The sequence below is a fragment of the Pseudomonas sp. NBRC 100443 genome, from assembly GCF_030268185.1.
In the GTDB taxonomy this organism is placed as follows: domain Bacteria; phylum Pseudomonadota; class Gammaproteobacteria; order Pseudomonadales; family Pseudomonadaceae; genus Pseudomonas; species Pseudomonas citronellolis.
Map to the genome: position 1 here is coordinate 1 of NZ_BSQE01000027.1, position 104,069 is coordinate 104,069.

General features: G+C 67.6%; 91 protein-coding genes. 67 read left to right on the plus strand and 24 right to left on the minus strand.

Annotated elements, in window-relative coordinates:
- Nucleotides 1-427: 427 nt before the first annotated feature.
- Nucleotides 428-2,488 carry a S9 family peptidase gene (locus tag QSJ95_RS27380; protein ID WP_285646683.1) on the minus strand — a complete coding sequence of 687 codons (2,061 nt, stop codon included), beginning with the start codon at nucleotides 2,486-2,488 and terminating at the stop codon, nucleotides 428-430.
- Nucleotides 2,489-2,586: 98 nt separating this feature from the next.
- Between QSJ95_RS27380 and QSJ95_RS27385 the strand changes: the two genes are divergently transcribed.
- The 3 genes from QSJ95_RS27385 (at nucleotide 2,587) to QSJ95_RS27395 (ending at nucleotide 4,546) form a co-directional block, all read left to right on the plus strand.
- On the plus strand, nucleotides 2,587-3,063 hold the full coding sequence (locus tag QSJ95_RS27385) for a hypothetical protein (RefSeq protein WP_009623590.1): 477 nt from the start codon (nucleotides 2,587-2,589) through the stop codon (nucleotides 3,061-3,063).
- A gap of 171 nt (nucleotides 3,064-3,234) precedes the next feature.
- Entirely contained in the window at nucleotides 3,235-4,008 is a 774-nt protein-coding gene (locus QSJ95_RS27390) for a class II glutamine amidotransferase (RefSeq protein WP_009623588.1), read from the plus strand.
- Between the two features lie 13 nt (nucleotides 4,009-4,021).
- Nucleotides 4,022-4,546 (plus strand): DUF2937 family protein, encoded by a 525-nt coding sequence (locus QSJ95_RS27395; protein ID WP_285646686.1) that lies wholly within the window; start codon nucleotides 4,022-4,024, stop codon nucleotides 4,544-4,546.
- A gap of 133 nt (nucleotides 4,547-4,679) precedes the next feature.
- Here QSJ95_RS27395 and QSJ95_RS27400 read toward each other — a convergent pair whose 3' ends face one another.
- The gene (locus tag QSJ95_RS27400) at nucleotides 4,680-5,309 is read right to left on the minus strand and encodes a cysteine hydrolase family protein (protein WP_285646688.1); all 630 of its coding nucleotides are present in this window, start codon (nucleotides 5,307-5,309) and stop codon (nucleotides 4,680-4,682) included.
- Nucleotides 5,310-5,430: 121 nt separating this feature from the next.
- Between QSJ95_RS27400 and QSJ95_RS27405 the strand changes: the two genes are divergently transcribed.
- A complete protein-coding gene (locus QSJ95_RS27405) occupies nucleotides 5,431-6,384 on the plus strand; it encodes a GlxA family transcriptional regulator (RefSeq protein ID WP_285646690.1) in 954 nt (317 codons plus the stop codon).
- A 223-nt stretch (nucleotides 6,385-6,607) separates the two neighbouring features.
- Here QSJ95_RS27405 and aceK read toward each other — a convergent pair whose 3' ends face one another.
- The 3 genes from aceK to cysK all read right to left on the minus strand — a co-directional run bounded on the left by aceK (nucleotide 6,608) and on the right by cysK (nucleotide 10,712).
- A complete protein-coding gene (aceK, locus tag QSJ95_RS27410) occupies nucleotides 6,608-8,332 on the minus strand; it encodes a bifunctional isocitrate dehydrogenase kinase/phosphatase (RefSeq protein WP_390895857.1) in 1,725 nt (574 codons plus the stop codon).
- Nucleotides 8,333-8,466: 134 nt separating this feature from the next.
- A complete protein-coding gene (locus QSJ95_RS27415) occupies nucleotides 8,467-9,564 on the minus strand; it encodes a polyamine ABC transporter substrate-binding protein (RefSeq protein ID WP_043312786.1) in 1,098 nt (365 codons plus the stop codon).
- Nucleotides 9,565-9,737: 173 nt separating this feature from the next.
- Nucleotides 9,738-10,712, minus strand: a complete 975-nt coding sequence (cysK, locus tag QSJ95_RS27420) for a cysteine synthase A (RefSeq protein ID WP_285646694.1) — start codon at nucleotides 10,710-10,712, stop codon at nucleotides 9,738-9,740.
- A gap of 284 nt (nucleotides 10,713-10,996) precedes the next feature.
- On the opposite strand from cysK, the gene QSJ95_RS27425 reads away from it, so the two are divergent.
- The 3 genes from QSJ95_RS27425 to QSJ95_RS27435 all read left to right on the plus strand — a co-directional run bounded on the left by QSJ95_RS27425 (nucleotide 10,997) and on the right by QSJ95_RS27435 (nucleotide 14,371).
- Nucleotides 10,997-11,842 carry an AAA family ATPase gene (locus QSJ95_RS27425; RefSeq protein ID WP_058072841.1) on the plus strand — a complete coding sequence of 282 codons (846 nt, stop codon included), beginning with the start codon at nucleotides 10,997-10,999 and terminating at the stop codon, nucleotides 11,840-11,842.
- A gap of 170 nt (nucleotides 11,843-12,012) precedes the next feature.
- Nucleotides 12,013-13,194, plus strand: a complete 1,182-nt coding sequence (locus QSJ95_RS27430) for a vWA domain-containing protein (protein ID WP_285646696.1) — start codon at nucleotides 12,013-12,015, stop codon at nucleotides 13,192-13,194.
- A 157-nt stretch (nucleotides 13,195-13,351) separates the two neighbouring features.
- On the plus strand, nucleotides 13,352-14,371 hold the full coding sequence (locus tag QSJ95_RS27435) for an AraC family transcriptional regulator (RefSeq protein WP_285646698.1): 1,020 nt from the start codon (nucleotides 13,352-13,354) through the stop codon (nucleotides 14,369-14,371).
- Between the two features lie 386 nt (nucleotides 14,372-14,757).
- On the opposite strand, the gene QSJ95_RS27440 is transcribed toward QSJ95_RS27435, so the two are convergent.
- The gene (locus QSJ95_RS27440) at nucleotides 14,758-15,801 is read right to left on the minus strand and encodes a class I SAM-dependent methyltransferase (RefSeq protein WP_285646700.1); all 1,044 of its coding nucleotides are present in this window, start codon (nucleotides 15,799-15,801) and stop codon (nucleotides 14,758-14,760) included.
- Nucleotides 15,802-16,043: 242 nt separating this feature from the next.
- Entirely contained in the window at nucleotides 16,044-16,745 is a 702-nt protein-coding gene (gene csiR, locus QSJ95_RS27445) for a DNA-binding transcriptional regulator CsiR (protein WP_193395128.1), read from the minus strand.
- Nucleotides 16,746-16,938: 193 nt separating this feature from the next.
- On the opposite strand from csiR, the gene glaH reads away from it, so the two are divergent.
- The 6 genes from glaH to QSJ95_RS27475 all read left to right on the plus strand — a co-directional run bounded on the left by glaH (nucleotide 16,939) and on the right by QSJ95_RS27475 (nucleotide 24,720).
- Nucleotides 16,939-17,916 carry a glutarate dioxygenase GlaH gene (gene glaH, locus QSJ95_RS27450; RefSeq protein ID WP_043312793.1) on the plus strand — a complete coding sequence of 326 codons (978 nt, stop codon included), beginning with the start codon at nucleotides 16,939-16,941 and terminating at the stop codon, nucleotides 17,914-17,916.
- A 121-nt stretch (nucleotides 17,917-18,037) separates the two neighbouring features.
- Nucleotides 18,038-19,291: an L-2-hydroxyglutarate dehydrogenase gene (lhgD, locus tag QSJ95_RS27455; RefSeq protein WP_285646704.1), complete on the plus strand. Its 1,254-nt coding sequence runs from the start codon at nucleotides 18,038-18,040 to the stop codon at nucleotides 19,289-19,291.
- Between the two features lie 31 nt (nucleotides 19,292-19,322).
- Complete coding sequence (gabD, locus tag QSJ95_RS27460) at nucleotides 19,323-20,771, plus strand: NADP-dependent succinate-semialdehyde dehydrogenase (RefSeq protein WP_058072837.1); 1,449 nt, start codon at nucleotides 19,323-19,325, stop codon at nucleotides 20,769-20,771.
- Nucleotides 20,772-20,808: 37 nt separating this feature from the next.
- Nucleotides 20,809-22,083, plus strand: coding sequence for a 4-aminobutyrate--2-oxoglutarate transaminase (gene gabT / locus QSJ95_RS27465; RefSeq protein ID WP_285646708.1), 1,275 nt, complete (start codon nucleotides 20,809-20,811; stop codon nucleotides 22,081-22,083).
- A gap of 143 nt (nucleotides 22,084-22,226) precedes the next feature.
- Complete coding sequence (gene gabP / locus QSJ95_RS27470) at nucleotides 22,227-23,627, plus strand: GABA permease (RefSeq protein ID WP_285646710.1); 1,401 nt, start codon at nucleotides 22,227-22,229, stop codon at nucleotides 23,625-23,627.
- A 283-nt stretch (nucleotides 23,628-23,910) separates the two neighbouring features.
- Nucleotides 23,911-24,720: an MOSC domain-containing protein gene (locus QSJ95_RS27475; RefSeq protein ID WP_285646712.1), complete on the plus strand. Its 810-nt coding sequence runs from the start codon at nucleotides 23,911-23,913 to the stop codon at nucleotides 24,718-24,720.
- Between the two features lie 458 nt (nucleotides 24,721-25,178).
- On the opposite strand, the gene QSJ95_RS27480 is transcribed toward QSJ95_RS27475, so the two are convergent.
- On the minus strand, nucleotides 25,179-27,107 hold the full coding sequence (locus QSJ95_RS27480) for a transglycosylase SLT domain-containing protein (RefSeq protein WP_043267333.1): 1,929 nt from the start codon (nucleotides 27,105-27,107) through the stop codon (nucleotides 25,179-25,181).
- A gap of 195 nt (nucleotides 27,108-27,302) precedes the next feature.
- On the opposite strand from QSJ95_RS27480, the gene QSJ95_RS27485 reads away from it, so the two are divergent.
- Nucleotides 27,303-29,204: an ATP-binding cassette domain-containing protein gene (locus tag QSJ95_RS27485; protein ID WP_285646715.1), complete on the plus strand. Its 1,902-nt coding sequence runs from the start codon at nucleotides 27,303-27,305 to the stop codon at nucleotides 29,202-29,204.
- 66 nt (nucleotides 29,205-29,270) lie between these two features.
- Nucleotides 29,271-29,954, plus strand: a complete 684-nt coding sequence (locus QSJ95_RS27490) for a DUF6901 family protein (protein WP_285646717.1) — start codon at nucleotides 29,271-29,273, stop codon at nucleotides 29,952-29,954.
- A gap of 36 nt (nucleotides 29,955-29,990) precedes the next feature.
- Here the strand turns inward: QSJ95_RS27490 and QSJ95_RS27495 are convergent, their stop codons facing one another.
- Complete coding sequence (locus tag QSJ95_RS27495) at nucleotides 29,991-30,431, minus strand: universal stress protein (protein ID WP_043267328.1); 441 nt, start codon at nucleotides 30,429-30,431, stop codon at nucleotides 29,991-29,993.
- 65 nt (nucleotides 30,432-30,496) lie between these two features.
- On the opposite strand from QSJ95_RS27495, the gene QSJ95_RS27500 reads away from it, so the two are divergent.
- Nucleotides 30,497-30,934 (plus strand): hypothetical protein, encoded by a 438-nt coding sequence (locus QSJ95_RS27500; RefSeq protein ID WP_064582510.1) that lies wholly within the window; start codon nucleotides 30,497-30,499, stop codon nucleotides 30,932-30,934.
- 21 nt (nucleotides 30,935-30,955) lie between these two features.
- Here QSJ95_RS27500 and QSJ95_RS27505 read toward each other — a convergent pair whose 3' ends face one another.
- The gene (locus tag QSJ95_RS27505) at nucleotides 30,956-31,762 is read right to left on the minus strand and encodes a hypothetical protein (RefSeq protein WP_285646722.1); all 807 of its coding nucleotides are present in this window, start codon (nucleotides 31,760-31,762) and stop codon (nucleotides 30,956-30,958) included.
- A 435-nt stretch (nucleotides 31,763-32,197) separates the two neighbouring features.
- Between QSJ95_RS27505 and fadB the strand changes: the two genes are divergently transcribed.
- The 6 genes from fadB (at nucleotide 32,198) to QSJ95_RS27535 (ending at nucleotide 39,536) form a co-directional block, all read left to right on the plus strand.
- A complete protein-coding gene (gene fadB, locus QSJ95_RS27510) occupies nucleotides 32,198-34,345 on the plus strand; it encodes a fatty acid oxidation complex subunit alpha FadB (RefSeq protein ID WP_058071960.1) in 2,148 nt (715 codons plus the stop codon).
- Between the two features lie 29 nt (nucleotides 34,346-34,374).
- Nucleotides 34,375-35,550, plus strand: coding sequence for an acetyl-CoA C-acyltransferase FadA (gene fadA / locus QSJ95_RS27515; RefSeq protein WP_285646724.1), 1,176 nt, complete (start codon nucleotides 34,375-34,377; stop codon nucleotides 35,548-35,550).
- Nucleotides 35,551-35,670: 120 nt separating this feature from the next.
- Nucleotides 35,671-35,928, plus strand: a complete 258-nt coding sequence (locus QSJ95_RS27520; protein WP_009621354.1) for a DUF1653 domain-containing protein — start codon at nucleotides 35,671-35,673, stop codon at nucleotides 35,926-35,928.
- 96 nt (nucleotides 35,929-36,024) lie between these two features.
- Nucleotides 36,025-38,634, plus strand: coding sequence for a type I DNA topoisomerase (gene topA, locus QSJ95_RS27525; protein WP_061561099.1), 2,610 nt, complete (start codon nucleotides 36,025-36,027; stop codon nucleotides 38,632-38,634).
- A gap of 66 nt (nucleotides 38,635-38,700) precedes the next feature.
- Nucleotides 38,701-39,222, plus strand: coding sequence for a DUF6586 family protein (locus QSJ95_RS27530; protein WP_009621356.1), 522 nt, complete (start codon nucleotides 38,701-38,703; stop codon nucleotides 39,220-39,222).
- An 80-nt stretch (nucleotides 39,223-39,302) separates the two neighbouring features.
- Complete coding sequence (locus tag QSJ95_RS27535; RefSeq protein WP_009621357.1) at nucleotides 39,303-39,536, plus strand: hypothetical protein; 234 nt, start codon at nucleotides 39,303-39,305, stop codon at nucleotides 39,534-39,536.
- Between the two features lie 12 nt (nucleotides 39,537-39,548).
- Here QSJ95_RS27535 and sulA read toward each other — a convergent pair whose 3' ends face one another.
- On the minus strand, nucleotides 39,549-40,022 hold the full coding sequence (gene sulA, locus QSJ95_RS27540; protein ID WP_058488915.1) for an SOS-induced cell division inhibitor SulA: 474 nt from the start codon (nucleotides 40,020-40,022) through the stop codon (nucleotides 39,549-39,551).
- 11 nt (nucleotides 40,023-40,033) lie between these two features.
- The gene (gene lexA / locus QSJ95_RS27545; protein WP_043267317.1) at nucleotides 40,034-40,648 is read right to left on the minus strand and encodes a transcriptional repressor LexA; all 615 of its coding nucleotides are present in this window, start codon (nucleotides 40,646-40,648) and stop codon (nucleotides 40,034-40,036) included.
- 231 nt (nucleotides 40,649-40,879) lie between these two features.
- On the opposite strand from lexA, the gene QSJ95_RS27550 reads away from it, so the two are divergent.
- The 4 genes from QSJ95_RS27550 (at nucleotide 40,880) to QSJ95_RS27565 (ending at nucleotide 43,934) form a co-directional block, all read left to right on the plus strand.
- Nucleotides 40,880-41,587 (plus strand): TetR/AcrR family transcriptional regulator, encoded by a 708-nt coding sequence (locus QSJ95_RS27550; RefSeq protein ID WP_285646728.1) that lies wholly within the window; start codon nucleotides 40,880-40,882, stop codon nucleotides 41,585-41,587.
- A 66-nt stretch (nucleotides 41,588-41,653) separates the two neighbouring features.
- Nucleotides 41,654-42,178: a L,D-transpeptidase gene (locus tag QSJ95_RS27555; RefSeq protein WP_043267314.1), complete on the plus strand. Its 525-nt coding sequence runs from the start codon at nucleotides 41,654-41,656 to the stop codon at nucleotides 42,176-42,178.
- Between the two features lie 10 nt (nucleotides 42,179-42,188).
- Entirely contained in the window at nucleotides 42,189-43,187 is a 999-nt protein-coding gene (gene nagZ, locus QSJ95_RS27560; RefSeq protein WP_285646729.1) for a beta-N-acetylhexosaminidase, read from the plus strand.
- A 9-nt stretch (nucleotides 43,188-43,196) separates the two neighbouring features.
- A complete protein-coding gene (locus QSJ95_RS27565) occupies nucleotides 43,197-43,934 on the plus strand; it encodes an S-methyl-5'-thioinosine phosphorylase (RefSeq protein ID WP_009621366.1) in 738 nt (245 codons plus the stop codon).
- A 504-nt stretch (nucleotides 43,935-44,438) separates the two neighbouring features.
- On the opposite strand, the gene QSJ95_RS27570 is transcribed toward QSJ95_RS27565, so the two are convergent.
- The 3 genes from QSJ95_RS27570 to mfd are packed head-to-tail and all read right to left on the minus strand — an operon-like array spanning nucleotide 44,439 to nucleotide 51,878.
- Nucleotides 44,439-47,747 (minus strand): DEAD/DEAH box helicase, encoded by a 3,309-nt coding sequence (locus QSJ95_RS27570; RefSeq protein ID WP_285646730.1) that lies wholly within the window; start codon nucleotides 47,745-47,747, stop codon nucleotides 44,439-44,441.
- A 17-nt stretch (nucleotides 47,748-47,764) separates the two neighbouring features.
- Nucleotides 47,765-48,418 carry a CsiV family protein gene (locus QSJ95_RS27575; RefSeq protein WP_009621368.1) on the minus strand — a complete coding sequence of 218 codons (654 nt, stop codon included), beginning with the start codon at nucleotides 48,416-48,418 and terminating at the stop codon, nucleotides 47,765-47,767.
- 10 nt (nucleotides 48,419-48,428) lie between these two features.
- Nucleotides 48,429-51,878 carry a transcription-repair coupling factor gene (gene mfd / locus QSJ95_RS27580; protein WP_285646731.1) on the minus strand — a complete coding sequence of 1,150 codons (3,450 nt, stop codon included), beginning with the start codon at nucleotides 51,876-51,878 and terminating at the stop codon, nucleotides 48,429-48,431.
- Nucleotides 51,879-52,017: 139 nt separating this feature from the next.
- On the opposite strand from mfd, the gene QSJ95_RS27585 reads away from it, so the two are divergent.
- Together QSJ95_RS27585 and QSJ95_RS27590 are read left to right on the plus strand one after the other, a co-directional pair.
- Nucleotides 52,018-53,484, plus strand: coding sequence for a glyceraldehyde-3-phosphate dehydrogenase (locus tag QSJ95_RS27585; RefSeq protein ID WP_043267306.1), 1,467 nt, complete (start codon nucleotides 52,018-52,020; stop codon nucleotides 53,482-53,484).
- A gap of 116 nt (nucleotides 53,485-53,600) precedes the next feature.
- Nucleotides 53,601-55,001, plus strand: a complete 1,401-nt coding sequence (locus QSJ95_RS27590) for an amino acid permease (RefSeq protein ID WP_058071953.1) — start codon at nucleotides 53,601-53,603, stop codon at nucleotides 54,999-55,001.
- Between the two features lie 346 nt (nucleotides 55,002-55,347).
- Here the strand turns inward: QSJ95_RS27590 and QSJ95_RS27595 are convergent, their stop codons facing one another.
- Nucleotides 55,348-56,028 (minus strand): TetR/AcrR family transcriptional regulator, encoded by a 681-nt coding sequence (locus QSJ95_RS27595; RefSeq protein ID WP_285646732.1) that lies wholly within the window; start codon nucleotides 56,026-56,028, stop codon nucleotides 55,348-55,350.
- 116 nt (nucleotides 56,029-56,144) lie between these two features.
- On the opposite strand from QSJ95_RS27595, the gene QSJ95_RS27600 reads away from it, so the two are divergent.
- The 7 genes from QSJ95_RS27600 to sthA all read left to right on the plus strand — a co-directional run bounded on the left by QSJ95_RS27600 (nucleotide 56,145) and on the right by sthA (nucleotide 65,340).
- A complete protein-coding gene (locus QSJ95_RS27600) occupies nucleotides 56,145-57,167 on the plus strand; it encodes an HlyD family secretion protein (RefSeq protein WP_285646733.1) in 1,023 nt (340 codons plus the stop codon).
- The gene (locus QSJ95_RS27605; protein WP_285646734.1) at nucleotides 57,167-58,930 is read left to right on the plus strand and encodes an ATP-binding cassette domain-containing protein; all 1,764 of its coding nucleotides are present in this window, start codon (nucleotides 57,167-57,169) and stop codon (nucleotides 58,928-58,930) included. Before QSJ95_RS27600 ends, QSJ95_RS27605 begins: the two co-directional genes overlap by 1 nt.
- Nucleotides 58,927-60,048: an ABC transporter permease gene (locus QSJ95_RS27610; protein WP_043267294.1), complete on the plus strand. Its 1,122-nt coding sequence runs from the start codon at nucleotides 58,927-58,929 to the stop codon at nucleotides 60,046-60,048. The genes QSJ95_RS27605 and QSJ95_RS27610 overlap by 4 nt, the downstream gene beginning before the upstream one ends.
- Nucleotide 60,049: 1 nt before the next feature.
- Entirely contained in the window at nucleotides 60,050-61,165 is a 1,116-nt protein-coding gene (locus QSJ95_RS27615) for an ABC transporter permease (RefSeq protein WP_043318999.1), read from the plus strand.
- 12 nt (nucleotides 61,166-61,177) lie between these two features.
- Nucleotides 61,178-62,695, plus strand: a complete 1,518-nt coding sequence (locus tag QSJ95_RS27620; RefSeq protein ID WP_285646735.1) for an efflux transporter outer membrane subunit — start codon at nucleotides 61,178-61,180, stop codon at nucleotides 62,693-62,695.
- 63 nt (nucleotides 62,696-62,758) lie between these two features.
- Nucleotides 62,759-63,766, plus strand: coding sequence for an FAD:protein FMN transferase (locus QSJ95_RS27625; protein ID WP_285646737.1), 1,008 nt, complete (start codon nucleotides 62,759-62,761; stop codon nucleotides 63,764-63,766).
- 179 nt (nucleotides 63,767-63,945) lie between these two features.
- On the plus strand, nucleotides 63,946-65,340 hold the full coding sequence (sthA, locus tag QSJ95_RS27630; RefSeq protein ID WP_043267287.1) for a Si-specific NAD(P)(+) transhydrogenase: 1,395 nt from the start codon (nucleotides 63,946-63,948) through the stop codon (nucleotides 65,338-65,340).
- Nucleotides 65,341-65,382: 42 nt separating this feature from the next.
- Here sthA and QSJ95_RS27635 read toward each other — a convergent pair whose 3' ends face one another.
- Genes QSJ95_RS27635 through QSJ95_RS27645 form a run of 3 tightly spaced genes read right to left on the minus strand, consistent with a single transcriptional unit; the run spans nucleotide 65,383 to nucleotide 66,994 of the window.
- A complete protein-coding gene (locus QSJ95_RS27635; RefSeq protein WP_009621382.1) occupies nucleotides 65,383-66,105 on the minus strand; it encodes a glycerophosphodiester phosphodiesterase in 723 nt (240 codons plus the stop codon).
- Nucleotides 66,102-66,419 (minus strand): phosphodiesterase, encoded by a 318-nt coding sequence (locus tag QSJ95_RS27640; RefSeq protein ID WP_285646741.1) that lies wholly within the window; start codon nucleotides 66,417-66,419, stop codon nucleotides 66,102-66,104. Before QSJ95_RS27640 ends, QSJ95_RS27635 begins: the two co-directional genes overlap by 4 nt.
- Entirely contained in the window at nucleotides 66,416-66,994 is a 579-nt protein-coding gene (locus QSJ95_RS27645) for a PilZ domain-containing protein (RefSeq protein ID WP_043316179.1), read from the minus strand. The genes QSJ95_RS27640 and QSJ95_RS27645 overlap by 4 nt, the downstream gene beginning before the upstream one ends.
- Before the next feature lie 135 nt (nucleotides 66,995-67,129).
- Here QSJ95_RS27645 and QSJ95_RS27650 point away from each other — a divergent pair, with 135 nt between their 5' ends.
- The 3 genes from QSJ95_RS27650 to QSJ95_RS27660 are packed head-to-tail and all read left to right on the plus strand — an operon-like array spanning nucleotide 67,130 to nucleotide 70,326.
- The gene (locus tag QSJ95_RS27650) at nucleotides 67,130-68,383 is read left to right on the plus strand and encodes a lipoprotein-releasing ABC transporter permease subunit (RefSeq protein WP_285646743.1); all 1,254 of its coding nucleotides are present in this window, start codon (nucleotides 67,130-67,132) and stop codon (nucleotides 68,381-68,383) included.
- Entirely contained in the window at nucleotides 68,376-69,059 is a 684-nt protein-coding gene (gene lolD / locus QSJ95_RS27655) for a lipoprotein-releasing ABC transporter ATP-binding protein LolD (RefSeq protein WP_009621390.1), read from the plus strand. The genes QSJ95_RS27650 and lolD overlap by 8 nt, the downstream gene beginning before the upstream one ends.
- A gap of 16 nt (nucleotides 69,060-69,075) precedes the next feature.
- Nucleotides 69,076-70,326, plus strand: coding sequence for a lipoprotein-releasing ABC transporter permease subunit (locus QSJ95_RS27660; RefSeq protein WP_009621392.1), 1,251 nt, complete (start codon nucleotides 69,076-69,078; stop codon nucleotides 70,324-70,326).
- 491 nt (nucleotides 70,327-70,817) lie between these two features.
- Here the strand turns inward: QSJ95_RS27660 and QSJ95_RS27665 are convergent, their stop codons facing one another.
- Nucleotides 70,818-71,348 carry a DUF2062 domain-containing protein gene (locus QSJ95_RS27665; protein WP_043316177.1) on the minus strand — a complete coding sequence of 177 codons (531 nt, stop codon included), beginning with the start codon at nucleotides 71,346-71,348 and terminating at the stop codon, nucleotides 70,818-70,820.
- A 136-nt stretch (nucleotides 71,349-71,484) separates the two neighbouring features.
- Here QSJ95_RS27665 and QSJ95_RS27670 point away from each other — a divergent pair, with 136 nt between their 5' ends.
- From QSJ95_RS27670 to murB, 8 genes are all read left to right on the plus strand, one after another.
- Nucleotides 71,485-73,692, plus strand: coding sequence for a DNA internalization-related competence protein ComEC/Rec2 (locus tag QSJ95_RS27670; protein ID WP_285646791.1), 2,208 nt, complete (start codon nucleotides 71,485-71,487; stop codon nucleotides 73,690-73,692).
- 72 nt (nucleotides 73,693-73,764) lie between these two features.
- The gene (gene pocA, locus QSJ95_RS27675; RefSeq protein ID WP_009621398.1) at nucleotides 73,765-74,400 is read left to right on the plus strand and encodes a flagellar polar localization protein PocA; all 636 of its coding nucleotides are present in this window, start codon (nucleotides 73,765-73,767) and stop codon (nucleotides 74,398-74,400) included.
- On the plus strand, nucleotides 74,397-74,843 hold the full coding sequence (gene pocB / locus QSJ95_RS27680) for a flagellar polar localization protein PocB (protein WP_009621400.1): 447 nt from the start codon (nucleotides 74,397-74,399) through the stop codon (nucleotides 74,841-74,843). The genes pocA and pocB overlap by 4 nt, the downstream gene beginning before the upstream one ends.
- Nucleotides 74,843-75,841, plus strand: coding sequence for a tetraacyldisaccharide 4'-kinase (gene lpxK / locus QSJ95_RS27685; RefSeq protein WP_285646750.1), 999 nt, complete (start codon nucleotides 74,843-74,845; stop codon nucleotides 75,839-75,841). The genes pocB and lpxK overlap by 1 nt, the downstream gene beginning before the upstream one ends.
- Before the next feature lie 40 nt (nucleotides 75,842-75,881).
- A complete protein-coding gene (locus QSJ95_RS27690; protein WP_009621404.1) occupies nucleotides 75,882-76,067 on the plus strand; it encodes a Trm112 family protein in 186 nt (61 codons plus the stop codon).
- Nucleotides 76,068-76,080: 13 nt separating this feature from the next.
- Entirely contained in the window at nucleotides 76,081-76,845 is a 765-nt protein-coding gene (gene kdsB / locus QSJ95_RS27695) for a 3-deoxy-manno-octulosonate cytidylyltransferase (RefSeq protein WP_281688411.1), read from the plus strand.
- A complete protein-coding gene (locus tag QSJ95_RS27700) occupies nucleotides 76,845-77,306 on the plus strand; it encodes a low molecular weight protein-tyrosine-phosphatase (RefSeq protein ID WP_043267274.1) in 462 nt (153 codons plus the stop codon). Before kdsB ends, QSJ95_RS27700 begins: the two co-directional genes overlap by 1 nt.
- Nucleotides 77,303-78,322 carry a UDP-N-acetylmuramate dehydrogenase gene (gene murB, locus QSJ95_RS27705; RefSeq protein ID WP_043267272.1) on the plus strand — a complete coding sequence of 340 codons (1,020 nt, stop codon included), beginning with the start codon at nucleotides 77,303-77,305 and terminating at the stop codon, nucleotides 78,320-78,322. The genes QSJ95_RS27700 and murB overlap by 4 nt, the downstream gene beginning before the upstream one ends.
- 337 nt (nucleotides 78,323-78,659) lie before the next feature.
- Here murB and rne read toward each other — a convergent pair whose 3' ends face one another.
- The gene (rne, locus tag QSJ95_RS27710) at nucleotides 78,660-81,953 is read right to left on the minus strand and encodes a ribonuclease E (protein ID WP_285646762.1); all 3,294 of its coding nucleotides are present in this window, start codon (nucleotides 81,951-81,953) and stop codon (nucleotides 78,660-78,662) included.
- 579 nt (nucleotides 81,954-82,532) lie between these two features.
- Here rne and rluC point away from each other — a divergent pair.
- Genes rluC through sppA form a run of 3 tightly spaced genes read left to right on the plus strand, consistent with a single transcriptional unit; the run spans nucleotide 82,533 to nucleotide 85,147 of the window.
- Nucleotides 82,533-83,489 (plus strand): 23S rRNA pseudouridine(955/2504/2580) synthase RluC, encoded by a 957-nt coding sequence (rluC, locus tag QSJ95_RS27715; RefSeq protein WP_009621414.1) that lies wholly within the window; start codon nucleotides 82,533-82,535, stop codon nucleotides 83,487-83,489.
- Complete coding sequence (locus QSJ95_RS27720; RefSeq protein WP_009621416.1) at nucleotides 83,482-84,177, plus strand: HAD-IIIA family hydrolase; 696 nt, start codon at nucleotides 83,482-83,484, stop codon at nucleotides 84,175-84,177. The genes rluC and QSJ95_RS27720 overlap by 8 nt, the downstream gene beginning before the upstream one ends.
- The gene (sppA, locus tag QSJ95_RS27725; RefSeq protein ID WP_009621418.1) at nucleotides 84,167-85,147 is read left to right on the plus strand and encodes a signal peptide peptidase SppA; all 981 of its coding nucleotides are present in this window, start codon (nucleotides 84,167-84,169) and stop codon (nucleotides 85,145-85,147) included. Before QSJ95_RS27720 ends, sppA begins: the two co-directional genes overlap by 11 nt.
- Nucleotides 85,148-85,366: 219 nt before the next feature.
- Here sppA and QSJ95_RS27730 read toward each other — a convergent pair whose 3' ends face one another.
- Nucleotides 85,367-85,945: a Maf family protein gene (locus tag QSJ95_RS27730; RefSeq protein WP_043267264.1), complete on the minus strand. Its 579-nt coding sequence runs from the start codon at nucleotides 85,943-85,945 to the stop codon at nucleotides 85,367-85,369.
- Between the two features lie 110 nt (nucleotides 85,946-86,055).
- Between QSJ95_RS27730 and QSJ95_RS27735 the strand changes: the two genes are divergently transcribed.
- From QSJ95_RS27735 to QSJ95_RS27795, 13 genes are all read left to right on the plus strand, one after another.
- Nucleotides 86,056-86,586 (plus strand): YceD family protein, encoded by a 531-nt coding sequence (locus QSJ95_RS27735; protein WP_009621422.1) that lies wholly within the window; start codon nucleotides 86,056-86,058, stop codon nucleotides 86,584-86,586.
- Between the two features lie 13 nt (nucleotides 86,587-86,599).
- On the plus strand, nucleotides 86,600-86,782 hold the full coding sequence (gene rpmF, locus QSJ95_RS27740; RefSeq protein ID WP_009621425.1) for a 50S ribosomal protein L32: 183 nt from the start codon (nucleotides 86,600-86,602) through the stop codon (nucleotides 86,780-86,782).
- 3 nt (nucleotides 86,783-86,785) lie between these two features.
- Nucleotides 86,786-87,793: a phosphate acyltransferase PlsX gene (plsX, locus tag QSJ95_RS27745; protein ID WP_285646772.1), complete on the plus strand. Its 1,008-nt coding sequence runs from the start codon at nucleotides 86,786-86,788 to the stop codon at nucleotides 87,791-87,793.
- 205 nt (nucleotides 87,794-87,998) lie between these two features.
- The gene (fabD, locus tag QSJ95_RS27750) at nucleotides 87,999-88,937 is read left to right on the plus strand and encodes an ACP S-malonyltransferase (protein ID WP_285646774.1); all 939 of its coding nucleotides are present in this window, start codon (nucleotides 87,999-88,001) and stop codon (nucleotides 88,935-88,937) included.
- A gap of 15 nt (nucleotides 88,938-88,952) precedes the next feature.
- On the plus strand, nucleotides 88,953-89,696 hold the full coding sequence (fabG, locus tag QSJ95_RS27755; RefSeq protein ID WP_009621431.1) for a 3-oxoacyl-ACP reductase FabG: 744 nt from the start codon (nucleotides 88,953-88,955) through the stop codon (nucleotides 89,694-89,696).
- A 194-nt stretch (nucleotides 89,697-89,890) separates the two neighbouring features.
- Nucleotides 89,891-90,127 (plus strand): acyl carrier protein, encoded by a 237-nt coding sequence (acpP, locus tag QSJ95_RS27760; protein WP_007160597.1) that lies wholly within the window; start codon nucleotides 89,891-89,893, stop codon nucleotides 90,125-90,127.
- Between the two features lie 128 nt (nucleotides 90,128-90,255).
- Nucleotides 90,256-91,500, plus strand: coding sequence for a beta-ketoacyl-ACP synthase II (gene fabF, locus QSJ95_RS27765; protein ID WP_074979846.1), 1,245 nt, complete (start codon nucleotides 90,256-90,258; stop codon nucleotides 91,498-91,500).
- A complete protein-coding gene (gene pabC / locus QSJ95_RS27770) occupies nucleotides 91,500-92,315 on the plus strand; it encodes an aminodeoxychorismate lyase (RefSeq protein WP_285646776.1) in 816 nt (271 codons plus the stop codon). Before fabF ends, pabC begins: the two co-directional genes overlap by 1 nt.
- A 6-nt stretch (nucleotides 92,316-92,321) precedes the next feature.
- Nucleotides 92,322-93,404: an endolytic transglycosylase MltG gene (mltG, locus tag QSJ95_RS27775; protein ID WP_285646777.1), complete on the plus strand. Its 1,083-nt coding sequence runs from the start codon at nucleotides 92,322-92,324 to the stop codon at nucleotides 93,402-93,404.
- A gap of 21 nt (nucleotides 93,405-93,425) precedes the next feature.
- Nucleotides 93,426-94,058, plus strand: coding sequence for a dTMP kinase (gene tmk, locus QSJ95_RS27780; protein ID WP_043267253.1), 633 nt, complete (start codon nucleotides 93,426-93,428; stop codon nucleotides 94,056-94,058).
- Complete coding sequence (locus QSJ95_RS27785; protein ID WP_043267251.1) at nucleotides 94,051-95,037, plus strand: DNA polymerase III subunit delta'; 987 nt, start codon at nucleotides 94,051-94,053, stop codon at nucleotides 95,035-95,037. The genes tmk and QSJ95_RS27785 overlap by 8 nt, the downstream gene beginning before the upstream one ends.
- 34 nt (nucleotides 95,038-95,071) lie before the next feature.
- On the plus strand, nucleotides 95,072-95,428 hold the full coding sequence (locus QSJ95_RS27790) for a PilZ domain-containing protein (RefSeq protein ID WP_009621447.1): 357 nt from the start codon (nucleotides 95,072-95,074) through the stop codon (nucleotides 95,426-95,428).
- 79 nt (nucleotides 95,429-95,507) lie between these two features.
- Nucleotides 95,508-96,284, plus strand: coding sequence for a TatD family hydrolase (locus tag QSJ95_RS27795; RefSeq protein WP_285646781.1), 777 nt, complete (start codon nucleotides 95,508-95,510; stop codon nucleotides 96,282-96,284).
- Nucleotides 96,285-96,944: 660 nt separating this feature from the next.
- On the opposite strand, the gene QSJ95_RS27800 is transcribed toward QSJ95_RS27795, so the two are convergent.
- Nucleotides 96,945-98,078 carry an aminotransferase class V-fold PLP-dependent enzyme gene (locus tag QSJ95_RS27800; protein ID WP_061561125.1) on the minus strand — a complete coding sequence of 378 codons (1,134 nt, stop codon included), beginning with the start codon at nucleotides 98,076-98,078 and terminating at the stop codon, nucleotides 96,945-96,947.
- Between the two features lie 84 nt (nucleotides 98,079-98,162).
- On the opposite strand from QSJ95_RS27800, the gene QSJ95_RS27805 reads away from it, so the two are divergent.
- The 4 genes from QSJ95_RS27805 to QSJ95_RS27820 all read left to right on the plus strand — a co-directional run bounded on the left by QSJ95_RS27805 (nucleotide 98,163) and on the right by QSJ95_RS27820 (nucleotide 101,148).
- Nucleotides 98,163-98,801: a TetR/AcrR family transcriptional regulator gene (locus QSJ95_RS27805; RefSeq protein ID WP_009621451.1), complete on the plus strand. Its 639-nt coding sequence runs from the start codon at nucleotides 98,163-98,165 to the stop codon at nucleotides 98,799-98,801.
- A gap of 83 nt (nucleotides 98,802-98,884) precedes the next feature.
- Nucleotides 98,885-99,853, plus strand: coding sequence for a GTP 3',8-cyclase MoaA (locus tag QSJ95_RS27810; RefSeq protein WP_285646783.1), 969 nt, complete (start codon nucleotides 98,885-98,887; stop codon nucleotides 99,851-99,853).
- Nucleotides 99,854-99,979: 126 nt separating this feature from the next.
- Nucleotides 99,980-100,591, plus strand: a complete 612-nt coding sequence (locus QSJ95_RS27815) for a DUF4823 domain-containing protein (protein WP_058071007.1) — start codon at nucleotides 99,980-99,982, stop codon at nucleotides 100,589-100,591.
- Entirely contained in the window at nucleotides 100,588-101,148 is a 561-nt protein-coding gene (locus QSJ95_RS27820; RefSeq protein ID WP_285646785.1) for a DUF1285 domain-containing protein, read from the plus strand. Before QSJ95_RS27815 ends, QSJ95_RS27820 begins: the two co-directional genes overlap by 4 nt.
- Nucleotides 101,149-101,454: 306 nt before the next feature.
- Here QSJ95_RS27820 and QSJ95_RS27825 read toward each other — a convergent pair whose 3' ends face one another.
- On the minus strand, nucleotides 101,455-103,110 hold the full coding sequence (locus QSJ95_RS27825) for an electron transfer flavoprotein-ubiquinone oxidoreductase (RefSeq protein WP_267852269.1): 1,656 nt from the start codon (nucleotides 103,108-103,110) through the stop codon (nucleotides 101,455-101,457).
- 346 nt (nucleotides 103,111-103,456) lie between these two features.
- On the opposite strand from QSJ95_RS27825, the gene QSJ95_RS27830 reads away from it, so the two are divergent.
- The coding region (locus QSJ95_RS27830; protein WP_285646789.1) for an electron transfer flavoprotein subunit beta/FixA family protein at nucleotides 103,457-104,069 on the plus strand (613 nt) is incomplete at its 3' end.

The window sequence follows — 104,069 nt, forward strand, 5'->3', positions numbered from 1 at the left end:
CATACGGGCCCGATGGAGCCGGGCTACCCTCGCGAACTCCCCCGCCACGGAGGCCCGCCCCGAGGGTACGTCCCTGTAGCCCATCGGGGCTCTCGCGACATCCATGTCGCATGACCTCCTGAGCGCCGGTTTCGCTCGGCCTGCTGAAGGGGCGTTTGGGTGCGCTCGGATGTTTCTCTGGAAATCCGAATCGCGGACAAGGTCCGCGGTTCCAGGGACGCACGGGTGTAGGAGCGGACCTTGTCCGCGATGGGATTCACCGGCCACGCCGGACGCCCCGGTGGCACGAACAGCCCCCTCTCCCGCTTGCGGGAGAGGGCTGGGGTGAGGGTGCTCTTGAATAGAGAAACCACGCGAACAGCAACACACCGAACCGGCTCTTCTCCCACCCCGGCTCAGCGCCAGACAGGCTCTATGCCACCTGGCATCAGGCCGCCTCCAGCAGGCCCAGCACCTTGAGCACGAAGGCGTATTCCAGGGCCACGTCCTTCAGCCCCTGGTAGCGCCCGCTCATGCCGCCGTGGCCGGCGCCCAGGTCGGTCTTGAGCAGCAGCAGGTTGTCGTCGGTCTTGCTGGCGCGCAGCTTGGCCACCCACTTGGCCGCTTCCCAGTACTGCACGCGGCTGTCGTTGTAGCCGGCCACCACCAGCAGCGCCGGGTAGTCCTGGGCGCAGACGTTCTCGTAGGGCGCGTAGGCGCGGATGCGCTCGTACACCTCGTGCTCCTGCGGGTTGCCCCACTCGTCGTACTCGGTGACGGTCAGCGGCAGGTCCGGGTCGAGCATGGTGTTGAGCACGTCGACGAAGGGCACCTCGGCGATGCACGCGGCGAACTGCTGCGGGCGCTGGTTGAGCACCGCGCCCATCAGCAGGCCGCCGGCGCTGCCGCCGCTGATCACGGTCCGCTGCGGCGTGCTGTAGCCCTCGGCGCAAAGGTGCTCGGCGCAGGCGATGAAGTCGCTGAAGCTGTTCTGCTTGTTGGCCAGCTTGCCGGCGCGGTACCAGGCCTCGCCCAGTTCGCCGCCGCCGCGCACGTGGGCGATGGCGAAGACGAAGCCGCGCTCCAGCAGGCTCAGGCGGGCATGGGAGAACCAGGGATCGAAGCTCGCCCCGTAGGCGCCGTAGCCGTACAGGTACAGCGGCGCCGGGCGGCCGGCGGCGATGCCCTGCAGCACCTCGCGGCGCGCCACCAGGCTGATCGGCACCTGCACGCCGTCGACGCTGGCGGCCCAGAGCCGGCGGCTTTCGTAGGCGTCGGCGTCGAACGGGCCTTCCACCGGGGTTTCCTTGAGCACCTTTTGGGCGCCGTCGAGCAGGCCCAACTGGCGGATCTGCGCGGGGCGGTTGAGCGCCTCGTAGCGCAGGCGGATGGCCGTGCTGTGGAATTCCAGGCTGTCCTGCACGTACAGGTTGTAGGCCGCGTCCGGCAGCTCCACGCGGCGCGGCGCCTGGCCGGCGGCGTGGACCTCGACGATCGGCAGGCCGCCCTCGCGCAGGCTGAGGGTGAAGGCGTCCTGGTTGAGGGTGAGATCTTCGAGCATCACGCTGTCGCGGTGGGCGATCAGTTCGCGCCAGTGCTCGCGGCCGGGCGCCGCTTCGCTGGCGCTGTAGAGGGCGAAGTTGATGCCGCCCTGGTTGCTGCGGATGAACCAGGTCCACTCGCCGTCCAGCAGGCCGTGGTCGACGTGGTACTCGTGCTCTTCCTGGCGCGGGGCGATGCAGTGGAATTCGCCGCGCGGCTGTTCGGCATCCAGCACCCAGGCCTCGCTGGTGGTCTTGCTGCCCAGCAGCAGCACCAGCTGGCGTTCGGAACTGGCGCGGTAGCAGTGCAGGAAGAAGCGCCCGTCGCGCTCCTCGAACACCTGCTCGGCGCCGGGTTCGCCCAGGGTGTGGCGGTACAGCTTGTGCGGGCGGTGGGTGTCGTCCAGCTCGCCGAAGAACAGGGTGCGGCTGTCGTTGGCCCAGGTCATGCTGCCGTCGCAGTCGTCGAAGGGCAGTTCCTCCACGGCGCCGCTGGCCAGGTCCTTGACGTACAGGCGGTAGATCTCGTCGCCGCTGGTGTCCAGGCTGTAGGCCAGGCGCGAGTGGTCGGGGCTGATGCTGAAGGCGCCGAGGGAGAGGAAGCCGCCGGCGGCCAGCTCGTTGGGGTCCAGCAGCAGTTGCTCGGCGCTTTCGTCCACGCTCAGCGAGTCGCCGGCCGGGCGCGGGCAGCGGTAGTGGCGCGGGTACTCGTCGCCGGCAGTGGTGCGCTGGTAGTACAGCCACGGGCCCCAGGGCGAGGGCAGCGACAGGTCGGTCTCGCGGATGCGCCCCTTGATCTCCTGGAACAGCTGCTCGCGCAGCTCGGCCTGGCCGGCCAGTTCGGTTTCGAGGTAGGCGTTTTCCGCCTTGAGGTAGTCGAGCACTTCGGCGCTGTCGCGCTGCTGCAGCCAGGCGTAGGGATCGGCGGCGGCTTCGCGGCGGGCGACGGGGGGCTGGCGGTCGGTCATGGCGGCTCCTTGGCGGGGCAGGGGTGACACCCGGCTGCGCACCCGTGGGGAAAAGCGGCTATCATAAGCCCCCTTCCGCCGCCATCGCACGCACGCGCATGAACGAACACGATTATCAACTCGCCTGGGGCGTCTACCTGTTCGCCGCTTTCGGACTCCTGGTCGTCTGGTTCCTGATGACCGGCTGGATGTGGCGCTGGCTGCGCGAACCGCTGCGGGTGATCGTGCTCGTGCTGTTGTTCACCCCGACGCCGGTCGACCCGGCCAACAACGAATACGCCCCGGCCATCGCCATCACCGCCCTGGACGTGCTGTTCAAGGTGGGCAACAACGCCTGGCGCGCCGTGTCCGACCTGGCCCTGGTGCTGCTGGCGGCCTTCGTCGTGTACCTGATCTTCGTCGCCGTGCGCTGGCCCATCGAGCGTGCCGCGCGCAACCGCCGCCAGCGCGCCGAGGCGGAGAACGAGCCGACCATGCGCCAGCTCATGCAGCCGCAGCTGATGCCCGACGTGGACGACAGCCGCGCCGACGAGCGCAACGGCAACCGCGGCATGCGCATCGAGCCGCGCCTCTGAGCGACCCCGGCGGCGCCCTTGCGCGGCGCCCGCCCGGCGTTCAGCATGGCGGCATAGCCGTAGCGGAACGAGCCCGATGCAGCCCAAGACCTCCACGCCAGGCCGGCGCCTGATTTCCCCTTTCACCTTCCACCGCGTGCCGGGCGACCGCCTGCCACAGGAGCGCTGACCATGTGCGAACTGCTCGGCATGAGCGCCAACGTCCCCACCGACATCGTCTTCAGCTTCACCGGCCTGATGCAGCGCGGCGGCGGCACCGGCCCGCACCGCGACGGCTGGGGCATCGCCTTCTACGAGGGGCGCGGCGTGCGCCTGTTCCAGGACCCGAGCGCCAGCGTCGAGTCGGAGGTGGCGCGCCTGGTGCAGCGCTACCCGATCAAGAGCGAGACGGTGATCGGCCACATCCGCCAGGCCAACGTCGGCAAGGTCTGCCTGTCCAACACCCACCCCTTCGTGCGCGAACTGGGCGGGCGCTACTGGACCTTCGCGCACAACGGCCAGCTGGCCGACTTCGCGCCGCCGCCGGGGCTGTACCGGCCGGTGGGCGACACCGATAGCGAGGCGGCCTTCTGCGACCTGCTCAACCGCGTGCGCCGGGCCTTCCCCGAGCCGGTGCCGGTGGAGGTGCTGCTGCCGACGCTGGTCTGCGCCTGCGCCGAGTACCGGCAGAAGGGCGTGTTCAACTGCCTGCTGAGCGACGGTGATTGGTTGTTCACCTTCTGCTCCAGCAAGCTGGCGTACATTACCCGCCGCGCGCCCTTCGGCCCGGCGCGGCTGAAGGATGCCGACCTGACCGTGGACTTCCAGTCCGAGACCACGCCCAACGACGTGGTCACGGTGATCGCCACCGAACCGCTGACCGACAACGAGCACTGGTCGGTGCAGCAGAGCGGCGAGTGGATGCTCTGGTGGCGCGGCGAGATTCTCGATCAGGGCCGCGTCTGAGAGGGGGACTCCCATGTTGCGCAGCTACATCCGCCTGGTGCTCTTCGCCCTCGGCCTGCTGGTCGGGGTGCAGGTGCCGGGCTTCATCAAGGACTATTCGATCCGCGTCGATGCCCACCGCCAGGAAGCCCTGCAGGCCCTGGAGGGCTATCGCAACACCGCCGGCCACTACTTCCAGGGCGACCTCGACGCCCTGGTGGCGCACTACCGCGGCAGCCCGGACCCGGTGTTCCAGCGCGACGGCGACAACGTCGAGCGCCTGCTGCGCCGCGCCAAGCTGTTCGACAGGGAATGGCAGGCCCTGCAGGGCCCCTGGTACGCCCGCGCCTGGCACCTGCTGAGCGCGCCGAACCGCGAGCTGCTGCAGGAGACCCTCGACGGCTACAGCTACCAGGTGGTGCTGGCGCCGGAGGCGATCGGCTGGGCCCTGGGCGGCGGTTTGCTGCTGGCCTGGATCGTCGAGCTGCTGATCGTTTCGGTCGGGGCGCTGGCGGGGCTGGGGGACAACCGCAACGTCGCGCGGCGGCATTGGAACTGATGAGGGCCGGTTGGACGCCGTGCGGGACGGGGAGGGCGGTCAGGCGGCGGATAACCGCGAATGGTTATTCGCCCTACGTCCATGATGGTCCTCGCGTAGGGCGGATAACGCCACGGCGTTATCCGCCGTTTTCCTAGCTGCGGGCGTTGATGGCGCGCTGGTTGGAGGCGTAGATGTTGTCGCGCTCCAGGGCCTTGCCGCTTGCCACTGCCGCCAGCCAGTCGGCGGTGCTGGCCACCGCGGCGAACGACGAATGCAGCACCACGCTGAACACCCGGTGGATTTCCTCGGCAGTGGCCGCGCCCGCGCTGTTGGCGTAGGGCAGCGAGCCGCTGGCGTCGTCGAGGAATTCCACCTGCCAGCCTTCGTGGGCGGCCTGGCGGGCGGTGGAGTCGTCGCAGTTGTGCGTCATGTAGCCGACCAGCGTCAGGGTGTCGACGCCGCGTTCGCGCAGCCAGTCGCCCAGCCCGGTGCCGCTGAGGGCGCTGGCCTTGCTCTTGTCCAGCAGCAGGTCGCGGGGGCGATCGGCCACCTGCGGGTGCAGTTCCACGCCGTGGCTGCCGGGGGCGAAGATGGGCGCGCCGGCCGGGGCCTGGTGGCGCACCACCACCACCGGGATGCCGGCGGCGTGGGCGGCGTCCATGGCGCGCAGGATGTTGGGCAGCGAGTCGCCGACCGGCGGGTATTCGATGCGCAGGTTGCCGCTGAAGTATTCGTTCTGCACGTCGATGACGATCAGGGCGCGTTTCGGGGCGTTGCTCATGCTGGGTGTCTCCGCTGGAGTGGGGATGGGGCCATTCTGCGCAGGGGCCGGCGGTCGGCGTGAGTGGCCCGAAAGACAGCTTTCGCTAGAATCGGGCCAAAGCCTTGCCCGGATGATGCCCATGGAAACCCATCGCGTGGCCGTGGTGGCCTTCGACCAGATCAGCCCCTTCCACCTCTCGGTGCCTTGCCTGGTGTTCGGCGAGGGCGACCCGGGCGGGACGCGCACGCGCTTCGAACTGCAGGTCTGCGCCGCCGAGCCGGGGCCGCTGAACACCACGGCCGGCTTCGCCATCGATACGCGCCACGGCCTGGAGGCGCTGGAAACCGCCGATACCCTGATAGTGCCGAGCTGGCGCGAGCCGGCGGAGCGCCCGCCGCAGGCCCTGCTCGACGCCCTGGTGGCTGCGCATGCGCGCGGCGCGCAACTGGTGGGCTTGTGCCTGGGCGCCTTCGTCCTGGCCGAGGCTGGTCTGTTGGACGGCCGCCGCGCCACCACCCACTGGCTGTGGGCGGACTATTTCACCCAGCGTTATCCCCAGGTGCGGGTGGAGTCGGACGTGCTCTACGTCGACGATGGCCCGATCCTCACCTCCGCCGGCACCGTGGCCGGCATCGACTGCTGCCTGCACCTGCTGCGCCAGCGCTGCGGCGCCGGCCTGAGCAACCAGCAGGCCCGCCGCCTGGTGGTGGCGCCGCACCGCCAGGGCGGCCAGGCCCAGTTCATCGAACAGCCGCTGCCGGCCACGGCGCGGGACAACCGCCTTTCCGGCCTGCTCGACTGGGTACGCGAACGCTTAGACCAGCCCCACGACCTGGACAGCCTGGCCGAACGCGCGCTGATGAGCCGGCGCAGCTTCAGCCGGCACTTCCGCCAGCTCACCGGCAGCACCCTGGGCGACTGGCTGCGCGGCGAACGCCTGGCCCTGGCGCAACGGCTGCTGGAGTCCACCGAGCAGCCGATTGCGGAGGTGGCGGTGCTGGCGGGGTTCGGTTCGGTGGCTTCGTTGCGGCAGCATTTCAGCGCGGCGCTGGGGGTATCGCCGAGTGCCTATCGGCAGGCGTTTCGGGGGTGAACGGATTTTTTTGTAGGAGCGAGCTTGCTCGCGAACAGTGGTTACCGGTGGCTGCGGTGTTGGGGGGTAAGAGCGCCCTCTCCCCAACCCTCTCCCTGAAGGGAGAGGGGGCTGTTCGGAGGGGGTGGGGAGTTTGGAGTTATCCTGAGACGCCCATCTCCCCCTCATCATTCCCGCGAATGCGGGAACCCAGTGACTGCGGGGTTCGCGAGCAAGCTCGCTCCTACTCCTCCAACACCCTCTCCGGCAACTCATTACGCCGATAGGGGAACACGTCTATCACCTTGCCCGCCCGTATCTGCGCCTGCAGCCCCTTCCAGTAATCCGCGTCATAGAGATCGCCATGCAACTTGGCGAACAACCGACGCAGCTTCAGGTCGACGAACAGGAAGCGCGGAAACTCCTCGGGAAACACATCCATCGGCCCCACCGAATACCAGGGCTCGGAAGACATCTCGTCCTCCTCGTAGCGCGGCGGCGGGATGTGGCGGAAGTTCACCTCGGTGAGGTAGCTGATCTCGTCGTAGTCATAGAACACCACGCGGCCGTGGCGGGTGACGCCGAAGTTCTTCAGCAGCATGTCGCCGGGGAAGATGTTCGCCGCCGCCAGCTGCTTGATGGCCAGGCCGTAGTCGTACAGCGCCTCGTGCACCTGGGCCTCGGTGGCGTGCTCCAGGTAGAGGTTCAGCGGGGTCATGCGGCGCTCGGTCCAGCAGTGGCGGATCAGCACCACGTCGCCCTCCATCACCACCGTGGAAGGCGCCACCTGCAGCAGTTCGGCCAGGCACTCGGGCTCGAACTTGGCCACCGGGAAGCGGAAGTCGGCGAACTGCTGGGTGTCGGCCAGGCGGCCGACGCGGTCGTGGTTCTTTACCAGTTGGTACTTCTGCACCACGGTGGCGTGGTCCACGGTCTTGGCCGGGTTGAAGTTGTCCTTGATGATCTTGAACACGGTGTTGAAGCCGGGCAGGGTGAACACGCTCATCACCATGCCGCGCACGCCGGGGGCCATGACGAAGCGGTCGTCGGTGCTCGCCAGGTGGTTGATCAGGGCGCGGTAGAACTCGCTCTTGCCCTGCTTGTAGAAGCCGATGGAGGTGTACAGCTCGGCGATGTGCTTGCCCGGCAGCAGGCGCTTGAGGAAGGCCACCAGCTCCGCCGGCACCGGCACGTCGACCATGAAGTAGGAGCGGGTGAAGGAGAAGATGATCGACACCTCCGCCTCGTCGGTGATCACGGTGTCGAAGCGGATGCCGCGGCCCTCGCGGTGGATCAGCGGGAACACCAGCGGCCACTGCTCGTCGGGGGTGAACAGGCGGCCCACCAGGTAGGCGCCCTTGTTGCGGTAGAACACCGAGCCGATCAGCTCCAGGGCCAGCTCCGGGTCCTTGCACACCCAGTCCGGCAGGTTGCTGTGCAGCAGGGCGTCCAGGCGCGCCAGGTCGCCTTCGGCATCCTCGTAGGGCACCTGGAAGCGGTAGTCGGCGAAGATCTGCTGCAGCGCCTGGCGCAGGTTGCCCCGGGGCCGGTAGAGGCGGGTGTGCGGGTCGCGCGCATGGGGCCGCAGCGACGGCCGCGTGGTGTGCACGAACATGGTGCCGTCGCTGATGTTGTCGTGGCTGAACAGGCCGCAGAAGATCGAGTTGAACCAGGTTTCCGCCAGCTCGTCGTCGTTGCGCGGGTCGATCAGGGCGATGTAGGCGCTCTTGATCAGTGGCCAGCGCTCCACGTCCAGCAGCTCCGCCGGGCTGAAGCGGCTGCCGACCCGCGCCACGGTCTCGGCGACCTTTTCCTCGTAGAGGTCGATGCGCTCGGCCGAGGTCCGCTGGATCTCCTGCCACTGCGCCTGCTCGAAGCGCGCTTGGGCGCCGTCGGTGATCTGCTTGAAGCGCTCGCGGTAGACGTCGAAGCCGTCGAGGATGGTCTGCGCGATCTGGGCATGGCTCATGGGGCGCATCTCGTTCATGGGATGTGCAGCGAGCTTAGCCAGACTCGGGGGGCGGCGAAAGCGGCGTGGCCGACCGGCCGGTCAGGAAACGGGGGCGTCGCCGCCCCCGTTCGTTCAGTACCTCGCGCGGAGGCTTACTTGCCGGTCTTGACGTTGGTCCAGATGCGCGTGCGCAGGCGGTCGATCTTCATCGGCATCGACTGCAGGGCGAACAGCTTGGCCATCTTGTCCTGCGGCGGGTAGATCGCCGGGTCGGCCTTGATCGCCGCGTCCACCAGCGGCTCGGAGGCCAGGTTGCCGTTGGCGTAGTGCACGTAGTTGCTGATGCCGGCCATCACCTCCGGGCGCAGCAGGTAGTTCATGAAGGCGTAGGCGGCCTTCTCGTCGGGCGCGTCGGCCGGCATGGCGATCATGTCGAACCACAGCGGCGAGCCTTCCCTGGGCGTGGAGTAGTGGATCTCGATGCCGTTCCTGGCTTCCTTGGCGCGGGTGGCGGCCTGCAGGATGTCGCCGGAGAAGCCGACGGCCACGCAGATGTTGCCGTTGGCCAGGTCGCTGACGTACTTCGAGGAGTGGAAGTAGGCGATGTAGGGGCGAACCTTCATCAGCGCTTCCTCGGCCTTCTTGTAGTCCTCGGGGTTCTGGCTGTGGTGCGGCAGGCCCAGGTAGTTCAGGGCGATGGGCAGCAGCTCGGGGCCGTTGTCCAGCACGGCGACGCCGCACTTGGCCAGCTTCTGCATGTATTCGGGCTTGAAGAACAGGTCCCAGGAGTCCAGCGGTGCGTCTGCGCCCAGCACTTCCTTGACCTTGGCCGGGTTGTAGCCGATGCCGGTGGTGCCCCACAGGTAGGGGAAGCCGTACTGGTTGCCCGGGTCGTTGACCTCCAGGGCCTTCATCAGCACCGGGTTGAGGTTCTTCCAGTTGGGCAGTTGGCTCTTGTCCAGCTTCTTCAGGGCGCCGGCCTGGATCTGCTTGGCCATGAAGTGGTTGGAGGGCACCACGATGTCGTAGCCGGACTTGCCGGTCATCAGCTTGCCGTCCAGCGTCTCGTTGCTGTCGTAGACGTCGTAGGTGGTCTGGATGCCGGTTTCCTTGCTGAAGTTGGCGACGGTGTCGGGGGCGATGTAGTCGGACCAGTTGTAGATCTTCAGGGACTCGGCCTGGGCGCCGGCGGCGACGCCCAGGGTGAGGGAAAGCGCTAGGGCACTGGACAGCGGTGCGGTCGTTTTCATTGTTGTTTCCTGACGGCAAACGGTAGTGGCGCGGCCGGGGTGGGGCCGCGGCTGCTCAAGGAATAACCGGATTGCCGGAGGATTTGGAGGGGGCGCGGTTGCCCGCGGGTCCGCAGACAGTGGCAAAGGGCCGCCGCGCGGGGCGCCGCCCCGCAGTGGGGCGGCGCGGGGGCTTACTGCACCATTTCCTGCTCGTCGAACACGCCTTCGAAGAGCATGCTCGACAGGTAGCGCTCGGCCGAGTCGGGGAGGATGACCACGATGGTCTTGCCCTGCATGGCCGGCTCCTCGGCCAGGCGCACGGCGGCGGCCATGGCGGCGCCGCAGGAGATGCCGCAGAGGATGCCTTCCTCGTGCATCAGGCGCAGGGCCATGCTGCGGGCCTCGTCGTCGCCGACCAGCTCGACGCGGTCGACCATGGCCAGGTCGAGGTTCTTCGGCACGAAGCCGGCGCCGATGCCCTGGATCTTGTGCGGCGAGGGCTTGAGCTCTTCGCCGGCGAGGGTCTGGCTGATCACCGGCGAGCTGGTCGGCTCCACGGCCACCGAGAGGATCGGCTTGCCCTTGGTGTTCTTGATGAAGCGCGACACGCCGGTGAGGGTGCCGCCGGTGCCGACGCCGGCCACCAGCACGTCCACCGCGCCGTCGGTGTCGTTCCAGATTTCCGGGCCGGTGGTCTTCTCGTGGATCGCCGGGTTGGCCGGGTTGTCGAACTGCGCCGGCATGAAGTACTGGGCCGGGTCGCTGGCCACCAGTTCCTCGGCCTTGGCGATGGCGCCCTTCATGCCCTTGGCCGGTTCGGTGAGGACCAGCTCGGCGCCCAGGGCCTTGAGCACCTTGCGCCGTTCCAGGCTCATCGACGAAGGCATGGTCAGCATCAGCTTGTAGCCGCGCGCGGCGGCGACGAAGGCCAGGCCGATGCCGGTGTTGCCGGAGGTCGGCTCGACGATGGTCATGCCCGGCTTCAGGCGGCCGCTGGACTCGGCATCCCAGATCATGTTGGCGCCGATGCGGCACTTCACCGAGTAGCCGGGGTTGCGGCCCTCGATCTTGGCCAGGATGGTGACGCCGCGCGGGGCCAGGCGGTTGATCTGGACCAGCGGCGTGTTGCCGATGGACTGCGCGTTGTCTGCGAAGATGCGGCTCATGATGGGTGTCCTTGTGGATCGATGCTGACCCACCAGCCTATTCCCCGGCGCCCTGGCCGTAAAGCCGCGAAACCGTCGGAAAGGTCGGCTCCAGGCCGGCGGCCCCGGTGAGAGGGTGGTACGCGCCGGTAGCCTTCGACGAATGGATGAATGGCTGTGCATTCAGTGACTGAATGCCATGCCTACGTTCACAGTCGACGGAGCTGCGCGGTATAGTCGCAGTCTGTCTCCCAGTTCCTGCAGCCCGGGCAGCGGCCCGGCCGATACCGTTCGAGGATTCCCCGATGAAGTTCGAAGGCACCCAGTCCTACGTCGCCACCGACGACCTCAAGCTGGCGGTCAACGCCTCCATCACCCTGCAGCGCCCGCTGCTGGTGAAGGGCGAGCCGGGCACCGGCAAGACCATGCTCGCCGAGCAGCTGGCCGAAGCCTTCGGCGCCAAGCTGATCACCTGGCACATCAAGTCCACCACCAAGGCCCACCAGGGCCTCTACGAGTACGACGCGGTGAGCCGTCTGCGCGACTCGCAGCTGGGCGTGGACAAGGTCCACGACGTGCGCAACTACATCAAGAAGGGCAAGCTCTGGGAGGCCTTCGAGGCCGACGAGCGCGTCATCCTGCTGATCGACGAGATCGACAAGGCCGACATCGAGTTCCCCAACGACCTGCTGCAGGAACTCGACAAGATGGAGTTCTACGTCTACGAGACCAACGAGACCATCAAGGCGAAACAGCGGCCGATCATCATCATCACCTCGAACAACGAGAAGGAGCTGCCGGACGCCTTCCTGCGCCGTTGCTTCTTCCACTACATCGCCTTCCCCGACCGCGAGACGCTGCAGAAGATCGTCGACGTGCACTACCCGGGCATCAAGGCCTCGCTGGTCAGCGAGGCGCTGGACATCTTCTTCGACGTGCGCAAGGTGCCGGGCCTGAAGAAGAAGCCCTCCACCAGCGAGCTGGTCGACTGGCTGAAGCTGCTGATGGCCGACGACATCGGTGAGGCGGTGCTGCGCGAGCGCGATCCGACCAAGGCCATCCCGCCGCTGGCCGGCGCCCTGGTGAAGAACGAGCAGGACGTGCAGCTGCTCGAGCGCCTGGCTTTCATGAGCCGCCGCGCTTCACGCTGAAAAATCGCCCCAGGGACGGCTGCGCGTCGGCCATGCTGCGTTGGGGGCAGGCCAGGAATGCTCATTTACAGTCGTAAACTCCGCTTCCTCGCCTGCCCCCGCCTTGCCTGGCTCTAGCTCGCCACCCCTGGAACGATTTTGGGTGTCAACGAATACACGAGGGTGCAGCCATGCTGCTCAACCTGTTCAACGAAATGCGCGCGGCCAAGGTGCCGGTGTCGGTGCGCGAGCTGCTGGACCTGATCAACGCGCTCCAGCAACGCGTGGTGTTCGCCGACATGGACGAGTTCTACTACCTCGCCCGCACCATCATGGTGAAGGACGAGCGCCATTTCGATAAGTTCGACCGGGCTTTCGGCGCCTACTTCAAGGGCCTGGAGAAGCTCGACGACCACCTCAAGGCGCTGATCCCCGAGGAATGGCTGCGCAAGGAGTTCGAGCGCCTGCTGACCGACGAGGAGCGCGCGCAGATCCAGTCCCTGGGCGGCCTGGACAAGCTCATCGAGGAGTTCAGGAAGCGCCTGGAGGAGCAGAAGGAACGCCACGCCGGCGGCAACAAGTGGATCGGCACCGGCGGCACCAGCCCGTTCGGCTCCGGCGGCTTCAACCCCGAGGGCATCCGCGTGGGCGACGCCGGCAAGCGCCAGGGCAAGGCGGCCAAGGTGTGGGACCAGCGCGAGTACAAGAACCTCGACGACCAGGTCGAGCTGGGCACGCGCAACATCAAGATCGCCCTGCGCCGCCTGCGCAAGTTCGCCCGCGAGGGCGCGGCGGAAGAGCTGGACATCGACGGCACCATCGACCACACGGCCAAGGACGCCGGGCTGCTCAACATCCAGATGCGCCCGGAGCGGCGCAACACTGTGAAGCTCCTGCTGCTGCTGGACATCGGCGGCTCCATGGACGCCCACGTGAAGGTCTGCGAGGAACTGTTCTCGGCCTGCAAGACCGAGTTCAAGCACCTGGAATATTTCTACTTCCACAACTTCATCTACGAGTCGGTGTGGAAGAACAACCTGCGCCGCACCAGCGAACGCACCGCCACCTTCGACCTGCTGCACAAGTACGGGCCGGACTACAAGGTAGTGTTCGTCGGCGACGCGGCCATGGCGCCCTACGAGATCACCCAGGCCGGCGGCAGCGTCGAGCACTGGAACGAGGAAGCCGGCTACGTGTGGATGCAGCGCTTCATGGAGAAGTACAAGAAGCTCATCTGGATCAACCCGTACCCGAAGGACACCTGGAACTACACCGCCTCCACCAACCTGGTGCGCGAACTGGTGAAGGACCAGATGTACCCGCTGACCCTGCGCGGGCTGGAAGAGGGGATGCGCTTCCTTTCGCGCGGTTGAGTCCGCTGCGCCAACCATCGCGCTCCCCTGTAGGAGCGCGCCCTGCGCGCGAATCGCGGGCAGGGCCCGCTCCTGCAATTGCTGCCTTTGCCTTGCCAAATCCCATGCCCGCGACGGTAACATCGCGGGCACGGCGCAGCGCTCCTATGGGCAAGACATGACCGGAACCAGTTTTTCCCGCAACACCTGGCTCAACTCCCTGCACATGACCACCCTGACGGTTTCCCTGCTGGAAGCCGAAGGCCATGAGTGCGACAGCATCCTCGAAGGCAGCGGCATCACCGCCGCCGACCTGGTGGACCTGCGCCGCCTGGTCAGCCCCTGGCAGGAGCAGCAGGTGTTCGCCAACGCCGAGCGCCTGGCCGCCGAGCCCGCCCTGGGCTTGCGCCTGGGCCTGCGCACGCGGATTTCCGCCTACGGCCTGCTGGGCTATGCGCTGCTTTCGGCGCCGACCCTGGGCGAGGCGCTGCGCATCGGCCTGAGCTACCCGGTGCTGCTGGGCACCTACTTCCACCTGTCGCTGCAGGTCGAAGGCGAGGTGGCCTGGCTGGTGGCCACCGGCTACAGCGAGGACGAGGCCCTGCGGCCGTTCAACACCGAACTGTGCCTGGGCTCGATGAAGGTCACCTGCGGCGACCTGCTGGGCCAGCCGCTGGAGCTGCTGTGCGCGGAGTTCGACTATGCCGGCCCGCCCGAGCGCGAGGCCGCCTACGCCGAAGGCTTCGCCTGCGGCCTGCGCTTCGGCGCCACGCGCAGCGCCTTCGGCTTCCCCGCCGCCTGGCTGGAGCGCCGCCTGCCGCTGGCCGATCCGGTGACGCACCGCGAGATGCTCGAACAGTGCCGCCGGCAGAACGTCGACCTGGCCGCCCGCCGTGCCTGGCTGGACAAGGTCCGCGGCATCCTCGGCGAGCGCCTGCAGTCGCCGCCGGGCCTGGAGGAACTGGCGCGGCGCCTGAACTGCTCCTCGCGCAGCCTGCGCCGGCACTTGCAGCAACAGCAGACCAGCTACCAGCAACTGCTCGACGAACTGCGCTTCGCCCGCGCCAAGGAACTGCTGCAGGGCGGCGACATGCCCATCTACCGCATCGCCGAGGAACTCGGCTTCAGCGAAACCGCCAGCCTGCGCCACGCCTTCCAGCGCTGGAGCGGCCAGCCGCCGAGCCATTTCCGCGCCTGAAACCCGTAGGGCGGATAACGCCTACGGCGTTATCCGCCGTTTGACCTTGGTTACCGGCTCGCTCGGTGTCGAGCTTGGCGTGGGTCACGCATTCCCCCGGATCGACCGAGGCAGGGTCGGTGAGAAAGGTGAGGCGGCGGATAACCGCGAACGGTTATACGCCCTACGCAGCCCCACCCGCGCCATTCCCATGTAGGAGCGCGCCCTGCGCGCGAATCGCGGGCAGGGCCCGCTCCTACAGGAGGCACGGTGCCGGGAATGGCGTAGGAGCGGATCTTATCCGCGAATCGCGCCGGTGCGTCCGGCTATCGCGGACAAGGTCCGCTCCTACGACCGTGCTACCTGAAACTGTAGGAACTCCGTCCGCGATTATCCGCACCTACCGCTCAGGGCCGCGCCTCCAGGATCAGGTTGAACGGCGTCTCCGCCGCCCGGCGGAAGCGGGTGAACCCGGCTTCTTCGAACACCGCGCGCAGCCGCGCCTCGCCCGCCTGGGCGCCCAGGCCCAGGCCCACTTCCTGGGACAGCGAGTTGGGCGTGCAGATGAAGGTCGAGGCGGCGTAGAACAGCTTGCCGATGGGCGTCAGGTTGTCTTCCAGGCGGTCGCCGGCGTAGGGCTCCACCAGCAGCACCGTGCCGTCCGGCGCCAGGTGGCGCAAGGCGTGGCGGGCGGCGCCCACCGGGTCGCCCATGTCGTGCAGGCAGTCGAAGTAGCAGATCAGGTCGTACTCGCCCAGGTAGTCCTTGGCGCTGGCCTGGGAGAAGGCCACGCGGTCCTCGACGCCGGCCTCGCGGGCGCGCTGGCTGGCGGTTTCCACCGAGGGCGCGTGGTAGTCGAAGCCGGCGAAGCGCGAGGCTGGGAAGGCCTGGGCCATGATCACCGTGGAAGCGCCGTGGCCGCAGCCGATGTCGGCCACCCGCGCGCCGTTCTGCAGCTTGGCCACCACGTCGTCCAGCGCCGGCAGCCACTCGTCCACCAAGTGCGCGCGGTAGCCGGGGCGGAAGAAACGCTCGGTGCCGCGGAACAGGCAGGGGTGGTGGTCGCCCCAGGGCAGGGCGCCGTCGCCGCGCATGGCGGCCAGCAGCTTGTCCTTGTCCTGGTACAGCGCGGCCAGCACGCTGGCGCCGCCGGCCACGTACACCGGCGAATCCTCGATGGCCAGGGCCATGGCCTGTTCCTCGGGCAGGCGGAAGTTGCCGCCTTCGTGCTCCAGGTAGCCGGCGGCGGCCTGGGCGCTGAGCCATTCGCGCAGCAGCCGCGGGTTGCAGCCGGTGCGCTCGGCCAGGGCCTGCGGGCTCACCGGCTGGTTGTCGGCCATGGCCCGGTACAGGCCCAGTTCGTCGCCGAGGATGACGTTCGCCAGCATGGCCGCGCCGCCCATGTCGGCGACCAGGCGGCCCATGAAGTCGTTGAGTTTGGCTTCGTCCATGGCAACTCCTCCGCTATCGGGCGCCCGCGCGGCGGCGGGGGCTCCGGGTGGATGGCGGGAGGTGCCGGTTCTCCATACGCGCGGCGAACAGCGGGGCAGGGCAGGCGCCGGCCCGGGACGGGCGCGTGCCGGCAGCCGCGGTTCGCGCGTCATTGCCGGCCCGGGGCGGGCGGCCCCTCGGCGGGGCGTCGTTTCAGTCTAGCGCTGCGGCCGCGGCGGGTGGCGCCGGCCGACGCCCGGCGTCAGCGCGCGGCTTCGCCCAGGCCGCCGTTGCGCATGATCTGCGCGATGATCGGCACCGGCGTCATCAGGTGGTTGCGCATCATCTCGCTGGTGCGCGCGGCGTCGCGGGCGAGGATCGCCTCCACCAGCGCGGCGTGCTCCTGGCGCTTGAGCTCCAGGGCCTGCTCGGAGAACACCGTGTGCGTCAGCCACAGGTGGCGGTAGCGCTCGGCCTGGTCGAACAGGTAGGTACGCGCCTGCAGCAGGTGCTTGGAGCCGCAACCCTGGGCGATGGCGGTGTGGAAGGCCTTGTGCCGCTCGTCCCAGACGTCCAGGCGCTGCTCGCGGGTCTTCACCTCCACCACCTTGGCCAGGGTGTGCGAGTGCGCCAGCACCTGCGCCTCCCAGGCATCGTCGCCGCGCTGGATGGCCAGGCCGACGATCATCGCTTCCAGGTTGGCGCGGGCGTCGTAGATGTCCTGCATCTCTTCCAGCGACATGGGCGCCACGCGGTAGCCCTTCTGGCTGATGGCCACCACCAGGTGCTCCGCCACCAGTTGCGACAGGGCCTCGCGCAGCGGGCCCACGCCCAGGTCGTAGCGCTCCTTCAGGGTGCTCATCAGCAGCTTTTCGCCGGGTTTGAAGACGCCGCGGATGATGTCCTTCTTGAGCCACTCGTAACCGCTGACGGCCGAGTTCTGACGGGGGGCGATCGCTTCCAAATCCAGCTCCTGTGGGGATTTGCGCTGGATCATACCCAAATGTCGTATGGACGAAAAACAATAGACAGGATGTCTATTTGTCGTCGAAAAATAAAAATGTAGACATTTTTAGTTTGTGACGATACTTTTCTCCTGCCCGCCTGATCCAGGTCATTGCCGGACGGCGCCACCCCATCATTGCCAGGACACCGCCATGAACGCCTTCACCTCCATCCAGGACCTCGCCATGCCCCTGCCGCTGGAGACCCGCGGCTACTCGGTAGCGCCCTCGGCGCAGTCGCCGCGCCTGCTGGAACTGACCTTCGCCCGTGAAACCGTGCAGGCTTTCGTCGAGGCGGTGGCGCAATGGCCGGTGCAGGCCCTGGAGTACAAGTCGTTCCTGCGTTTCCGCGTTGCCCAGATCCTCGACGAGCTGTGCGAAGGCACCCTGCGCCCGGTGCTGCTGAACACCATCCTCGACCGCGCCACCGGCGGCATGCTGGTCAAGCCCGAGGGCCTGGACGACGTGGCCCAGGCCGAGGACATGGTCAAGTTCTCCACCGCCATCGCGCACCTGATCGGCCGTTCCAACTACGACGCCATGAGCGGCCAGTTCTACGCCCGCTTCGTGGTGGTCAACAGCGACAACTCCGACAGCTACCTGCGCCAGCCGCACCGCGTGATGGAGCTGCACAACGACGGCACCTTCGTCAATCAGATCACCGACTACGTGCTGATGATGAAGATCGAAGAGAAGAACATGGAGGGCGGCAACTCGCTGCTGCTGCACCTGGACGACTGGAACGAGCTGGACGAGTTCTACCGCCACCCGCTGGCCCGCCGCGAAATGCGCTGGACCGCGCCGCCGAGCAAGAAGGTCAGCGAGGACGTGTTCCACGCGGTGTTCGACTGCGACGCCGAAGGCCGCCCGACCATGCGCTACATCGACCAGTTCGTGCAGCCGAAGGACTTCGAGGAAGGCATCTGGCTGAATGCCCTGTCCGACTCCCTGGAAACCAGCCCGGCCAAGCTCTCGGTGCCGGTGCCCCAGGGCTGCTTCCTGCTGATCAACAACCTGTTCTGGCTGCACGGCCGCGACCGCTTCACCCCGCACGAGGGCCTGCGCCGCGAGCTGATGCGCCAGCGCGGCTACATCGCCTACCAGAAACCGCTGTACCAGCGCGGCCAGTAATTCCGACAGCGTCACCCTTGCCACAGGAGCGGGCTCGCCCGCGAAGGTCCGCGCACGGTCTTCGCCGGCGGCCCGCTCCTGTGGGTCTTTTTCAGCTGAGCCAGTGCGCGAGGTAATGGCTGTGTACGATTTCATCATCATCGGCGGCGGCATCGTCGGTATGTCCACCGCGATGCAACTCACCCAGGTCTACCCGGACGCGAAGATCCTCCTGCTGGAGAAGGAATCCGGCCCGGCCCGCCACCAGACCGGGCACAACAGCGGCGTGATCCATGCCGGCGTCTACTACACCCCCGGCAGCCTCAAGGCGAAGTTCTGCCTGGCCGGCAACAAGGCCACCAAGGCCTTCTGCGACAAGCACGGCATCCGCTACGACGAATGCGGCAAGCTGCTGGTGGCCACCAACGAGCTGGAGATGGAGCGCATGCGGGCGCTCTGGGAACGCACCGCGGCCAACGGCCTGGAGCGCCACTGGCTGAGCGCCGGCGAGCTGCGCGAACGCGAGCCGAACATCGTCGGCATGGGCGGCATCTTCGTGCCCTCCAGCGGCATCGTCAGCTACGCCGAAGTCACCGCCGCCATGGGCCGCGAGTTCCAGGCCGCCGGTGGCGAGATTCGCTACAACGCCGAGGTGACGGCGCTGGACGAGCGCGCCGAGGAAGTGGTGGTGCGCACCACCGACAACGAATTCCGCGGCCGCTACCTGGTCACCTGCTCGGGCCTGATGGCCGACCGCATCGTGCGCATGCTGGGCCTGGAGCCGCAGTTCATCATCTGCCCGTTCCGCGGCGAGTACTACCTGCTGCCCAAGCAGCACAACCAGATCGTCAACCACCTGATCTACCCGATCCCCGACCCGTCCATGCCGTTCCTCGGCGTGCACCTGACGCGGATGATCGACGGCACCGTCACCGTCGGCCCCAACGCGGTGCTGGCGATGAAGCGCGAGGGTTACCGCAAGACCGACGTCAGCTTCTCCGACCTGTTCGAGACACTGACCTCGCCGGGCATCCTCAAGGTGCTGGCGAAGAACCTGCGCCCGGGCCTGATCGAGATGAAGAACTCGCTGTTCAAGGGCGGCTACCTCAAGGAAGTGCAGAAGTACTGCCCGAGCATCGTCAAGAGCGACCTCACCGAGTACCCGGCCGGCGTGCGCGCCCAGGCGGTGTCGCGCGACGGCAAGCTGATCGACGACTTCCTCTTCGTCAACACCAGGCGCAGCGTCAACGTCTGCAACGCGCCGTCGCCGGCCGCCACTTCGGCCATCCCGATCGGCGCCTACATCGTCGAGAAGGTCCGCGAACAGGTCGCAGCCCAAGGCGGCGACTTCGCCAGGGCCGCCACCCCCGACAACAACCTGCGGGCTGCCGGCTGAGCCGCCCGCCGCCGATAACGAGGAAGAACGCGTGCAACTCAAAGACTCCAGCCTGTTCCGCCAGCAGGCCTACATCGACGGTGCCTGGGTGGATGCCGACAACGGCCAGACCCTCAAGGTCAACAACCCGGCCAGCAACGAAATCATCGGCAGCGTGCCGAAGATGGGCGCCGCCGAGACCCGCCGCGCCATCGAGGCCGCCGACCGCGCCCTGCCGGCCTGGCGCGCGCTGACCGCCAAGGACCGTGCCAACAAGCTGCGCCGCTGGTTCGAGCTGATGATCGAGAACCAGGACGACCTGGCTCGCCTGATGACCCTCGAACAGGGCAAGCCGTTGACCGAAGCCAAGGGCGAGATCGCCTACGCCGCCTCCTTCCTCGAGTGGTTCGGCGAAGAGGCCAAGCGCGTCTACGGCGACATGATCCCCGGCCACCAGCCGGACAAGCGCCTGATGGTGATCAAGCAGCCCATCGGCGTCACCGCGGCCATCACACCGTGGAACTTCCCCTCGGCGATGATCACCCGCAAGGCCGGCCCGGCTCTGGCCGCCGGCTGCACCATGGTGCTCAAGCCCGCTTCGCAGACGCCGTATTCCGCCCTGGCCCTGGCCGAGCTGGCCGAGCGCGCCGGCATCCCGAAAGGCGTGTTCAGCGTGGTCACCGGCAGCGCTGGCGAAGTCGGTGGCGAGCTGACCAGCAACCCCATCGTGCGCAAGCTGACCTTCACCGGTTCCACCGAAATCGGCCGCCAGCTGATGGCCGAGTGCGCCAAGGACATCAAGAAAGTCTCCCTGGAGCTGGGCGGCAACGCGCCCTTCATCGTCTTCGACGACGCCGACCTGGATGCCGCCGTCGAAGGCGCGCTGATCTCCAAGTACCGCAACAACGGCCAGACCTGCGTCTGCGCCAACCGCCTGTACATCCAGGACGGCGTGTACGACGCCTTCGTCGAGAAACTCAAGGCAGCGGTCGCCAAGCTGAACATCGGCAACGGCCTGGAGCAGGGCATCACCACCGGCCCGCTGATCGACGCCAAGGCCGTGGCCAAGGTCGAGGAACACATCGCCGACGCCGTGAGCAAGGGCGCCAAGGTCGTTGCCGGCGGCAAGCCGCACGCCCTGGGCGGCACCTTCTTCGAGCCGACCATTCTGGTCGACGTGCCGAACGACGCCGCCGTGGCCAAGGAAGAGACCTTCGGCCCGCTGGCGCCGCTGTTCCGCTTCAAGGACGAGGCCGAGGTGATCGCCATGTCCAACGACACCGAATTCGGCCTGGCCGCCTACTTCTACGCCCGCGACCTGGGCCGCGTGTTCCGCGTCGGCGAGGCGCTGGAGTACGGCATCGTCGGCATCAACACCGGGATCATTTCCAACGAAGTCGCGCCGTTCGGCGGCATCAAGGCCTCGGGCCTGGGCCGCGAAGGCTCCAAGTACGGCATTGAGGACTACCTGGAAATCAAATACCTGTGCATCGGCGTGTAACGCGCGTCCGCCCACCCATTCCTGACCTGGAGACAGCATGAACAGCAACCAGAGCCTGCAACAACGGCGCATGGCCGCCATCCCGCGCGGCGTCGGCCAGATCCACCAGATCTACGCCGAGCGCGCCGAGAACGCCACCATCTGGGACGTGGAAGGCCGCGAATACCTGGACTTCGCCGGCGGCATCGCCGTGCTCAACACCGGCCACCTGCACCCGAAGGTGATGGCCGCCGTGCAGGCGCAGATGGCCAAGCTGACCCACACCTGCTTCCACGTGTTCGGCTACGAGGGCTACGTGGCCCTGGCCGAGAAGATCAACGGCATGATTCCCGGCGACTTCGAGAAGAAGACCCTGCTGGTGACCACCGGCGCCGAAGCCGTGGAGAACGCCATCAAGATCGCCCGCGCCGCCACCGGCCGCAGCGGCGTGATCGCCTTCACCGGCGCCTACCACGGCCGCACCCACTACACCCTGGCCCTGACCGGCAAGGTCGTGCCGTACTCCGCCGGCCTGGGCCTGATGCCCGGCGGCGTGTTCCGCGCGCAGTATCCGAACGCGCTGCACGGCGTATCGGTGGACGACGCCATCGCCAGCATCGAGCGCATCTTCAAGAACGACGCGCAGCCGCGCGACATCGCCGCGATCATCCTCGAGCCGGTGCAGGGCGAGGGCGGCTTCAACCCGGCGCCGAAGGACTTCATGCAGCGCCTGCGCGCGCTGTGCGACGAGCACGGCATCGTCCTGATCGCCGACGAAGTGCAGACCGGCGCCGGCCGCACCGGCACCTTCTTCGCCATGGAGCAGATGGGCGTCGCCGCCGACCTGACCACCTTCGCCAAGTCCATCGCCGGCGGCTTCCCGCTGGCCGGCGTGGCCGGCAAGGCCGAGCTGATGGACGCGGTGGCCCCGGGCGGCCTGGGCGGTACCTACGCCGGCAACCCGATCTCCTGCGCCGCCGCCCTGGCGGTGATCGAGGCCTTCGAGGAAGAAAACCTGCTGCAGCGCGCCCAGGCCGTGGGCGAGATCCTCGGCGCCGGCCTGCGCCGGATCGGCGAGCGCCACGCCAGCGTCGGCGACGTGCGCATCCTCGGCGCCATGGTCGCGGTGGAACTGTTCGAAGCCGACGGCCGGACCCCGGCCGCCGAGCTGACCGCCAGGATCGTCGCCAAGGCCCGCGACAAGGGCCTGGTGCTGCTGTCCTGCGGCACCTACTACAACGTCCTGCGCATCCTCGTGCCGCTGACCGTCAGCGACGCCGACCTGCAGCGCGGCCTGGGCATCATCGGCGAGTGCTTCGACGAACTGGCCTGAGGTTCCTCCGCGTGCGCCGCGGTCCCTTTCCCTGAAGGGGCCGCGCCGAAGAGAACAAAGACGGACCCCGTACCCGCCCGTGCCCACGCACGGGTGGGCCGGGCCATTTCCGCCGCAGGGACGCAGCTTTACAAGGTGAGACCATGCAACAGCTCAACAAGAACAACCTGAGCCATGGGTTGAAATCGCGGCATGTGACCATGCTGTCCATCGCCGGCGTGATCGGCGCCGGCCTCTTCGTCGGCTCCGGCCGCGCCATCGCTGAGGCGGGCCCGGCGGCCATCCTCGCGTACATGCTGGCCGGCGCCCTGGTGGTGATCGTCATGCGCATGCTGGCCGAGATGGCCGTGGCGTCGCCCGACACCGGCTCCTTCTCCACCTACGCCGACCGCGCCATCGGCAAGTGGGCCGGCTACACCATCGGCTGGCTATACTGGTGGTTCTGGGTCCTGGTGATCCCCATCGAGGCGAACATCGCCGCCACCATCATCAACAGCTGGGTGCCGCAGCTGGACATCTGGGTGCTGTCCCTGGCCATCACCCTGCTGCTCACCGTGACCAACCTGTTCAGCGTGAAGAACTACGGCGAGTTCGAGTTCTGGCTGGCGCTGGTGAAAGTGATCGCCATCGTCGGCTTCATCCTCCTCGGCGCCTGCGCCATCCTCGGCCTGCTGCCGGATGCCGGCGTCAGCGGCGTGTCGCGCCTGTGGGACAACGGCGGCTTCATGCCCAACGGCTTCGGCGCGGTGCTCAGCGCCATGCTGATCACCATGTTCTCGTTCCTCGGCGCGGAAGTGGTGACCATCGCCGCCGCCGAATCGGACGCTGCCGAAAAGCAGATTTCCAAGGCCACCAATTCGGTGATCTGGCGGATCACCCTGTTCTACATCCTGTCGATCTTCATCGTCGTCGCCCTGGTGCCCTGGACCGATTCGCGACTGGCCGCCGACGGCTCCTACGTGACCGTGCTGGAAGTGCTCGGCGTGCCCCACGCCAAGGCGCTGATCGACGTGGTGGTGCTGACCTCGGTGACCAGCTGCCTGAACTCGTCGCTGTACACCGCCTCGCGCATGCTCTATTCGCTGAGCAGCCGCGGCGATGCCCCGGCCGCCGCGCGCATCACCAGCCGCGCCGGCACCCCGGTGGTGGCGGTGCTGCTGTCCACCGCAGCGGCCTTCGCCACGGTGATCGCCAACTACCTGGTGCCGGCCCAGGTGTTCGGCTTCCTCATGGCCAGCTCCGGCGCCATCGCGTTGCTGGTGTACCTGGTGATCGCCATCTCCCAGTTGCGCATGCGCAAGCGCATGAACGCCGAGGGCCAGGTGCCGCAGTACCGCATGTGGCTGTTCCCCTGGCTGACCTGGGGCGTGATCCTGTTCATCGTCGGCGTCCTGGTGCTGATGCTGCTGCGCCCGGACCACCGCGTGGAAGTGACCGCCACCGCGTTGCTGAGCGTGCTGATCGTCTGCTCCGGCCTGCTGGTCACCCGCCGCCGCGCGCGTGGCGAGCAGGGCGCCACACGCCTGAGCGTGGCCGAGCGCTGATGGGCTTTTCGTAGGAGCGAGCTTGCTCGCGAACGGCTCCGCTGCGGGGTTGGTTCGCGAGCAAGCTCGCTCCTACAGGTCGCCCATACGCCGTGCCCTTGTAGGAGCGCGCCCTGCGCGCGAATCGCAGGCAGGGCCTGCTCCTACAGGTTTCCGTGAGGTACGTAGTTCAACCGTAGGATCTCATCCGCGAATCGCGCCGACAGGTCCGCGATGCGCCGATTGCGAGGCGCCGCTCTGCCCCGTATAACGGCTTCTTTGCCGCATCAAGGAAGCCGTCAGCATGATCACCCTCAGCGCCCTCTACCGTTACCCGCTCAAGTCCGGGCAGTTCGAGCCCCTGGATCGCATCGGGCTGGACGCCCTCGGCCTGCAGGGCGACCGCCGCTGGATGGCGGTGGAGGCTTCCAGCGGGCGCTTCCTCACCCAGCGCCTGCTGCCGCAGTTGGGCCGCATCGAGGCGCGCTGGCAGGACGGCGGCAAGGCCCTGCGCCTGCGCGCGCCGGGCATGGAGGACCTGCTGGTGGCGGTGCCCGGCGTGGACGAGTCGCTGCGTGGCGTGACCATCTGGCGCGACAGCCTGCAGGTGCCGGATGCCGGCGAGGCCGCGGCGGACTGGCTGAGCCGCTTCCTCGGCCGCCCGTGCCGGCTGGTGGAGATCCCCGAGCAGCGCGCCCGGCAGGTGGACACCGCCTATGCCGAGCCGGGCGAGAAGGTGCATTTCGCCGATGGCTTCCCGCTGCTGCTGATGAGCCAGGCTTCGGTGGACGACCTGGCCGCGCGCGTCGGCCATCCCCTGGAGATGCTGCGCTTCCGCCCCAACCTGGTGCTGGAGGGCAGCGCGCCCTATGCCGAGGACGGCTGGAAGCGCATCCGCATCGGCGACGTCGAATTCCGCGTGGCCAAGCCCTGCGGCCGCTGCATCCTCACCACCATCGACCCGCACACCGGCGAGCGCGACCCCAACCGCGAACCCCTGGCGACGCTGCTCAAGTACCGCCAGGTGGACGGCGAGGCGCTGCTCGGGCAGAACCTGCTCCCCCTCGGCCGCGGCGAACTGCGCGTGGGCATGCCGGTGGAAATCCTGGAGTGATCCAGCTCCCGCGGATGGGCTTTCGCCCGCACCTGTAGGAGCGGGCCCTGCCCGCGATTTCGCGCGCAGGGCGCGCTCCTACAGAAGAGCAGCGAGGAGCGGATCTCATCCGCGAATTGCGCCGGAATGTCCAGCTATCGCGGACCAGGTCCGCTCCTACCCACGCCGGCAAACCACCCCGTAGGATGGTGTTGAGCGAAGCGATACCCATCAGCGCAACCGCATGGGTTTCGCAAGCTCAACCCATCCTACGAAGAGCATCTCGGCGCGGCCGGCAAGACAGTTACTCCTACATTCTTCGGTAGACACAACCCTAGGATGGGTGGAGCGAAGCGATACCCATCGCCACGATTCTGAAAGGCGCTCCGGCCCGCGCTCGCAGTGCGCGGATGCGAAGGTCAGGCGGCGGATAACCGCGAACGGTTATCCGCCCTACGCCAAGCGTGCGGGAGGGGTGGTCAGAGCTCGTCGAAGAAGCGCTCGTGCCAGTCCACCAGCGGCTGCGGCACGCCGATCTTCTGGCCGTAGATGACCGCGTAGGACAGCACGTTCTGCACGTACTGGCGGGTTTCGTCGAAGGGGATGCTCTCCACCCAGACGTCGAAGGACAGGTGGCGGGCGTCCTTCAGCCACTGGCGTACGCGGCCGGGGCCGGCGTTGTAGGCGGCGGTGGCGAGCACGCGGTTGCCGTTGAACTGGCCCTGCACCTGGCTGAGGTAGGCGGCGCCGAGGCGGATGTTGAGGTCCGGCACTATCAGCTGCTGCGGCCCGGCCAGGGGAATGCCGAACTTCTTCGAGGTTTCCTTGGCGGTGGCCGGCATCAGCTGCATCAGGCCGGTGGCGCCGACGCCGGAGCGCGCATCGGACATGAAGGCGCTTTCCTGGCGGGTGATGGCGAACACCCAGCTGGGGTGCAGGTCGCGGTTGCGCGCTTCGCGCAGCAGGCTGTCGCGGTGCGCCACCGGGAAGCGGATGTCGAGGTCGTCCCAGTACTGCGCCTGGCTGATGGCGCGGATGGCCGGGAAGTACCACTGCATGTCGTAGGCCATGCGGGCCTGGGCCAGCAGTTCGTCGCGGTTGAACACCCGCGCGGCGTAGTACCACTCGCGGCGGGCGCTGATCACGTCGCCGCGGGCGTAGAATTCCAGGGCGCGACGGGTGCTGGCGGCGTTGCGCACGCGCTGCATCACCTGCGGGCTGATGCTCACCGGGCGGTTGTTCAACTGGTAGGGCGCGTTGATCCGGTCGGCGGCGAGGAAGCCGTAGAAGTCGCGTTCGCGCGCCAGCGGCTGGTACAGCGCCATGGCCTGCGGGTTCTGCGGCTGGGCCAGTTGCAGGGTGCGCGCCTGCCAGTAGCGCCAGCGGTTGGTTTCGGCGAGGTCCTTGGGCAGCTGGCGCGTCAACTGGTAGGCGTCTTCCCAGCGGCCCAGGCGCATCAGCAGGCGCAGGCGCCATTCGCTGACGGTGTTGTCGCGCAGCTCGGGATCGTAGCGGGTCATCAGCGGCAGGGCGCGCGGGTCGTAGCGGCGCGCCAGGCCCAGGCCGATCTGCCGGGCGATGTTGACCTTTTCCTCGCCGGTGAACGGCAGGCTGCTCTCGTAGCCGTCGAGCAGGCCCAGGGCGCGTTCCGGGTCCTGCTTGGCCAGGCGCCGCAGGCCCAGGCCGACGACGTCGGCCATGGCGTGGGTGCGCAGGCTGAAGCGTTCGGTCTGGCTCAGCTGGGCGGGGTTCTGCGCCACCTTGACCATCAGCTCGCCGAGGCTGCCGAGGGTCGGCAGGCGCTTGGCGAGGGTGGTGGCCAGGCCGTAGTTGCCTTTCTCGGCCGCCAGCTTCAGGCGCCTCCAGACCATGTCCTCGGTGAGCTGGCCGTCGGCCTGCCAGAGGTCGAACAGGGTGTCGCAGGCGTCGGGTTGCGACTTGCCCACCAGCCACAGCTTCTGCGCGGTCTCGTAGCCGGCGGCTTTCTGCCCGTGGGTGAGCTGGTACTGGCCGTACAGGCAGTCCAACTCGGTGAAATTCATCTTCGGGTCGTAGTAGTCGAGGAAGGTCTTCCAGTCCTGGCGGTCGGCCAGCTGGCGCAGCCAGCGCAGCTTCAGCCAGTTGATCTGCGGCAGGTCGCCGTGTTCGGTGAGGAAGCCTTCGATCTCGGCGTCGCTGGCGCTTTTCAGACGGTTGGTCAGGTCGTCGTAGCCCAGGTAGGGTTCCAGCGGATAATCCGCCAGGGCCTGGCGGTAGCGCAGGTAGGGGCCGTTGTCGTTGCGCGCCAGGGCGGCCTTGGCCTCGTCGTACATCTGCCGCTGTTGCTGCAGCGGGGCAGCGTGCGCCGGCGCGGCGCTGGTCAGGGTGAGGATCAGGCAGGAGAACAATAGTGAAAGGCGACCGCGCATGACTCTTCCGCAAAGTGATTCGTGGCGCGGTCTGGCCGGCGCCGATAGGCACAAGCTTAGCCTGTTGCGACGCGATGGCGGAAGCGTTGCGGCGGTACCGTCGGGCACAAAAGATGACAGCCGCGGCGCTCCTGCAAGGCTCTGACTTTTTTCGAGTTTCCCTTACACTGCGGCCCCAGTTTCCGGAGATGCCCCATGACCCTGCTGAAGTTCACCGATGTATCCCTCGCCTTTGGCACCACGCCGCTCCTGGACAAGGTGTCCTGGCAGATCGAGAAGGGCGAGCGGGTCTGCATCATCGGTCGCAACGGCACCGGCAAGTCGAGCATGCTCAAGCTGGTCAAGGGCGAGCAGATGCCCGACGACGGCGCCATCTGGCGCGCCCCGGCGCTGAAGATCGGCGAGCTGCCGCAGGAGCTGCCGGTGGCCGACGAGCGCACGGTCTACGATGTGGTCGCCGAGGGCCTGGCCGAGGTCGGCGAGCTGCTCAGCCGCTACCACCACCTGAGCCAGCACATCCAGAGCGACGACGACCTGACCCAGCTGGCGCGCGTCCAGCAGGCCCTGGAGGCCCGCGACGGCTGGCGCCTGCAGCAACTGGTGGAAACCACCCTGACGCGCCTGCAACTTCCGGCCGACAAGACCCTCGCCGAGCTTTCCGGTGGCTGGCGCCGCCGTGTGCTGCTGGCCCAGGCGCTGGTGGCCGAGCCGGATCTGCTGCTGCTGGACGAGCCGACCAACCACCTGGACATCGGCGCCATCGCCTGGCTGGAAGAGGCGCTGTCCGGCTTCCCCGGCGCGGTGCTGTTCATCACCCACGACCGCGCCTTCCTGCAGGCCGTGGCCAACCGCATCCTCGAACTGGACCGCGGCCACCTGATCGACTGGAAGGGCGACTACGCCAGCTTCCTGGTGCACAAGGAACAGCAACTGGCGGCGGAAGAGGCGGCCAACGCGCTGTTCGACAAGCGCCTGGCCCAGGAGGAAGTGTGGATCCGCCAGGGCATCAAGGCCCGGCGCACCCGCAACGAGGGCCGCGTGCGCGCGCTCAAGGCCATGCGCAACGAGCGCGCCGAGCGTCGCGAGCGCACCGGCAAGGCCAGTTTCCAGATGGAGACGGCGGAGAAGTCCGGCAAGCAGGTGATAGTCGCCGAGAAGGTCGGTTTCGCCCACCCTGGCGGCGAGCCGCTGATCCGCGATTTCTCCCTGATGCTGCAGCGCGGCGACCGCATCGGCCTGCTGGGCGCCAACGGCACCGGCAAGACCACCCTGCTCAAGCTGCTGCTGGGCGACCTGCAGCCGACTTCCGGCAGCATCAAGGAAGGCACGCGCCTGGAAGTGGCCTATTTCGACCAGTTGCGTCACCAGCTGGAGCCGGAAAAGACCGTCATCGACAACATCGCCGAAGGCCGCGAATTCATCACCATCAACGGCCAGAATCGCCACGTGCTGAGCTACCTGGGCGACTTCCTGTTCTCCCCGCAGCGCGCCCGCACGCCGGTCAAGGCGCTGTCCGGCGGCGAACGGGCACGGCTGTTGCTGGCCAAGCTGTTCAGCAAGCCGGCCAACCTGCTGGTGCTGGACGAACCGACCAACGATCTGGACGTGGAAACCCTGGAGCTGCTGGAAGAGGTGCTGCTGGGCTTCGACGGCACCGTGCTGATGGTCAGCCACGACCGCGCCTTCCTCGACAACGTGGTGACCAGCACCCTGGTGTTCGAAGGCGAGGGCCGCGTGCGCGAGTTCGTCGGCGGCTACCAGGACTGGCTGCGCCAGGGCGGTTCGCCGCGCCTGCTGGGCGTGGGCGAGGAGAAGGCGGCGAAATCCGAGCCCGCCCCGCAGGCAGCTGCGGCACCGGCCGCGGCGCCGGAGGCGGCGAAGAAGAAGCTCAGCTACAAGCTGCAGCGCGAACTGGAGGCCATTCCCGGGCAGATCGACGCCCTGGAGGCCGAACTGGCCGGCGTGCAGGAAGAAATCTCGGCGCCCAGCTTCTACCAGCGCCCGGCGGAGGAGACCCGCGTGGTGCTGGAGCGCCTGGACAGCCTGCAGGCCGAGCTGGACCGGCTGATCGAGCGCTGGGCCGAACTGGAAGAATGACCCGCCCCGTCGGGAAGGTGCCCGGGGGCTGCCGCTGCGGCGGCGATCGGCGAGTTGGGGAAGGGCATGGCGATCGAGTACCGCATCAATCTGGATGACGAACAGGGCTTCAGCTACCGCATCGAGCTGGAACGCCGCTTCGATGGCGAACAGGCCGTCGGGGCGCCGGCGTGGACGCGCCTGGAGCACAACCAGTGCAGCAACTGCCCGCTGTCCCGCGAGCAGCACAGGCATTGCCCGGCGGCGGTGGACCTGCACCGGGTGATCGAGGATTTCCGCGGCCTGCCGGCGCTGAAGAAGGTGGACGTGCTGGTGCGCACCCCCGAGCGCGAGTACCACAAGCAGGTCGGCCTGGAGGAGGGCCTGCGGGCGCTGCTGGGGGTGATCATGGCCACCAGCGCCTGCCCGCTGCTGGGGCGGCTCAAGCCCATGGCCCAGCAGCACCTGCCGTTCGCCAGCAACCAGGAGTTCATCACCCGCGCGGTGTCGCTATACCTGATGCGCCAGTACTTCAACTACCGCGAGGGGCGCCACGCCGACTGGGAACTGAAGGGGCTGGTGCGCCTGTACCAGCAACTGCAGCTGGTCAACCAGGCGTTCTGGCAGCGCATCCACGACAGCTGCGTGGGCGACTCCAACCTCAAGGCCTTCCTCAGCTTCTTCTCCATGTCCTCGAGCGTGAGCTATTCGCTGGAGGCGCAGTTGCAGAAGGTTCGCCCGGCATTGATGAGCGGGGGAGAAGTGTTCTGAAGCCGGGCGCCCGCCGCGGCAGGCGCCCGGGCTGACTCACTCGGTCTTCTGCAGGCGCACCGCCAGCACGTCGCAGGGCGCGCCGTGCAGCACGTCGTTGGCGGTGGAGCCCAGCAGCAGGGCCAGGCCGTGGCGGCCGTGGCTGCCGACGATGATCAGGTCGCAGCCCTGTTCCTTGGCCAGGCGGTGGATTTCCTGGCGCGGCTGGCCGTAGACCAGGTGGCTCTGGGCGATGGACACCTGCGGGTAGCAGAGGGTGAACTGGTGCATGCGCTCCTTGGCCTGGTCGAACTGCTGTTGCTGCAGCATCGACAGGTCCATCGGCACGTCACCGCCGAAGGCCATGGCCATGGGCTCGACCACGTGCACGGTGGACAGCTGCGCCTGGGTGCTGGAGGCCAGCGCCACGGCGCGCTTCATCACCGGATCGCATTCGTCGGTGAGGTCCACGGCGACCAGGATGTGTTGGTAGGGCATGAGCGTCTCCTCCGGGGGACAGTTATGAATGCAAGTATGGCTCTTTGGGCCGAGGTATACCCGATATGACGGTCTGGTGGTCGATTCTGCTCCTGGCGCTGGTGCTCAGCCCGCTGGCCTGGCTGATGCCCTCGCGCGGCCAGCGCGGGCAGATGGACCTGCGCCTGCAGGCGCGGCGCCTGGGGCTGGCCATGCAGATGGCGCGCCAGGAGTGGCCGCACTGGCTGGAGCGGCAACCGCCGCAGAGCTGCGCGCAGTACCACCGCGGCCGCAGCCGTGGGCGCAACGACGAGTGGCGCTACTGGCAGAGCGCACCGGGCGTGTGGCTGGACCGCTGGCGCGAGCCCTGCGCCGACGAGGAACTGCTCGCCGACCTGGCGACGCTGCCGGGTGATGTGTACATGGTCGAGGCTTCGGCGCAGTTCATCGCCCTGTACTGGGGCGAGCGCGGCGACGCCAGCCACTTGCAGCGCATCGCCGAGTTCCTTTCCCGGCGCGCCTGAGCGCCGTGGCGCTGCCGTCATTCAGAGCTGCGCCGCGGCATAGCGGCCGGAGACCTGCTCCAGGTCGGCGATGATGCCGTCGGAGTACTTGTCGATGAGGAAGGGCACGTTGCTCTGCGCGGCGCCCTGCAGCGATTTCTCGATGAACCGCCACTTGGTGGAGATGGCCCGCAGCTCGCGGCCGATCTCCGGGCTGGTCTGCGGCGCCTGCTGCAGTTGCAGCAGGTTGATGGCGAAGCGGTTGGTCAGGTCGTCCAGGGCCTGCTGGTCCTCGTTGCGCACCGGGTTGGCCCCCACCGAGGCGTTGCGCGACACGTAGTTCCAGGTGATCGACTGCATCAGCAGGCTCTGCTCGCGGCTCTGCTGGGTGAGCGGCGGCACCTGCTGGCCGCTGTCCTTCTGGATGCCCTCGTAGAGCTGTTCGGCGGTATCCAGCAGCTGGCTGTTGCGGCTGGCCAGGTCGCCCAGGGGCTGGAAGTCGTTGTAGCCGTTCTGCTTCTGCGCCTGCAGCTGCTGCTCCAGGGCCTGGCGGTAGCCGTCCCACTGTTCCTGCAGCTTGCTCCTGAGCTGCGCCGAGGCGCTGCCGGGCATCTGCCCCAGGCGCTCCAGGGCGGCGCCGGCGTCGGCCGTGGAGCTGGCCACCAGGCCCGCGTAGCGCGGGTCCCCGGCCATGGCGTTGAGCAGGAACAGGTCGCTCAGGCTGCGCTGGGCGGCCAGGCGCATCTGGTGCAGCGCCAGCAGGTCGCCGGCGGGCTCGGCGTGGGCCAGAAAGGGCAGGGCGGACAGGACGAACAGGGACAACAGGCGGGCCAGCGGGCGGCATGGCATGGGCGCGTCTCCTTGGTGCCGTGGGGCTTCTTGTTGTTCTTCGCGATGCTCGGCGACAAGCGATTCGCCGGACTCTAACCCGCGTCCGGGCATTTTGCCAACGACGGGGCTGGCCCCGGGCCAGACAGCGGCACGGGGCGCCATGGTTTTGCTGAATGTCGCGGCAGAACCTCGCTGAATGCGGCGAACCAGAGGCCTTTCGGACAGCCGTCCGCGATTGACAAGCGCAGGCTTTTCGAAGAAGGTGTGCACACCCGAATCAAACGGGCGTATGAATCGAGCGTTTGCCATGTACGAACGGTCGAACCAAGGCCCCGACTATCGCATCGGCGGGTGTGCCGCAGGCTTTGGGACTATGCTCCGCGACTGCGGAACGGTCCCGATACACGGCGTCCGATGCGTGAGTTCAAGCTTCCCTAGCGTGGAGATCAGTTGATGATTTACCAAGGTAAAGCCATCACGGTTAAGGCTCTTGAGAGCGGCATCGTCGAGCTGAATTTCGACCTCAAGGGCGAGTCCGTCAACAAGTTCAACCGGCTCACCCTGAACGAACTGCGTGAAGCAGTCGATGCGATCAAGGCCGATGCGTCCGTCAAGGGCGTGATCGTGACCAGCGGCAAAGGCGTGTTCATCGTCGGCGCCGACATCACCGAATTCGTCGACAACTTCAAGCTGCCGGACGAAGAACTGCTGGCCGGCAACCTCGAAGCCAACAAGATCTTCAGCGCCTTCGAGGACCTTGAGGTCCCGACCGTCGCCGCGATCAACGGCATCGCCCTGGGCGGCGGCCTGGAAATGTGCCTGGCCGCGGACTTCCGCGTGATGAGCGCCACCGCCAAGATCGGTCTGCCGGAAGTCAAGCTGGGCATCTACCCGGGCTTCGGCGGCACCGTGCGCCTGCCGCGCCTGATCGGCGTGGACAACGCCGTGGAGTGGATCGCCTCGGGCAAGGAAAACCGTGCCGAGGACGCCCTGAAGGTCGGCGCCGTCGACGCCGTGGTCGCCCCCGAGCAACTGCAGGCCGCGGCCCTGGACCTGGTCAAGCGCGCCATCGCCGGCGAGCTGGACCACAAGGCCCGCCGCCAGCCCAAGCTGGAAAAGATCAAGCTCAACGCCATCGAGCAGATGATGGCCTTCGAGACCGCCAAGGGCTTCGTCGCTGGCCAGGCCGGCCCGAACTACCCGGCCCCGGTCGAAGCCATCAAGTCGATCCAGAAGGCTGCCAACTTCGGCCGTGACAAGGCGCTGGAAGTCGAGGCCCAGGGCTTCGTCAAGCTGGCCAAGACCTCGGTTGCGCAAAGCCTGATCGGCCTGTTCCTGAACGACCAGGAACTGAAGAAGAAAGCCAAGCAGTACGACGAAGTCGCCAAGGACGTGAAACTGGCCGCCGTGCTCGGCGCCGGCATCATGGGCGGCGGCATCGCCTACCAGTCGGCGGTCAAGGGCACCCCGATCCTGATGAAGGATATCCGCGAAGAGGGTATCCAGATGGGCCTGAACGAGGCCTCCAAGCTGCTCGGCAAGCGCGTCGAGAAGGGCCGCCTGACCCCGGCCAAGATGGCCGAGGCGCTGAACGCCATCCGCCCGACCATGTCCTACGGCGACTTCGGCAACGTCGACATCGTCGTCGAAGCCGTGGTCGAGAACCCCAAGGTCAAGCAGATCGTGCTGGCCGAGGTGGAAGGCGTGGTCAAGGAGGACGCGATCCTCGCTTCCAACACCTCGACCATCTCCATCAGCCTGCTGGCCCAGGCGCTGAAGCGCCCGGAAAACTTCGTCGGCATGCACTTCTTCAACCCGGTGCACATGATGCCCCTGGTCGAGGTCATCCGCGGCGAGAAGTCCGGTGAAGTGGCCGTCGCCACCACCGTGGCCTACGCCAAGAAGATGGGCAAGAACCCCATCGTGGTGAATGACTGCCCCGGCTTCCTGGTCAACCGCGTGCTGTTCCCGTACTTCGGCGGCTTCTCCAAGCTGCTGGGCTTCGGCGTCGACTTCGCGCGCATCGACAAGGTCATGGAGAAGTTCGGCTGGCCCATGGGCCCGGCCTACCTGTCCGACGTGGTCGGCATCGACACCGGCCACCATGGCCGCGACGTGATGGCCGAAGGCTTCCCGGACCGCATGGCCGTTGAAGGCAAGACCGCCGTCGACGTCATGTACGAGGCCAACCGCCTGGGCCAGAAGAACGGCAAGGGCTTCTACGCCTACGAGACCGACAAGCGCGGCAAGCCGAAGAAAGTCAGCGACCCGCAGGCCTACGAACTGCTCAAGGCCATCGTCAGCGAGCAGCGTGAGCTGACCGACGAGGACATCATCAACTACATGATGATCCCGCTGTGCCTGGAGACCGTGCGCTGCCTGGAAGACGGCATCGTCGAAACCGCCGCCGAGGCCGACATGGGCCTGATCTACGGCATCGGCTTCCCGCCCTTCCGTGGCGGTGCGCTGCGCTACATCGACTCCATCGGCGTGGCCGAATTCGTCGCCCTGGCCGACAAGTACGCCGACCTGGGCCCGCTGTACCACCCGACCGCGAAGCTGCGTGAAATGGCCAAGAACGGCCAGAAGTTCTTCGGTTGAGTGCGAACGAATAGAGCGAGAGTGAATTTATGAGCCTGAATCCGAGAGACGCCGTCATTGTCGACTTCGGCCGCACCCCGATGGGCCGTTCCAAGGGCGGGATGCACCGCAACACCCGCGCGGAGAACATGTCCGCGCACCTGATCAGCGGCGTGCTTGCACGCAACCCGAAGGTCGACCCGGCGGAAGTCGAGGACGTCATCTGGGGCTGCGTGAACCAGACCCTGGAGCAGGGCTGGAACATCGCGCGCATGGCCTCGCTGATGACCCAGATCCCCCACACCAGCGCCGGCCAGACCGTCAGCCGCCTGTGCGGCTCGTCGATGAGCGCCCTGCACACCGCCGTGCAGGCGATCCAGACCGGCAACGGCGACGTCTTCGTCGTCGGCGGCGTGGAGCACATGGGCCACGTCGGCATGATGCACGGCGTCGACCCGAACCCGCACCTGTCGCTGTACGCCGCCAAGGCCTCCGGCATGATGGGCCTGACCGCCGAGATGCTGGGCAAGATGCACGGCATCACCCGCGAGGCCCAGGACAAGTTCGGCGTGCGTTCGCACCAGTTGGCGTGGAAGGCCACCCAGGAAGGCAAGTTCAAGGACGAGATCATCCCGATGGAAGGGTATGACGAGAACGGCTTCCTGAAGGTCTTCGACTTCGACGAGACCATTCGTCCGGAAACCACCCTGGAAGGCCTGGCCGCGCTGAAGCCGGCGTTCAACCCCAAGGGCGGCACCGTGACCGCGGGCACCTCCTCGCAGATCACCGACGGCGCTTCCTGCATGATCGTCATGAGCGCCCAGCGCGCCAAGGACCTGGGCATCCAGCCGATGGCCGTGGTTCGCGCCATGGCCGTGGCGGGCGTCGACCCGGCGATCATGGGCTACGGCCCGGTGCCCTCGACCAACAAGGCGCTCAAGCGCGCCGGCCTGACCATCGACGACATCGACTTCGTCGAGCTCAACGAAGCCTTCGCCGCCCAGGCCCTGCCGGTGCTGAAGGACCTCAAGCTGCTCGACAAGATGGACCAGAAGGTCAACCTGCACGGCGGCGCCATCGCCCTGGGTCACCCGTTCGGCTGCTCCGGTGCGCGCATCTCCGGTACCCTGCTGAACGTGATGAAACAGAACGGCGGCACTCTGGGCGTGTCCACCATGTGCGTGGGCCTCGGCCAGGGCATCACCACCGTCTTCGAACGCGTCTAAGCTTTCGTCGATGGACGAGCCGGGGCCTTGTGCCCCGGCTTTCGTTTTTCCGGGCGGCGGGGTTGCCCCGATCGCCCTGGGCCTGGAGAATCGCGGCTTTTTTGCCGAGGAGGGCAGCGAATGGAACTGCAGACCGGCCTGTACCGTCACTACAAGGGCCAGCACTACCGCGTGCTGGGCGTGGCGCGGCATTCGGAGAGCGAGGAGACCCTGGTGGTCTACCAGGCGCTATACGGCGAGTTCGGCCTCTGGGTGCGCCCGCTGGGCATGTTCACCGAAGCGGTGGAGGTGGACGGCGAGCTGGTTCCGCGCTTTGCTCTGGTGAGCGCCGAAAACGACCCGCTGGGATTGACCCAGGTCGGTTTCGGCGAATCCTGAACTTGACCTTGGGCGGACCACCACTATATATAGCGGTGCCGTTCCGGGCGCCTCCCTCCTTATATTCATCTTCTCGAAGCAGGAATCTTCCGATCCATGGGTAAATCGCTGGTCATCGTGGAATCACCGGCCAAGGCCAAGACCATCAACAAGTACCTGGGCAGCCAGTACGTGGTGAAGTCGAGCATCGGCCACATTCGCGACCTGCCCACCAGCGGTTCGTCCAGCGCGAAGGAGCCGGCCGCGGCCAAGGCCCGCAAGAGCGCTGCCGAAGCCCCTGCGCTGTCGCCGAAGGAGAAGGCCAAACGCCAGCTGTTCACCCGTATGGGCGTGGACCCGGAGCACGGCTGGAAGGCCAAGTACGAGATCCTCCCCGGCAAGGAGAAGGTGATCGAGGAGCTACGCCGCCTGGCCAAGGATGCCGACACCATCTATCTCGCAACCGACTTGGACCGCGAAGGGGAGGCCATCGCCTGGCACCTGCGCGAGGCCATCGGCGGCGACGACAGCCGCTACAAGCGCGTGGTGTTCAACGAAATCACCAAGAAGGCCATCCAGGAAGCCTTCTCGCAGCCCGGCGAGCTGGACATCAACCGCGTCAACGCCCAGCAGGCGCGGCGCTTCCTCGACCGCGTGGTGGGCTACATGGTCTCGCCGCTGCTGTGGTCGAAGATCGCCCGCGGCCTGTCCGCCGGCCGCGTGCAGTCGGTGGCGGTGAAGCTGGTGGTGGAGCGCGAGCGCGAGATCCGCGCCTTCGTCCCCGAGGAATACTGGGAAATCCACGCCGACCTGAACACCCCGCGCGGCGATAAGGCCCGCTTCGAAGTGGTGCGCGAGAAGGGCGAAGCCTTCAAGCCGCTCAACGAAGCCCAGGCCATGGCCGCCCTGGAGAAGCTCAAGGCCTCCAGCTACAGCGTGGCCAAGCGCGAGGACAAGCCGACCTCCAGCCGGCCCTCGGCGCCCTTCATCACCTCGACCCTGCAGCAGGCCGCGAGCAATCGCCTGGGCTTCGGCGTGAAGAAGACCATGATGATGGCCCAGCGTCTCTACGAGGCCGGCTACATCACCTACATGCGTACCGACTCGACCAACCTGTCGGCCGACGCCATCGACATGGTGCGCGGCTTCATCGACAGCGAGTTCGGCAAGAAATACCTGCCGGCCAAGCCGAACTTCTATTCCAGCAAGGAAGGCGCCCAGGAAGCGCACGAAGCGATTCGTCCGTCCGACGTCAACCTGCGTCCGACCCAGCTGTCGGGCATGGAGCGCGACGCCGAGCGCCTGTACGACCTGATCTGGCGCCAGTTCGTGGCCTGCCAGATGCCGCCGGCCGAGTACCTGTCCACCACCGTCAGCGTCGCCGCCGGTGACTTCGAGCTGCGCGCCAAGGGCCGCATCCTCAAGTTCGACGGCTACACCAGGGTGCTGCCGCAGCAGGGCAAGCCAGGCGAGGACGACGTGCTGCCGATGATGGACCAGGGCGATGCGATGAAGCTGCTCAAGCTCGACCCGAGCCAGCACTTCACCAAGCCGCCGGCGCGCTATTCCGAAGCCAGCCTGGTCAAGGAGCTGGAGAAGCGCGGCATCGGCCGCCCGTCGACCTACGCGGCGATCATCTCGACCATCCAGGAGCGCGGCTACGTCACCACCCACAACCGCCGCTTCTACGCCGAGAAGATGGGCGACATCGTCACCGACCGCCTCAACGAGAGCTTCTCCAACCTGATGGACTACGGCTTCACCGCCGGCATGGAAGAGCACCTCGACGACGTAGCCCAGGGCGAGCGCGACTGGAAGCACCTGCTCGACGAGTTCTACGGCGACTTCAAGAAGAAGCTCGAAGTGGCCGAGGTCAGCGAGAAAGGCATGCGCGCCAACCAGCCGACGCCGACCAGCATCCCCTGCCGCGAGTGCGGCCGGCCGATGATGATCCGCACCGCCTCCACCGGCGTGTTCCTCGGCTGCTCCGGCTACAGCCTGCCGCCGAAGGAGCGCTGCAAGGCCACCATCAACCTCATCCCCGGCGACGAGATCGCCGCGGACGACGAGGGCGAGTCCGAATCCCGCGTGCTGCGCGGCAAGCACCGCTGCCCGATCTGCAGCACGGCGATGGATGCCTACCTGCTGGACGAGAAGCACAAGCTGCACATCTGCGGTAACAATCCGGATTGCCCGGGCTACGAGATCGAGGAAGGCCAGTACCGCATCAAGGGCTACGAAGGTCCGAGCCTGGAATGCGACAAATGCGGCAGCCAGATGCAGCTCAAGACCGGCCGTTTCGGCAAGTTCTTCGGTTGCACCAACCCGGCCTGCAAGAACACCCGCAAGCTGCTGAAGAACGGCGAGCCGGCGCCGCCGAAGATGGACGCCATCCGCATGCCCGAGCTCAAGTGCGAGAAGGTCGACGATGTCTACGTGCTGCGCGACGGCGCTTCCGGCCTGTTCCTGGCCGCCAGCCAGTTCCCCAAGAACCGCGAGACCCGCGCGCCCCTGGTGAGCGAGCTGATCCCGCACAAGGACGAGCTGGACCCGAAATACCACTTCCTGCTCGCCGCGCCGCAGAAGGACCCGGATGGCCGCCCGGCGGTAATCCGCTTCAGCCGCAAGACCAAGGAGCAGTACGTGCAGTCCGAGGTGGACGGCAAGCCCAGCGGCTGGCGCGCCTTCTTCGACGGCGGCAAGTGGAAGGTCGAGGACAAGCGCTGATGGGCGGCGCGCCCCGCGCAGGCGGGGCGCGCATATACTGCCGAGTGACCGCATGAGGGCGCGCTGATGGCTCAGGAACTCTACACCCGCACCAACCAGAAGCTGTATTTCGCCGGCCTGGCCCTGGAAGCCTGGCGCAAGGCGGAAGAGGCGCGGCCGATGAACGCCCAGGCGCTGGTGCAGGCCGAGCGCGAGGCGGCGCTGTTTCACCTGTATGGCGCGGTGCTGGGCGTAGCCCATGAGATCGCCGGCTACTACCGCCTGCCCGAGGCCAATGCGCCGCGCGTCGAGCTGCTGCTCAACGCCGAGGTGCTGGCGGCCTCGCCGAGCCCGGAACTGGCCGAGCTGGTGGAGCTGGCGCAGCAGCCGGAAACCTGGCTGGCGCAGCTGCTGGCCGCCTACGCCGAGCTGTTCCAGCCGCCGCGCGAGCCGCGCAAGGCCAAGGTCGACCCGACCCAGCCGCTGATCCAGGCCGTCAGCCTGGACGAGGAAGAGCCGCAGGCCCTGGGCAACGCCGAACTGGAAGCCTGGCGCAAGTCGCTGAAGGAAATGGTGTTGCGCTTCCGCGGGGCGTTGACCGAGCTCTGAAGCCTGCCGGAAGTCGGTTGGGCTAGGGGAGAGCGGCCATGACTGTTACAATGGCCGTTCTGCTGTGAGAGAACCTAGCCATGCCGACCTCATTCCTGGAAATCGTTGAACTGCCCGATGGGCGCATCGTACTGCGCCGCGCGGAAGACGAGGAGGCGCTGGTGACCCTGGAGTTCTCCAACGACGCCAAGGGCTTCCTGCAGGGCCAGCACATCGAGATCGCCAAGGCGATGTTCAACGTCGGCGTACAACTGGCCGGCCGCCTCGCCGAAGGTGGCGAAGTCGAGCAGGACGGCCCGCGCGTCCTGCACTGATTCCTTTCTTTTCTACCCCAGACGGATATTCAGGCTCTGCGCCTGCCCGGCAAGCGCCGCGCGGGACAGTTGCGCGCGCGCCTTGCCGCCGAGCGCCGATAGCCAGCTGACCACCGTGTGGCTGTGGCCCAGGCGCAGCGCCTCGCAGGCCAGGCTCAGGGCGGAGGCCTGGTCGCGCGCCGGCAGCAGCAGGATGCGCTCGCGGTTCAACCCGGCCTTGCGCAGCCAGTCGTGGGTGAGGCTGGCCGGCGGGGCGATCAGCGTCAGCCAGCGGGCATCCTTCTCTTCGCTGAGTTCGCGCAGGATGGGCGCCAACAGGCTCTGGCAGTGGCCCGGCAGGCCGCGCAGCGACAGTTCGCTGAAGGCTTCGTCCTCGACGGCATCCGGTTCTGCCAGCTTGGCCAGCAGGGGCTCTTCGGCGTTCGCCCAGAGCGCCTCCTGGAATAGCGGCAGTTGGGGCAGGTCCAGCGGCTGGGGATACTGCATGGGGCCTCCTGTCAGCGGCGGATGACGCCGACGCTCAAACCTTCGATGGTCAGTTCCTGTTCCTCGAGGTCGACCTCGATGGGCGCGAACTCGGGGTTCTCGGCGATCAGCCAGACCTTGCTGCCCTCGCGCTTGAAGCGCTTCACCGTGACCTCTTCGCCAAGGCGGGCGACGACAATCTGGCCGTTGCGCGCCTCGCGGGTGACGTGCACGGCGAGCAGGTCGCCGTCGAGGATGCCGACGTCCTTCATGCTCTGCCCGCGCACGCGCAGCAGGTAGTCGGCGCGCGGGTTGAAGAAGGCCGGGTTGATGCGGCAGGCGTCCTCGACGTTCTGCTCGGCGAGGATCGGCGCGCCGGCGGCGACGCGGCCGATGATCGGCAGTTCGTCCTCGTTGGCCGCGGCCTTGGGTTCGAAGCCGGGGATGCGGATGCCGCGCGAGGCGCCGGGGGTCATCTCGATGGCGCCCTTGCGGGCCAGGGCCTTGAGGTGCTCCTCGGCGGCGTTGGGCGACTTGAAGCCGAGCTCCTGGGCGATCTCGGCGCGCGTCGGCGGGTAGCCGTTGTCTTCCAGGCAACGCTTGATGAAGGAGAGGATCTCGGCTTGGCGCGGCGTCAGCTTCTGCATGTCCCTACTCTGTCTTTTTGTACAGTGGCTGGGATTATATACAGTGGTCGGCCACTGGCAACGAATTATTTCATCGGCCGGGGGCTGTAATTCGGCGGATTCGGCCAACGTCCCGCTGGCATCGTTCGTCGTATTGCCCGAGAATCCGCAACAATCCCCCCGCGCCAGGCTTGACAATGGATTGATTTGAAACGTAAGTTTCAAACAAGTGTTTGTCAGGTGAAATCATCCATGGCCCAGTCGGAAACCGTCGAACGTATCCTCGATGCTGCGGAGCAGCTGTTCGCGGAAAAAGGCTTCGCCGAGACCTCGTTGCGTCTGATCACCAGCAAGGCCGGGGTCAACCTGGCGGCGGTGAACTACCATTTCGGCTCGAAGAAGGCGCTGATCCAGGCGGTCTTCTCGCGCTTCCTCGGGCCCTTCTGCGCCAGTCTGGAAAAGGAACTGGACCGGCGCCAGGCCAAGCCCGACGTGCCGCGCGCCAGCCTCGAGGAACTGCTCGAACTGCTGGTGGTGCAGGCCATGGCGGTGAAGCCGCGCAGCGGCAACGACCTGTCGATCTTCATGCGCCTGCTGGGCCTGGCCTTCAGCCAGAGCCAGGGGCACCTGCGCAAGTACCTCGAAGAGGTCTACGGCAAGGTGTTCCGCCGCTACATGCAGCTGGTCAACGAAGCCGCGCCGCGGCTGCCGCCCATCGAGCTGTTCTGGCGCGTGCACTTCATGCTCGGCGCCGCCGCCTTCAGCATGTCCGGGATCAAGGCGTTGCGCGCCATGGCCGAGAACGACTTCGGGGTGAACACCTCGATCGAGCAGGTGATGCGCCTGATGGTGCCGTTCCTCGCCGCCGGCATGCGCGCCGACAGCGGCGTCAGCGACCCGTCCCTGGCCGGCGCCCAGCCCAAGCCGCGCAGCAAGGCGCCGGCGCCGGCCAAGGTCTGAGCGCGCTGGGCCTGCCACGGCCGATCGGCTAAAGTAGCGGGCCATTCCTGCTGTCGCTGGCGGACGATGCCCGATCTCGACCTGTTGCACATTTCCCTCGCCGACCAGGTGCTCTACGGCTTCGCCGCGCAGCGTCTGGTGCTGCGTTTGCCCGTTTCCACCGCGCTGAACGGCGCCGGCGAGCGCCAGGGCTCCGGCTGCACGCCGCGCGGCCTGCACCAGGTTCGGGCGAAGATCGGCGAAGGCCTGCCCTGCGGCGCGGTGTTGCGTGGCCGGCGCTGGACCGGCGAGGTGTGGAGCCCGGCGCTGCACGAGCAGTTCCCCGGGCGCGACTGGATCCTCAGCCGCATCCTCTGGCTGAGCGGCTGCGAGCCGGGCGTCAACCGCCTGGGCGAGGTGGACACCTTCCGTCGCTACATCTACCTGCACGGCACGCCGGATTGCGAACCCATGGGCGCGCCGTTGTCCCATGGCTGCGTGCGCCTGCGCAACGCCGACCTGCTGCAACTCTTCCCCCGTGTGCCGCTGCACTGCCCCGTGCGCCTCGACGAGGCGCCGCAGCCGCAGTGGCGCGCGGCCGAACTCTGTTAAGGATTCCCCCATGCAAGGCTCCCTGATGCTCGACATCGGCGGCACCTGGCTCACCGCCGAGGACCGCCGGATCCTGCGCCACCCCGAAGTGGGCGGGCTGATCATCTTCGCCCGCAACATCGAAAGCCCGCGCCAGGTGCGCGAACTCTGCGCGACCATCCGCGCCCTGCGCCCTGACCTGCTGCTGGCGGTGGACCAGGAGGGCGGCCGCGTGCAGCGCCTGCGCCAGGGCTTCCTGCGGCTACCGGCGATGCGCGCCATCGCCGACAACGCCAATGCCGAGCGCCTGGCCGAGCAGTGCGGCTGGCTGATGGCCACCGAGGTGCTGGCGGTGGGCCTGGACCTGAGCTTCGCCCCGGTGCTGGACCTGGACCACCAGCGCAGCGCCGTGGTCGGCAGCCGCGCCTTCGAGGGCGACCCGGCGCGCGCCACGCGGCTGGCCGGCGCCTTCATTCGCGGCATGCACGCCGCCGGCATGGCCGCCACCGGCAAGCACTTCCCCGGTCACGGCTGGGCCGAGGTGGATTCCCACGTGGGGATTCCCGAGGACGAGCGCAGCCTCGACGAGATCCGCCGCAGCGACCTGGTGCCTTTCCAGCGCCTGGCCGGCGAGCTGGACGCGGTGATGCCCGCCCACGTCATCTACCCGCAGGTGGATGCCGGCCCTGCCGGTTTCTCGCGGCGCTGGCTGCAGGACATCCTGCGCGGCGAACTGGGCTTCGACGGGGTGATCTTCAGCGACGACCTGTCCATGGCCGGCGCCCACGTGGTGGGCGATGCCGCCAGCCGCATCCAGGCCGCGCTGAATGCCGGCTGCGACATGGGCCTGGTGTGCAACGACCGTGGCTCGGCGGAACTGGCCCTGGGCGCCCTGCAGCGCCTGAAGGTGAAGGCCCCCGAGCGCCTGGCGCGGATGCGCGCCAGGGCCTGGCCGGGCATCGAATACAAGCAGCTGCCGCGCTGGCAGCAGGCCGTGGGCGAACTGCGCGCGGCACAACTGATCGACTGAGGATTCGCCATGACCGTCTACGCCATCATCGGCGGCACCGGCCTGACCCAGCTGGAAGGCCTGACCCTGAAGGATTCGCTGAACCTGGACACGCCCTACGGCGCGCCCTCGGCGCCGATCCAGCGCGGCGAGTACGCCGGCCGCGAGGTGCTGTTCCTGGCCCGCCACGGCCACCCGCACCGCTTCCCGCCGCACCAGGTGAACTACCGCGCCAACCTCTGGGCGCTCAAGCAGGCCGGCGCCCAGGCGGTGCTGGCGGTCAACGCGGTGGGCGGCATCCACGCTGCCATGGGCAGCGGCCACCTCTGCGTGCCGCACCAGATCATCGACTACACCTACGGCCGCGAGCACACCTACTTCGCCGGCGACATCGATCACGTCACCCATATCGACTTCAGCCATCCCTATGACGAAGGGCTGCGCCAGAAGCTGGTGGCGGCGCTGCAGGCGCTGGGCCATCCGCACAGCAGCCATGGCGTCTACGCCGCGACCCAGGGCCCGCGCCTGGAGACGGTGGCGGAAATCGCCCGGCTGGAGCGCGACGGCTGCGACATCGTCGGCATGACCGGCATGCCCGAAGCCGCCCTGGCCCGCGAGCTGGAGCTGCCCTATGCCTGCCTGTCGCTGGTGGTCAACCCGGCGGCCGGCAAGTCCAGCGGCATCATCACCATGGCCGAGATCGAGCAGGCCCTGCACGAAGGCATCGGCAAGGTACGCGAGGTGCTGGCGCGGGTGTTGGCGGGCTGATAGGCCTGCCACCGCGATTCGTGCTGATCGCGGACAAGGTCCGCTCCTACCGCATGAGCGAGCATGGCTTTTCGTAGGATGGCGTTGAGCGAAGCGATACCCATCAGCGCAACTGCATGGGTTTCGCAAGCTCAACCCATCCTACGAGGAGCCCCTCGGCGCGCTCCTACAAGGGGTATGGTGTGAGGGCGTACCTCTTATCCGCGAATTGCGCAGGGAGGTCCGGCTATCGCGGACAAGGTCCGCTCCTACAATGGAATGCCATGTCTCCCGGCGGCTGTAGGAGCGGGCCCTGCCCGCGATTTCGCGCGCAGGGCGCGCGTATGGTGTGAGGGCGTACCCGTAGGAGCGGATCTTATCCGCGAATCGCGCCGGGAGGTCCGGTTATCGCGGACAAGGTCCGCTCCTACAATGGAACGCCATGCCTCCCGGCGGCTGTAGGAGCGGGCCCTGCCCGCGATTTCGCGCGCAGGGCGCGCTCCTACATGAGAATCGTGCGGCAGGTCAGGCTTTCGGCAGGGGCGCGAAGAGGGCGTCTATATCGCTGTCCTGCAGCTGAAGACCGCTGTCCTTGCCTTCTTCCAATACGCCGGCGGCCAGCGCTGCTTTCCTGGCCTGCAACTGCTGGATCTTCTCTTCCAGGGTGCCGCGGGCGATCAGCTTGTAGACGAATACCGGCTTGTCCTGGCCGATGCGGTAGGCGCGGTCGGTGGCCTGCTGTTCCACCGCCGGGTTCCACCAGGGGTCATAGTGGATCACGGTGTCGGCGGCGGTGAGGTTGAGGCCGGTGCCGCCGGCCTTCAGGCTGATCAGGAACAGCGGCACGCGGCCCTGCTGGAAGTCTTCCACCGGCTGGCGGCGGTCGCGGGTGTCGCCAGTGAGCAGGGCGTAGGGGATGCCGCGTTGCTCCAGCTCCGCCTGGATCAGTTCGAGCATCGAGGTGAACTGCGAGAACAGCAGCACGCGGCGGCCTTCCTCCAGCAGTTCGTCGAGCATTTCCAGCAGGCCGGCGAGCTTGCCCGAGCCCGCCGCCGGCAGGGTTTGGTCCAGCAGGCGCGGGTCGCAGCAGACCTGGCGCAGCTTGAGCAGGGCTTCGAGGACCACGATGTGGCTGCGTGCCAGCCCCTTGCGCTGGATTTCCGCACGGACCTTGCTGTCCATGGCCAGGCGCACGGTTTCGTAGAGGTCGCGCTGCACGTCGCTGAGTTCCACCCAGTGGGTGATCTCGCTCTTGGGCGGCAGTTCGTTGGCCACCTGTTCCTTCTTGCGCCGCAGCAGGAAGGGCTTGATGCGGGCGTTGAGGTGGGCCAGGCGCTGGCTGTCGCCGGCCTTTTCGATGGGGGTGCGGTACAGGCGGGCGAAGCTGCGCGCATCGCCCAGCCAGCCGGGCATGACCAGGTCGAACAGCGCCCAGAGCTCGCCTAGGTGGTTTTCCAGCGGCGTGCCGGTCAGGCACAGGCGCTGGCGGGCGTCGAGCTTCGCCGCGGCCCGGGCCGACTTGCTGCTGGCGTTTTTCAGGTACTGCGCCTCGTCGAACACCGCCAGGTGCAGCGGCTGCCGGCTCAGCGCCTCGATGTCCCGCGGCAGCAGGGCGTAGGTGCTGAGCAGCAGGTCGTACCGGTCAAGCTCATTGAAGCCCTTGTGGCGGTCGCTGCCGTGCAGGGTGAGCACGCGCAGGTCCGGGGCGAAGCGTTGTGCCTCGTCCTGCCAGTTGGCCACCAGGCTGGTGGGCATCAGCACCAGGGCCGGTCGGTCCAGGCGCCCGGCGCGTTTTTCCGTGAGAACGTGCGCAAGCACCTGTAGCGTCTTGCCCAGGCCCATGTCGTCGCCGAGGATGCCGCCCACTTCCAGTTCGCGCAGCGCCTGCATCCAGGCCAGGCCCTGCAACTGGTAGGGGCGCAGCTCGGCCCGCAGGCCCTCGGGGGGCCGGCACGCTTGCTGGTGGTGGTCGCGCAGGCGCTTGGCGAAGCGCAGCAGGCGTTCGCCGCCCTGCCAGTGCAGGGGATGTTCGTCGAGCGGGGCGAGCAGCCCGGCGTCGGCGCTCGACAGGCGCAGGCTGTCGCCGTTGTTTTCCGGGCTGGCGAGGTACAGCCCCTCCAGAACCTGCAGTATCGCCTTGACCCGCTCCAGCGGCAGGCTGACCTTCAGCGGCTTGCCGTCGGCCTGGCGATGCGCGTGGAGCCGTATGGGCAGCTCGGCTCCGGGGGCGTTGGCTGCGCCATCACGCAGCGCCTCGGGGCGCTGGCGGAGCAGTTCCAGCAGCGGTTGCAGCAGGCTGACTTCCTGGCCGTCGACGCGGATGCCCAGTTCCAGGTCGAACCAGGCGTTGCCGGCCTCTTCCTCTATGTGGACGAACCAGTCCTCGACTTCGCTGAAGTCGAGGAGGAACTCGTCGGCCATCTCCACCACCCAGCCCTGTTCGCGCAGTTTCGGCAGGCCGCGGAGAACCGCGGGCCAGCGCTCGGCATCCGCCGAGAAGACTTCGGACTTGTACTCCAACTGGCGGGGAGTGTCGTATTTGCCGAGTTTCTCCAGGCCCAGCTTCTGCAAGCTCTTGCGCAAGGCCTGCTCGATCTTGGGTTGGCGCTCGATGGTGACGAAGCTGCCATCGACGTGGAAGCGGATCGGCTGGTCCTTGCGCGCAGGGCCATGCACCCGCTGCCCTTGATAGGCGAAGTCCAGGGCTGCGAGGTGGCGCAGCTCCTCGACGAAGCCATAGCGTTCCCTGCTGTAGGAGCGCTGGGTCAGGCTGGTCAGGTACAGGTGGGGAACGGGGCGGACGTCTTCCAGGCGCTGCTCCGCGTAGCTCACCGGCAGGGGCGCCTGGGGCGCCAGTTCCTTCAGTTGCAGGGCGAACAGCATGGCCTCTTCCTCGCTCACCGGCGGTGCGCTCGGCAGATAGCTGGCCAGGGCCTCGGGCAGGCCGTGGTGCAGCGGGCCCACGCGCAGGTTCTTGCGGTCGAGGTACCAGGGTGGCGTCAGTTGCGTCAGCAGTTGTGGCCGGGGCTCGGCGTCGGTATCCCAGGCGACCCTGTAGTCACCGTACTCGTCCCTGCGCCAGGCGAGCCGAGCGGGCAGTTCCGGGCCTGCGAGCAACTGGCTGGCCGGCGGGCCCAGGTCGAGGAACAGGCGCCCGCTGCGCAGGATCAGCTCCAGCAGCTCGGCGCCCTTGCGGCCCTTGAGCGCTATTTCGCTGGTGTGGGGCTGGGTGCCCGGGGCGTCCAGTGCGCGGACCAGGATTTGCTGGTCCACGGCATCCACGCAGGGCAGGCTCTGGGTTATCGAGGAGATGCGCAGGTAGCCCTGGAGCTTGCCGCCTGCTGTATGGGCGGCGGTGTGGATCAGTATTCGGCCGCTCTTGGTCAGGCGGTAGTACAGGGGCGACTCGTGCATCGCCGTGCCGGGCGGCTGCTCCCTGAGGACGGCGGGCAGCTTCCTCAGCCAGTGCTGCAGGTCGTAGGACAGCTCGGTGGCGGTCCTCTGGGGTGGGCGGGCGGCTGGCGCGGGCTCCGCGGAGGTCGAGGGGGACAGGCCTTCCAGCAGGTGCAGCAGCGCCGCCGCGCAATGCTTGCAGTCGAAGCCGACCGGGCAATCGCACTGGCACTCGAGGGTGTCGCCGCTGGCGGAAAGGCCGATGCGCTGGCGGTAACGATTGCTGCCCGAGCCATCGCACACGCTGTCCAGCGTGCGCTCGGTCAGGCGGGTGATCTGTATCCGGCCCTCGCGGGCGTAGGCTTCGCCGCGGACCAGGGTGACGCTGGGGAACAGGCGGCGCCAGGGAATGCGTCGCAGGTGCTCGATGAACGGCGGCATGCTGCCCCCCTTTGCGTTTACTGCTGGTCTGGCTCGCTCGCCGGCGGGGCGTCGAAGCCGCCGTTGGCCGGGGCTTCCGGGGCGGGTTGCTGCGGTTGCCCGGCCGGCGCCTCTTCCTGCATTTCCGCCGGCGGCGGGGTGGTCGGCTTGGCGTTGAGCGGGCTGACGCGGATCAGCATGCCCAGGCTGGGGTGGTCGAGGTAGGCCAGCACGTCGTTCTTCAGGCTGACGTCCTGGACCATGTGCTGGCTGTTGGCGAGCAGGCCGTCGGCGCCGAACTGGTTGATCCAGAAGTCCACCTGGGTGTCGACGAAGCGCTGCTGGCGCAGGCTGATGGTGCCTTCCACGGGGAAGTGGTCATCCTGCTGGCGGCCTTCGCTGAGGGCGATCTTCACCGGCGTGTCGCCGATGGACTGTTTCCAGGCCTTGTGCATCAGCACGTGGTAGCCCTGGGCCTGGGCCAGCTTGTTGGCCTGGGCGTCCATCGCCGTCGGCCGGCGGGCGTCCTCGCCCAGCGGCTGGGCGCCCTTGGCCCAGTCGTCGGGCGCCGGCTGGCTGGAGTAGACGACGTCGCCTTCCTGCTGGAACAGGATCAGTTCGACCTGGTAGAGGTCGTCGGCGAAGCTCGCCGGGGCGATAAGGGCAAGCAGCAGCGGCAGGTAGCGGAACATACTGGTCCTTTCAGGATGCGTTGGGCGCGAGGCGCTCGAACAGCGCCTCGAGGGTGTTGAAGCGTTCTTCCGGGCGCTCCATGGGCACCTGGAACTTGAACAGGGTCGCGCCTTCGAACTTGTAGCGGTTCGGCTGGCTCTGGATCAGCTTGATCAGCACCAGCGGGTCGACGCAGGTATCGGCGGCGAATTCTACCCGGCCTCCCTGGGGGCCGGCATCCACCTTGACGATGCCGAGCTTCTCCGCCTGCAGTTTCAGGAGCGTCAGACGCACCAGGTTCTTCGCCGGCTCGGGCAGCAGGCCGAAGCGGTCGATCATCTCCACCTGCAGTTCGCGCAGGCCGTCCTCGTCCAGCTGGTTGGCGATGCGCTTGTAGAGGATCAGCCGCGCGTGCACGTCGGGCAGGTAGTCCTCGGGGATCAGCGCCGGCACCCGCAGGTTGATGTCCGGGCCGCCGCCCAGGGGCTGCTCCAGGTTGGGCTGCTCGCCCTTGCGGATGGCTTTCACCGCGCGTTCGAGCATTTCCATGTAGAGGGTGAAGCCCACCGCCTGGATCTGCCCGCTCTGGCCTTCGCCGAGCAGCTCGCCGGCGCCGCGGATTTCCAGATCGTGGGTGGCCAGGACGAAGCCGGCGCCCAGGTCCTGGGCGTTGGCGATGGCCTCCAGGCGTTTCTCGGCGTCGGGCGTCATCTGCTTGCGCGGCGGCGTCAGCAGGTAGGCGTAGGCCTGGTGGTGGCTGCGGCCGACGCGCCCGCGCAGCTGGTGCAGCTGGGCCAGGCCGAACTTGTCGGCGCGCTCGATGAGGATGGTGTTGGCGCTGGGCACGTCGATGCCGGTCTCGATGATGGTCGAGGCCACCAGCACGTTGAAGCGCTTGTGGTAGAAGTCGCTCATCACCCGTTCCAGATCGCGTTCGTGCATCTGCCCGTGGCCGATGCCGATGCGCGCCTCGGGCACCAGCTCGGCCAGGTCGCGGGCGCACTTCTCGATGCTCTTCACCTCGTTGTGCAGGTAGTAGACCTGGCCGCCGCGCAACAGCTCGCGCAGCAGCGCCTCCTTGATCACCGCGTTCTGTTGCTCCATGACGAAGGTGCGCACCGACAGGCGGCGCGCCGGCGGCGTGGCGATGATCGACAGGTCGCGCATGCCGGCCACGGCCATGTTCAGCGTGCGCGGGATCGGCGTGGCGGTGAGGGTGAGGATGTCCACCTCGCTGCGCAGGGCCTTGAGCTGCTCCTTCTGGCGCACGCCGAAGCGGTGTTCCTCGTCGATGATGACCAGGCCGAGGTTCTTGAAGCGCACGTCCTCCTGCAGCAGCTTGTGGGTGCCGATGACGATGTCCACCTTGCCCTCGGCGAGCTGGCCGACCGCGCCTTCGACTTCCTTGGCGGTCTTGAAGCGGCTCATCACCTCCACGGTCACCGGCCAGTCGGCGAAGCGGTCGCGGAAGCTGTTGTAGTGCTGCTGGGCTAGCAGGGTGGTGGGCACCAGCACCGCCACCTGCTTGCCGCTGTGCACGGCGACGAAGGCGGCGCGCATGGCTACCTCGGTCTTGCCGAAGCCGACGTCGCCGCACACCAGGCGGTCCATCGGCTTGTCGGCGAGCATGTCGGCCACCACGGCGTCGATGGCCGCCTGCTGGTCTGGCGTCTCCTCGAAGGGGAAGCCGGCGGAGAAGGTGGCGTAGTCGGCCTGCGGGTCCTTGAATGCGTAGCCCTTGCGCGCGGCGCGGCGGGCGTAGATGTCGAGCAGTTCGGCGGCGACGTCGCGGACCTGCTCGGCGGCCTTGCGCTTGGCCTTCTGCCAGGCCTCGGAGCCGAGCTTGTGCAGCGGCGCCAGGGCGTCGTCGCTGCCGGTGTAGCGGGCGATCAGGTGCAGGTTGGCCACCGGCACGTAGAGCTTGGCCTCGTCGGCGTACTCCAGGGCCAGGAACTCGGCGGTCTGCCCGTCGATCTCCAGGGTGATCAGGCCCATGTAGCGGCCGACGCCGTGGTCGATGTGCACCACCGGCGCGCCTTCGCGCAGCTCGGTGAGGTTCTTGATGACGTTCTCGCCGCCGTCGCGGGTCTTCTCGCGGCGCCGGCGCTGCATCACGCGCTGGCCGAACAGCGGGCTCTCGGCGATCAGCGCGACTTCGCCGCTCAGCAGCAGGCCGTCGTCCAGCGGCGCGATGGTGATGGCCAGGCGCTCGGGCTGGGCGAGGAAGGCCGGCCAGCCGTCGACTTCGCCGGGGCGCAGCTTCAGCCGCGCCAGCAGTTCCAGCAGCACCTCGCGGCGCCCGGCGGATTCGGCGCTGAACAGGATGCGCCCGGGGAATTCCTCGATGAAGCGGCGCAGCCGGGCCAGCGGCTCGCTGGCCTTGGCCTCGATGGCCAGGTCCGGCAGGGGCTCGGCGGGGAAGCTCTCGCGGCCCACGCCCGGCTCGACCGGCTCGGCGCTGACCACCACGCGCGGCCAGCTCTTCAGGCGGGCGAAGCAGTCCTCCACCGGCAGGAACAGCTCGGCCGGCGGCAGCAGCGGCCGCTCGGGGTCGTAGCGGCGGTCCTCGTAGCGGCTGCGCACGTCGTTCCAGAACTGCTCGGCGGCCTGCTCGATGCCCGGCAGGGAGAACACCTGGGTGTCCTGGGGCAGGTAGTCGAACAGGGTGGAGGTCTCGCCCTCCTCGAAGAACAGCGGCAGGTAGTACTCGATGCCGGCCGGGGTCAGGCCGCTGGCCAGGTCCTGGTAGATCGGGCAGCGCCGGTAGTCGACGTCGAAACGCTCGCGGAAGCGCCCGCGGAAGCCGGTGACCGCCTCCTTGCGCAGGGGGAACTCGCGCGCCGGCAGCAGGCGGATGCTCTGCACCTTGTCGATGGAGCGCTGGTTCTCCGGGTCGAAGGTGCGCAGCGTTTCGATCTCGTCGTCGAACAGGTCGATGCGGTAGGGCAGCTCGCTGCCCATCGGGAACAGGTCGATGAGCGCGCCGCGCACGGCGAACTCGCCGTGTTCGTAGACGGTGTCCACGCAGCGGTAGCCGGCGGCTTCCAGGCGCAGGCGCATCTGCTCGACGTCGAGCTTCTGGCCGACGTCCAGCACCAGGCTGCCGCCCAGCAGGAACTTCACCGGCGCCAGGCGGTGCAGGGCGGTGGCGATGGGCGCCACCAGCACGCCGCGGCGCAGCTCGGGCAACTGGTAGAGGGTGGCGACGCGCTGGGAAATGATGTCCTGGTGCGGCGAAAACACGTCGTAGGGCAGGGTTTCCCAGTCCGGCAACTGCAATACCGGCAGGTCCGGGGCGAAGAAACGCAGCTCCTGTTCCAGGCGCTCGGCGCTCTGGCTGTCGGTGGTCAGCAGCAGGGTGAAACGGCTGGCCCGGGCGGCGGCCTCGGCCACCGCCAGGCTCAGGGCGGCGCCGGGCAGGTTGCCCCAGGTTTGCTTGCCGGCCGCGGCCGGCAAGGCGGGAATACGCAATACGGACACGGGCGTAGCGGGCTCCGGTCGGAAATTTGACCGGGTGGATTGTAACTATCCCGATTGACGGCTGTCAGTCTTTGCAGCGCTGCAGATTGCCGGCGATGGCCTGCACCGTCATAATGTAGCCCCTTTTTTCTTCTCCTACATGTGGAAGGTAATGCCCGTGAATCAGAAGCCCGACCAGTGTCTCGGTGAGTGGATCGATCGTGAAGCCCTCGCGGAAGCCATGATTCCGCTGATCGGCCAGCTCTACCGCAACAACAACGTGGTGACCTCGATCTACGGCCGTGGCCTGATCAACCGTTCGGTGATCGACATTCTCAAGGCGCACCGTTTCGCCCGCCACCGCCTGGCCGACGAAGCCGAGCTGTCGGTTCACGACACCTTCCCCGTCCTCAAGGCCATGAGCGAGCTGAAACTCGGCGCCGCCTCGGTCGACCTGGGCAAGATGGTCGCCAAGTTCAAGGCCGAGGGTAACGGCCGCAGCATCGAGCAGTTCACCAAGGACGAGCTGGCCGACGTGGTCGGCAAGCAGAACGGCGCCGCCCGCGAAGGCACCGACGTCGTGCTGTACGGCTTCGGCCGCATCGGCCGCCTGCTGGCGCGCATCCTGATCGAGAAGACCGGTGGCGGCGACGGCCTGCGCCTGCGCGCCATCGTCGTGCGCAAGGGCGCCGAGAACGACCTGGTCAAGCGCGCCAGCCTGCTGCGCCGCGACTCCGTGCATGGCAAGTTCGACGGCACCATCACCATCGATGAGGCCAACAACACCATCACCGCCAACGGCAACCTGATCCAGGTGATCTACTCCAACGATCCGTCCTCGGTGGACTACACCCAGTACGGCATCAAGAACGCCCTGCTGGTCGACAACACCGGCAAGTGGCGCGACGCCGACGGCCTCGGCCAGCACCTGAAGTGCCCGGGCGTCGACCGCGTGATCCTCACCGCTCCGGGCAAGGGCGCGCTGAAGAACATCGTCCATGGCATCAACCATGGCGACATCACCGCCGACGACAAGATCGTCTCCGCCGCCTCCTGCACCACCAACGCCATCGTGCCGGTGCTCAAGGCAGTCGATGACCAGTACGGCATCGTCAACGGCCACGTCGAAACCGTTCACTCGTACACCAACGACCAGAACCTGATCGACAACTTCCACAAGGGCAGCCGCCGCGGCCGCAGCGCTCCGCTGAACATGGTGATCACCGAGACCGGTGCCGCCACCGCCGCCGCCAAGGCCCTGCCGGTGCTCAAGGGCAAGCTGACCGGCAACGCCATCCGCGTTCCCACCCCGAACGTGTCCATGGCCATCCTCAACCTGAACCTGAACAAGTCGACCTCCCGCGAGGAGATCAACGAGTACCTGCGCCAGATGGCCATGCACTCCGACCTGCAGAAGCAGATCGACTTCGTCAGCTCGCAGGAAGTGGTCTCCACCGACTTCGTCGGTTCCCGCCACGCCGGCGTGGTCGATGCCGAAGCCACCATCTGCAACGACAACCGCGTCGTGCTGTACGTGTGGTACGACAACGAGTTCGGCTACAGCTGCCAGGTGGTCCGCGTGATGGAAGAGATGGCTGGGGTCAACCCGCCGGCCTTCCCGCGCTAAGCCAGGCCTGAAAATCGAAAACGGGAGCTCTCGGGCTCCCGTTTTTCGTTAGTCTTCGCGCTTACCCGCGCACCATAACGATAAAAATGCCAACCCCTCTACCGAGGAACCCCGCAATGGATGGACACCCCCATCTGCATGAAGGCTCGCTCAAGCGTGGCCTGAAGAACCGCCACATCCAGCTGATCGCCCTGGGTGGCGCCATCGGTACCGGCCTGTTCCTGGGCTCGGCCGGTGTACTGCAATCCGCCGGCCCGTCGATGATCCTCGGCTACGCCATCGGCGGCTTCATCGCCTTCCTGATCATGCGTCAGCTCGGCGAGATGATCGTCGAGGAACCGGTCGCCGGTTCCTTCAGCCACTTCGCTCACAAGTACTGGGGCGGCTTCGCCGGCTTCATGTCCGGCTGGAACTACTGGGTGCTGTACATCCTGGTCGGCATGTCGGAACTCACGGCGGTCGGCAAGTACATCCAGTTCTGGTGGCCGGAGTTCCCCACCTGGGCCACGGCGGCGATCTTCTTCGTGCTGATCAACGCCATCAACCTGTTCAACGTGAAGGCCTTCGGCGAGACCGAGTTCTGGTTCGCGATCATCAAGGTGGCCGCCATCATCGGCATGATCCTGCTCGGCATCTGGCTGCTGGCCAGCGGCCACGGCGGCCCGCAGGCCTCGGTGAGCAACCTGTGGAGCCACGGCGGTTTCTTCCCCAACGGCATTTCCGGCCTGGTGATGGTCCTGGCGATCATCATGTTCTCCTTTGGCGGCCTGGAGCTGGTGGGCATCACCGCGGCCGAAGCGGCGGAGCCGAAGAAGGTGATCCCCAAGGCGATCAACCAGGTGATCTACCGCATCCTGATCTTCTACATCGGCGCCCTGGCCGTGCTGCTCTCGCTGTACCCGTGGGACGCGCTGCTGCAGAGCATCAACAGCTCCGGCGACCCGTACAGCGGCAGCCCCTTCGTGAAGGTGTTCTCGCTGCTGGGCAGTGATGTCGCGGCCAACGTGCTGAACTTCGTGGTGCTGACCGCGGCGCTGTCGGTCTACAACAGCTGCGTGTACTGCAACAGCCGCATGCTCTTCGGCCTGGCCGAGCAGGGCGACGCCCCGCGCGCCTTCGCCAAGGTCGACGACCGCGGCGTGCCGCTGCTGGCCATCGGCGTCTCGGCCTTCATCACCCTGGCCTGCGTGGTGGTCAACTACGTGATCCCGCACCAGGCGCTGGAGCTGCTGATGTCGCTGGTGGTGGCGGCGCTGGTGATCAACTGGGCGATGATCAGCCTGGCCCACCTGATGTTCCGCCGCGCCAAGAACCGCGAGGGCGTGCGCACCAGCTTCCGCGCCCTGTGGTACCCGTTCGGCAACTGGCTGTGCCTGGCCTTCGTGGTGTTCATCCTCGGCATCATGCTGCAGATCCCGGGCATCGACGTGTCGGTGTACGCCATCCCGGTATGGGTGGTGCTGATGGGCATCTGCTACCTGCTCAAGCGCAAGGGCGAGGCACGGGCTACCGCCTGATCCCGTCGGCGCTGGACGAGAAAGGGCCGCATTCCTACCGGGGTGCGGCCTTTTTGTTTCCAACGGCGGATAACCGCGAACGGTCATGCGCCCTACGTCATGGTTGGGCATTGCGTAGGGCGCATAACGCCTACGGCGTTATCCGCCGTTTGACCGTGATTCCAGGCGCGTTCCGGGTTCGAACCCGGAGCACCTGTTCCCGAGCACTCCGGGCCCGACCCGCCATGGCGATGGGTATCGCTTCGCTCAACCCATCCTACGAAAAGCCGTGCTTCCTGGAACCGTAGGAGCGGACTCCGTCCGCGATGGGCCCCACCGGCGGCGCTGTAGGCCGGCCAGCGCCGTACTACAGCCGCCCGTCGCGATAATCCCGCGCCACCGCCTCCAGCCCCGCCTGGGCGAACAGCTGCAGGTGGCGGGCGAGGTCTTCCGGCGGCTGTTCGAACAGGCCGGTCAGCGGCGTGGGGATTTCCCGGCTGATCACCTGCAGCGTCAGGTAGGGCGCTATCACGCTGAACAGGCAACGCAGCAGCGCCGGCTCCTGGGCGGGGATGCCGGTGACCTCGCCGAGCAGCGCCAGCACCAGGCGCACCTTGGGCATGGCCTCCCGGTCGATGAGTTCGGAGAGGAAGGGCGAGGGCGTCAGCAGCTCGCGGGCCCACAGGCGCGCCTGCCAGCGTTGGCCGTTGGCGACGTTGAGGGTCAGCGCCGCGATCAGGTCGGCGAGCTTGTCGCGGGCCGGGCGCTGGCCGCAGGTCAGTCGTTCGAGCTGGTCGTAGCCGATCAGGTGCTTGTGCATGTCCTGCAGCACCGCGCGGTAGAGGCCGTCGCGGCTGCCGAAGTGGTAGTTCACCGCGGCCATGTTGCACTGCGCGCGCTGGCAGATGGCCTTGCTGGTGGTGTCGGCGTAGCCACGCTCGGCGAACAGTTCGCCGGCCGCCAGGAGTATCCGGCGACGAGTGGCTTCGCCGTCCTGGCGCGGCGCGCGGGGCGGCTCCTGGCGAGCCTTGCGGGGTGATCCAGGCATGCTTGCACCCTGCTGGATGGGAGTCTGTGCAGACTAGAACCGGGCTAGATCAAATTCAAATTTGAATTCGTTGTCTATGCTTGCCCCTTGTCGTCAACCGATAGCGGGTCGTCATCATGCGCAAGAAGCTCGTCGTTGTCCTGCTGCTGCTCGCCGCGGCGGGCCTGGGGGCCTGGTACTACTTCCACTCGAAGGCCGAGCAGGGCGGCGACCTGGTGCTCTACGGCAACGTCGATATCCGCCAGGTGTCCCTGGCCTTCACCGGCAGCGAGCGCATCGCCGAGATGCGCGTGGAGGAGGGCGACGCGGTCAAGGCCGGGCAGGTCCTGGCCAGCCTCGACAGCCGCACCCTGAAGCTGCAGATCGACCAGGCCAAGGCGCAGATCGCCGTCCAGGAAGCCAATGTCCTGCGCCTGCACAACGGCTCGCGCCCCGAGGACATCGACCGCGCCAAGGCCCAGGTGGACGGCGCCAGGGCCCAGGTCGAACTGGCCGGCATCCAGCTGCGCCGTCTGCAGGGCATCCGCGCCAACAGCCCCGGCGGGCGCGCGGTCAGTCAGCAGGACCTGGACAACGCCAGCGCCCAGCTGAAGGTCGACCAGGCCCGGCTGGAGGATGCGCAAAAGGCCCTGCGCCTGGCGAAGATCGGCCCGCGCGCCGAGGACATCGCCCAGGCCGAGGCCCAGCTGCAAGGCGCCCGCGCCCAGCTCGCGCTGCTGCAGCACAACCTCGACGAAACCCAGCTGCGCGCCCCGCAGGACGCCACGGTGCGCTCGCGCCTGCTGGAGCCGGGCGACATGGCCTCGCCGCAGCGCGCGGTCTACGCCCTGGCCATCACCGATCCGAAGTGGGTGCGGGTGTACGTCAACGAAACCCAGCTCGGCCACATCAAGCCGGGCATGCGCGCCAGCGTCAGCACCGACAGCCATCCGCAGCAGCCGGTGCAGGGGCACGTCGGCTACATCTCCGACGTCGCCGAGTTCACCCCCAAGGCCGTGCAGACCGAGGAGCTGCGCACCGCGCTGGTCTACGAGGTGCGGGTGATAGTCGAGGACAAGGACAACCGCCTGCGCCTGGGCATGCCGGCCACGGTGCGCATCGCCGAGGGCGACCAGCTGCGCGACGGGAAGGCCGACTGATGGACCTGGTGATAGACGCCCGCGGCGTCGCCAGGCAGTTCCTGGTCAAGGAATCCGGGCAGATCGTGCAGGCCCTGCACGGCCTCGACCTGCAGGTGCGCAAGGGCGCGCTGACCGCGCTGGTTGGCCCGGACGGCGCCGGCAAGACCACCTTCCTGCGCCTGGTGGCGGGGCTGCTGCGCGCCGACGGCGGCGAGCTGGAGGTGCTTGGCATCGACGTCAAGGCGCACCCGCAGCGGGTGCAGGACCTGATCAGCTATATGCCGCAGCGCTTCGGCCTCTACGAAGACCTGAGCGTGCAGGAAAACCTCGATCTCTACGCCGACCTCCATGGCGTCGGCGCGCAGCAGCGCCGCCAGCGCTTCGAGCGCCTGCTGGCGATGACCGACCTGGGACGCTTCACCGACCGCCCTGCGGGCAAGCTGTCCGGCGGCATGAAGCAGAAGCTCGGCCTGGCCTGCACCCTGGTGCGCTCGCCGCAACTCTTGCTGCTCGACGAGCCGACCGTGGGCGTCGACCCGCTGTCGCGCCGCGAGCTGTGGGAGATCGTCCAGCAGTTGGTGGAGGAGGAGAGTCTCAGCGTGCTGCTGACCACCTCCTACATGGACGAAGCCGAGCGCTGCTCCGAGGTGTACTTGCTGCACCAGGGCCAGTTGCTGGCCCAGGGCCTGCCCGAAGACATCCGTCGCCACGCCGATGGCCTCTGCCGCATCGCCGTGCCGCCGGCCGGCGAGCCGGCGCGCAAGCTGCAGGCGCGGCTGCTGGACGATCCGCAGAACATCATCGACGCGGTGCCCCAGGGCGGCGAGGTGCGCTTCATCCGCCAGCGCGATGCCGATGAAAAGCGCCTGGACGAACTGCTCGACGGCGCCCCGGTGCGCGAGGTGGAAGCGCGCCTGGAGGACGGCTTCATGGTCCTGCTGCGGGCCAGGAGCGGCGCCGAGCAGGTGGATACCGAGGCGCTCAAGGCCGCCGCGCCGGGCGGTACTTCCGGCAACGGCGAGGCGGTGATCGAAGTGAAGGACCTGGTGCGCAAGTTCGGCGACTTCACCGCGGTGGACCGCACCAGTTTCAGCGTGGCCCGCGGCGAAATCTTCGGCCTGCTGGGGCCCAACGGCGCCGGCAAGACCACCACCTTCCGCATGCTCTGCGGGCTGCTGCCGGCGTCGTCCGGCAGCCTGCAGGTGGCCGGCGTCAACCTGCGCCACGCCCGCGCCCAGGCGCGCCGGCGCATCGGCTACGTGTCGCAGAAGTTCTCGCTGTACGGCAACCTCTCGGTGCGCGAGAACCTGCAATTCTTCGGCGGCGCCTACGGCCTGGCCGGCAAGCAGTTGGGGCGGCGCATGGACGAGGTGTCGCGGCAGTTCGACCTTTCCGGCCACGAGGGCGAGCCCAGCGGCCAGTTGCCCGGCGGCTACAAGCAGCGCCTGGCCATGGCCGTGGGCCTGCTCCACGAGCCGGAAATCCTCTTCCTCGACGAACCCACCAGCGGCGCCGACCCCCTGGCCCGGCGCGGCTTCTGGCAGCGCATCACGGCGCTGGCGGCCGGCGGTACCACCATCATCATCACCACCCACTTCATGGAAGAGGCCGAGTATTGCGACCGCATCGTCATCCAGGACGCCGGGCGCATCCTCGCCATGGGCACGCCGCAGCAGGTGCGCGAGCAGGCCGGCGGCCAGGGTAGCTCGCTGAACATGGAGCAGGCCTTCATCGAGATCGTCGAGCAGGCCCGCCAGCACCAGCAGGAGGCGCGCGCATGAGCGGTTCGTTCTGGCGCCGGCTGCTGTCGCTGACGCGCAAGGAAGTGCGCCAGCTGCTGCGCGACCGCAGCAACCTGATGATCGGCATCGGCCTGCCCATCGCGCTGATCCTGATCTTCGGCTACGGCCTGTCGCTGGACGTGCGCCACAGCCTGGTGGCGGTGGTGCAGGACGACCCGGCGCCGCAGGCCCGCGACCTGCTCGCCAGCATCAGCGACTCGGAATACCTGCGGCCGCTGCCGCTGAAATCCTTCGAAGAGGGCCGGCGGCTGTTGGAGTCGCGCCAGGCCGACGCCCTGGTCTACCTGCCCGCCGACTTCAGTCGCCGCCTGCAGGACGGCGATGCCCAGGTGCTGGTGTTGGTGCAGGGCTCCGACGCCACCCGCGCCTCGGGGGTGAGCAACTACCTCAACCAGGCCCTGGCGCTGTGGGGCGAGAAGCAGGCGGCGCGCAACGCCGGCCTGCAATCCGGCGGCGTGCGCATCGAGCAGCGCATGTGGTTCAACGCCGCCAACACCAGCACCTGGTACCTGGTGCCAGGGCTGATCGTGCTGATCATGACCCTGGTGGGCGCCTTCCTCACCGCGCTGGTGATGGCCCGCGAATGGGAGCGTGGCACCCTGGAGGCGCTGTTCGTCACCCCGGTGCGCTCGGTGGAAATCCTCCTGGCGAAGATCATCCCCTGCTTCCTGGTCGGCCTGCTGGGCCTGGCGCTGTGCCTGCTGGCGGCGCGCCTGCTGTTCCACGTGCCCATGTACGGCTCGCTGCTGGCGCTGCTGGTCAGCTCCATGCTCTACCTGTTCGTCGCCTTGGGTATCGGCCTGCTGATCTCGGCGGTGACCAAGAACCAGTTCCTCGCCAGCCAGATTTCCCTGCTCGCCAGCTTCCTCCCGGCGATGATGCTCTCGGGCTTCATCTTCGACCTGCGCAACGTGCCCACCGCCGTGCGGCTGATCGGCAACCTGCTGCCGGCCACCTACTTCATGGAGCTGGTGAAGTCGCTGTTCCTGGCCGGCGACTTCTGGCCGCTGATCATCCGCAACTGCCTGATCCTCGCCGGCTACGCCGTGGTCCTGCTGGGCCTGGCGCAGCTGGCCACGCGCAAGAGGCTGGACTGAGATGGGCGCCTTCGCCGAACTGCTGCGTCGCCTGGCCAATCTCTGGCGCAAGGAGCTGCTGGTGATCCTCAAGGACCCGGCCAACCGCATCGTGCTGCTGGCGCCGGTGCTGATGCAGAGCCTGCTGTTCGGCTACGCGGTGACCTTCGACCTCAACGACGCGCCCTACGCGCTGCTCGACCAGAGCCACAGCGAGTCGTCCCAGCGCCTGGCCAACCGCCTGGACGGCAGCGGCATCTTCCACCGCGTGGCGACCCTGCGCGCGCCGCGCGACATCGCCAGCGTGATCGACGCCGAGAAGGCGCTGCTGGTGATCCAGATTCCCGCCGACTTCGAGACGCGCCTGACCCGCGGCGAGCCGGCGCCGCTGCAGGTGATCCTCGACGGGCGCAATTCCACCACCGCCGGCGCCGCGGCTGCCGGGCTGGCCAGCGTGGTCAACGACTTCAATCGCGAGCGCGGCCTGGTCCAGGCGCCGGTCAGCGTGGTCACCCGCGCCTGGTACAACCCCAACCTGGAGACGCGCTGGCCGCTGATCCCGGCGCTTATCGCCTCGCTGAGCATGCTGCAGACGCTGATGCTCAGCGCGCTCTCGGTGGCCCGCGAGCGCGAGCAGGGCACCTTCGACCAGTTGCTGGTCACGCCCTATTCGCCCATGGAGATCATGCTCGGCAAGGCCCTGCCGCCGATCCTCATCGGCCTGGTGCAGGCGTCGCTGGTGCTGCTGATGGCGCTGTACTGGTTCCGTATCCCCATGGCCGGCTCGCTGCCGGACTTCTACGGCGGGCTGCTGGTGTTCATGGTCTCCTGCGTCGGCCTGGGCCTGTCGATCTCGGCGGTGTCGCTGAACATGCAGCAGGCGATGCTCTACACCTTCGTGCTGATCATGCCGATCATGCTGCTCTCGGGCCTGGCCACGCCGGTGCGCAACATGCCCGAGGCGCTGCAGATGGCCACTTACATCAACCCGCTGCGCTTCGCCATCGACCTGATCCAGCGCATCTACCTGGAAGGCGCCAGCCTGTTCGAGGTGGCCCATGACCTGTTGCCGATGCTGGTGGTGGCGAGCGTGACCCTGCCGCTGTCCGCCTGGCTGTTCCGCAATCGACTCGCCTGACCGGAGGCCGCCATGCCGTCGTCGCCCAATCCCTACTTCCTCCTGCCGCTGCTGCTGGCGCTGGGCGCCTGCGCGGTGGGGCCGGACTACCAGGCTCCGCAGCCGCAGGCCCCGGCCGACTGGCGCGTGGCCCATGCCGGCGATGCCGCGCTGCTGAGCGCGGGGCAGGGCGGCCAGGCCATCCCCGCGCAGTGGTGGACGCAGTTCTCCGACCCGGCGCTGGACTACCTGCAACGCCGCGCCACGGCGGCCAGCCCGGACCTGCAGAGCGCCGCCCTGCGCTTCGCCCAGGCGCGCATGCAGCGGCAGATGGTCGCCGCCCTGCGCGGGGTGAACGTCGATGGCAGCGCCGACGTGCAGCGCCAACGACAGAGCGAGCGCGGCGCCAGCGCGCGGATGATCTCCAGCCTGGCGCCGGGCGACAGCGACGAGCTGGTGAAGACCCTGGCCCAGCCCTTCACCCTCTACGAAGCCGGCTTCGACGCTTCCTGGGAAATCGACTTCTGGGGCCGCGTGCGCCGCTCCATCGAGGCTGCCGACGCCCGCGTCGAGCAGCAGCGCGCCTTGCTGGAACAGGCGCGGCTGCTGGTTGCCAGCGAGGTGGCGCGCGGCTACTTCGAGCTGCGCCGGGTGCAGCAGCAGATCGCCGTGACCCAGGAAGACCTGCGCGCCACCGAGGAATCCCTGGAACTGGTGCAGGCCCGCGCCGACGGTGGCCTGGTGGACGACTTCGATCTGGTGCGCCAGCGCAGCCAACTGGAAGAGCTGCGCTCGCGCCTGCCGCAGTTGCAGGCGGCCGAGGGCCAGGCGATCAACCAGCTCGGCGTGCTGGTCGGCGCGCAGCCGGGCGAGCTGCAGGCGCAGCTGAAGACGCCGCCCGCGCGGCCCGCCGCCTTGCCCGACCTCAGCCCCGGCCTGCCCTCGGAAGTGGCGCGCCGGCGCCCGGACATCCGCGCCGCCGAAGCGCAATTGCACGCCGCCACGGCCAACATCGGGGTGGCGGTGGCCGAGCTGTACCCGAGCATCCGCCTGGGCGCCAGCTTCGGCTATTCCTCCTTCGAGAGCGGCGACCTCTCCGACTGGGGCAGCCGCCAGTGGGCGGTGGGGCCGAGCCTGAGCGTGCCGATCTTCGACAACGGCCGGCGCCGCTCCCAGGTGACCCTGCGCAAGCTGGAGCAGCAGGAAGCCGCGGTGAACTACCAGCAGACCGTGCTCAAGGCCTGGCAGGAAGTCGACGACGCCCTCAGCGGCTACGGCGCCGAGCGCCAGCGCAACGCCCAGTTGCAGGCGCGGCTGAACAGCGCCGGGCAGGCCTACGACATGGCCAAGGCGCGCTACGCCGGCGGCATGACCGATTTCCTGGTGGAGCTGGACGCCCAGCGCAACTACCTGCAGGCGCGCCGCGACCTGGTGGACAGCGACGGCCAGCTGCGCCTGGACCTGGTGGCGCTGTACAAGGCCCTGGGCGGCGGCGCGCCGCTGCAGGGCGGCGATTCGGTCAACGAACCTTTACCGCCTGGGCAACAGTAAGCCCCGCCGTTTCCGGTAGAATGTGCGCCGCCCGTGCCGGGGCAGGGGAATGGAGGTGGTGCGTTGCGAGGCATCTGGCTGTGCTTGGGGCTGTTGGCGTTGGCCGGTTGCGGCGAGCGTGTCGAGCGCTTCGGCGGCCCGACCATGGGCAGCAGCTATTCCGTGCAGTACCTGCCGACGGCGCAAAGTCCCGCGCCGCAGCGCCTGCAGGCGGAGGTCGAGGGCATTCTCGGCGAACTCGACCGGCAGTTCTCCACCTACCGCGACGACTCCGAGGTCTCGCGCTTCAACGCCCTGCCGGCCGGCGCCTGCCAGGCCATGCCGACCGAGCTGGTGGAGCTGCTGCGCTACGGCAACGAGCTGTCCGAGGCCAGCGCCGGCGCCTTCGACCTCAGCGTCGAGCCGCTGATGAATCTCTGGGGCTTCGGTCCGCAGTCCCGCGGTGAGCTGGTGCCGGCGCCCGAGGCGCTGGAGCGCGAGCGGGCACGCGTCGGCTACCGCCACCTGCGGGTGGACGGCAGCCTGGTGTGCAAGGACGTGGCGGCGCAGCTGGACTTCGACAGCATCGTCGCCGGCTACGCGGTGGACCGTGTCAGCCAGCGCCTGGCCGAGCTGGGCGTGAAGAATTACCTGGTGGAGATCACCGGCGAACTCAAGGCCGTGGGCCACAAGCCCGACGGCTCGCCCTGGCGGGTGGCGCTGGAGGTGCCCAGCGGCGAACGCGAGCGCAGCGTGGCGCGCTCGCTGGCGGTGGACGGCTACGGGGTGTCGACCTCGGGCGACTACCGCAACTATTTCGAGGAAGGTGGGCAGCGCTACTCGCACACCTTCGACGCGCGCACCGGCACGCCGGTGCGGCACAGGTTGGCGGCGGTCACCGTGGTCGACCGCTCGACGCTGCACGCCGACGGCTTGTCGACCCTGCTCATGGTGCTGGGCCCGGACGAAGGCTACCGCTACGCCGAGCAGCACGGGCTGGCCGCCTGGTTCGTCGTGCACCAGGGGCAGGGCTTCGCCATGCGCGCCACGCCGCGCTTCGCCGAGCTCTTCCCCGATCCGGCGCGGCCATGAAAACCGCACGAAATGTAGTGATGGCAAAATTCGCCTACCGCACGACCAAGCGCTAATGTGCAGCAATTTGTCGCGCGGCTAAGCTGCCAACATCGATTCGATCGTTCCCGGCGCCACGCGCGCCGGGACTTTGCCGGAAGCGCCACAGGGGCGCCCCGGCCTGTTCTGAAGGAGTACGCATGGCTGTCTACAACTACGACGTGGTGATTCTCGGCACGGGCCCGGCGGGCGAGGGGGCGGCGATGAATGCCTCCAAGTACGGGCGCAAGCTGGCGGTGGTGGACAGCCGTCGTGTGGTCGGCGGCAACTGCACGCACCTGGGCACCATCCCGTCCAAGGCGCTGCGTCACTCGGTGAAGCAGATCATCGAGTTCAACACCAACCCGATGTTCCGGCAGATCGGCGAGCCGCGCTGGTTCTCCTTCCCCGACGTGCTGAAAAGCGCCGAGAAGGTGATCAACAAGCAGGTCTCCTCGCGTACCGGCTACTACGCGCGCAACCGCATCGACATGTTCAACGGCACCGCCAGCTTCGTCGACGAGCGCACCGTCGAGGTGGTGACCCCCAGCGGCGCCGTGGAGCGCCTGGTCGCCGACCAGTTCGTCATCGCCACCGGCTCGCGCCCCTACCGCCCGGCGGACATCAACTTCAACCACCCGCGGGTCTACGACAGCGACACCATCCTCTCGCTGAGCCACACCCCGCGCCGCCTGATCATCTACGGAGCCGGCGTTATCGGCTGCGAGTACGCCTCGATCTTCAGCGGCCTGGGCGTGATGGTCGACCTGATCGACACCCGCGACCAACTGCTGAGCTTCCTCGACGACGAAATCTCCGACGCCCTGAGCTACCACCTGCGCAACAACAACGTGCTGGTGCGCCACAACGAGGAGTACGAGCGCGTCGAGGGCCTGGACAACGGCGTGATCCTGCACCTGAAGTCGGGCAAGAAGATCAAGGCCGACGCCCTGCTGTGGTGCAACGGCCGTACCGGCAACACCGACCGCCTGGGCCTGGAGAACGTCGGCATCAAGGTCAACAGCCGCGGCCAGATCGAGGTGGACGAGAACTACCGCACCTCGGTGTCGAACATCTATGCCGCCGGCGACGTGATCGGCTGGCCGAGCCTGGCCAGCGCCGCCTACGACCAGGGCCGCTCGGCCGCCGGCAACATCGTCGAGCAGGACACCTGGCGCTTCGTCAACGACGTGCCCACCGGCATCTACACCATTCCGGAGATCAGCTCCATCGGCAAGAACGAGCACGAGCTGACCGCGGCGAAGATTCCCTACGAAGTGGGCAAGGCGTTCTTCAAGGGCATGGCCCGCGCGCAGATCTCCAACGAGCCGGTGGGCATGCTGAAGATCCTCTTCCACCGCGAGACCCTGGAAATCCTCGGTGTGCACTGCTTCGGCGACCAGGCCTCGGAGATCGTCCACATCGGCCAGGCGATCATGAACCAGCCGGGCGAGCTGAACACCCTGAAGTACTTCGTCAACACCACCTTCAACTACCCGACCATGGCCGAAGCCTACCGCGTAGCGGCGTTCGACGGCCTCAACCGGCTTTTCTGAAATACCCCGACCGGCGGCCTGAGCCGGCCGGGGGCGACCCGCTCAGCGATTCCCGAGCGTGGCAGTGGCCAAACCGGGAAAGTCTGTAATCAGGCTGTCCACGCCGAAGTCGGCGAGCCGGCGCATCAGCGCCGGTTCGTTGACCGTCCACACCGACACGTGCAGCCCCTGCTTCTGCGCCTTGAGCAGCCGCTCGGGGGTGCACAGCGTCCAGTTCAGCGCCAATAGCTCGCAGCCATAGTTCGCCGCAACCTTCAGCGGGTCGAGCCAGGCGTATTCGGCCACCAGCCCGCGGGACAGGTCCGGTGTCAGTTGCTGCAGCGCGCGCAGCACGGTGCGCGAGCTGGAGGTCACGGTGATGCGCTCGCGCAGGCCGAAGCGCCCGACCAACTGGTGGATGGCCTGCACGGTGCGCGCCGCGCGCTCGCGCGAAGCGCTCTTCACTTCCAGTTGCCAATGCTCGAACTCGCAGCGCTCGAACAGCTCGGCCAGCCGCGGGATGGGGCAGGGGCGCACCCAGCCTGGGCCGCCCTGGCGCGCGTCGTAGGTGACCAGGTCCTCGGCCAGTTGCTCGGACACCTTGCCGCGGCGCCCGGTGGTGCGCTTGAGCGTCGGGTCGTGGATCACCATCAGTTCGCCGTCGCGGGACAGGTGCAGGTCCAGTTCGCAACGCGTCACGCCGTGTTCCAGGCAGCGCTGGAAGCTGGGCAGGGTGTTTTCCGGCGCTTCGCCTTTGGCGCCGCGATGGCCATAGATGAGAGTCACTGGGGCTCCTTGGGAGAGGGAAGGATCGGGTTCTGCGGGCGATGCGCGCGAACCGCGTCGACCACGTGATCGTATTCGAAATAGACGCTGAATTCGCGGTAGTCCCAGCGGGTGATCGGCGGGCTGCCCACGGCCGGGTGCTCCTCGTCGGGCAGGCCGAAGCGCTCCAGCACGGCGCGCCGGCTCTCGCCGCGGGCGGGCAGGGCGATGCTGGCGTCGCCCTGGGCGCCGACGGGGATTTGCAGGGTATCGGCCGCGGCCGGCAGGGCCATGCCCAGGCACAGCAGCAGGAAAGGGATGTGCAGGGCCTTCATGGGTCGTCGCGGTCCTTCGCCTGGCGCCGTTCGGCCGCCTGTTTCTGCAGTATGTGCCGGGCCAGCAGCTGGCGCTGCGGCTCCTCGAGGTTCTCGAACAGGGTGCCGATCTCGTATTCGCCCAGCCCGCGCGACTCGCAGTGGGTGACCCGCGCGCGCAGGCTCAGGCCCAGGGCCTGGGGCAGCAGCACCAGCTTCAGCGCCAGCAGCTGGCCGGGGTGGAAGGGCTCGGGGGCGATGAAGGCGATGCCGCCCTCGGAGAGGACCACCGGCTGCGCCGGGCCGACCTGCTCCAGCAGCCCGCGGGCGAGGGCGCCGGCCACCAGGTCCAGGCGCTTGTCGAGCAGCTTCAGGTAGCTGGCCAGGGGGCGGTCGCGCTCGGCGATCTGCCGCAGCAGGTGCTGCGCCTCCACCTCCAGCAGGTGCAGGTCGCCGAGCAGGTTGAACAGCGGCGAATCATCCTGTAACGCTTGCGCCACCTGCTCCGCGTCCTCCGCAAGAGGGCGAAATTCCAGTGCGAGGTGATCCTCGATACGGTAGTATTCGCGGCGGTCATCCGCGTCTGGAGTGGACATGGCGAACCCACGGCGGCAGTGATGGTCTGAGTGTAAAGCCGCCCGCCGTAGCTCGCCACAACGGCCTCCGCAAACCCTTGCGCGGTAGCGGACGCCGGCCGGACCGACGCCCCAATCCCCTGACAACGGCCCCACATGTTCAGACCTCTTTCCGTCTATATCGGGACGCGCTACACCCGCGCCAAGCGCCGCAGCCACTTCGTTTCCTTCATCTCCCTGACTTCCATGATCGGCCTGGCGCTCGGCGTCATGGTGATGATCGTGGTGCTCTCGGTGATGAACGGCTTCGACCACGAGATGCGCACCCGGGTGCTGGGCATGGTGCCGCACGCCACCGTCGAGGCCTACCAGCCGATCGACGGCTGGCGCGGCCTGGCCACGCAGATCAAGGCGCAGCACCCCAACGTGCTGGAAGTGGCGCCCTTCATCCAGATGCAGGGCCTGCTGAGCAACAACGGCGTGGTGCAGAAGATTCTCATCAACGCCGTGGACCCGGCCGAGGAAGGCAAGGTCTCGATCATCGGCGACTTCTTCAGGCAGGGCAGCCTGGCCAGCCTCAAGCCCGGCGAGTTCGGCATCATCATCGGCGACAAGGCCGCGGCCAACCTGGGGGTGAAGGTCGGCGACAAGGTCACCTTCGTCGCCCCCGAGGTCTCGGTGACCCCCGCCGGCATCTTCCCGCGCATGAAGCGCTTCACCGTGGCCGGCATCTTCCACGTCGGCGCCGGCGAGCTGGACGGCTACGTGGCCCTGGCCAACGTCGAGGACGCCGCGCGCATGCAGCGCTTCAAGGACGGCGAGGTCCAGGGCCTGCGCCTGAAGCTCGACGACCTGTTCCAGGCGCCGCGCACCGCCTGGGAAATCGCCCAGACGCTGAAGGGCAACGACTTCTACGCCCGCGACTGGACGCGCACCCACGGCAACCTCTACCAGGCCATCCAGATGGAGAAATCCATGATCGGCCTGCTGCTGCTGCTGATAGTCGCGGTGGCGGCGTTCAACATCATTTCCACGCTGGTGATGGTGGTCACCGACAAGAAGTCGGACATCGCCATCCTCCGCACCCTGGGCGCCACGCCGGGGCAGATCATGGCCATCTTCATGGTCCAGGGCAGTGTGATCGGCGTGATCGGCACCCTGATCGGCGGCGTGCTCGGCGTGCTCGCGGCGCTCAAGGTGAGCGACGCCATCGCCCTGCTGGAAAAGCTGATCGGCCACAAGTTCCTCAGCTCGGACGTCTACTTCATCGATTACCTGCCCTCGCAGCTGATGCGCGAGGACGTGATCCTGGTGTGCGCCGCCGCGCTGATCCTGAGTTTCTTCGCCACCCTGTATCCGGCCTGGCGTGCCGCGCGCACCCAGCCCGCGGAGGCCCTGCGTTATGAGTGACAAGACCGTCCTGAGCTGCCGCAACCTGCGCAAGAGCTACGAGGAGGGCCCGCAGTCGGTCGAGGTGCTGGTCGACGTGCAACTGGAGCTGTTCCCCGGCGAGCGCGTGGCCATCGTCGGCAGCTCCGGCTCCGGCAAGAGCACCCTGCTGAACATGCTCGGCGGCCTCGACATCCCCAGCAGCGGCAGCGTCTGGCTGGCCGGCGAGGAGTTGTCGGCGCTCAACGAGAAGCAGCGCGGCCTGCTGCGCAACCGCGCGCTGGGCTTCGTCTACCAGTTCCACCACCTGCTGCCGGAATTCACCGCCCTGGAGAACGTCTGCATGCCGCTGCTGATCGGCCGCATGCCGATCCCCGAGGCCCGCGAGCGCGCCGCCGCGCTGCTGGAGCGGGTGGGCCTGAAGCCGCGCTTGCAGCACAAGCCGTCGGAGCTGTCCGGCGGCGAGCGCCAGCGCGTGGCCATCGCCCGCGCGCTGGTCAACCAGCCGCAGCTGGTGCTGCTCGACGAACCCACCGGCAACCTCGACCAGCACACCGCGCATTCCATCCAGGAGCTGATGCTCGAACTGTCGCAGTCGCTGCAGACGGCTTTCCTGGTGGTAACCCACGACCCGCACCTGGCGCAGCAGATGGACCGCGTGCTGCGCCTGGAGGACGGCCGCCTGATCGCTGCCTGATCGAGCCGCAGACGCCATGTTCAGACCCTTATCGATCTTCGTCGGCACCCGCTACACCCGGGCCAAGAAGCGCAACCACTACATCTCCTTCATCTCCCTGACCTCGATGATCGGCCTGACCCTCGGGGTGCTGGCGATGATCGTGGTGCTCTCGGTGATGAACGGCTTCCAGAAGGAAATGCGCTCGCGCATCCTCGGCATGGTGCCCCACGCCGTGCTGCAGAACGCCGACGGCAAGCCGCTGGCCGACTGGCAGGCGGTGGCCGCCGAGGCCTCGAAGCAGCGCGAGGTGGTCGGCGCGGTGCCCTACACCGAGTTGGACGGCATGCTCTCGTTCAAGGGCATGATGCAGCCGATCGAGGTGGACGGCGTCGACCCGGCCCTGGAGCCGAAGGTCTCGATCATCGGCTCGCACATGGTCCAGGGCAGCCTGGACGCGCTGAAGTCCGGCGAGTCCGGGGTGGTGATCGGCCAAATCACCGCGCGGCGCTTCCGCGTCAACGTCGGCGACAGCCTGCTGCTGATCGTCCCCGAGTCCACCTCCGCGGCCGGCGGCGTGACGCCGCGCATGCAGCGGTTGAATGTGGTCGGGGTGTTCAAGGTCGGCGCCGAGCTGGACGGCACCCTGGCGCTGGTCCACGTCGACGACGCCGCGCACCTGCTGCGCTGGGAGCCGGGCCAGGTGCAGAGCGTGCGCATCGCCCTGAAGGACCTGTTCCAGGCGCCGGAAGTGGGCCAGCGTATCGCCGCCGACCTGGGCCCGGGCTTCCGTTCGGTGGACTGGACGCACACCCAGGGCAGCCTGTTCGGCGCCATGAAGATGGAAAAGACCATGATCGGCCTGCTGCTGCTGCTGATCGTTGCGGTGGCGGCCTTCAACATCATCGCCACGCTGATCATGGTGGTGGCCGACAAGCGCACCGACATCGCCATCCTCCGCACCCTGGGCGCCACGCCGGGGCAGATCATGACCATCTTCATGGTTCAGGGCACGGTGATCGGGGTGATCGGCACCCTGGTCGGCGGCACCCTGGGCGTGCTGGCGGCGTTCAACGTCACCGCCATCGTCTCGGCGATGGAGAAGGCCCTGGGCACCCACGTGTTCAGTTCCGACGTCTACTTCATCAACTACCTGCCCTCCGACGTGCAGGTGACGGACGTGCTGCTGGTGTGCTGCGCGGCCCTGCTGATGAGCTTCCTCGCCACGCTGTACCCGGCCTGGCGCGCCGCCAGGACGCAGCCGGCCGAAGCGCTGCGCTACGAATGAACGAAGCCGCCCCGAGGGGCGGCTTCTTCGTTTCGTGGGCGCTGTCTTGCCGACTGCGCCGATCTGCTTTTCGCAGGATGGGTTGAGCTTGCGAAACCCGTCGGGCCATGGTGATGGGTATCGCTTCGCTCAATCCATCCTACGGGGGCGTGTTTGCCGAAGGGTGTAGGAGCGGGCCCTGCCCGCGAAATCGCGCGCAGGGCGCGCTCCTACAGGGGGATGGCGTGGGTGGGGCAGCGTAGGAGCGGATCTCATCCGCGAATCGCGCCGGAATGTCCGGCTATCGCGGACAAGGTCCGCTCCTACGGGGGAATGCCATGCCTCCCGGCAAATTGTAATTGCTACCCGGCATTCTGTAGGAGCGGGCCCTGTCCGCGAAATCGCGCGCAGGGCGCGCTCCTACGGGGGAATGGCATGGGTGGGGCAGCGTAGGAGCGGATCTCATCCGCGAACCGCGCCGATACCTCCGGCTATCGCGGACAAGGGGGGGCTCACAACCCCTGCCGCAGATTGCGCAACGCCTGGCGCCGCCGCCAGCTGCGGCCTATCCACCAGCGCCAGTAGGCCTGGGTGGCCAGGTAGCCGAGCAGGCCCACCAGCAGCCCGCAGATGATCGAACCGAGCAGGAACGGCTGCCAGAGCAGCGACAGCTCGCCGCTGATCCATTCCCAGGTGAGGTTCTCCGGCAGCGTGCGCGCCGGTACGCCCATGACCCAGGCGCCCATCTTGTAGGTGCAATAGAACACCGGCGGCATGGTGATGGGGTTGGTCAGCCAGACCAGCCCCACCGAGATCGGCAGGTTGGCGCGCACCCACACCGCCAGCGTGGCGGCCAGCAGCATCTGCAGGGGAATGGGCACGAAGGCGGCGAACAGGCCCATGCCCATGGCGCGGGATACCGACCTTCGATTCAGGTGCCAGAGGTTGGGCGAGTGCAGCAGGGACCCGAAGCAGCGCAGGGACTTGTGGTTCCTGATCAGCTCGGGGTCCGGCATGTAGCGCTGGAAAAGTCGGCGCGGCATGGGGAAATCTCTGGCAGACGAACACCGGCCATTATGCCTAGCTAGATGACAGCTTCTGTTCACCAACTATGTCCATGTGTAACCGGGCGCGGTGCACCGGACTTCGCTGCCAGGGAGGCAATCCGTGCGCACAGGGATGATGGCGCTGGCCTGCGGCCTGGTGCTGCTGCGTTTCCTGCCCCAGTTGCCACCCCTGGCAGCCCTGCTGCCATTGGTCGGAATGGCGCTGCTGTGCCTGCATCGGAATCATCACGCGGTGGCGCTCTTCCTGCTCGGCTTCGCCTGGGCCTGCCTGTTCGCCCATGTCTCGTGGGAAGGGCGCCTGGCTCCCGAACTGGATGGGCGGACGCTGTGGCTGGAAGGGCAGGTTGCCGGCCTGCCGGCTACCGCGGATGGCATCGTCCGCTTCGAGCTGGAGGGCGTCCAGGCGCGCCTGGAACTGCCCGGGCGCATCCGCGTGTCCTGGTATGGCGGCCCGGAGGTGCGGGCCGGGGAGCGCTGGCGCCTGGCGGTCACCCTGCGTCGCCCCCATGGCCTGGCCAACGATTTCGGCTTCGACTATGAAGCCTGGCTGGCGGCCGACGGCATAGGCGCCACCGGCAGCGTCAAGGATGGCCGGCGCCTGGCCGAGGCCGCCGGCCCCATGGCCTGGCGCGAAGCCTGGAAGGACCGGCTGCTGGCGGTGGATGCCCGGGGGCGTAACGCCTACCTGGTGGCCCTGGTCCTCGGCGACGGCAGCGGCCTGGGCCGGGACGACTGGGACATGCTGCAGGACACCGGCACCCTGCACCTGATGGTGATCTCCGGCTCGCACATCTCCCTGCTGGGCGGCTTGCTCTACGCCCTGGTGGCGGGTCTGGCGCGCCTGGGAGCCTGGCCGGCGCGCGTGCCCTGGCTGCCCTGCGCCTGTGCCGCCGCACTGGCTGGCGCCTGGGGCTATGGCTGGATCGCCGGGCTGCAGGTGCCGGCATTGCGCGCCTGCCTGATGCTCAGCATGGTGCTGCTGTGGCGCCTGCACTTTCGTCGCCAGGGCGTCTGGCTGCCGCTGCTCGGCGCTCTGCTGGTGGTGCTGCTGGTCGATCCATTGGTCAGCCTGACGCCCGGCTTCTGGCTGTCCTTCGCCGCCGTGGCGCTGCTCGTCTACGGCTTCGCCGGGCGCCTGGGGCGGGGGGCCGGCTGGCTGGCCTGGGGGCGCGCGCAGTGGCTCATGGCTCTTGGCCTGGCCCCGGTGTTGTTGGCCCTGGGCCTGCCGCTGAGTCCCGCCGGCGCGCTGGCGAACCTGATCGCGGTGCCCTGTGTCGAGTTGCTGGTGGTGCCCCTGGCGCTGGTCGGCAGTCTGCTGCTGTGGCTGCCGGTGGTGGGCGAGGGGCTGCTGTGGCTGGCTGGTGGCGTGCTCGATGTTCTGCTGGGCCTGCTCGGGCGCCTGTCGCTGTATTCCCCGGCCTGGCACCCCATGGCGCCGCCGCCCTGGAGCATCGCCCTGGCCCTGTTCGGCGCGCTGCTGTGCCTGGCGCCGGCCGGGCTGCCGCTGCGTCCGCTGGGCCTGGCGTTGCTGTTGCCGATGTTCTGGCCGCATTCCACTACGCCGCCCCATGGCCATGCCGAAGTGCGGGTGCTGGACGTGGGCCAGGGGCTGTCCGTGCTGATCCGCACCCGCCAGCACACCTGGCTGTACGACGCCGGACCGCGCCGGGGCAATTTCGACCTCGGCGAGGTGGCGGTGCTGCCGACCCTCCGCGGCCTGGGCATCGAGCGCCTGGATATGCTGCTGCTCAGCCACGCCGACAATGACCACGCCGGCGGCGCCCGCTCGGTGGCGGCGGCCGTGCCGGTAGCGCGGATCATCAGCGGCGAGCCCGGGCGTTTGCCGGACAGCCTGCCTGCCGGCCCCTGCGGCAACGAGGCATGGCAGCTGGACGGCGTGCGCTTCTCCACCTGGCAATGGCCCGGCGCGACGGACAGCAACGGCCGCTCCTGCGTGCTGCACGTCGAGGCTGGCGGCGAGAGCCTGCTGCTCACCGGCGACTTGCCGGCCGCAGGCGAGGCCGCCTGGCTGGCCAGCCATCCTGGGCTTGGCGCCGACTGGCTGCTGGCCGGCCACCATGGCAGCCGCAGCGCCTCTTCCGAGGCTTTCGTCAGGCAACTGGCGCCCCGAGCGGCGCTGGTTTCCCGCTCGCGGCACAACGCCCATGGCCATCCGTCCAGCGAGGTGCTGCAACGCTTTGCCGAGCAGGGGACGAAGGTGCACGATGTGGCCCGGGAGGGCGCCCTGCGCCTGCTCCTGGGCCAGCGTGGAACGCTGCGCGGCGTGCGCGAAAATGCCGGATTCTGGAGGGAAAAATGAGAACGGCGACGGTCGGCGGGGCAGGGGCCCTGTGCTAGAGTGTCGCCACTTTTTTTCAGGGGATTCGCCACTGTGTGGGAACTGGTCAAAGCCGGCGGCTGGATGATGCTGCCGATCATTCTGAGCTCCATCGCCGCCACCGCCATCGTCGCCGAACGACTCTGGACCCTGCGCCGCAGCCGCATCGCCCCGCCGCAGCTGCTGGGCCAGGTGTGGAAGCAGATCAAGGACAAGAAGCTGAACAGCCAGGCGCTCAAGGAACTCAAGGCGTCTTCCCCGTTGGGCGAGGTGCTCGCCGCCGGCCTGGTCAACTCCAAGCATGGCCGCGAGATCATGAAGGAGTGCATCGAGGAGGCCGCCGGCCGGGTGATCCACGAGATGGAGCGCTACCTCAACGCCCTCGGCACCATCGCTGCCATGGCCCCGCTGCTCGGCCTGCTGGGCACGGTGTTCGGCATGATCCAGATCTTCAGCGCCTTCATGGGCGACGGCATGGCCAATGCCCCGCAGCTCGCCGGCGGCATCTCCAAGGCCCTGGTGACCACCGCCTCCGGCCTGATCGTGGCCATCCCGGCCGTGTTCTTCCATCGCTACCTGCTGCGCCGCGTCGATGAGCTGGTGGTGGCCATGGAGCAGGAAGCGATCAAGCTGGTGGAAATGGTCCAGGGCGACCGCGAGGTCGACCTCTCCGAGGATGGCAAAGCGTGAAATTCCGCCGCAGAAACGGCAGCGCCGCCCGCGATGACGTGTTCATCAACCTGGCGTCGCTGATCGACGTGATCTTCGTCCTGCTGCTGTTCTTCGTGGTCACCACCACCTTCAGCCGGCCGACGCAGCTGAAGGTCGAGCTGCCCGAGGCGGTCAGCGGCACGCCGCCGGAAGCCACCGACATCAAGCCGCTGGAACTGGACATCGACGCCGCCGGCCACTACGCGCTGAACGGCCAGACCCTGGTCAACGGCGACATCGCTACCCTGATGGCGGCGATGCAGAAAGAATCCGCCGGCGACAGCAGCCTGCCGCTGGTGATCACCGCCGACGGCAAGGCCACCCACCAGTCGGTGGTCACCGCCATGGACGCCGCCGGCAAGCTCGGCTTCAGCCACCTGCGCATCACCACCGTCGAGGCGCAGCCGGCGGCCAAGCCCTGATGGCGTTTTCCGAGCGCCTGCTGCAGGCCTGGTACCAGGGCCACCCGGCCCTCGGCCTGCTGCGCCCGCTGGAGGCGCTGTACCGGCGCATCGCTCAGCGCAAGCGCGCCGACTACCTGGAAGGCCGCCGCCAGGCCTACCGCGCGCCGGTGCCGGTCATCGTGGTCGGCAACGTCACCGTCGGCGGCACCGGCAAGACGCCGATGATCCTCTGGCTGATCGAACACTGCCGCGCCCGCGGCCTCAAGGTCGGCGTGGTCAGCCGCGGCTACGGCGCTAAGCCGCCGAGCCTGCCCTGGCGGGTGCGCGCCGAACAGAACGCGGCGCAGGCCGGCGACGAGCCGCTGATGATCGTCCAGCGCTGCGGCGTGCCCCTGGTCATCGACCCGGACCGCCCGGCCGCGGTGCGCGCGCTGCTGGCCGAAGAGCCGGTGGACCTGATCCTCTGCGACGACGGCCTGCAGCACTACCGCCTGGCCCGCGACCTGGAGCTGGTGCTGATCGACGCCGCGCGCGGCCTGGGCAACCGCCGCTGCCTGCCGGCCGGCCCCCTGCGCGAGCCGGCCGAGCGCCTGGAGTCGGTGGACGCGGTGCTCTACAACGGCGCCAGCAGCGATCCGGCCGGGGCCTTTTCCTTCGTCCTGCGGCCGAGCGCACTGGTCAACCTGCGCAGCGGCGAGCGCCGCGACCTGACGCACTTCCCGCCGGGCCAGCAGGTCCACGCCCTGGCCGGCATCGGCAACCCCCGGCGTTTCTTCGCGACGCTCGAGGCGCTACACTGGCGGCCTGTTCCGCACGCCTTCCCGGACCACGCGGCCTACAGCGCCGAGCAGCTGCAATTCAGCCCGCCGCTGCCCTTGCTGATGACCGAGAAGGATGCGGTGAAATGCCGGGCCTTCGCCGCCGCCGACTGGTGGTACCTCGCGGTCGACGCGCAGCCATCCCCGGCCTTCGTCGCCTGGTTCGACGCCCAGCTCGAGCGTCTGATCGCGCGCTGACGGGTGGCGCCGCCACCCATTGCTTTCCAAGGATTCCGCCATGGACCCGAAACTCCTCGACATCCTCGCCTGCCCGCTGTGCAAGGGGCCGCTGAAGCTCACCGACGACAAGTCCGAACTGATCTGCAAAGCCGACGGCCTGGCCTACCCGGTGCGCGACGGCATCCCGGTGATGCTCGAGGGCGAGGCCCGCACCCTGAACGTCGACGAACGCCTGGACAAGTGACCGAGACGCAGCGATGAGCCAAGCCTTCACCGTCGTCATCCCGGCCCGCTTCGCCTCCACCCGCCTGCCCGGCAAGCCGCTGCAGGACATCTGCGGCAAGCCCATGGTCCAGCACGTCTGGGAGCAGGCGCGCAAGAGCGCCGCATCTCGCGTGGTGATCGCCACCGACGATGCGCACATCCTCGAGGCGGCCAACGTCTTCGGCGCCGAGGCGTTGCTGACCCGCGTCGACCACAACTCCGGCACCGACCGCCTGGCCGAGGTGGCCGATGCCCTGGGCCTGGCCGACGACGCCATCGTGGTCAACGTGCAGGGCGACGAGCCGCTGATCCCGCCGGCCATCATCGACCAGGTGGCGGCCAACCTGGCGGCCCACCCGGAAGCCGGCATCGCCACCCTGGCCGAGCCGATCCACGAGCTGGCTGCGCTGTTCAACCCGAACGTGGTGAAGGTGGTGACCGACCTCAACGGCCTGGCGCTGACCTTCAGCCGCGCGCCGCTGCCCTGGGCCCGCGACGCCTTCGCCAAGGAGCCGGACGGCCTGCCCCAGGGCGTGCCCTACCGCCGCCACATCGGCATCTACGCCTACCGCGCGCGCTTCCTCCGCGACTTCGTCGCCTGGGGCCCGTGCTGGCTGGAAGACACCGAGTGCCTGGAGCAGCTGCGCGCGCTCTGGCACGGCGTGCGCATCCACGTCGCCGACGCCCTGGAGGCGCCGCAGGCCGGGGTGGACACTGTCGAGGACCTGGAGCGCGTCAGGCGCATCCTGGGGGGCTGATGCGGGTTCTCTTCGTCTGCCTGGGTAACATCTGCCGTTCGCCCACCGCCGAGGGCGTGTTCCGCCACAAGCTGCGCGAGGCCGGGCTGGAGGCACGGGTGACCGTCGACTCCGCCGGCACTGGCGACTGGCACGTGGGCAAGGCGCCGGACGCCCGCACCCGCGTCGCTGCCATGCGCCGTGGCTATGACCTGTCGGCGCTGCGCGCGCGCCAGGTGAGCGCTGCCGATTTCGCCGACTTCGACCTGATCCTGGCCATGGACCTGAGCAACCTGGCTCATCTCGAACGCCTGCGGGGAAGTGGCCCGGCCGAGCTGGACCTGTTCCTGCGCCGCTACGCCGGCGCGCTGGACGAGGTGCCCGATCCCTATTACGGCGGCGAGGCCGGTTTCGAGCAGGTGCTGGACCTGCTCGAAACCGCCTGCGACGCCCTGCTGCTGGAAGTGAAGGGGCGCCTGTGAGCCTGGTTTTGCAGAAAGACGTTTCCCTGAAAGCCTTCAATACCTTCGGCATCGAAGCGCGCGCGCAGTTGTTCGCCGAAGCCCGCGACGACCAGGAAGTGATGCAGGGCCTTGCCCTGGCGGTGGAACACGACCTGCCGCTGCTGGTGCTCGGCGGTGGCAGCAACCTGCTGCTGACCCGCGACGTCGAGGCCCTGGTATTGCGCATGGCCAGCCGTGGCGTGCGCATCCTCGAAGACGACGGTGATCGGGTGCGTATCGAAGCCGAGGCCGGCGAGGTCTGGGACGACCTGGTGCGCTGGAGCCTGGAGCAGGGCTTCGCCGGCCTGGAGAACCTCAGCCTGATCCCCGGCACCGTCGGCGCCGCGCCCATGCAGAACATCGGCGCCTACGGCGTGGAGCTGAAGGACGTGTTCGACAGCCTGGTGGCGCTGGACCGCCATAGCGGCGGCTTACGTGAATTCCACCTGGACGATTGCGCCTTCGCCTACCGCGAAAGCCTGTTCAAGCGCGAGCCGGGGCGCTGGGTGATCCTGCGCGTGCGCCTGAAGCTCGCGCGCCGGGCCAGCCTGCATCTGGACTATGGTCCGGTGCGCCAGCGCCTGGCGGAGGAGGGCATAGATGCTCCTGGCCCCGCCGACGTGGCGCGGGTGATCTGCGCCATCCGCCGCGAGAAGCTGCCCGACCCGGCCGTGCTGGGCAATGCCGGCAGCTTCTTCAAGAACCCGCTGGTATCCGCCGCCGTGGCAGAGCGCTTGCGTGGCGAATACCCGGACCTGGTGGCCTATCCCCAGGCCGACGGCCAGGTCAAGCTGGCCGCCGGCTGGCTGATCGACAAGGCCGGCTGGAAGGGCTTCCGCGACGGCGCCGCCGGCGTGCACGCCCAGCAGGCGCTGGTGCTGGTCAACTACGGTGGCGCCAGCGGGGCGCAGATCCAGGCGCTGGCCGAGCGTATCCGCGAGGACATCCGCCAGCGCTTCGGCGTGGAGCTGGAGATGGAGCCCAACCTCTACTGAGGTGTGCGGGCTTGGAAAAAGGCGCTTGCCGTTGCCGGCAAGCGCCTTTTTTGTCCGTGCTGCTTTTCGTAGGAGCGAGCCGTGCCCACCGGTATGGGTGTAGGAGCGGACCTTGTCCGCGATAGCCGGACATCCCGGCGCGATTCGCGGATGAGATCCGCTCCTACGCCGCTCCACCCGCACCATTCCCCCTGTAGGAGCGCGCCCTGCGCGCGATATCGCGGGCAGGGCCCGCTCCTACAGTTGTTGTCGTGAGGCATGGCGATCTACCCCACGCAACCCAGTAACCATAAAAAAAGGGGATGCCTAGGCATCCCCTTTTTCAGCACGCGGGCGATCAGCCGTGGTGCTTTTCCACTTCTTCGCGGTGCTGCTCGGCCTTGTCTGCTTCGACTTGCTCCTCGACGGCCTGGATGGCCTGCTCGCCTTCGGCAGCTTCGGCAGCTTCGGCAGCTTCGGCAGCTTCGGCAGCTTCGGCAGCGGGTGCTTCGGCGGCTTCGGTGGTGGCAGACGCTTCGACAGTCTCCTGGGCCGCTTCCACGACGCTTTCTTCCGCGGCCTCGACTTGCTGCTCGGCGATGGCTTCCACCTCGGCGGCCTGTTCGACCACGGCGGTTTCCACTACGGCCGGAGCGGCAGCGGCGGCTTCCGCGGCTTCACGGGCCAGGCGCTCGGCTTCGCGCTGCAGGCGACGACGCTCGCGCGGGTCGTTCAGGGCGCGGCCGGTGGCGTTGGCTGCCGGCTGGACTTCGTCCTGGCTCGGCGCGGCAACAGCAGGCTCGGCCTGGGCGACCGGGGCTTCGACCACCTCGGGTTCGACGTGAGCGGTCTCAACGACCGGAGCGGCTTCGACCACGGCTTGCGCAGCAGGCCGCTCGACCGGTTCGGCGGCGGCCGGGGCGGATTCGCTCGGCTGCAGGCTGAACTCGACGATCTGCTCGCCGGCGCTTTCCTCGCGGGTCTCGGTGACCACGACGGTGTCGGCGCCGGCTTCGACGGCAGCGGCCGGCTCGGCGGTTTGCTCGCTGGCGGCTTCGACGACCTGCTCGGCGACCACGGCTACCGCGGCGACACCGGTTGCGGCCAGGGCCGGGGCGGACGGCGACTCGCTGCCTTGCGGCTGCTCACCGGCCTCCGGGCCTTCCACACCGACTTCGCGCTGACGCTCGCGGCGGTTGCTGCGGCGGCGCTGGCCACGGGAACGGCGGCGCGGACGATCGTCATCGCTGCCTTCCTGGTCGTCCTGCTCCAGCAGTTCCTCGTTGTTCGGCAGCTCTTCGGCTTCCAGCGCGGCTTCGCGGGCCTGGCGCTCCTCGCGGGGCTGGCGCTCGCCACGTTCGCGACGCTCACCACGCTCTTCGCGCGGCTGGCGTTCTTCACGGGGCTGACGCTCTTCACCCGGCTGGCGCTCGGCACGTTCTTCACGCGGTTGGCGCTCCTCGCGGGGCTGGCGCTCGGCGCGCTCTTCACGCGGCTGACGTTCCTCGCGGGGTTGACGCTCGGCACGCTCTTCACGCGGTTGGCGCTCCTCGCGGGGCTGGCGCTCGGCACGCTCTTCGCGCGGCTGACGTTCCTCGCGGGGCTGACGCTCGGCGCGCTCTTCACGCGGCTGGCGTTCCTCGCGCGGCTGACGCTCGGCACGCTCTTCGCGCGGTTGACGCTCCTCGCGCGGCTGGCGTTCGGCGCGTTCTTCGCGGGGCTGGCGTTCTTCGCGGGCCGGGCGCTCGGCGCGCTCTTCACGACGGCGCTCGTTGCGCTCGCCACGCTCCTCGCGGGGCTTGCGCTCGTCGTCGCGACGGCCGCCATCACGGCGACGGTTCTGCTGACGGCCGTTTCGGCGCTCCTCCGGCGTCGAGCTGCGCTCGCTGGCGGGTTTCTCCGCGCTGGCGGCCGGCTTGGCCTCTTCTTCCTTGCCGGCGAACAGGCTCACCAGCGACTTGACCAGGCCCTGGAACAGGCTCGGCTGCGGCATCGGCTTGGCGGCTTCCACCGGTTGCGGCGCGGCGGCAGCCTGCTCGGCTTGTTGCGGGGCGGGAGTCTGCGGGGAGACGGTCTTCACCGCGGCTTCCTGGCGTACCAGGGTGCGGGTGGCGCTGACCGGCTGGACTTCCTCGTGCTCGACCTGGGCCATCTCGTAGCTGGTGTGGCCGACCAGCAGGTCCGGGTTGTCGTCACGCAGGCGCTGCACTTCGAAGTGCGGGGTTTCCAGATGCTCGTCCGGCAGGATGAAGATGCGCGCGCGGGTGCGCAGCTCGATCTTGGTGATGGCGTTGCGCTTCTCGTTGAGCAGGAAGGCGGCGACCTGGAAGGGCACGCGGGCGCGGACTTCCGCGGTGCGGTCCTTCAGCGCTTCTTCCTCGATCAGGCGCAGGATGGCCAGCGACAGGGATTCCACGTCGCGGATGATGCCCTGGCCGTTGCAACGCGGGCAGACGATGCCGCTGGTCTCGCCGAGGGACGGACGCAGGCGCTGGCGGGACATCTCCAGCAGGCCGAAGCGCGAGATGCGCCCGACCTGCACGCGCGCGCGGTCGGCCTCGAGGGCTTCGCGCACGCGCTCTTCCACGGCGCGCTGGTTCTTCGCCGGGGTCATGTCGATGAAGTCGATGACGATCAGGCCGCCGATGTCACGCAGGCGCAGCTGGCGGGCGATTTCCTCGGCCGCTTCCAGGTTGGTCTGCAGGGCGGTTTCCTCAATGTCGCCGCCTTTGGTGGCGCGCGCCGAGTTGATGTCGATGGACACCAGGGCCTCGGTCGGGTCGATGACGATGGAGCCGCCGGAGGGCAGCTTCACTTCGCGCTGGAAGGCGGTCTCGATCTGGCTCTCGATCTGGAAGCGGTTGAACAGCGGAACGCTGTCCTGGTACAGCTTGACCTTGCTGGCGTACTGCGGCATCACCTGGCGGATGAAGTTCAGGGCTTCTTCCTGGGCATCGATGCTGTCGATCAGCACCTCGCCGATGTCCTGGCGCAGGTAGTCGCGGATGGCGCGGATGATGACGTTGCTTTCCTGGTAGATCAGGAAGGGCGCGCCGCGCTCGCCGGAGGCTTCCTTGATGGCGCCCCACAGTTGCAGCAGGTAGTCCAGGTCCCACTGCAGCTCTTCGGAGCTACGGCCCAGGCCCGCGGTGCGGACGATCAGGCCCATGTCGGCGGGAGCGTTGAGGCCGTTCAGGGCTTCGCGCAGTTCATTGCGCTCTTCGCCCTCGATGCGGCGGGAGATGCCGCCGGCGCGGGGGTTGTTCGGCATCAGCACCAGGTAGCGGCCGGCCAGGCTGATGAAGGTGGTCAGGGCCGCGCCCTTGTTGCCGCGTTCTTCCTTCTCGACCTGGACGATGACTTCCTGGCCTTCGCTGAGCACATCCTTGATGTTGATGCGCCCTTCGGGGTTCTTCTTGAAGTACTCGCGGGAAATTTCCTTGAGGGGGAGGAAGCCGTGGCGCTCGGCGCCGAAGTCGACGAAGGCGGCTTCCAGGCTGGGCTCGACGCGGGTGATGCGGCCCTTGTAGATGTTGGCCTTCTTCTGTTCACGCGCGCCGGACTCGATGTCCAGGTCGAACAGACGCTGGCCATCTACCAGCGCTACACGCAACTCTTCGGGTTGAGTTGCGTTGATCAGCATTCTTTTCATGTAGTACCAATGGTTTCCGGGGCCACCGGAAACGGCAATCGGCACCCACGACTCTCACGGTCGGTGCTCAGGCGCGTACTCAGGAACGGCGGACCATTCCCGTGTCCAGCGACGTCCGGCCAGCAACGGGCCGGGTCGCGACTACGTCTCCTGCTTGTCCTGCGAACAAGCAATCAACAGGAGGAGGAATCAGCTGTCGGAGGCGGACGAAAGAGTGCGTCTGAAACAAGGCTATGCCAGCTACGCGGTCCGACAGTTGTGCATCTCCACCCTGCACGTTTCCTATTGAAGAAGCGGGTGCCGCTCGCAGAATCCGGGAGCGGGTTGGCTTTTCACGGCTACCGAGGCAACCGTGCGTCATGTCTCAAGGCTCGGGTTCCGAATCGTTGCGGCGAGGGATTCATGGGTCCGCCACGGCAACGCTTCGCAGGACTGCCTCACGTCCGTTCAATGTGCTTGCAGGCAGCGGGGATGGCGATTTCGCTGACATCCGCGGGCCCGGCCACTTTTGGCGGCCTCCCGAATATAGCAGCAATGATTAAGTGCTTCAATTGAATGAAAAATTGCTATGATGGGCGGATGACGACTTCCTCCCCTCCGACTTCCGGCGTCCAGCTGCTTGAAGTCGCGCCGGAATATGCCGGCCAGCGCATCGACAATTTCCTCAGAACTCAGCTCAAAGGCGTACCCAAGACCTTGATCTATCGCATCCTGCGCAAGGGCGAGGTGCGGGTGAACAAGGGGCGGATCAAGCCCGAGTACAAGCTGCAGGCCGGGGACGTGGTGCGTGTGCCGCCGCTGCGCCTGGCCGAGCGCGACGAGCCGGCGCCGCTGGCCCAGGGGCTGCTCGAGCGCCTGGAGGCCGCCATCGTCTACGAAGACAAGGCGCTGATCGTGATCAACAAGCCCGCCGGCATCGCCGTGCACGGCGGCAGCGGCCTCAGCTATGGCGTGATCGAGGCTTTCCGTCAGCTGCGTCCGGAGGCCAAGGACCTGGAACTGGTGCATCGTCTGGACCGCGACACTTCCGGCCTGCTGATGATCGCCAAGAAGCGCAGCATGCTGCGCCACCTGCACGACGCGCTGCGCAACGAGCACGTGGTGGACAAGCGCTACCATGCACTGGTGCGCGGCAGTTGGCCGGCGGCGAAGAAGCAGATTCGCGCGCCGCTGCTGAAGAACAACCTGCGCTCCGGCGAGCGCATGGTGGAGGTCAATGTCGAAGGCAAGGACGCGCTCACCGAGTTCAAGGTGCTGCGCCGCTTCGGCGACTTCGCCACTCTGGTGGAGGCGCGGCCGATCACCGGGCGCACCCATCAGATTCGCGTGCATGCCAAGCACGCCGGGCATTCCATCGCCGGCGACGCCAAGTACGGCGACGACGAGTTCTCCCGCGAGATCCGCGAGCTGGGCGGCAAGCGCCTGTTCCTGCATTCCGCGCAGCTGCGCGTGCCCATGCCCGACGGCTCCACCCTGGAGCTGGAGGCCGAGGTGGACGACATCTGGCGCAGCACCCTGGAGCGCCTGGATGCCTGATTACGCGCTGCTGGTCTTCGACTGGGACGGCACTCTGGTCGATTCCGTCGGCCGCATCGTCGAGTCGATGCGGGTGGCGGCCGAGCGTTCCGGCCTGCCGCGGCGCAGCGACGAAGCCATAAAAGGCATCATCGGCCTGGGGCTGCCGGAGGCGATCCAGACGCTGTACCCGGAAGTCGACGATGAGGCGGCGCTGACAGTCTTTCGTGGCGATTACGCCGAGCATTATCTGATGCTGGAGGTCGAACCTTCTCCTTTGTTCCCCGGCGTGGCCGATGCGCTGGAGCATTTCCGCCAGTCCGGCTACCGTCTGGCGGTCGCCACCGGCAAGAGCCGCCGCGGCCTGGATCGGGTGCTGAAGGGGAGGGGTTGGGAAGGCTTCTTCGACATCACCCGCGCCGCCGACGAGTCGGCGAGCAAGCCCGATCCGCGCATGCTGCATGAAATCCTTGCGCATTGCCGGGTCGAACCGGGCCGCGCGCTGATGGTCGGGGATGCGCCCTTCGACCTGGAGATGGCGCGCCGGGCGGGCATGGATTCGGTGGCGGTGTCCTACGGGGCGCAGCCGCTGTCCGTGCTGCGCGAATACGGCCCGCGCCTGGAGATCGGGCATTTCAACGAATTGCGCGCCTGGCTGGATGGCCGGGCGCAGGACCTACGGATCGAGGTGAACGAGCATGTCGGATGAGTGGAAGGCCGAGGAGCCCGGCAAGGAAGACGCGAAGAGCTGGAAGCTGCTGGAGAAGGCTGTGCTGGCGGGCGTGCAGGAACAGCGCCGGGCCCGTCGCTGGGGCATCTTCTTCAAGCTGCTGACCTTCGTCTACCTGTTCGGCGCCCTGGCGCTGTTCACCCCGTTGAGCGGCCTGTCCAAGTCCGCCTCGCGCAGCGGCAGCCATACCGCGCTGATCGAGGTGAAGGGCATGATCGCCGACGACGAGCCGGCCAGCGCCGACAATGTCGTCGGGGCGCTGAAGGCGGCCTTTGAGGACAGCGGCACCAAGGGCATCGTCCTGCGCATCAACAGCCCGGGCGGCAGTCCGGTGCAGTCCGGCTATATATATGACGAGATCAAGCGCCAGCGCGGCCTGCATCCGGACGTGAAGGTCTACGCGGTGATCAGCGACCTGGGGGCGTCCGGCGCCTACTACATCGCCAGCGCCGCCGATGAAATCTACGCCGACAAGGCCAGCCTGGTCGGCTCCATCGGCGTCACCGCCGCCACCTTCGGCTTCGTCGGCACCATGGAGAAGCTCGGCGTCGATCGCCGCGTCTACACCTCCGGCGAGCACAAGGCCTTCCTCGATCCCTTCCAGCCGCCCAAGGCCGAAGAGACGCAGTTCTGGCAGGGCGTGCTGGACACCACCCACAAGCAGTTCATCGACAGCGTGAAGAAAGGGCGCGGCGATCGCCTGAAGGACAAGGATCATCCCGAGCTGTTCTCCGGGCTGATCTGGTCCGGCGAGCAGGCGCTGCAGCTCGGCCTGATCGATGGCCTGGGCAGTACCAGCTACGTGGCGCGCGATGTGATCAAGGAAAAGGAAATCGTCGACTACACCGTGCAGGAAACGCCGTTCGACCGCTTCGCCAAGAAGATCGGCGCCAGCGTCGCCGAGCGCCTGGCGCTGTGGATGGGCTGGCAGGGGCCGGCGTTGCGCTGAGGCCCTGGTGCTAGAAACGAGCCGCTGCCTTTATATATAGAGGCAGCGGCTTTTCGTTTCCGGGGCGGGCCTTGTCGACCTCCGCTCCTACGCCGCCCCCCCCCCCCGTGCCATTCCCCTGTAGGAGCGGGCCCTGCCCGCGATTCGCGCGCAGGGCGCGCTCCTACATGTTCCGGAAGGGGGCCGATTGTAGGGGGGGGCGGACTCCGTCCGCGATGCTCAGGGAACCTGCACGCCTTCCGCCAGCAACATATCCACCAGGCGAATCAGCGGCAGGCCGACCAGGCTGGTGCCATCCTCGCCCTCTGTCGCGCGGAACAGGCTGACGCCCAGGCCCTCGGCCTTGAAGCTGCCGGCGCAATCGAAGGGGCGTTCGGCTTCCAGGTAGCGGCGGATGCGCGCCTCGTCCAGTTCGCGGAAGTGCACGCGGAAGGGGATGCAGTCCACCTGGCAGCGGCCGCTGGCGCTGTCCAGCAGGGCCAGGCCAGTGAGGAAGCTGACGCTGCTGCCGCTGGAGGCCTTGAGTTGCTCCATGGCCCGCTCCAGGGTGTGCGGCTTGCCGAGGATCGCCTGGCCCTGGACGGCGGCCTGGTCCGAGCCGATGATCAGGTGCTCGGGAAAGCGCGCCGCCAGCGCCCGCGCCTTGGCTTCGGCGAGGCGGCGCACCAGTTGTTCGGCGCTTTCGCCGGGCAGCGGGCTTTCATCTATATCCGGGCTCGCGCATTCGAAGGGCAGGCGCAGGCGCTGCAGCAATTCGCGGCGGTAGGGCGAGCTTGAGGCGAGAATCAGTGGGCGCATCGGGAGTCTCCTGGGCGAAGTCCGCGATTCTAGCGAAAAGGCTGTCCATACAGCGGTTTATGCCTAATTTCCTTTGACAGAGGCGGGTGCATCCCTATAATGGCGCGCTTATGTTGAATGGGCCGATACCACCTCACGTCGATCCGCGCAAATTGGTAGAGCGCGAAGCCACCCTCGAGGGTGTGCTGCCGCTCGCCAGTATGCCGCGGGTTTGCGAACAGCTGACCAGCAGCGATGGCAACGTCCGGGCGAAGTTCTTCTTCCACCGCGACGAGCAGAAGCTGGCGGTCATGCATGTCGAAGTCGACGCGCAGGTGAGCATGGTATGCCAACGCTGCCTCGAGCCGGCGACCTTCCAGGTCACCAGCGAGTCCGACTTCGCCATCCTCTGGGAAGGCCAGTCTGCCGAAGGGCTGCCGAAGGGGTACGATGCGCTGGAAGTGGGGGAGGAACCCCTCGACCTGCCGCCTCTGGTCGAGGACGAGCTGTTGCTCGCCTTGCCCATCGTTCCGGCCCATGACCCTGAAGAATGCCAGCATCCGGCGGGATTTGCAGCAGCGCCCGAGCCGAGCGAGAACGTGGAAGAACGTCCCAACCCGTTCAGCGTACTGGCGCAGTTGAAGCGTGACCCAAACGTTTAGGAGTTAATCAATCATGGCTGTTCAGCAGAACAAAAAATCCCGTTCCGCTCGTGACATGCGTCGTTCCCACGATGCGCTCGATGCGAACGCTCTGTCCGTGGAAAAGAGCACCGGTGAAGTCCACCTGCGCCACCACGTCTCCCCGGACGGCTTCTATCGCGGCCGCAAGGTCGTAGACAAGGGCTCTGACGAGTAATCCTTGTCCGCACCAATCATCGCGATTGATGCAATGGGTGGGGACTTCGGTCCCCACTGCATTGTTCCGGCCAGCATTTCCTTCCTGGCCCGGCACCCCGCTCTGCAACTGGTCCTCGTCGGCCAGGCTCCCCTTCTCGAAGAACTCTGCGCCCGCGTTCCCGCGGTCGACCGCCCGCGCCTGCACATCCAGCACGCCAGCGAAGTCATCGGCATGGACGAACGCCCGTCCCAGGCCCTGCGCAGCAAGCCCGACTCCTCCATGCGCGTCGCCCTGGAACTGGTCCGCGACGGTACGGCCCATGCCTGCGTCAGCGCCGGCAACACCGGCGCGCTGATGGCCCTGTCGCGCTATCTGCTCAAGACCCTGCCGGGCATCGACCGGCCGGCCATGGTCACCGCCGTGCCGACCCAGACCGGGCATTGCCATCTGCTGGACCTGGGGGCGAACGTCGATTGCAGCGCCGAGCACCTCTACCAGTTCGCCGTGATGGGCGCGGTGGCGGCCGAGGCGCTGGGCAAGGCCAACCCGAGGGTGGCGCTGCTCAACGTCGGCACCGAGGAAATCAAGGGCAACCAGCAGGTCAAGCTGGCCTCGACCCTGCTGGAACAGGCGCGCGGCATCAACTACATCGGCTACATAGAAGGCGACGGCCTGTACCGTGGCCTGGCCGACGTGGTGGTGTGCGACGGCTTCGTTGGCAACATCCTGTTGAAAGCCAGCGAGGGGCTGGCGGCCATGGTGGTCAGCCGCCTGGAGGAGTTATTCGCCTCCAGCCTGTCGGCGAAGGCCATCGGCCTGGTGGCCATGCCGCTGCTGCGCCGCCTGCGCAGCGACCTGACGCCGGCCCGGCACAATGGCGCGAGCTTCCTGGGGCTGCAGGGCATCGTGGTGAAGAGCCACGGCAGCGCGGCCGAGGAGGGCATCCAGAGCGCTCTGCGCCGGGCCCTGGCGGAAATCCGCGAGAACCTGCCGCAGCGGCTCCATGGGCGGCTCGAGAGCCTTCTCTAAGTAACTGAATAGAAAGGAAATAGAGATTTCTGGCGGTAATGGAAGTATGCTTGCGCACCGCGCTCGCAAGGCCGCCCGGCGAGATGAAGTGCTCGCCCTGGCGATGTGACCGCGCGGTCGAGGCCGTCATCCAACTGTCAGTTCCATGCGCCAGGCTGCTGCTGGCGTTACCCTTCGACGAAACAGACACAAGGGACCCGTTGCAATGTCCGCATCCCTCGCATTCGTTTTCCCCGGCCAGGGCTCGCAATCCCTCGGCATGCTGGCCGAGCTGGGCGCGCAGCACGCACTGGTGCGTGACACCTTCGCCGAAGCCTCGTCGGCCCTGGGCTACGACCTCTGGGCGCTGGTACAGGAAGGCCCGGAAGAGCGCCTGAACCAGACCGACAAGACCCAGCCCGCCATCCTCACCGCCTCCATCGCCCTGTGGCGCCTGTGGCAGGCCGAGGGCGGCGCCGCGCCGGCCTACGTCGCTGGCCACAGCCTGGGCGAGTACTCGGCCCTGGTCGCCGCCGGCAGCCTGGGCTTCGCCGAGGCGGTGAAACTGGTCGAGCGCCGCGGCCAATTGATGCAGGAAGCGGTGCCCGCCGGTACCGGCGGCATGGCCGCGATCCTCGGCCTGGAAGACGCCGACGTGCTGGCCGCCTGCGCCGAAGCCGCGCAGGATGAGGTGGTCAGCGCCGTCAACTTCAACGCTCCCGGCCAGGTGGTGATCGCCGGTGCCGCCGCCGCGGTCGAGCGTGCCATCGAGGCCTGCAAGGCGCGCGGCGCCAAGCGCGCCGTGGCGCTGCCGGTCAGCGTGCCGTCGCACTGCGCGCTGATGCGTCCGGCCGCCGAGCGCTTCGCCGAAGCGGTGGAAGCCATCGCCTGGCAGGCTCCGCAGATCGCCCTGGTGCAGAACGTCAGCGCCCAGGTGCCGGCGGACCTCGACACCCTCAAGCGCGACCTTCTGGCGCAGCTGTACAGCCCGGTGCGCTGGGTCGAGACCGTGCAACTGCTCGCCGCCAAGGGCGTGAGCGATCTGGTAGAGTGCGGCCCTGGCAAGGTCCTGGCCGGCCTGAACAAGCGTTGCGCCAAGGGCGTGAACACCCACAATCTGGATTCGGCGGACGCCTTCGCGGCGGCTCGTGCGGCTCTGGCTTGAACAGGAGATAAGAGCATGAGTCTGCAAGGTAAGGTTGCCCTGGTCACCGGCGCGAGCCGCGGCATCGGCCAGGCCATCGCCCTGGAACTGGGCCGCCTGGGCGCCATCGTCATCGGCACCGCCACCAGCGCCTCGGGCGCCGAGAAGATCGCCGAATACCTCAAGGCCAACGGCATCGAAGGCGCCGGCCTGGTCCTGGACGTTTCCAGCGACGAATCCGTCGCCTCCACCCTCGAACACATCCAGCAGCACCTCGGCCAGCCGCTGATCGTGGTCAACAACGCCGGCATCACCCGCGACAACCTGCTGATGCGGATGAAGGACGACGAGTGGTTCGACGTGGTCAACACCAACCTCAACAGCCTCTACCGTCTGTCGAAAGCCGTGCTGCGCGGCATGACCAAGGCTCGCTGGGGTCGCATCATCAACATCGGCTCGGTGGTCGGCGCCATGGGTAATGCCGGGCAGACCAACTATGCCGCGGCGAAGGCCGGCCTAGAGGGCTTCACCCGCGCCCTGGCGCGCGAAGTGGGCTCCCGTGCCATCACCGTCAACGCGGTGGCCCCGGGCTTCATCGACACCGACATGACCCGCGAGCTGCCCGAAGCCCAGCGCGAAGCGCTGCTCGGCCAGATTCCGCTCGGGCGTCTCGGCCAAGCCGAAGAGATCGCCAAGGTGGTAGGATTCCTCGCCTCCGATGGTGCCGCCTATGTGACCGGCGCCACGGTACCGGTGAATGGCGGAATGTACATGAGCTGAATGTGACCTTACTCTTCGCGGATGTGTCATATGCGCTGTCTAAAATCCGTTATATAGATGCAACTGGGTTATAGACAGAACATCGTGGTGGTCGCGAAGGGGCGTCGGCGTTCAGCTTGAAATGCAGAAAACCCTTTCTATACACTTACCCGCAGCCCAGCTGTACGGATTGTCCATAGGAGTGAAAACAAGGTATGAGCACCATCGAAGAACGCGTCAAGAAGATCGTTGCTGAGCAACTCGGCGTTAAGGAAGAAGAAGTCACCAACAGCGCTTCCTTCGTCGAAGACCTGGGCGCCGACTCCCTTGACACCGTTGAGCTGGTGATGGCTCTGGAAGAGGAATTCGAGACCGAAATCCCCGACGAGCAAGCCGAAAAGATCACCACCGTGCAGGAAGCCATCGACTACATCGTTGCCCACCAGCAATAAGTAGCCGTTTCCGACGGAAGAAGCCGCACGGCCTGCAAAGGCGTGCGGCTTTTCTTTAGCATGGCGCTGGACAGCCCTGGTCGCGGTCCGGCGCCTATGCCGTGTATTCGCAAAATGAGGAAGTCGTAGTGTCGCGCAGACGCGTCGTCATCACTGGCATGGGTATGCTCTCGCCGCTGGGCGTGGACGTGCCGAGTTCCTGGCAGGGTATCCTGGCCGGCCGCAGCGGTATCGCCCCGATCGAGCACATGGACCTTTCCGCCTTTTCCACCCGCTTCGGCGGTTCGGTGAGGGGGTTCGACGTCGAGCAGTACATGTCCGCCAAGGAAGCCCGCAAACTCGACCTGTTCATCCAGTACGGCCTGGCCGCCAGCTACCAGGCGGTGCGCGATTCCGGTCTGGAAGTCAGCGACGCCAACCGCGAGCGCATCGGCGTCGCCATCGGCTCGGGCATCGGCGGCCTGACCAACATCGAGAACACCTGCCGTTCTCTGTTCGAGCAGGGGCCGCGGCGCATTTCGCCGTTCTTCGTGCCCGGCTCGGTCATCAACATGGTTTCCGGGTTCCTGTCGATCAACCTCGGTCTGCAGGGCCCCAACTACGCCATCACCACCGCTTGCACCACCGGCACCCACAACATCGGCATGGCCGCGCGCAACATCGCCTACGGCGAGGCTGACGTGATGGTCGCCGGCGGTTCGGAAATGGCCACCTGCGGCCTGGGCATCGGCGGTTTCGGCGCCGCCCGCGCGCTGTCCACCCGCAACGACGAGCCGGCCAGGGCCAGCCGCCCGTGGGACAGGGACCGCGACGGCTTCGTGCTCTCCGACGGCGCCGGCGCAGTGGTGCTGGAAGAGCTGGAGCACGCCAAGGCCCGCGGCGCGCGCATCTACGCCGAGCTGGTCGGCTTCGGCATGAGCGGCGACGCCTTCCACATGACCGCGCCGCCGGAAGATGGCGCCGGCGCTGCCCGTTGCATGAAGAACGCCCTGCGCGACGCCGGCCTGAACCCGGAGCAGGTCGACTACATCAACGCCCACGGCACCTCCACCCCGGCCGGCGACATTGCCGAGATCTCCGCGGTGAAGTCGATCTTCGGCGAGCACGCCTACAAGCTGTCGATGAGCTCGACCAAGTCCATGACCGGCCACCTGCTCGGTGCCGCCGGTGCGGTGGAAGCCATCTTCTGCATCCTGGCGCTGCGCGACCAGGTGGCGCCGCCGACCATCAACCTGGATAACCCGGACGAAGGCTGCGACCTCGACCTGGTGGCGAACCGGCTCAAGGAGCGCAGCATCGAAGTGGCGGTGTCCAACTCCTTCGGCTTCGGCGGCACCAACGGTTCCCTGGTGTTCCGCCGGTTCAACGGCTGATGTCCGCCTGGGTCGACGGCCGGCCCGCCGAGGCCCTGTCCGTGCGCGATCGCGGGCTGGCCTACGGCGATGGCCTGTTCGAGACCATTGCCGTGCGCGCCGGCCGGCCACGCCTGCTGGCGCGGCACCTGGCGCGCCTGGAGGAGGGCGCCCGGCGCCTGTTCCTGCCGGTGTCGCTGGCCCAGGTCGAGCAGGAACTGCTGGCCTTCGCCGCGCAACTGGGCGAAGGGGTGGCCAAGCTGATGCTGACCCGCGGCGAAGGCCTGCGCGGTTATGCCGCGCCGGCCGATGCCCAGGTGCGGCGCATCCTTATCGGTTCGCCGGCGCCGGCCTATCCAGCGGCCCATTTCGACGAGGGCATCGCCCTTTTCCCCTGCGCCACCCGCCTGGCCGAGCAGCCGTTGCTGGCCGGCCTCAAGCACCTCAACCGCCTGGAGCAGGTGCTGGCCCGCAGCGAATGGAGCGACCCGGCCTTCGCCGAGGGGCTGATGCGCGACCAGGGCGGGCGCGTGATCGAAGGCGTATTCAGCAACCTGTTCCTGGTCCGCGACGGCCAATTGATCACGCCCGAACTGAGCCGCTGCGGAGTGGCCGGGGTGATGCGCGCCGAACTGCTGGAGTGGGCGGCGGGGCAGGGCATTCCTACTGCGGTTCGGGATGTTGCCTACGTCGAACTGTTGCAGGCCGATGAGGTCTTTCTCTGCAACAGCCTCTATGGTGTCTGGCCGGTGCGTCGACTCGAAGCCCATGCCTGGCCGGTCGGGGCGATCACCCGTAAACTGCAAGCCCACTTCCGCGAACGCCTGGATTCCTGACCTGTGATGCGCAAATTGCTGGTGCTGCTGGAAAGCGGCCTGCTGTTGGCCGGGCTGTTGCTCGGCCTGGCCGGCTGGGAGCAGCGCCGGGCCCTGCAGCAGCCGCTGCAGCTGACCGAAGAACGCCTGCTGGACGTCCCTTCCGGCGCCACCCCGGGGGCGCTGCTGACGCGCCTGCAGGACGAGGAAGTGCTGCACGGCGCCTTCTGGCTGCGCCTGTACTGGCGCTTCAACCTGGCCGGCCAAGCCCTGCACAGCGGCGAATACCGGCTCAAGCCGGGAATGAGCGGCGATGACCTGCTGGAGCTGTGGCGCGAAGGCGAGGTGGTGCAGTACAGCCTGACCCTGGTTGAGGGCTGGACCTTCCACCAGTTCCGCGAACTGCTGGCGCGCCAGCCCAAGCTGGAGGCCACCCTGGCCGGCCTCAGCGACGAAGAGGTGATGAAGCGCCTGGGCAAGGCCGGCGTCGTGCCCGAGGGGCACTTCTTCCCGGACACCTATCGCTACGTCCGCGGCATGCGCGACATCGACCTGCTCAAGCTGGCCTACCAGCGCATGGAGCGCATCCTCGACCAGGAGTGGCAGGCCCGCAGCGGCGACCTGCCCTACAAGGACCCGTACCAGGCGCTGATCATGGCATCGCTGGTGGAGAAGGAAACCGGCGTGCCCCAGGAGCGCCAGCAGATCGCCGGGGTCTTCGTGCGCCGCCTGCAGAAGAACATGCTGCTGCAGACCGACCCGACCGTGATCTACGGCATGGGCGAGCGCTACAACGGCAAGATCAGCCGCGCCGACCTGCGCGAGCCCACCCCCTACAACACCTACCTGATCGCCGGCCTGCCGCCGACGCCGATCGCCATGCCCGGGCGCGAGGCGATCCATGCCGCGCTCAATCCGGCCGATGGCCAGAGCCTGTATTTCGTCGCCCGTGGCGATGGCAGCCACGTGTTTTCCGACAACCTCGACGACCACAACAAGGCGGTGCAGGAATACCAGCTGAAGCGGCGCGCGGACTACCGGTCCAGCCCCGCGCCGATTCCCGCACCGGCGCCGGCGGAAGCTCCCGGGCAACCGCCGGCGCAGCAGTAGCACAGACAGAAGGAGAGCCGAGTGAGCGGCCTGTTCGTCACCCTGGAAGGCCCCGAAGGCGCGGGCAAGACCACCAACCGCGAGTACCTGGCCGAGCGCCTGCGCGAACGCGGCGTGGAAGTGCAGCTGACCCGCGAGCCCGGCGGCACGCCGCTGGCCGAGCGCATCCGCGAGCTGCTGCTGGCCCCCAGTGACGAGCCGATGGCGGTGGATACCGAGCTGCTGCTGATGTTCGCCGCCCGCGCCCAGCACCTCGCCCAGGTCATCCGCCCGGCCCTGGCCCGTGGCGCGGTGGTGCTCTGCGACCGCTTCACCGACGCCACCTACGCCTACCAGGGCGGTGGCCGAGGCCTGCCGGAGTCGCGCATCGCCGAACTGGAACGCTTCGTCCAGGGCGACCTGCGCCCGGACCTGACGCTGGTCTTCGACCTGCCGGTGGAAGTCGGCCTGGCCCGCGCTGCCGCCCGCGGCCGCCTGGACCGCTTCGAGCAGGAAGGCCGCGAATTCTTCGAGGCGGTGCGCCAGACCTACCTGCGCCGCGCCGCCGCCGAGCCACAGCGCTATCACGTGCTCGACGCCGCGCAGCCGCTGGCGCGCGTACAGGCTGACATCGAGGCCCTGCTGCCGAACCTGCTGGAGCGCCTGCATGGCTGAGATCTACCCCTGGCAGGCCACGCTCTGGCAGCAGCTCAGCGGCCGCCCGCGGCATGCCCACGCCTACCTGCTGCACGGCCCCGCGGGCATCGGCAAGCGCGCCCTGGCCGACAACCTGGTGGCCCTGCTGCTCTGCCAGCACCCGGCCGGCGGCCGCGCCTGCGGCCAGTGCAAGGGTTGCCAGCTGCTGGCCGCCGGCACCCATCCGGACTTCTTCCTGCTGGAGCCGGAAGAGCCGGAGAAGCCCATCCGCGTCGACCAGGTCCGCGAACTGGTGGACTTCGTGGTGCAGACCGCGCAGCTGGGCGGGCGCAAGGTGGTGCTGCTGGAGCCGGCCGAGGCGATGAACCTCAACTCCGCCAACGCCCTGCTCAAGAGCCTGGAGGAGCCCTCCGGCGACACCGTGCTGCTGCTGATCAGCCACCAGCCCAGCCGCCTGCTGCCGACCATCAAGAGCCGCTGCGTGCAGCAGGCCTGCCCGCAGCCGAGCGCCGAGCAGAGCCGCGCCTACCTGGCCAGCGTGCTGCCCGGCGAGGACGCCGCCGCGCTCGACGAACTGCTGGTCCTGGCCGGCGGCTCGCCGCTGACCGCCCAGCGCCTGTACGGCCAGGGCGTGCGCGAACAGCGCGCGCTGGTGGTGGAGGGAGTGAAGAAGCTGCTCAAGCAGCAGATCGCCCCCGGCCAACTGGCGGAAAGCTGGAACGCCGTGCCGCTGCCGCTGCTGTTCGACTGGTTCTGCGACTGGGCGCTGGGCATCCTGCGCTACCAGCTGACCCGCGACGAAGCGGGGCTGGGCCTGGCGGACATGCGCAAGGTGCTGCAGTACCTGGCGGAGAAGTCCACCCAGCCCAAGGTCATGGCGATCCAGGACTGGTTGCTGGAGCACCGGCAGAAAGTCCTGAACAAGGCCAACCTCAACCGTGCCCTGCTTCTCGAAGCCCTGCTCGCGCAGTGGGCAAGCCTGCCGGGGCCGGGCTAGAATCGGCCAATCGGATCATCGCTAGGACAGCCCAATGAGCTTGCCACCGAACCTGGGACCGCGTAACGGTATCCTGTCCCTGACCATCAAGGACAAGTCCGTACTCTATGCCGCGTACATGCCGTTCATCCGCAACGGCGGGCTGTTCATCCCGACCAACAAGACCTACAAGCTGGGCGACGAGGTCTTCATGCTGCTCAACCTGATGGACGAGCCGGAGAAGATCCCGGTGGCCGGCAAGGTGGTCTGGATCACCCCCAAGGGCGCCCAGGGCAACCGCGCCGCGGGCATCGGCGTGCAGTTCAATGACGGCGACAACACTGCGCGCAACAAGATAGAGACGTACCTGGCCGGGGCGCTGAAGTCCGACAGGCCGACCCACACCATGTAAGTCGCGCGCCGCGGCGCGCATGAGCAGAACGCAGGAGGCGCCCGCAGGGGCGCTTCGTCATTTCCGGAGTACCCATTCGATGCTGGTCGATTCCCATTGCCACCTCGACCGCCTAGACCTCGCGGCCCATGGCGGTTCGCTGGACGCCGCCCTGGACGCCGCGCGCGCCCGTGGCGTCGGGCAGTTCCTCTGCATCGGCGTCAGCGCCGACAACGCCCGGGCGGTCAAGGCCTTGGCCGAACGCTACGCCGACGTGCACTGCTCGGTGGGCGTCCACCCATTGGACCTGGAACCCGGCGCAGCCCCGGCCCTGGACTGGCTGCTGGCCGAACTGAACCACCCGCGGGTGGTGGCCATTGGCGAAACCGGCCTGGACTACCACTACGAACCCGAGGCCGCCGAACTGCAGCAGGAAGCCTTCCGCCTGCACCTGGAGGCGGCGAAGCTCACCGGCAAGCCGGTCATCGTCCACACCCGCGAGGCCCGCGCCGACACCCTGGCACTGCTGCGCGAGGCGGCGCTGCCCCAGGCCGGCGTGCTGCACTGCTTCACCGAGGACTGGGAAATGGCCAAGGCGGCGCTGGACATCGGCTTCTACATCTCGCTGTCGGGCATAGTCACCTTCCGCAACGCCGAAGCCCTGCGCGAAGTGGCCCGCCAGGTCCCGGCCGACCGCCTGCTGGTGGAAACCGACTCGCCGTACCTGGCGCCGGTACCGCACCGCGGCAAGCCGAACCTGCCGGAGTACGTGCGCGAAGTGGCCGAGTACCTGGCGGTGTTGCGTGGGGTGAGCTTCGAGGTGTTGGCTGAGCAGACCACGGCGAACTTCAGGCGGTTGTTCCCGTTGGCGGCGTGATGCTCGGTGGTTCGTGCCACCGGATAGCTCCATGCACGGCGAGCCCAATCGCGGACGGAGTCCGCTCCTGCGCCCCGGCAAATATGACACCCGTAGGATGGGTTGAGCGAAGCGATACCCATCGCCGTGGTCGCATGGGTTTCGCCAAGGCTCAACCCATCCTACGAAAAGCGCCTCGGTGCAGTCGGCAAGACAGTTGCTCCTATGCCGCCCAACCCACGGCATTCCCCTGTAGGAGCGGGCCCTGCCCGCGATTTGGCGGATAACGCCCTGGGCGTTATCCGTCCTACGGGTTTCCAGGGTAACGTCAGCGGACGCCGGAATGGCCAAGGTTCGCGAGCAAGCTCGCTCCTACAGGCAGGAAAGGGTAAGCACAGCCCAATTATTTCACGCACATAAAAAAAACCCGGGTTCTGGGGGATGAATCCGGGTCAAGACCATTAGGAGTGTAACAATAAGGTACGCGATCCTCGGTACCTTCACTGGCGGGGCACTTGGGGGGAGATGCCGCACACCAGTAAGTTCAAGTATTGGCCAAGATGGCGGAGCTTCCACAACCGCCCGGCGGTTTTTTAAACGGATTTGGAATACTGCTCCGCCCATGGCCCGCCATTTGCCGCCTGCCCCCGGGGCCAGCCCCCCTGGCTCGCGGGTTGCGGCTTATTCCCGGGCCAGGGCCGAGATGATGGCCAGTGTGTCTTCTATCACGTTTTCCGGGGTGTAGAAGTGCGGCGAGAAGCGCACCCCGGCGCCGCGCTGGATGCAGACTACCTGTTCGGCCTTCAGCCGCTCGTGCAGGCGGGCGTTGTCCCAGCCGTCGAGGCTGAAGGTCAGGATGCCGGCCCGGCGCTCGGGTTGCTGCGGGCTGTGCAGGCGCGCTCCGGGGATGCGTTGCAGGCCATCCTGCAAGGCCTGTACCCGTTCGGCCAGGGCTGCGCCGACCGCCGGCATGCCGAATTCCTCCAGCAGCCCCAGGCTGGCGTCCAGGGCCACGGCGCCGAGCATGTTCGGGCTGCCGCATTCGAAGCGCCGTGCGCTGCGCGCCGGCTGCCAATCGGTCTGGTTGTAGTTGCCGGCGTTTTCCAGCATGTGCCAGCCATATTCCTGCAACGACAGCAGGTCGCGCTCGGCGGCGCGGCAGTAGAACACCCCCAGGCCCTCGGGGCCGAGCATCCACTTGTGGCCGTCGGCCATGGCGAAGGCGCAGTCGTAGGCCTGGGCGTCGAAGGGCAGGGCGCCCAGTTGCTGGATGGCGTCGATGCAGAACAGCACGCCCCGCTGGCGGCAGCCGGCGCCGAGGCGCTCCAGGTCCATGCGCAGGCCGCTGGCGTACTGCACGGCGCTGATCGACAGCAGGCGCGTGCGCGGCCCGCAGGCGGCCAGCAGGTCGGCCTCGGGATCGGCGCCTTCCAGGCTCACCTGGATGACCTCCACCCCGCGCGGCTTCAGGGCTTCCCAGACGACGCGGTTGGAGGGGAATTCCTGGTCGCTGATCACCACCTGGTCGCCGGGGCGCCAGTCGAGTCCGAAGGCCACGAAGGAAAGGGCTTCGGACGTATTCTTCACCAGGGCGACGTCGCCCGTGGTGGCGGCGCCGACCAACTGCGCAAGGCGCTGGCGCAGGCGGTTCTCCACCTGCAGCCACTGCGGATAGTCGCGCGCGCCCAGGCGGATGTTCTCGCTGGCGAAGGCGGCGACGGCGTCGGCGCTACGCTTGGGCCAGGGTGCCACGGCAGCGTGGTTCAGGTAGCGCAGGCCGGGTTCCTGGGGAAACTCTAAAGAAAGCGGATTCATGGCGGATGTTCCGTGCATTTTGTCGCTGAATAGGCATAATACGCGGCTCCGGATTTTGACTATTTTTGACCGAACAGTCTTTTTATGCAGAAAGAGCCACGCAAGGTTCGCGAATTCCGTCGTCGCGAACAGGAGATCCTCGACACCGCCCTCAAGCTGTTCCTTGAGCAGGGCGAAGACAGTGTCACGGTCGAGATGATCGCCGATGCCGTGGGTATCGGCAAAGGCACCATCTACAAGCACTTCAAGTCGAAGGCGGAGATTTACCTGCGCCTGATGCTCGACTACGAGCGCGACCTGGCGGCGCTGTTCCACTCCGAGGACGTCGCCCGCGACAAGGAACGCCTGTCGCGCGCCTACTTCGAGTTCCGCATGCGCGATCCGCAGCGCTACCGCCTGTTCGACCGCCTGGAAGAGAAGGTGGTGAAGAACAGCCAGGTGCCGGAGATGGTCGAGGAACTGCACAAGATCCGCGAGTCCAACTTCGAGCGCTTGAGCCAGTTGATCAAGGAGCGCATCGCCGCCGGCAAGCTGGAGGACGTGCCCGCGTACTTCCACTACTGCGCGGCCTGGGCCCTGGTGCACGGCGCCGTGGCGCTGTACCACTCGCCCTTCTGGCGCGAGGTGCTGGAGGACCAGGAGGGCTTCTTCCAGTTCCTCATGGACATCGGCGTGCGCATGGGCAACAAGCGCAAGCGCGACGGCGATACCCCTGCCGCCTGAACCAATGCCGGCGGCGCTTTCGGGCCGCCGCCGCGGCCCAGCGGGGATATACTGACAGAACCACTCTCCGCCGGAGTCGATAGATGATCGTCGACCGCCAGGGCAGGCGCTTCCGCAACCTGCGCGTCAGCCTTACCGCCGCCTGCAACTACGCCTGCACCTATTGCGTGCCGGACGGCAAGCGCCTGGTCGCCGCGCAGGACGAGCTGTCCGCGCAGAGCCTGGTGCGCGGCGTGGCCTACCTGATCGAGGCCGCGGGCATCGAGCGCCTGCGCATCACCGGCGGCGAACCCCTGGTCAGCCCCAAGCTCGACGAATTCCTGCATGGCGTCAGCCGCCTGGGCCTGAAGGACATCAGCCTGACCAGCAACGGCCAGCTGCTTTCGCGCAAGCTGCCGCTGCTGCTGGAATGCGGTATCCGCCGGCTGAACGTCTCCCTCGACACCCTGGACGCCGCGGCCTTCCGCGGCATCGCCCGCGGCGGCGACCTGGCCACGGTGCTCAAGGGGCTGGACGAGGCCAGCGCCGCGGGCATGAAGGTCAAGGTCAACATGGTGCCGCTGCGCGGGCAGAACCTCGACCAGGTCGTCCCGCTGCTGGACTACTGCCTGGCGCGCGGCTTCGAACTGCGCTTCATCGAGCTGATGCGCATGGGCCACCTGGCCCGCGACGGCAACGCCTTTGCCAGCCAGTTTGTCGGCCTGCGCGAGCTGCTCGAACTGATCGGCCGCGGCCATCCCTACGTCCAGGCCGACGCCCCGGTGGACGCCACCGCGCTGCGCTACGAAGTGCCGGGGTGCGGCTTCTTCGGCGTGATCGCCAACGAAAGCGTACCCTTCTGCCGCACCTGCTCGCGCCTGCGCCTGTCCTCCACCGGCTGGCTGCACGGCTGCCTGTCCTCCAGCAACCGCCACTACGTCGGCGACCTGCTCGACAAGCCGCGCCACCAGGCCCTGCCGGCCCTGCAGCGGCTGCTGGTGAAGGCCCTGGCGGACAAACAGGAAGTGGCCTTCTCCGGCGGCGTCACGGTGATGAAGATCATCGGCGGCTGAAACCTGGCACTTCCGGCCAGGGAATCCAGCTATGAGGTTTTCGGGAGTGACGACAGCCGGGATGGCGCGGAAGCTGCATCCGTCCGGCCAACGCCGGTTTTTCGACGCCGGCCGCGGAGAGATCGAATGCGCTACCTGTTGTTGACCCTGGCCCTGGCTGCGCTGGCCGGCTGCATGAAGCCCAGCGACATGGCCGAACGCACCGGCTACTACATGGGCGACGCCGGCTTCCTCGACCACAGCCACACCCGCCGCACGGGGAACTGGCGGGTGCAGCCGGACTCCTTCATCTACATCGCCCAGGGGCACTTCGTGCCGCCGGGGCATCCCTACGCGCGGCCCAACGTGGTGGCGGAGGAGGCCTTCAAGGGCTTCGTCGAATACTTCCCGCAGGTGCGCCGGGCCAAGGCCCCGGAGGGCCTGGACGAGGCCATGCAGGAGGCGCGGGCGGCCGGCGCCGACTACCTGCTGTACACGCGCTTCGCCCGCGGCGAGGATAATGTGGGAAACTGGGAAGAGTATGAAGACACCGACAACGACGTCGGACGCGACCGTAGCGTGATCCAGGTGATGCTGATCGACACCGGCAACCGCTTCCTGCTGGACAGCGCCACCATCCGCAGCCGCGGCGGTTTCCTGACGTTCTACGACGCCCGGCCCGAGGACCTGATCGGGCCGCCGCTGGAAGACTACGCCCGCAGCCTGCTGGGGGTGAAGGCGACCGAGGAGTTCCAATGACCGATACAGGCAAGGCCGGCGACCTGCTGGCGCAGATTCCCGCCGGCAAGGGCCTGCCGCCCGTGCACCTGTGGAACCCGCCGTTCTGCGGCGACATCGACATGCGCATCGCCCGCGACGGCACCTGGTACTACCTGGGCACGCCCATCGGGCGCAAGCCGATGGTCAAGCTGTTCTCCAGCATCATCCGCCGCGATGGCGACGACTACTTCCTGGTCACCCCGGTGGAGAAGTGCGGCATCCGCGTCGACGATGCGCCTTTCGTCGCCGTGACGCTGAGCGTGGAAGGGCAGGGCGAGGCCCAGCGACTGCGCTTCACCAGCAACGTCGAGGACGAGTTCGTCGCCGGCCCCGAACACCCGATCCGCGTCGACATCGACCCGCAGACCCAGGAGCCGGCGCCCTACGTGCTGGTGCGCAGCAACCTGGAGGCGCTGATCCACCGCAACGTCTTCTACCAGCTGGTCGAACTGGCCGTGCCGCGCCTGATCGATGGCCGGGAATGGCTGGGCGTGTGGAGCGGCGGCGAGTTCTTCGCCATCGGCCCGCAGCCGTGACCGGCGGGTCCCGGAGCGGCCGGTAGTTCGCGGAAGGTATCGCTACAGCGGTTGGGGCCTCAAGCCCCTGCGCCCGTACTCCTTGTAGGAGCGCGCCCTGCGCGCGATTCGCGGGCAGGGCCCGCTCCTACGAAAAGCCGTGCTCGCCTGCAATGTAGTCGTAGGATGGGTTGAGCGAAGCGATACCCATCACCACGACCGCATGGGTTTCGCAGGCTCAACCCATCCTACGAAGAGCACCTCGGCGCAGGCACAAAAAAACGCCGTTTCCTGTGAGGGAAACGGCGTTCTTTCTACGCGAGGGTCTTACATATTGGGATAGTTCGGCCCGCCGGTGCCTTCCGGTGCGATCCAGGTGATGTTCTGCGCCGGGTCCTTGATGTCGCAGGTCTTGCAGTGCACGCAGTTCTGCGCGTTGATCTGGAAGCGCTTGCTGCCGTCGTCGTTGCTCACCACTTCGTACACGCCGGCCGGGCAGTAGCGCTGCGCCGGTTCGTCGTAGAGCGGCAGGTTCTTGGCGATCGGCACGCTCGGGTCGGTCAGCTTGAGGTGGATTGGCTGGTCTTCCTCGTGGTTGGTGTTGGAGAGGAACACCGAGGAGAGCTTGTCGAAGCTCAGCTTGCCGTCCGGCTTCGGGTAGTCGATCTTCGGCGCTTCGCTGGCCTTCTTCAGGCAGGCGTAGTCCGGGGTGGTGTCGTGCAGGGTGAGCGGAATCTTGCCGCCGAAGAAGTTCTGGTCGATGAAGTTGAAGGCACCGCCGCCGATGGCGCCGAACTTGTGGATGGCCGCGCCGAAGTTGCGGCTGCGGAACAGCTCGTCGTACAGCCAGCTGGCCTTGAAGGCGTCCACGTAATTGCTCAGCTCGTCGCCGCCTTCACGGCCGGCGGCCAGGGCTTCGGCGATGGCCTCGGCGGCCAGCATGCCGGACTTCATGGCGGTGTGGCTGCCCTTGATCTTGGCGAAGTTCAGGGTGCCCAGGTCGCAGCCGATCAGCGCGCCGCCGGGGAAGACCATCTTCGGCAGCGAGTTCAGGCCGCCCTTGCAGATGGCGCGGGCGCCGTAGGCCACGCGCTTGCCGCCTTCGAGGTACTGCTTGATCACCGGGTGGTGCTTGTAGCGCTGGAACTCGTCGAAGGGCGACAGGTGCGGGTTGCTGTAGGACAGGTCGATGATCAGGCCGACCACCACCTGGTTGTTCTCCAGGTGATAGAGGAAGGAGCCGCCCGGGTTGTCGTCGTTCAGCGGCCAGCCGGCGGTGTGCACCACCAGGCCCTGGTCGTGCTTGGCCGGGTCGATGTCCCAGATTTCCTTGATGCCGATGCCGTAGTGCTGGGCGTCGGCGTCGCTGTCGAGCTTGTACTTCCTGATCAACTGCTTGCCGATGTGGCCACGGCAGCCTTCGGCGAACAGGGTGTACTTGGCGCGCAGCTCCATACCCGGGGTGTAGTACCCTTCTTTCGGATTGCCTTCGCGGTCGACGCCCAGGTCGCCGGTGACGATGCCGCGGACTACGCCGTTCTCGTCGATCAGCGCTTCCTGGGCGGCGAAGCCCGGGTAGATCTCGACGCCCAGGCCTTCGGCCTGCTGGGCCAGCCAGCGGCACAGGTTGCCCAGGGAGATGATGTAGTTGCCCTCGTTGTGCATGGTCTTGGGCACGAAGAAGTTCGGCACCTTGGTGGCGCCGGTCTCGTTCTTCAGGACGTAGATGTCGTCGCGCTTGACCGGGGTGTTCAGCGGGGCTTCGAGTTCCTTCCAGTTGGGGAACAGCTCGTTCAGCGCGCGGGGCTCGAACACGGCGCCAGAGAGAATGTGGGCGCCTACTTCGGAACCCTTCTCGACCACACAGACGCTGATTTCCTGACCCGCGTCGGCGGCCTTCTGCTTCAGTCGGCATGCGGCGGACAGACCGGCAGGGCCGGCGCCGACGATGACGACGTCGAATTCCATGTATTCGCGTTCCACTTCTCGATCTCTCCTAACTCAAGGCTCTACAGGCTATTTGTTGGTATGGGGCCGGGGGCGCTACCCCGGACAGAGCGGGGCGCAATTATAGCGACAGGGCCCAGCATAGTTATACCCCCCGTTTTGGGCAATACAAACGTTTGTTTGAAATGCGCGGAAGCCTGATAGAATCGGCTTCCGCGCCTTATGAACGGGCATTCACGCGTATTGACCCGACAGGGCGATGCGGTCAAGATAGCCACGGTTTTGCGGTCGCGGTCTCGCTGGATGTAGTCGCAGATGGCGTGCACTACCGGCCAGGCCTGTCTGGCGACATTCCTATTCACCGGAGAAAAACGAGGAATCCATGAAGGTTCTTGTAGCTGTCAAACGAGTGGTTGACTATAACGTCAAGGTCCGCGTCAAGGCGGACAACTCCGGCGTCGATCTCGCCAACGTGAAAATGTCCATGAACCCCTTCTGCGAAATCGCCGTGGAAGAGGCCGTGCGTCTGAAGGAAAAAGGCGTCGCCACTGAAATCGTCGCCGTTTCCGTCGGCCCGACCGCGGCCCAGGAACAACTGCGTACCGCCCTGGCCCTGGGCGCCGACCGCGCCATCCTGGTCGAGACCAACGAAGAACTGAATTCCCTGGCCATCGCCAAGGCCCTGAAGGCCGTGGTCGACAAAGAGCAGCCGCAGCTGGTGATCCTCGGCAAGCAGGCCATCGACAGCGACAACAACCAGACCGGCCAGATGCTGGCCGCGCTGACCGGCTACGCCCAGGGCACCTTCGCCTCCAAGGTCGAAGTGGCTGGCGACAAGGTCAACGTCACCCGTGAAATCGACGGCGGTCTGCAGACCGTTGCGCTGAACCTGCCGGCGATCGTCACCACCGACCTGCGCCTGAACGAGCCGCGCTACGCGTCGCTGCCGAACATCATGAAAGCGAAGAAGAAGCCGCTGGACGTGGTGACCCCGG

Excerpts from the sequence above, each read along its gene's own strand:
- QSJ95_RS27475 (WP_285646712.1), top strand. The coding sequence starts at position 23,911 with ATGATCACCCTCAGCGCCCTCTACCGTTACCCGCTCAAGTCCGGGCAG.
- QSJ95_RS27720 (WP_009621416.1), top strand. The coding sequence starts at position 83,482 with ATGCCTGATTACGCGCTGCTGGTCTTCGACTGGGACGGCACTCTGGTC.
- QSJ95_RS27480 (WP_043267333.1), bottom strand. The coding sequence starts at position 27,107 with ATGCGCGGTCGCCTTTCACTATTGTTCTCCTGCCTGATCCTCACCCTG.
- QSJ95_RS27505 (WP_285646722.1), bottom strand. The coding sequence starts at position 31,762 with ATGCCATGCCGCCCGCTGGCCCGCCTGTTGTCCCTGTTCGTCCTGTCC.
- QSJ95_RS27530 (WP_009621356.1), top strand. The coding sequence starts at position 38,701 with ATGGCTCAGGAACTCTACACCCGCACCAACCAGAAGCTGTATTTCGCC.
- aceK (WP_390895857.1), bottom strand. The coding sequence starts at position 8,332 with ATGAGCCATGCCCAGATCGCGCAGACCATCCTCGACGGCTTCGACGTC.
- QSJ95_RS27600 (WP_285646733.1), top strand. The coding sequence starts at position 56,145 with ATGCGCAAGAAGCTCGTCGTTGTCCTGCTGCTGCTCGCCGCGGCGGGC.
- QSJ95_RS27615 (WP_043318999.1), top strand. The coding sequence starts at position 60,050 with ATGGGCGCCTTCGCCGAACTGCTGCGTCGCCTGGCCAATCTCTGGCGC.
- QSJ95_RS27385 (WP_009623590.1), top strand. The coding sequence starts at position 2,587 with ATGAACGAACACGATTATCAACTCGCCTGGGGCGTCTACCTGTTCGCC.
- QSJ95_RS27665 (WP_043316177.1), bottom strand. The coding sequence starts at position 71,348 with ATGCCGCGCCGACTTTTCCAGCGCTACATGCCGGACCCCGAGCTGATC.
- QSJ95_RS27430 (WP_285646696.1), top strand. The coding sequence starts at position 12,013 with ATGCTGCTCAACCTGTTCAACGAAATGCGCGCGGCCAAGGTGCCGGTG.
- QSJ95_RS27820 (WP_285646785.1), top strand. The coding sequence starts at position 100,588 with ATGACCGATACAGGCAAGGCCGGCGACCTGCTGGCGCAGATTCCCGCC.
- QSJ95_RS27800 (WP_061561125.1), bottom strand. The coding sequence starts at position 98,078 with ATGAATCCGCTTTCTTTAGAGTTTCCCCAGGAACCCGGCCTGCGCTAC.
- QSJ95_RS27620 (WP_285646735.1), top strand. The coding sequence starts at position 61,178 with ATGCCGTCGTCGCCCAATCCCTACTTCCTCCTGCCGCTGCTGCTGGCG.
- kdsB (WP_281688411.1), top strand. The coding sequence starts at position 76,081 with ATGAGCCAAGCCTTCACCGTCGTCATCCCGGCCCGCTTCGCCTCCACC.
- sulA (WP_058488915.1), bottom strand. The coding sequence starts at position 40,022 with ATGCAGTATCCCCAGCCGCTGGACCTGCCCCAACTGCCGCTATTCCAG.
- fadB (WP_058071960.1), top strand. The coding sequence starts at position 32,198 with ATGATTTACCAAGGTAAAGCCATCACGGTTAAGGCTCTTGAGAGCGGC.
- QSJ95_RS27490 (WP_285646717.1), top strand. The coding sequence starts at position 29,271 with ATGGCGATCGAGTACCGCATCAATCTGGATGACGAACAGGGCTTCAGC.
- QSJ95_RS27575 (WP_009621368.1), bottom strand. The coding sequence starts at position 48,418 with ATGTTCCGCTACCTGCCGCTGCTGCTTGCCCTTATCGCCCCGGCGAGC.
- fabG (WP_009621431.1), top strand. The coding sequence starts at position 88,953 with ATGAGTCTGCAAGGTAAGGTTGCCCTGGTCACCGGCGCGAGCCGCGGC.
- QSJ95_RS27500 (WP_064582510.1), top strand. The coding sequence starts at position 30,497 with ATGACGGTCTGGTGGTCGATTCTGCTCCTGGCGCTGGTGCTCAGCCCG.
- QSJ95_RS27585 (WP_043267306.1), top strand. The coding sequence starts at position 52,018 with ATGTGGAAGGTAATGCCCGTGAATCAGAAGCCCGACCAGTGTCTCGGT.
- QSJ95_RS27425 (WP_058072841.1), top strand. The coding sequence starts at position 10,997 with ATGAAGTTCGAAGGCACCCAGTCCTACGTCGCCACCGACGACCTCAAG.
- QSJ95_RS27790 (WP_009621447.1), top strand. The coding sequence starts at position 95,072 with ATGAGCTTGCCACCGAACCTGGGACCGCGTAACGGTATCCTGTCCCTG.
- gabT (WP_285646708.1), top strand. The coding sequence starts at position 20,809 with ATGAACAGCAACCAGAGCCTGCAACAACGGCGCATGGCCGCCATCCCG.
- QSJ95_RS27590 (WP_058071953.1), top strand. The coding sequence starts at position 53,601 with ATGGATGGACACCCCCATCTGCATGAAGGCTCGCTCAAGCGTGGCCTG.
- lpxK (WP_285646750.1), top strand. The coding sequence starts at position 74,843 with ATGGCGTTTTCCGAGCGCCTGCTGCAGGCCTGGTACCAGGGCCACCCG.
- QSJ95_RS27495 (WP_043267328.1), bottom strand. The coding sequence starts at position 30,431 with ATGCCCTACCAACACATCCTGGTCGCCGTGGACCTCACCGACGAATGC.
- QSJ95_RS27795 (WP_285646781.1), top strand. The coding sequence starts at position 95,508 with ATGCTGGTCGATTCCCATTGCCACCTCGACCGCCTAGACCTCGCGGCC.
- QSJ95_RS27730 (WP_043267264.1), bottom strand. The coding sequence starts at position 85,945 with ATGCGCCCACTGATTCTCGCCTCAAGCTCGCCCTACCGCCGCGAATTG.
- pabC (WP_285646776.1), top strand. The coding sequence starts at position 91,500 with ATGTCCGCCTGGGTCGACGGCCGGCCCGCCGAGGCCCTGTCCGTGCGC.
- QSJ95_RS27405 (WP_285646690.1), top strand. The coding sequence starts at position 5,431 with ATGGAAACCCATCGCGTGGCCGTGGTGGCCTTCGACCAGATCAGCCCC.
- QSJ95_RS27670 (WP_285646791.1), top strand. The coding sequence starts at position 71,485 with ATGATGGCGCTGGCCTGCGGCCTGGTGCTGCTGCGTTTCCTGCCCCAG.
- fadA (WP_285646724.1), top strand. The coding sequence starts at position 34,375 with ATGAGCCTGAATCCGAGAGACGCCGTCATTGTCGACTTCGGCCGCACC.
- sppA (WP_009621418.1), top strand. The coding sequence starts at position 84,167 with ATGTCGGATGAGTGGAAGGCCGAGGAGCCCGGCAAGGAAGACGCGAAG.
- QSJ95_RS27380 (WP_285646683.1), bottom strand. The coding sequence starts at position 2,488 with ATGACCGACCGCCAGCCCCCCGTCGCCCGCCGCGAAGCCGCCGCCGAT.
- QSJ95_RS27400 (WP_285646688.1), bottom strand. The coding sequence starts at position 5,309 with ATGAGCAACGCCCCGAAACGCGCCCTGATCGTCATCGACGTGCAGAAC.
- QSJ95_RS27690 (WP_009621404.1), top strand. The coding sequence starts at position 75,882 with ATGGACCCGAAACTCCTCGACATCCTCGCCTGCCCGCTGTGCAAGGGG.
- QSJ95_RS27660 (WP_009621392.1), top strand. The coding sequence starts at position 69,076 with ATGTTCAGACCCTTATCGATCTTCGTCGGCACCCGCTACACCCGGGCC.
- QSJ95_RS27440 (WP_285646700.1), bottom strand. The coding sequence starts at position 15,801 with ATGGACGAAGCCAAACTCAACGACTTCATGGGCCGCCTGGTCGCCGAC.
- glaH (WP_043312793.1), top strand. The coding sequence starts at position 16,939 with ATGAACGCCTTCACCTCCATCCAGGACCTCGCCATGCCCCTGCCGCTG.
- QSJ95_RS27555 (WP_043267314.1), top strand. The coding sequence starts at position 41,654 with ATGCCCGATCTCGACCTGTTGCACATTTCCCTCGCCGACCAGGTGCTC.
- lexA (WP_043267317.1), bottom strand. The coding sequence starts at position 40,648 with ATGCAGAAGCTGACGCCGCGCCAAGCCGAGATCCTCTCCTTCATCAAG.
- QSJ95_RS27535 (WP_009621357.1), top strand. The coding sequence starts at position 39,303 with ATGCCGACCTCATTCCTGGAAATCGTTGAACTGCCCGATGGGCGCATC.
- acpP (WP_007160597.1), top strand. The coding sequence starts at position 89,891 with ATGAGCACCATCGAAGAACGCGTCAAGAAGATCGTTGCTGAGCAACTC.
- QSJ95_RS27570 (WP_285646730.1), bottom strand. The coding sequence starts at position 47,747 with ATGCCGCCGTTCATCGAGCACCTGCGACGCATTCCCTGGCGCCGCCTG.
- QSJ95_RS27650 (WP_285646743.1), top strand. The coding sequence starts at position 67,130 with ATGTTCAGACCTCTTTCCGTCTATATCGGGACGCGCTACACCCGCGCC.
- topA (WP_061561099.1), top strand. The coding sequence starts at position 36,025 with ATGGGTAAATCGCTGGTCATCGTGGAATCACCGGCCAAGGCCAAGACC.
- QSJ95_RS27610 (WP_043267294.1), top strand. The coding sequence starts at position 58,927 with ATGAGCGGTTCGTTCTGGCGCCGGCTGCTGTCGCTGACGCGCAAGGAA.
- QSJ95_RS27485 (WP_285646715.1), top strand. The coding sequence starts at position 27,303 with ATGACCCTGCTGAAGTTCACCGATGTATCCCTCGCCTTTGGCACCACG.
- QSJ95_RS27520 (WP_009621354.1), top strand. The coding sequence starts at position 35,671 with ATGGAACTGCAGACCGGCCTGTACCGTCACTACAAGGGCCAGCACTAC.
- QSJ95_RS27390 (WP_009623588.1), top strand. The coding sequence starts at position 3,235 with ATGTGCGAACTGCTCGGCATGAGCGCCAACGTCCCCACCGACATCGTC.
- nagZ (WP_285646729.1), top strand. The coding sequence starts at position 42,189 with ATGCAAGGCTCCCTGATGCTCGACATCGGCGGCACCTGGCTCACCGCC.
- fabD (WP_285646774.1), top strand. The coding sequence starts at position 87,999 with ATGTCCGCATCCCTCGCATTCGTTTTCCCCGGCCAGGGCTCGCAATCC.
- QSJ95_RS27810 (WP_285646783.1), top strand. The coding sequence starts at position 98,885 with ATGATCGTCGACCGCCAGGGCAGGCGCTTCCGCAACCTGCGCGTCAGC.
- cysK (WP_285646694.1), bottom strand. The coding sequence starts at position 10,712 with ATGAGCCGCATCTTCGCAGACAACGCGCAGTCCATCGGCAACACGCCG.
- QSJ95_RS27785 (WP_043267251.1), top strand. The coding sequence starts at position 94,051 with ATGGCTGAGATCTACCCCTGGCAGGCCACGCTCTGGCAGCAGCTCAGC.
- QSJ95_RS27550 (WP_285646728.1), top strand. The coding sequence starts at position 40,880 with ATGGCCCAGTCGGAAACCGTCGAACGTATCCTCGATGCTGCGGAGCAG.
- QSJ95_RS27640 (WP_285646741.1), bottom strand. The coding sequence starts at position 66,419 with ATGAAGGCCCTGCACATCCCTTTCCTGCTGCTGTGCCTGGGCATGGCC.
- sthA (WP_043267287.1), top strand. The coding sequence starts at position 63,946 with ATGGCTGTCTACAACTACGACGTGGTGATTCTCGGCACGGGCCCGGCG.
- rluC (WP_009621414.1), top strand. The coding sequence starts at position 82,533 with ATGACGACTTCCTCCCCTCCGACTTCCGGCGTCCAGCTGCTTGAAGTC.
- QSJ95_RS27815 (WP_058071007.1), top strand. The coding sequence starts at position 99,980 with ATGCGCTACCTGTTGTTGACCCTGGCCCTGGCTGCGCTGGCCGGCTGC.
- QSJ95_RS27595 (WP_285646732.1), bottom strand. The coding sequence starts at position 56,028 with ATGCCTGGATCACCCCGCAAGGCTCGCCAGGAGCCGCCCCGCGCGCCG.
- mltG (WP_285646777.1), top strand. The coding sequence starts at position 92,322 with ATGCGCAAATTGCTGGTGCTGCTGGAAAGCGGCCTGCTGTTGGCCGGG.
- QSJ95_RS27395 (WP_285646686.1), top strand. The coding sequence starts at position 4,022 with ATGTTGCGCAGCTACATCCGCCTGGTGCTCTTCGCCCTCGGCCTGCTG.
- gabP (WP_285646710.1), top strand. The coding sequence starts at position 22,227 with ATGCAACAGCTCAACAAGAACAACCTGAGCCATGGGTTGAAATCGCGG.
- QSJ95_RS27805 (WP_009621451.1), top strand. The coding sequence starts at position 98,163 with ATGCAGAAAGAGCCACGCAAGGTTCGCGAATTCCGTCGTCGCGAACAG.
- QSJ95_RS27435 (WP_285646698.1), top strand. The coding sequence starts at position 13,352 with ATGACCGGAACCAGTTTTTCCCGCAACACCTGGCTCAACTCCCTGCAC.
- QSJ95_RS27700 (WP_043267274.1), top strand. The coding sequence starts at position 76,845 with ATGCGGGTTCTCTTCGTCTGCCTGGGTAACATCTGCCGTTCGCCCACC.
- QSJ95_RS27565 (WP_009621366.1), top strand. The coding sequence starts at position 43,197 with ATGACCGTCTACGCCATCATCGGCGGCACCGGCCTGACCCAGCTGGAA.
- rpmF (WP_009621425.1), top strand. The coding sequence starts at position 86,600 with ATGGCTGTTCAGCAGAACAAAAAATCCCGTTCCGCTCGTGACATGCGT.
- QSJ95_RS27415 (WP_043312786.1), bottom strand. The coding sequence starts at position 9,564 with ATGAAAACGACCGCACCGCTGTCCAGTGCCCTAGCGCTTTCCCTCACC.
- QSJ95_RS27645 (WP_043316179.1), bottom strand. The coding sequence starts at position 66,994 with ATGTCCACTCCAGACGCGGATGACCGCCGCGAATACTACCGTATCGAG.
- QSJ95_RS27735 (WP_009621422.1), top strand. The coding sequence starts at position 86,056 with ATGTTGAATGGGCCGATACCACCTCACGTCGATCCGCGCAAATTGGTA.
- rne (WP_285646762.1), bottom strand. The coding sequence starts at position 81,953 with ATGAAAAGAATGCTGATCAACGCAACTCAACCCGAAGAGTTGCGTGTA.
- lolD (WP_009621390.1), top strand. The coding sequence starts at position 68,376 with ATGAGTGACAAGACCGTCCTGAGCTGCCGCAACCTGCGCAAGAGCTAC.
- QSJ95_RS27605 (WP_285646734.1), top strand. The coding sequence starts at position 57,167 with ATGGACCTGGTGATAGACGCCCGCGGCGTCGCCAGGCAGTTCCTGGTC.